At 65.3% G+C, this 109,284-nt stretch carries 122 protein-coding genes, 1 pseudogene and 1 riboswitch (2 of these 124 cut by a window edge); of the genes and pseudogenes, 41 read left to right on the top strand and 82 right to left on the bottom strand.

What is annotated here, in order from left to right; genetic code table 11:
- Together BLS50_RS16875 and BLS50_RS16870 are read left to right on the top strand one after the other, a co-directional pair.
- Nucleotides 1-40, top strand: the 3' end of a protein-coding gene (locus BLS50_RS16875; RefSeq protein ID WP_074802727.1) for a DUF1993 domain-containing protein. 593 nt of this gene lie to the left of the window's left edge; the window shows 40 of its 633 coding nt (coding positions 594-633); its start codon lies beyond the left edge, outside the window; its stop codon occupies nt 38-40.
- Nucleotides 41-68: 28 nt separating this feature from the next.
- Nucleotides 69-395, top strand: coding sequence for a low molecular weight protein tyrosine phosphatase family protein (locus BLS50_RS16870; RefSeq protein ID WP_074802726.1), 327 nt, complete (start codon nt 69-71; stop codon nt 393-395).
- Nucleotides 396-428: 33 nt separating this feature from the next.
- On the opposite strand, the gene BLS50_RS16865 is transcribed toward BLS50_RS16870, so the two are convergent.
- Both BLS50_RS16865 and BLS50_RS16860 read right to left on the bottom strand, forming a co-directional pair.
- Nucleotides 429-851, bottom strand: a complete 423-nt coding sequence (locus BLS50_RS16865) for an NUDIX hydrolase (RefSeq protein ID WP_074802725.1) — start codon at nt 849-851, stop codon at nt 429-431.
- Nucleotides 852-1,003: 152 nt separating this feature from the next.
- Nucleotides 1,004-1,264, bottom strand: coding sequence for a hypothetical protein (locus BLS50_RS16860; protein WP_011545400.1), 261 nt, complete (start codon nt 1,262-1,264; stop codon nt 1,004-1,006).
- Nucleotides 1,265-1,541: 277 nt separating this feature from the next.
- Between BLS50_RS16860 and BLS50_RS16855 the strand changes: the two genes are divergently transcribed.
- The 4 genes from BLS50_RS16855 (at nt 1,542) to BLS50_RS16840 (ending at nt 6,140) form a co-directional block, all read left to right on the top strand.
- A complete protein-coding gene (locus BLS50_RS16855; protein ID WP_074802724.1) occupies nt 1,542-2,696 on the top strand; it encodes a CaiB/BaiF CoA transferase family protein in 1,155 nt (384 codons plus the stop codon).
- A 133-nt stretch (nt 2,697-2,829) separates the two neighbouring features.
- Complete coding sequence (locus tag BLS50_RS16850) at nt 2,830-4,131, top strand: CitMHS family transporter (protein ID WP_006476023.1); 1,302 nt, start codon at nt 2,830-2,832, stop codon at nt 4,129-4,131.
- 38 nt (nt 4,132-4,169) lie between these two features.
- Nucleotides 4,170-5,336, top strand: coding sequence for an acyl-CoA dehydrogenase family protein (locus tag BLS50_RS16845; protein ID WP_027811168.1), 1,167 nt, complete (start codon nt 4,170-4,172; stop codon nt 5,334-5,336).
- Between the two features lie 60 nt (nt 5,337-5,396).
- Nucleotides 5,397-6,140, top strand: coding sequence for an IclR family transcriptional regulator (locus tag BLS50_RS16840; protein ID WP_074802723.1), 744 nt, complete (start codon nt 5,397-5,399; stop codon nt 6,138-6,140).
- Nucleotides 6,141-6,241: 101 nt separating this feature from the next.
- Here BLS50_RS16840 and BLS50_RS16835 read toward each other — a convergent pair whose 3' ends face one another.
- From BLS50_RS16835 to cobG, 5 genes are all read right to left on the bottom strand, one after another.
- A complete protein-coding gene (locus BLS50_RS16835; RefSeq protein ID WP_074802722.1) occupies nt 6,242-7,597 on the bottom strand; it encodes a chitinase in 1,356 nt (451 codons plus the stop codon).
- A gap of 339 nt (nt 7,598-7,936) precedes the next feature.
- Nucleotides 7,937-9,652, bottom strand: a complete 1,716-nt coding sequence (gene cobJ, locus BLS50_RS16830; RefSeq protein WP_074802721.1) for a precorrin-3B C(17)-methyltransferase — start codon at nt 9,650-9,652, stop codon at nt 7,937-7,939.
- The gene (locus BLS50_RS16825; RefSeq protein ID WP_074802720.1) at nt 9,649-10,383 is read right to left on the bottom strand and encodes a precorrin-2 C(20)-methyltransferase; all 735 of its coding nucleotides are present in this window, start codon (nt 10,381-10,383) and stop codon (nt 9,649-9,651) included. Before BLS50_RS16825 ends, cobJ begins: the two co-directional genes overlap by 4 nt.
- On the bottom strand, nt 10,380-11,006 hold the full coding sequence (locus BLS50_RS16820; protein ID WP_027808536.1) for a precorrin-8X methylmutase: 627 nt from the start codon (nt 11,004-11,006) through the stop codon (nt 10,380-10,382). Before BLS50_RS16820 ends, BLS50_RS16825 begins: the two co-directional genes overlap by 4 nt.
- Nucleotides 10,999-12,399, bottom strand: a complete 1,401-nt coding sequence (cobG, locus tag BLS50_RS16815) for a precorrin-3B synthase (protein ID WP_176934207.1) — start codon at nt 12,397-12,399, stop codon at nt 10,999-11,001. The genes BLS50_RS16820 and cobG overlap by 8 nt, the downstream gene beginning before the upstream one ends.
- A gap of 70 nt (nt 12,400-12,469) precedes the next feature.
- A riboswitch (cobalamin riboswitch) is annotated at nt 12,470-12,660 on the bottom strand.
- 202 nt (nt 12,661-12,862) lie between these two features.
- On the opposite strand from cobG, the gene BLS50_RS16810 reads away from it, so the two are divergent.
- Genes BLS50_RS16810 through cobM form a run of 4 tightly spaced genes read left to right on the top strand, consistent with a single transcriptional unit; the run spans nt 12,863 to nt 16,712 of the window.
- A complete protein-coding gene (locus BLS50_RS16810; RefSeq protein ID WP_074802719.1) occupies nt 12,863-14,125 on the top strand; it encodes a bifunctional cobalt-precorrin-7 (C(5))-methyltransferase/cobalt-precorrin-6B (C(15))-methyltransferase in 1,263 nt (420 codons plus the stop codon).
- Complete coding sequence (locus tag BLS50_RS16805; protein WP_074802718.1) at nt 14,125-15,213, top strand: cobalt-precorrin-5B (C(1))-methyltransferase; 1,089 nt, start codon at nt 14,125-14,127, stop codon at nt 15,211-15,213. Before BLS50_RS16810 ends, BLS50_RS16805 begins: the two co-directional genes overlap by 1 nt.
- Nucleotides 15,210-15,941 carry a cobalt-precorrin-6A reductase gene (locus BLS50_RS16800; protein WP_027808539.1) on the top strand — a complete coding sequence of 244 codons (732 nt, stop codon included), beginning with the start codon at nt 15,210-15,212 and terminating at the stop codon, nt 15,939-15,941. Before BLS50_RS16805 ends, BLS50_RS16800 begins: the two co-directional genes overlap by 4 nt.
- Nucleotides 15,942-15,983: 42 nt before the next feature.
- The gene (gene cobM / locus BLS50_RS16795) at nt 15,984-16,712 is read left to right on the top strand and encodes a precorrin-4 C(11)-methyltransferase (protein WP_074802717.1); all 729 of its coding nucleotides are present in this window, start codon (nt 15,984-15,986) and stop codon (nt 16,710-16,712) included.
- Between the two features lie 37 nt (nt 16,713-16,749).
- Here the strand turns inward: cobM and BLS50_RS16790 are convergent, their stop codons facing one another.
- Nucleotides 16,750-17,928 carry an MFS transporter gene (locus BLS50_RS16790; RefSeq protein ID WP_074802716.1) on the bottom strand — a complete coding sequence of 393 codons (1,179 nt, stop codon included), beginning with the start codon at nt 17,926-17,928 and terminating at the stop codon, nt 16,750-16,752.
- 130 nt (nt 17,929-18,058) lie between these two features.
- On the opposite strand from BLS50_RS16790, the gene BLS50_RS16785 reads away from it, so the two are divergent.
- The gene (locus tag BLS50_RS16785; RefSeq protein ID WP_074802715.1) at nt 18,059-18,580 is read left to right on the top strand and encodes a MarR family winged helix-turn-helix transcriptional regulator; all 522 of its coding nucleotides are present in this window, start codon (nt 18,059-18,061) and stop codon (nt 18,578-18,580) included.
- Between the two features lie 194 nt (nt 18,581-18,774).
- Here the strand turns inward: BLS50_RS16785 and BLS50_RS16780 are convergent, their stop codons facing one another.
- On the bottom strand, nt 18,775-19,707 hold the full coding sequence (locus tag BLS50_RS16780; protein WP_074802714.1) for an AraC family transcriptional regulator: 933 nt from the start codon (nt 19,705-19,707) through the stop codon (nt 18,775-18,777).
- 86 nt (nt 19,708-19,793) lie between these two features.
- Between BLS50_RS16780 and BLS50_RS16775 the strand changes: the two genes are divergently transcribed.
- Nucleotides 19,794-20,783 (top strand): SDR family NAD(P)-dependent oxidoreductase, encoded by a 990-nt coding sequence (locus tag BLS50_RS16775; RefSeq protein WP_027813095.1) that lies wholly within the window; start codon nt 19,794-19,796, stop codon nt 20,781-20,783.
- A 274-nt stretch (nt 20,784-21,057) separates the two neighbouring features.
- On the opposite strand, the gene BLS50_RS16770 is transcribed toward BLS50_RS16775, so the two are convergent.
- A complete protein-coding gene (locus tag BLS50_RS16770) occupies nt 21,058-21,762 on the bottom strand; it encodes a glutathione S-transferase N-terminal domain-containing protein (protein ID WP_074802829.1) in 705 nt (234 codons plus the stop codon).
- A gap of 470 nt (nt 21,763-22,232) precedes the next feature.
- Between BLS50_RS16770 and BLS50_RS16765 the strand changes: the two genes are divergently transcribed.
- The 6 genes from BLS50_RS16765 (at nt 22,233) to BLS50_RS16740 (ending at nt 27,377) form a co-directional block, all read left to right on the top strand.
- The gene (locus BLS50_RS16765; protein WP_074802713.1) at nt 22,233-23,399 is read left to right on the top strand and encodes an ABC transporter substrate-binding protein; all 1,167 of its coding nucleotides are present in this window, start codon (nt 22,233-22,235) and stop codon (nt 23,397-23,399) included.
- Nucleotides 23,400-23,448: 49 nt separating this feature from the next.
- A complete protein-coding gene (locus tag BLS50_RS16760; RefSeq protein ID WP_074802712.1) occupies nt 23,449-24,528 on the top strand; it encodes an ABC transporter ATP-binding protein in 1,080 nt (359 codons plus the stop codon).
- 49 nt (nt 24,529-24,577) lie between these two features.
- Entirely contained in the window at nt 24,578-25,459 is an 882-nt protein-coding gene (locus BLS50_RS16755; protein ID WP_006483578.1) for an ABC transporter permease, read from the top strand.
- Nucleotides 25,459-26,382 carry an ABC transporter permease gene (locus BLS50_RS16750; protein ID WP_074802711.1) on the top strand — a complete coding sequence of 308 codons (924 nt, stop codon included), beginning with the start codon at nt 25,459-25,461 and terminating at the stop codon, nt 26,380-26,382. Before BLS50_RS16755 ends, BLS50_RS16750 begins: the two co-directional genes overlap by 1 nt.
- Before the next feature lie 129 nt (nt 26,383-26,511).
- Complete coding sequence (locus tag BLS50_RS16745; protein WP_074802710.1) at nt 26,512-26,949, top strand: hypothetical protein; 438 nt, start codon at nt 26,512-26,514, stop codon at nt 26,947-26,949.
- Between the two features lie 215 nt (nt 26,950-27,164).
- The gene (locus tag BLS50_RS16740) at nt 27,165-27,377 is read left to right on the top strand and encodes a hypothetical protein (RefSeq protein ID WP_006497261.1); all 213 of its coding nucleotides are present in this window, start codon (nt 27,165-27,167) and stop codon (nt 27,375-27,377) included.
- A gap of 221 nt (nt 27,378-27,598) precedes the next feature.
- On the opposite strand, the gene BLS50_RS16735 is transcribed toward BLS50_RS16740, so the two are convergent.
- Entirely contained in the window at nt 27,599-28,564 is a 966-nt protein-coding gene (locus tag BLS50_RS16735; protein ID WP_074802709.1) for a D-2-hydroxyacid dehydrogenase, read from the bottom strand.
- Between the two features lie 259 nt (nt 28,565-28,823).
- Here BLS50_RS16735 and BLS50_RS16730 point away from each other — a divergent pair, with 259 nt between their 5' ends.
- The 5 genes from BLS50_RS16730 (at nt 28,824) to BLS50_RS16710 (ending at nt 33,459) form a co-directional block, all read left to right on the top strand.
- Nucleotides 28,824-30,014, top strand: a complete 1,191-nt coding sequence (locus BLS50_RS16730; protein WP_074802828.1) for a CaiB/BaiF CoA transferase family protein — start codon at nt 28,824-28,826, stop codon at nt 30,012-30,014.
- A 21-nt stretch (nt 30,015-30,035) separates the two neighbouring features.
- A complete protein-coding gene (locus BLS50_RS16725) occupies nt 30,036-30,998 on the top strand; it encodes a hydroxymethylglutaryl-CoA lyase (RefSeq protein WP_074802708.1) in 963 nt (320 codons plus the stop codon).
- 34 nt (nt 30,999-31,032) lie between these two features.
- Complete coding sequence (locus BLS50_RS16720; RefSeq protein WP_011545425.1) at nt 31,033-31,416, top strand: VOC family protein; 384 nt, start codon at nt 31,033-31,035, stop codon at nt 31,414-31,416.
- Between the two features lie 226 nt (nt 31,417-31,642).
- Nucleotides 31,643-32,470: an alpha/beta hydrolase gene (locus BLS50_RS16715; protein ID WP_074802707.1), complete on the top strand. Its 828-nt coding sequence runs from the start codon at nt 31,643-31,645 to the stop codon at nt 32,468-32,470.
- Between the two features lie 95 nt (nt 32,471-32,565).
- On the top strand, nt 32,566-33,459 hold the full coding sequence (locus BLS50_RS16710; protein ID WP_074802706.1) for a LysR family transcriptional regulator: 894 nt from the start codon (nt 32,566-32,568) through the stop codon (nt 33,457-33,459).
- Between the two features lie 58 nt (nt 33,460-33,517).
- Here the strand turns inward: BLS50_RS16710 and BLS50_RS16705 are convergent, their stop codons facing one another.
- Nucleotides 33,518-34,981 (bottom strand): MFS transporter, encoded by a 1,464-nt coding sequence (locus BLS50_RS16705; RefSeq protein ID WP_074802705.1) that lies wholly within the window; start codon nt 34,979-34,981, stop codon nt 33,518-33,520.
- A gap of 483 nt (nt 34,982-35,464) precedes the next feature.
- Here BLS50_RS16705 and BLS50_RS16700 point away from each other — a divergent pair, with 483 nt between their 5' ends.
- The 3 genes from BLS50_RS16700 (at nt 35,465) to BLS50_RS16695 (ending at nt 36,528) form a co-directional block, all read left to right on the top strand.
- Nucleotides 35,465-35,836 (top strand): GFA family protein, encoded by a 372-nt coding sequence (locus BLS50_RS16700; RefSeq protein WP_027807081.1) that lies wholly within the window; start codon nt 35,465-35,467, stop codon nt 35,834-35,836.
- Entirely contained in the window at nt 35,833-35,961 is a 129-nt protein-coding gene (locus tag BLS50_RS36360) for a hypothetical protein (RefSeq protein WP_256334039.1), read from the top strand. Before BLS50_RS16700 ends, BLS50_RS36360 begins: the two co-directional genes overlap by 4 nt.
- 111 nt (nt 35,962-36,072) lie before the next feature.
- On the top strand, nt 36,073-36,528 hold the full coding sequence (locus tag BLS50_RS16695; protein ID WP_074802704.1) for a MarR family winged helix-turn-helix transcriptional regulator: 456 nt from the start codon (nt 36,073-36,075) through the stop codon (nt 36,526-36,528).
- Nucleotides 36,529-36,580: 52 nt separating this feature from the next.
- Here the strand turns inward: BLS50_RS16695 and BLS50_RS16690 are convergent, their stop codons facing one another.
- The 4 genes from BLS50_RS16690 to BLS50_RS16675 form a co-directional block, all read right to left on the bottom strand.
- Nucleotides 36,581-37,297, bottom strand: coding sequence for a GNAT family N-acetyltransferase (locus tag BLS50_RS16690; protein WP_074802703.1), 717 nt, complete (start codon nt 37,295-37,297; stop codon nt 36,581-36,583).
- Nucleotides 37,298-37,465: 168 nt separating this feature from the next.
- On the bottom strand, nt 37,466-37,804 hold the full coding sequence (locus BLS50_RS16685) for a DUF4148 domain-containing protein (RefSeq protein ID WP_074802702.1): 339 nt from the start codon (nt 37,802-37,804) through the stop codon (nt 37,466-37,468).
- 63 nt (nt 37,805-37,867) lie between these two features.
- Nucleotides 37,868-38,194 carry a DUF4148 domain-containing protein gene (locus BLS50_RS16680; protein WP_074802701.1) on the bottom strand — a complete coding sequence of 109 codons (327 nt, stop codon included), beginning with the start codon at nt 38,192-38,194 and terminating at the stop codon, nt 37,868-37,870.
- Nucleotides 38,195-38,259: 65 nt separating this feature from the next.
- The gene (locus tag BLS50_RS16675; RefSeq protein WP_074802827.1) at nt 38,260-38,679 is read right to left on the bottom strand and encodes an organic hydroperoxide resistance protein; all 420 of its coding nucleotides are present in this window, start codon (nt 38,677-38,679) and stop codon (nt 38,260-38,262) included.
- A 666-nt stretch (nt 38,680-39,345) separates the two neighbouring features.
- Here BLS50_RS16675 and BLS50_RS16665 point away from each other — a divergent pair.
- The 7 genes from BLS50_RS16665 to BLS50_RS16635 all read left to right on the top strand — a co-directional run bounded on the left by BLS50_RS16665 (nt 39,346) and on the right by BLS50_RS16635 (nt 43,714).
- Nucleotides 39,346-40,362 (top strand): hypothetical protein, encoded by a 1,017-nt coding sequence (locus BLS50_RS16665; RefSeq protein ID WP_074802700.1) that lies wholly within the window; start codon nt 39,346-39,348, stop codon nt 40,360-40,362.
- A gap of 340 nt (nt 40,363-40,702) precedes the next feature.
- Nucleotides 40,703-41,230 (top strand): IS21 family transposase, encoded by a 528-nt coding sequence (locus tag BLS50_RS16660; RefSeq protein ID WP_074802699.1) that lies wholly within the window; start codon nt 40,703-40,705, stop codon nt 41,228-41,230.
- A 57-nt stretch (nt 41,231-41,287) separates the two neighbouring features.
- Nucleotides 41,288-41,569 (top strand): hypothetical protein, encoded by a 282-nt coding sequence (locus BLS50_RS16655; protein ID WP_256334035.1) that lies wholly within the window; start codon nt 41,288-41,290, stop codon nt 41,567-41,569.
- Nucleotides 41,570-41,686: 117 nt separating this feature from the next.
- Complete coding sequence (locus BLS50_RS35395; protein WP_143028345.1) at nt 41,687-42,157, top strand: hypothetical protein; 471 nt, start codon at nt 41,687-41,689, stop codon at nt 42,155-42,157.
- A 40-nt stretch (nt 42,158-42,197) separates the two neighbouring features.
- Nucleotides 42,198-42,752 (top strand): PAAR domain-containing protein, encoded by a 555-nt coding sequence (locus BLS50_RS16645; protein ID WP_074802697.1) that lies wholly within the window; start codon nt 42,198-42,200, stop codon nt 42,750-42,752.
- A 3-nt stretch (nt 42,753-42,755) separates the two neighbouring features.
- Nucleotides 42,756-43,376: a type VI secretion system amidase effector protein Tae4 gene (locus BLS50_RS16640; protein WP_074802696.1), complete on the top strand. Its 621-nt coding sequence runs from the start codon at nt 42,756-42,758 to the stop codon at nt 43,374-43,376.
- 44 nt (nt 43,377-43,420) lie between these two features.
- On the top strand, nt 43,421-43,714 hold the full coding sequence (locus tag BLS50_RS16635; RefSeq protein ID WP_256334034.1) for a hypothetical protein: 294 nt from the start codon (nt 43,421-43,423) through the stop codon (nt 43,712-43,714).
- A 70-nt stretch (nt 43,715-43,784) separates the two neighbouring features.
- Here the strand turns inward: BLS50_RS16635 and BLS50_RS16630 are convergent, their stop codons facing one another.
- The 28 genes and pseudogenes from BLS50_RS16630 to BLS50_RS16495 form a co-directional block, all read right to left on the bottom strand.
- Nucleotides 43,785-44,435 carry a hypothetical protein gene (locus BLS50_RS16630; protein WP_143028344.1) on the bottom strand — a complete coding sequence of 217 codons (651 nt, stop codon included), beginning with the start codon at nt 44,433-44,435 and terminating at the stop codon, nt 43,785-43,787.
- A 66-nt stretch (nt 44,436-44,501) separates the two neighbouring features.
- Nucleotides 44,502-45,569 (bottom strand): phage late control D family protein, encoded by a 1,068-nt coding sequence (locus tag BLS50_RS16625; RefSeq protein WP_074802693.1) that lies wholly within the window; start codon nt 45,567-45,569, stop codon nt 44,502-44,504.
- 320 nt (nt 45,570-45,889) lie between these two features.
- Nucleotides 45,890-46,276 (bottom strand): annotated as a pseudogene (locus BLS50_RS36545) (phage tail protein); the annotation flags it as partial.
- Nucleotides 46,277-46,292: 16 nt separating this feature from the next.
- The gene (locus tag BLS50_RS16615) at nt 46,293-49,271 is read right to left on the bottom strand and encodes a phage tail tape measure protein (RefSeq protein WP_074802691.1); all 2,979 of its coding nucleotides are present in this window, start codon (nt 49,269-49,271) and stop codon (nt 46,293-46,295) included.
- A gap of 2 nt (nt 49,272-49,273) precedes the next feature.
- Nucleotides 49,274-49,390, bottom strand: a complete 117-nt coding sequence (locus BLS50_RS16610; RefSeq protein WP_074802690.1) for a GpE family phage tail protein — start codon at nt 49,388-49,390, stop codon at nt 49,274-49,276.
- Between the two features lie 8 nt (nt 49,391-49,398).
- Entirely contained in the window at nt 49,399-49,752 is a 354-nt protein-coding gene (locus BLS50_RS16605) for a phage tail assembly protein (protein ID WP_074802689.1), read from the bottom strand.
- A gap of 63 nt (nt 49,753-49,815) precedes the next feature.
- Nucleotides 49,816-50,325 (bottom strand): phage major tail tube protein, encoded by a 510-nt coding sequence (locus BLS50_RS16600; protein ID WP_074802688.1) that lies wholly within the window; start codon nt 50,323-50,325, stop codon nt 49,816-49,818.
- Between the two features lie 37 nt (nt 50,326-50,362).
- Nucleotides 50,363-51,538: a phage tail sheath protein gene (locus tag BLS50_RS16595; RefSeq protein WP_074802687.1), complete on the bottom strand. Its 1,176-nt coding sequence runs from the start codon at nt 51,536-51,538 to the stop codon at nt 50,363-50,365.
- Between the two features lie 52 nt (nt 51,539-51,590).
- A complete protein-coding gene (locus BLS50_RS16590) occupies nt 51,591-52,301 on the bottom strand; it encodes a phage tail assembly chaperone (RefSeq protein ID WP_074802686.1) in 711 nt (236 codons plus the stop codon).
- Between the two features lie 15 nt (nt 52,302-52,316).
- The gene (locus tag BLS50_RS16585; RefSeq protein WP_074802685.1) at nt 52,317-54,284 is read right to left on the bottom strand and encodes a phage tail protein; all 1,968 of its coding nucleotides are present in this window, start codon (nt 54,282-54,284) and stop codon (nt 52,317-52,319) included.
- Nucleotides 54,284-54,847 carry a phage tail protein I gene (locus tag BLS50_RS16580; protein ID WP_074802684.1) on the bottom strand — a complete coding sequence of 188 codons (564 nt, stop codon included), beginning with the start codon at nt 54,845-54,847 and terminating at the stop codon, nt 54,284-54,286. Before BLS50_RS16580 ends, BLS50_RS16585 begins: the two co-directional genes overlap by 1 nt.
- Nucleotides 54,840-55,751, bottom strand: a complete 912-nt coding sequence (locus tag BLS50_RS16575; RefSeq protein WP_074802683.1) for a baseplate J/gp47 family protein — start codon at nt 55,749-55,751, stop codon at nt 54,840-54,842. Before BLS50_RS16575 ends, BLS50_RS16580 begins: the two co-directional genes overlap by 8 nt.
- Nucleotides 55,748-56,119, bottom strand: coding sequence for a GPW/gp25 family protein (locus BLS50_RS16570; RefSeq protein ID WP_074802682.1), 372 nt, complete (start codon nt 56,117-56,119; stop codon nt 55,748-55,750). The genes BLS50_RS16575 and BLS50_RS16570 overlap by 4 nt, the downstream gene beginning before the upstream one ends.
- On the bottom strand, nt 56,116-56,799 hold the full coding sequence (locus BLS50_RS16565) for a phage baseplate assembly protein V (protein ID WP_074802681.1): 684 nt from the start codon (nt 56,797-56,799) through the stop codon (nt 56,116-56,118). The genes BLS50_RS16570 and BLS50_RS16565 overlap by 4 nt, the downstream gene beginning before the upstream one ends.
- 87 nt (nt 56,800-56,886) lie before the next feature.
- Nucleotides 56,887-57,354: a phage virion morphogenesis protein gene (locus BLS50_RS16560; RefSeq protein WP_074802680.1), complete on the bottom strand. Its 468-nt coding sequence runs from the start codon at nt 57,352-57,354 to the stop codon at nt 56,887-56,889.
- Complete coding sequence (locus BLS50_RS16555) at nt 57,342-57,785, bottom strand: phage tail protein (protein ID WP_074802679.1); 444 nt, start codon at nt 57,783-57,785, stop codon at nt 57,342-57,344. The genes BLS50_RS16560 and BLS50_RS16555 overlap by 13 nt, the downstream gene beginning before the upstream one ends.
- Nucleotides 57,778-58,023 carry an Rz1-like lysis system protein LysC gene (gene lysC, locus BLS50_RS36185; protein WP_256334030.1) on the bottom strand — a complete coding sequence of 82 codons (246 nt, stop codon included), beginning with the start codon at nt 58,021-58,023 and terminating at the stop codon, nt 57,778-57,780. Before lysC ends, BLS50_RS16555 begins: the two co-directional genes overlap by 8 nt.
- Nucleotides 57,917-58,351: an Rz-like lysis system protein LysB gene (gene lysB, locus BLS50_RS36355; RefSeq protein ID WP_074802677.1), complete on the bottom strand. Its 435-nt coding sequence runs from the start codon at nt 58,349-58,351 to the stop codon at nt 57,917-57,919. Before lysB ends, lysC begins: the two co-directional genes overlap by 107 nt.
- Nucleotides 58,348-59,166 (bottom strand): N-acetylmuramidase domain-containing protein, encoded by an 819-nt coding sequence (locus BLS50_RS16540; protein ID WP_074802676.1) that lies wholly within the window; start codon nt 59,164-59,166, stop codon nt 58,348-58,350. The genes lysB and BLS50_RS16540 overlap by 4 nt, the downstream gene beginning before the upstream one ends.
- Nucleotides 59,163-59,435, bottom strand: a complete 273-nt coding sequence (locus tag BLS50_RS16535; RefSeq protein ID WP_074802675.1) for a phage holin family protein — start codon at nt 59,433-59,435, stop codon at nt 59,163-59,165. Before BLS50_RS16535 ends, BLS50_RS16540 begins: the two co-directional genes overlap by 4 nt.
- A 5-nt stretch (nt 59,436-59,440) precedes the next feature.
- A complete protein-coding gene (locus BLS50_RS16530; protein ID WP_074802674.1) occupies nt 59,441-59,785 on the bottom strand; it encodes a putative holin in 345 nt (114 codons plus the stop codon).
- Between the two features lie 19 nt (nt 59,786-59,804).
- On the bottom strand, nt 59,805-60,011 hold the full coding sequence (locus BLS50_RS16525) for a tail protein X (protein ID WP_074802673.1): 207 nt from the start codon (nt 60,009-60,011) through the stop codon (nt 59,805-59,807).
- The gene (locus BLS50_RS16520) at nt 60,008-60,331 is read right to left on the bottom strand and encodes a hypothetical protein (RefSeq protein WP_074802672.1); all 324 of its coding nucleotides are present in this window, start codon (nt 60,329-60,331) and stop codon (nt 60,008-60,010) included. The genes BLS50_RS16525 and BLS50_RS16520 overlap by 4 nt, the downstream gene beginning before the upstream one ends.
- Nucleotides 60,332-60,353: 22 nt before the next feature.
- Nucleotides 60,354-60,701 (bottom strand): hypothetical protein, encoded by a 348-nt coding sequence (locus BLS50_RS16515; RefSeq protein ID WP_143028343.1) that lies wholly within the window; start codon nt 60,699-60,701, stop codon nt 60,354-60,356.
- A gap of 11 nt (nt 60,702-60,712) precedes the next feature.
- Nucleotides 60,713-61,195, bottom strand: a complete 483-nt coding sequence (locus BLS50_RS16510; RefSeq protein WP_074802671.1) for a head completion/stabilization protein — start codon at nt 61,193-61,195, stop codon at nt 60,713-60,715.
- Nucleotides 61,196-61,298: 103 nt separating this feature from the next.
- Nucleotides 61,299-62,024, bottom strand: a complete 726-nt coding sequence (gpM, locus tag BLS50_RS16505; protein WP_074802825.1) for a phage terminase small subunit — start codon at nt 62,022-62,024, stop codon at nt 61,299-61,301.
- Entirely contained in the window at nt 62,021-63,040 is a 1,020-nt protein-coding gene (locus BLS50_RS16500) for a phage major capsid protein, P2 family (RefSeq protein ID WP_074802670.1), read from the bottom strand. The genes gpM and BLS50_RS16500 overlap by 4 nt, the downstream gene beginning before the upstream one ends.
- Nucleotides 63,041-63,096: 56 nt before the next feature.
- The gene (locus BLS50_RS16495; RefSeq protein WP_080486869.1) at nt 63,097-64,143 is read right to left on the bottom strand and encodes a GPO family capsid scaffolding protein; all 1,047 of its coding nucleotides are present in this window, start codon (nt 64,141-64,143) and stop codon (nt 63,097-63,099) included.
- 152 nt (nt 64,144-64,295) lie between these two features.
- Here BLS50_RS16495 and BLS50_RS16490 point away from each other — a divergent pair, with 152 nt between their 5' ends.
- Nucleotides 64,296-66,068 carry a terminase ATPase subunit family protein gene (locus tag BLS50_RS16490; protein ID WP_074802823.1) on the top strand — a complete coding sequence of 591 codons (1,773 nt, stop codon included), beginning with the start codon at nt 64,296-64,298 and terminating at the stop codon, nt 66,066-66,068.
- Nucleotides 66,065-67,102: a phage portal protein gene (locus BLS50_RS16485; RefSeq protein WP_074802669.1), complete on the top strand. Its 1,038-nt coding sequence runs from the start codon at nt 66,065-66,067 to the stop codon at nt 67,100-67,102. The genes BLS50_RS16490 and BLS50_RS16485 overlap by 4 nt, the downstream gene beginning before the upstream one ends.
- A gap of 96 nt (nt 67,103-67,198) precedes the next feature.
- Here the strand turns inward: BLS50_RS16485 and BLS50_RS35390 are convergent, their stop codons facing one another.
- The 14 genes from BLS50_RS35390 to BLS50_RS35935 all read right to left on the bottom strand — a co-directional run bounded on the left by BLS50_RS35390 (nt 67,199) and on the right by BLS50_RS35935 (nt 75,370).
- Nucleotides 67,199-68,458, bottom strand: a complete 1,260-nt coding sequence (locus tag BLS50_RS35390; RefSeq protein WP_143028342.1) for a PIN domain-containing protein — start codon at nt 68,456-68,458, stop codon at nt 67,199-67,201.
- A gap of 72 nt (nt 68,459-68,530) precedes the next feature.
- Nucleotides 68,531-68,890, bottom strand: a complete 360-nt coding sequence (locus BLS50_RS16475) for a type II toxin-antitoxin system HicB family antitoxin (RefSeq protein ID WP_074802667.1) — start codon at nt 68,888-68,890, stop codon at nt 68,531-68,533.
- Nucleotides 68,887-69,141, bottom strand: a complete 255-nt coding sequence (locus tag BLS50_RS16470; RefSeq protein ID WP_074802666.1) for a type II toxin-antitoxin system HicA family toxin — start codon at nt 69,139-69,141, stop codon at nt 68,887-68,889. The genes BLS50_RS16475 and BLS50_RS16470 overlap by 4 nt, the downstream gene beginning before the upstream one ends.
- Before the next feature lie 418 nt (nt 69,142-69,559).
- Complete coding sequence (locus BLS50_RS36350; protein WP_074802665.1) at nt 69,560-69,841, bottom strand: ribbon-helix-helix protein, CopG family; 282 nt, start codon at nt 69,839-69,841, stop codon at nt 69,560-69,562.
- Nucleotides 69,842-69,911: 70 nt separating this feature from the next.
- Nucleotides 69,912-70,565: an AAA family ATPase gene (locus BLS50_RS16460; protein ID WP_074802664.1), complete on the bottom strand. Its 654-nt coding sequence runs from the start codon at nt 70,563-70,565 to the stop codon at nt 69,912-69,914.
- Nucleotides 70,566-70,653: 88 nt separating this feature from the next.
- Entirely contained in the window at nt 70,654-70,860 is a 207-nt protein-coding gene (locus BLS50_RS16455; RefSeq protein ID WP_074802663.1) for an Ogr/Delta-like zinc finger protein, read from the bottom strand.
- Entirely contained in the window at nt 70,857-71,123 is a 267-nt protein-coding gene (locus tag BLS50_RS16450) for an ogr/Delta-like zinc finger family protein (RefSeq protein ID WP_074802662.1), read from the bottom strand. Before BLS50_RS16450 ends, BLS50_RS16455 begins: the two co-directional genes overlap by 4 nt.
- A gap of 13 nt (nt 71,124-71,136) precedes the next feature.
- Nucleotides 71,137-72,921 carry a replication endonuclease gene (locus tag BLS50_RS16445; protein WP_074802661.1) on the bottom strand — a complete coding sequence of 595 codons (1,785 nt, stop codon included), beginning with the start codon at nt 72,919-72,921 and terminating at the stop codon, nt 71,137-71,139.
- A complete protein-coding gene (locus tag BLS50_RS35385) occupies nt 72,921-73,313 on the bottom strand; it encodes a hypothetical protein (protein ID WP_143028341.1) in 393 nt (130 codons plus the stop codon). Before BLS50_RS35385 ends, BLS50_RS16445 begins: the two co-directional genes overlap by 1 nt.
- A 121-nt stretch (nt 73,314-73,434) precedes the next feature.
- Nucleotides 73,435-73,656: a hypothetical protein gene (locus tag BLS50_RS16435; protein WP_074802659.1), complete on the bottom strand. Its 222-nt coding sequence runs from the start codon at nt 73,654-73,656 to the stop codon at nt 73,435-73,437.
- The gene (locus BLS50_RS16430; protein WP_074802658.1) at nt 73,653-73,904 is read right to left on the bottom strand and encodes a hypothetical protein; all 252 of its coding nucleotides are present in this window, start codon (nt 73,902-73,904) and stop codon (nt 73,653-73,655) included. Before BLS50_RS16430 ends, BLS50_RS16435 begins: the two co-directional genes overlap by 4 nt.
- Nucleotides 73,901-74,080 carry a hypothetical protein gene (locus tag BLS50_RS16425; protein ID WP_074802657.1) on the bottom strand — a complete coding sequence of 60 codons (180 nt, stop codon included), beginning with the start codon at nt 74,078-74,080 and terminating at the stop codon, nt 73,901-73,903. Before BLS50_RS16425 ends, BLS50_RS16430 begins: the two co-directional genes overlap by 4 nt.
- A 34-nt stretch (nt 74,081-74,114) precedes the next feature.
- The gene (locus BLS50_RS36345; RefSeq protein WP_256334028.1) at nt 74,115-75,212 is read right to left on the bottom strand and encodes a hypothetical protein; all 1,098 of its coding nucleotides are present in this window, start codon (nt 75,210-75,212) and stop codon (nt 74,115-74,117) included.
- Entirely contained in the window at nt 75,209-75,370 is a 162-nt protein-coding gene (locus BLS50_RS35935; RefSeq protein ID WP_176934205.1) for a hypothetical protein, read from the bottom strand. The genes BLS50_RS36345 and BLS50_RS35935 overlap by 4 nt, the downstream gene beginning before the upstream one ends.
- A 237-nt stretch (nt 75,371-75,607) precedes the next feature.
- On the opposite strand from BLS50_RS35935, the gene BLS50_RS16415 reads away from it, so the two are divergent.
- The gene (locus tag BLS50_RS16415) at nt 75,608-75,937 is read left to right on the top strand and encodes a helix-turn-helix domain-containing protein (protein WP_074802656.1); all 330 of its coding nucleotides are present in this window, start codon (nt 75,608-75,610) and stop codon (nt 75,935-75,937) included.
- A 210-nt stretch (nt 75,938-76,147) separates the two neighbouring features.
- Here the strand turns inward: BLS50_RS16415 and BLS50_RS16410 are convergent, their stop codons facing one another.
- The 15 genes from BLS50_RS16410 to BLS50_RS16340 form a co-directional block, all read right to left on the bottom strand.
- Nucleotides 76,148-78,868, bottom strand: coding sequence for a TonB-dependent receptor plug domain-containing protein (locus BLS50_RS16410; protein WP_074802655.1), 2,721 nt, complete (start codon nt 78,866-78,868; stop codon nt 76,148-76,150).
- 635 nt (nt 78,869-79,503) lie between these two features.
- On the bottom strand, nt 79,504-79,650 hold the full coding sequence (locus BLS50_RS35380) for a Tn3 family transposase (protein ID WP_256334027.1): 147 nt from the start codon (nt 79,648-79,650) through the stop codon (nt 79,504-79,506).
- 42 nt (nt 79,651-79,692) lie between these two features.
- Complete coding sequence (locus BLS50_RS16400) at nt 79,693-82,866, bottom strand: multidrug efflux RND transporter permease subunit (protein WP_074802821.1); 3,174 nt, start codon at nt 82,864-82,866, stop codon at nt 79,693-79,695.
- Between the two features lie 109 nt (nt 82,867-82,975).
- Nucleotides 82,976-84,610 carry an ABC transporter ATP-binding protein gene (locus BLS50_RS16395; RefSeq protein WP_074802654.1) on the bottom strand — a complete coding sequence of 545 codons (1,635 nt, stop codon included), beginning with the start codon at nt 84,608-84,610 and terminating at the stop codon, nt 82,976-82,978.
- The gene (locus tag BLS50_RS16390; protein ID WP_011694290.1) at nt 84,610-85,713 is read right to left on the bottom strand and encodes an ABC transporter permease; all 1,104 of its coding nucleotides are present in this window, start codon (nt 85,711-85,713) and stop codon (nt 84,610-84,612) included. The genes BLS50_RS16395 and BLS50_RS16390 overlap by 1 nt, the downstream gene beginning before the upstream one ends.
- Nucleotides 85,667-86,719 (bottom strand): microcin C ABC transporter permease YejB, encoded by a 1,053-nt coding sequence (locus BLS50_RS16385; RefSeq protein WP_074802653.1) that lies wholly within the window; start codon nt 86,717-86,719, stop codon nt 85,667-85,669. Before BLS50_RS16385 ends, BLS50_RS16390 begins: the two co-directional genes overlap by 47 nt.
- A 12-nt stretch (nt 86,720-86,731) precedes the next feature.
- Complete coding sequence (locus BLS50_RS16380; protein WP_074802652.1) at nt 86,732-88,594, bottom strand: extracellular solute-binding protein; 1,863 nt, start codon at nt 88,592-88,594, stop codon at nt 86,732-86,734.
- Between the two features lie 188 nt (nt 88,595-88,782).
- Nucleotides 88,783-91,572, bottom strand: a complete 2,790-nt coding sequence (locus BLS50_RS16375; protein WP_074802651.1) for a TonB-dependent receptor — start codon at nt 91,570-91,572, stop codon at nt 88,783-88,785.
- A 249-nt stretch (nt 91,573-91,821) separates the two neighbouring features.
- Nucleotides 91,822-92,397 (bottom strand): helix-turn-helix domain-containing protein, encoded by a 576-nt coding sequence (locus tag BLS50_RS16370; protein ID WP_074802650.1) that lies wholly within the window; start codon nt 92,395-92,397, stop codon nt 91,822-91,824.
- Between the two features lie 307 nt (nt 92,398-92,704).
- Nucleotides 92,705-93,895 (bottom strand): tetratricopeptide repeat protein, encoded by a 1,191-nt coding sequence (locus BLS50_RS16365; RefSeq protein ID WP_074802649.1) that lies wholly within the window; start codon nt 93,893-93,895, stop codon nt 92,705-92,707.
- Between the two features lie 16 nt (nt 93,896-93,911).
- Nucleotides 93,912-94,343 (bottom strand): ExbD/TolR family protein, encoded by a 432-nt coding sequence (locus tag BLS50_RS16360; RefSeq protein WP_054927856.1) that lies wholly within the window; start codon nt 94,341-94,343, stop codon nt 93,912-93,914.
- 99 nt (nt 94,344-94,442) lie between these two features.
- Nucleotides 94,443-94,865, bottom strand: coding sequence for an ExbD/TolR family protein (locus BLS50_RS16355; protein WP_006475978.1), 423 nt, complete (start codon nt 94,863-94,865; stop codon nt 94,443-94,445).
- A 20-nt stretch (nt 94,866-94,885) separates the two neighbouring features.
- On the bottom strand, nt 94,886-95,788 hold the full coding sequence (locus BLS50_RS16350) for a MotA/TolQ/ExbB proton channel family protein (RefSeq protein ID WP_074802648.1): 903 nt from the start codon (nt 95,786-95,788) through the stop codon (nt 94,886-94,888).
- 86 nt (nt 95,789-95,874) lie between these two features.
- Complete coding sequence (locus BLS50_RS16345) at nt 95,875-96,576, bottom strand: energy transducer TonB (protein WP_006481523.1); 702 nt, start codon at nt 96,574-96,576, stop codon at nt 95,875-95,877.
- An 859-nt stretch (nt 96,577-97,435) separates the two neighbouring features.
- Nucleotides 97,436-97,924, bottom strand: coding sequence for an aminoacyl-tRNA deacylase (locus BLS50_RS16340; protein ID WP_006475975.1), 489 nt, complete (start codon nt 97,922-97,924; stop codon nt 97,436-97,438).
- 477 nt (nt 97,925-98,401) lie between these two features.
- Between BLS50_RS16340 and BLS50_RS16335 the strand changes: the two genes are divergently transcribed.
- Entirely contained in the window at nt 98,402-98,695 is a 294-nt protein-coding gene (locus tag BLS50_RS16335; RefSeq protein ID WP_006475974.1) for a YciI-like protein, read from the top strand.
- A gap of 7 nt (nt 98,696-98,702) precedes the next feature.
- Here the strand turns inward: BLS50_RS16335 and corA are convergent, their stop codons facing one another.
- The gene (gene corA / locus BLS50_RS16330; RefSeq protein WP_069232673.1) at nt 98,703-99,680 is read right to left on the bottom strand and encodes a magnesium/cobalt transporter CorA; all 978 of its coding nucleotides are present in this window, start codon (nt 99,678-99,680) and stop codon (nt 98,703-98,705) included.
- Nucleotides 99,681-99,880: 200 nt separating this feature from the next.
- On the opposite strand from corA, the gene cydX reads away from it, so the two are divergent.
- Nucleotides 99,881-100,027 carry a cytochrome bd-I oxidase subunit CydX gene (gene cydX / locus BLS50_RS16325; RefSeq protein ID WP_027807096.1) on the top strand — a complete coding sequence of 49 codons (147 nt, stop codon included), beginning with the start codon at nt 99,881-99,883 and terminating at the stop codon, nt 100,025-100,027.
- Complete coding sequence (locus BLS50_RS16320) at nt 100,024-100,638, top strand: AAA family ATPase (RefSeq protein WP_074802647.1); 615 nt, start codon at nt 100,024-100,026, stop codon at nt 100,636-100,638. Before cydX ends, BLS50_RS16320 begins: the two co-directional genes overlap by 4 nt.
- 117 nt (nt 100,639-100,755) lie before the next feature.
- Here the strand turns inward: BLS50_RS16320 and BLS50_RS16315 are convergent, their stop codons facing one another.
- Together BLS50_RS16315 and BLS50_RS16310 are read right to left on the bottom strand one after the other, a co-directional pair.
- Nucleotides 100,756-101,856, bottom strand: coding sequence for a saccharopine dehydrogenase family protein (locus BLS50_RS16315; protein ID WP_034181371.1), 1,101 nt, complete (start codon nt 101,854-101,856; stop codon nt 100,756-100,758).
- A gap of 498 nt (nt 101,857-102,354) precedes the next feature.
- On the bottom strand, nt 102,355-102,819 hold the full coding sequence (locus BLS50_RS16310) for an Lrp/AsnC family transcriptional regulator (protein ID WP_006481526.1): 465 nt from the start codon (nt 102,817-102,819) through the stop codon (nt 102,355-102,357).
- Nucleotides 102,820-103,067: 248 nt separating this feature from the next.
- On the opposite strand from BLS50_RS16310, the gene BLS50_RS16305 reads away from it, so the two are divergent.
- Both BLS50_RS16305 and BLS50_RS16300 read left to right on the top strand, forming a co-directional pair.
- Complete coding sequence (locus BLS50_RS16305; protein ID WP_074802646.1) at nt 103,068-103,619, top strand: Spy/CpxP family protein refolding chaperone; 552 nt, start codon at nt 103,068-103,070, stop codon at nt 103,617-103,619.
- A gap of 141 nt (nt 103,620-103,760) precedes the next feature.
- The gene (locus BLS50_RS16300; protein WP_074802645.1) at nt 103,761-104,192 is read left to right on the top strand and encodes a PGDYG domain-containing protein; all 432 of its coding nucleotides are present in this window, start codon (nt 103,761-103,763) and stop codon (nt 104,190-104,192) included.
- Between the two features lie 39 nt (nt 104,193-104,231).
- On the opposite strand, the gene BLS50_RS16295 is transcribed toward BLS50_RS16300, so the two are convergent.
- The 6 genes from BLS50_RS16295 to BLS50_RS16270 all read right to left on the bottom strand — a co-directional run.
- Nucleotides 104,232-104,594, bottom strand: coding sequence for a DUF3022 domain-containing protein (locus tag BLS50_RS16295; protein WP_027806439.1), 363 nt, complete (start codon nt 104,592-104,594; stop codon nt 104,232-104,234).
- Nucleotides 104,595-104,607: 13 nt separating this feature from the next.
- The gene (locus BLS50_RS16290) at nt 104,608-105,396 is read right to left on the bottom strand and encodes a YhfC family intramembrane metalloprotease (protein ID WP_011549758.1); all 789 of its coding nucleotides are present in this window, start codon (nt 105,394-105,396) and stop codon (nt 104,608-104,610) included.
- Nucleotides 105,397-105,451: 55 nt separating this feature from the next.
- Nucleotides 105,452-106,495, bottom strand: coding sequence for a LacI family DNA-binding transcriptional regulator (locus BLS50_RS16285; protein ID WP_053526504.1), 1,044 nt, complete (start codon nt 106,493-106,495; stop codon nt 105,452-105,454).
- A 332-nt stretch (nt 106,496-106,827) separates the two neighbouring features.
- The gene (locus BLS50_RS16280) at nt 106,828-107,793 is read right to left on the bottom strand and encodes an NAD(P)-dependent oxidoreductase (protein WP_074802820.1); all 966 of its coding nucleotides are present in this window, start codon (nt 107,791-107,793) and stop codon (nt 106,828-106,830) included.
- A gap of 4 nt (nt 107,794-107,797) precedes the next feature.
- On the bottom strand, nt 107,798-109,078 hold the full coding sequence (locus BLS50_RS16275; RefSeq protein WP_074802644.1) for an MFS transporter: 1,281 nt from the start codon (nt 109,076-109,078) through the stop codon (nt 107,798-107,800).
- Between the two features lie 115 nt (nt 109,079-109,193).
- Nucleotides 109,194-109,284, bottom strand: the 3' end of a protein-coding gene (locus BLS50_RS16270; RefSeq protein WP_074802643.1) for a sugar kinase. It continues 902 nt past the right edge of the window; only the last 91 of its 993 coding nucleotides appear in the window; its start codon lies beyond the right edge, outside the window; it ends in the stop codon at nt 109,194-109,196.

Genomic DNA, 109,284 nt, shown 5'->3' with positions numbered 1-109,284 from the left:
GCTCGCGTACGTGCGGCCGGGCACGATTCCGCAAGGGTGAGCCGCCCCCTCGGGCGCCGCGCAGCGACATGACACGGGCACTGTTCGTCTGCAGCCGCAACCGGCTGCGCAGCCCGACGGCCGAAGCTGTGTTCGCCGCGTGGCCCGGCATCGAAACCGACTCCGCGGGCCTCGCGCCCGACGCGGACGTGCGGCTCTCCGTCGAGCAACTCGACTGGGCGGACATCGTGTTCGTGATGGAGCGCGCGCACCAGGCGCGGCTGTCGGCGCAATTCGGCGCGCATCTGAAGCACCGGAAGATCGTCTGCCTCGACATTCCCGATCGCTATGCGTTCATGCAGCCCGAGTTGGTCGCGCTGCTCGAACGCAAGGCCGGCCCGTTCCTGCGCGCGTAATCGCCGCAATCGGTGCCCGAGCCGACATCGATCTCAGCGCAGCGGCCCGCTCGCGAACGCAGAAAAACAGTCGAGCCGCAGCAGCTCGATGATCTTGCGCGTCGGCACGCTGGCCTGCAGCGTGTCGAGCCGGTCGACGCTGAACCACTTGCAACGGGCGATCTCATTGCTGGCACGCGGCGTCAGGTGCGCCGGCACGTCGGCCACGAACACGTGATGCAGCTTCGTCAGCCCACCGAACTGCACCGCGTAGTCGAGCGCGAGCCCCTCCAGCCGCGTTTCCTCCGCGAGCTCCCGCTGCGCGGCCTGGAGCGGCGTCTCGCCGCGCCGGATCGTGCCGCCGGGCAGCGACCAGCGCGCCGCGGTGCGCGCGACCAGCAGCACGCTGCTGCGCTGGCGGCACACGATCGTGGCGCGTTCCTTGATGACGGCGAGGGTATCCGGCCCGGTGCTCATGTTCGGCAAAACAGGTGCTGAATCGTGGAGAAAAACCGGCGCCGGCCATGCGGGGGCCGGCAGCAGACGGCGACGGCATGCAGGCCGCCGCGCCGATGTTACCGGCCGTTCATGACAGTTCCGTGCACCGCGGTCGTGCCACGGACGACGGCTCACGCGTGCGTATAGATTCCGCTGCGCGCCGGCTTCGCGTGGCGCGAATGACGGCGCTTGTGAACGGCACGCCGGTGATGCGGCGACGGCGCGGTGACGTGCCGGCGTGCGGGCGCGGGCCGGGCGGTGGGCGCGGCAGCGTGCGGCGCCGCGCCCGATACCCCGGTTTGTCCCTCGCCGAAGTGGAAAGTCTGTTTTTGCGCGTGCGCGACGCCCAGCGTCGATGCGAGTACGAAGGCCGCCAGCCACAACCGTTTCATGAATATTTCGCCTTGTCATTGATGGGGATGAACATTGCCCGCCAGCTTAGCGAACGGCGGGGCGCGACCGCAACCGGCCCGTGTTCGGTGTCGTCCCCACTTGCACGCGGCGACGTTCTCCGCGCGGCAGCCGGGTCCGTCCGGGCTTGACAACACGATTCCCCAGTGTGAATATAAATTCATACACAAGAATTATTCGTCGAGTCCGGGAAGCCGCGTGCAAGCGCCGGGCCGCCGGAACCGGCAGTCCGATCAACCGGAACCAGGAGCGAGACGCATGGCGGAACACGAGCAGCAGGGCGCGCTGGCGGGATTGCGCATCATCGATCTGTCGCGGGTGCTGGGCGGCCCGTACGCGACCCAGATCCTCGCCGATCACGGCGCGGAGGTGATCAAGGTCGAACCGCCGTCCGGCGACGAGACGCGCACGTGGGGCCCGCCGTTCGACGGCGACACCGCGTCGTACTTCCTCGGCGTGAACCGCAACAAGCTCGGCATCGCGCTCGACCTGACGCAGCCGGCCGATCGCGAGCGGCTGCTCGGGCTGCTCGAACACGCGGACGCGCTCGTCGAGAACTTCAAGATCGGCACGATGGAGCGCTGGGGGCTCGGCTTCGACGCGCTGCATGCGCGGTTTCCGCGCCTCGTCTATTGCCGCGTGTCGGGTTTCGGCGCGGACGGCCCGCTCGGCGGGCTGCCGGGCTATGACGCGGCCGTGCAAGCGCTCGCCGGGCTGATGAGCGTCAACGGCGAAGCCGGTGGCGCGCCGCTGCGCGTCGGCGTGCCGATCGTCGATCTCGTCACGGGGCTGAACGCGGCGCTCGGCGTGCTGATGGCGCTGCGCGAACGCGACGCCAGCGGCCGCGGCCAGTTCGTCGAATCGACGCTGTTCGACTGCGCGCTGTCGATCCTGCATCCGCATACGCCGAACTTCTTCCATTCGGGCAACGCGCCCGTGCGCACCGGCAACGCGCATCCGAACATCACGCCGTACGACAGCTTTCCGACCGCGGGCGTCGACATCTTCCTGGCAGTCGGCAACAACGGGCAGTTCGCCGCGCTGTGCGACGTGCTCGGCACGCGCGACTGGCTCGACGATCCGCGTTTCGCGGACAACCGCGCGCGCAGCCAGCACCGCGCCGCGCTGCGCACGCTGCTCGAAACGGCGCTGGCCGCGCACGACGGCGCGACGCTCGCCGAACGACTGATGCGCCGCGGCGTGCCGTGCGCGCCCGTGCTCGGGCTCGATGCGGCGCTCGCCCACCCGCATGTCGCGCATCGGCGGATGAAGGTCGAGCTGGGCCGGCATCGCGGCATCGCGTCGCCGATCAAGCTCGGCCGCACGCCGGCTACGTACCGGCGCGCGCCGCCCGCGCTGAACGAACATGCGGCGCAGGTGTTCGCGGCCGACAACGACAACCGCCGGACCTGACCGGCATCGCGGCCGCCGGCCGTGCCGCATTGCGGCGCCCGGCCACGCGCCGCGCACACCATCATTCGGACATCACGCCGGCCCGCGCATCGACATGCCCGTCGATGCGCACCGGCTGAAGAGGAGACGCATCATGCTCGCATGGATCGGCGCGGTCGCCATCGTCGCGCTGTTCGGCCTGATCATCACGAAGCGGTTGTCGCCGCTCGTCGCGCTGATCGTCGTGCCGGTGGCCGCGTCGCTCGCGGCCGGTTTCGGGCTGCAGACCGGCAAGTTCGTCGTGCACGGCGTACAGAACATCGGCCCGATCGCCGGGATGTTCGTTTTTGCGATTCTATTTTTCGGAATCCTCACCGACGCGGGGATGCTCGACCCGATCATCGCCGGCGTGCTGCGCGTGATCGGCTGTCATCCGCCGCGCATCGTGATGGGCTCGGCGCTGCTCGCGCTGCTGATCCATCTCGACGGCTCGGGCGCCGTCACGTTTCTCGTCACGCTGCCCGCGATGATGCCGCTCTATACGCGGCTCGGGATGGATCGCCGCATTCTCGCGTGCGTCGCGTCGATGGCGGCCGGCGTCAACTTCCTGCCATGGGTCGGGCCGATGCTGCGCGCGTCGGCGGCGCTGCACATTCCCGGCTCGGCGATCTTCACGCCGATGATCCCGGTGCAGATCGTCGGGCTCGCGTTCGTGTTCGGCACCGCCTGGGTGCTTGGCGTACGCGAGGCGAAACGGCTCGGGCTCGACCGCGCCGGCGCGGCCGCGCTCGCGATCGCGCCGCGCGAGCTGACCGATGCCGAACGCGCGTTGCGCCGGCCGGGCCGCTTCGGGATCAACGTCGCGCTCACGCTCGTCGTGCTCGTCACGCTGGTGTCCGGCATCGTCGACCCGATGGTGATGTTCATGCTCGGCACGGTCGCCGCGCTCGTGATCAATTACCCGGACGTGCAGGCGCAGCGCGAACGGATCGACGCGCATGCGAAGGCCGCGCTGATGATGGCGAGCGTGCTGCTCGCGGCCGGCGCGTTCACCGGCATCATGTCCGGCACCGGGATGCTGAAGGCGATGGCCGAGGTCGTCGTCGCGCACGTGCCCGTCGAGCATGCGCGCCACATGCCGTTCGTGCTCGGGCTGCTGTCGATGCCGCTCAGCCTGCTGTTCGATCCCGATTCGTTCTACTTCGGCGTGCTGCCGGTGCTCGCGGAGAGCGGCAAGCTGCTCGGCGTGCCACCGATCCAGATGGCGCAGGCCGCGCTGCTCGGCCAGATGACGACCGGTTTTCCGGTCAGCCCGCTCACGCCCGCGACGTTCCTGATCGTCGGGCTGACCGGCGTCGAGCTCGCCGAGCACCAGAAATTCACGATTCCGTTCCTGTTCGCCGCCACCGTGCTGATGGTCTTCGCCGCGGTCGCGACGGGCGTGTTTCCATTGTGAGCGGCGCGGCCGTTCACGTTTTTTCGGGAGAGCAGTCCATGCAGTTCGACCTGACCGACGACCAGCGCGCGATCGAAAGCGCGATCGAGAAAATCTGCGAGCGCTTCGGCGACGACTACTGGCTCGAACGCGATCGCGCCGGCGGATTTCCGGCCGACTTCCACGCGGCGCTCGCCGAGGCCGGCTGGCTCGGCATCGCGATGGACCCGGCTTACGGCGGAGCCGGGCTCGGGATGACCGAGGCGGCGCTGATGATGCGCACGATCAGCGCGTCGGGCGCTGGCTTGTCCGGCGCATCGGCCGTCCACATGAACATCTTCGGGCTGAACCCGGTGCAGGTGTTCGGCAACGATGCGCAGAAGGCGCGCTTCCTGCCGCCGCTGATCGCCGGGCGCGACAAGGCGTGCTTCGCGGTGACGGAACCCGACGCCGGGCTCGACACCACGCACCTGACCACCCAGGCGCGCCGCGACGGCGATCACTACGTGCTGAGCGGGCGCAAGATCTGGATCTCGACCGCGCAGGTGGCGAACAAGATGCTGATCATCGCGCGCACGACGCCGCTCGACCAGGTCGCGAAGCCGACCGACGGGCTGAGCCTGTTCTATACCGATCTCGACCGTTCGCGCGTCGAGGTGCGCGAGATCGAGAAGATGGGCCGCAAGGCGGTCGATTCGAACATGCTGTTCATCGACAACCTGCGCGTGTCGCGCGACGACCTGATCGGCAACGAAGGCGACGGCTTCCGCTATCTGCTGCACGGCCTGAACCCCGAACGCATCCTGATCGCCGCGGAGGCGATCGGCCTCGGGCAGGCCGCGCTGCGCCGCGCGACGCAGTATGCGTGCGAGCGCGTGGTGTTCGGCCGGCCGATCGGGCAGAACCAGTCGATCCAGCATCCGCTCGCGCAGGCGTGGATGCAGCTCGAGGCCGCATGGCTGATGGTGATGAAGGCCGCGACGCGCTACGACGCGGGTCAATCGTGCGGCGCGGAGGCGAACGCGGCGAAATACCTCGGCGCGGAAGCCGCGTTCCAGGCCTGCCAGACGGCGATCGCGACGCACGGCGGGATGGGGTACGCGAAGGAATATCATGTCGAGCGCTATCTGCGCGAGTGTATGATTCCGAGGCTCGCGCCCGTGAGCCCGCAACTGATCCTGTGCTACATCGCGGAGAAGGTGCTCGGGCTGCCGAAGTCATACTGACCGTAGCGCCCCGGCGGCCCGCCCGGCGCGCGGTTTCCCGTTCCGAATCAAGCGCTCGTCATGGACGTCAAACTCGTTGCCCGCACGCTCGACCTGTTCGAGCTGTTCGCCGCCGAACGGCGGCCGCTGCCGCTCACCGAACTCGCGCGCCTGCTCAACGTGCCGGCGTCGAGCTGCCTCGCGATGGCGCGCACGCTCGTGAGCCGCGGCTACCTGTACGAAGTGCGCAAGCGCGGCGGCTACTACCCGACGCGGCGCCTGCAGACGGTCGCCGCCGCGATCGACGCGACCGATCCGGTCGTCGACATCGTGCATCCGCACCTCGTCGCGCTGCGCGACGCGAGCCGCGAAACCGCCGTGCTCGGCAAGATCCAGGGTGTGTCGGTCACGTACCTCGACGTCGTCGAATCGGAGCAGGCGATCCGCTATACGCGCCAGCCGGGCGAGCTGCGCCCGCTGCACGCGAACTCGATCGGCAAGGCGATCTTCGCGGAACTCGCGAGCGATACGCAGCAGGCGCTCGGCGCGCAACTGCCGTTCGAACGCTTCACCGATGCGACGGTGGCCGACCTGGCGGCGCTCGTCGCGCAGACCGCGCGGTTTCGCGAACTCGGCTGGGCCGAGAACTTCGGCGAGAGCGCGCCCGAGCTGTCGGCGCTCGCGGTGGCGCTGACGCTCGACGGCGACTGGTACGGGCTGTCGGTCGTCGGGCCGACCGAGCGGATTCGCCAGCATCGCGACAAGCATGCGGCGCTGCTCGTCGACGCGAAGGCACGGCTGCTGGCCGAGCACGCGCGCGGGTAGGGCAGCGGCGCGCGCCGGCATCGGCAGCGGGCCGTTCCGGCGTTCGGTCCTGCCACGCCGGAAACGGCCCGCCGTACGTCACGCGCGAGCGCGTCGCAACGTCACGACTTCACCCACACGCCGCCCGCGCTCGGGTTGTCGCCCTGCGTCCACCATTTCGCGCAATACTTCGCGCCCTGGTACGTCACGCACGTGCCGCCCTGGTAGGCGGTCGTCGCCGACCACGCGGGCGTGCCGCCGCCGATCGGCTTCCACACGGCCGCCTGGCCGGGCACGTCGCCCTGCGTCCACCACTGCGCCTGATACGTCGTGCCCTGGTAGGTGACCGTCGCGCCGGCCGTATAGACCTGGCCGGCCGCCCACGGTGCGCCCGGCTGCGGCGTACCGCCGTCCGAGCCGCCGCCGTAGTTCGGGTCCTGCGTGACGCCCGCGCCCCACTTGCCGTCGAGCTTCTTGAAGATCGCCGCGAACGCGTACGGCTGCTGCGCGACGCCCGAGCAGGTCGGCGATGCATACGTGCCGCCGGACGGGCACGCCTGATCGCGGCCGACCGACCAGTTGCCGAAGAAACCGTAGCCGTTCGCGATTGCCGCGTTCAGCACGGTCTGCGCATTCGCGAGCGTAAACGTTTCGCCTTGCACGTCGTTCACGCCGATCATCGGCGTGACGCCGACCATCTGCCACAGCTGCGCGTTGGTCTTCGGCTGGCCGGCCGACTTGAACGCCGTGTCGAGCTGCGAGTAGAGCGCCTGCGCGGCGCTGATCGCGGCGGCGCCCATGTCGATGTTCGCGGGGCCGTAATCCATCGCCATCACGTTGACCGCATCGAACGTGGTCTTGTTCGCGATGGCCGCGTTGACGACGTTCACGCCGTCCTGGGTGAGCCCGGTCGGCATCGTCGGCAGCGTCAGCGTCACGTGCAGCGGCTTGCCTTTCGCCGCGTAGTCGGCCTGCAGTTGCGCGACCGCCTGGAAGTTGCGCGCGACCGCAGCCGTGTCCTGCTGCGACGCGCCCTCGATGTCGAAATCGATATGCGTGAGGCCGTACGTGTCGATCACCGTCTGGTACGCGCTCTTCAGCGCGGGAACCGTCGAGCAGGCCTGCATCAGCGGCGTGCCGTTCGCGCCGCCGAACGACACGGCGACTTCGCCGCCTTTCGCGCGGTAGCTCGCGATCGACGTGGACAGCGCGGTCAGCAGCCCGCCGCTCGCGCCGTTGCCGATCGGCTGCACGCCGCCCCACGACGGCACGCAGCCGTTGCCCGCGACCACGAACGCGAGCGTGAACTGCTGGATGCCCTGGCGCACGCCGATCTGATCGACCAACGGTGTCGGATAGAGCGTCACGTCGACAAAGGGTGCATAGACGCCGGCACCGTGCGACACGCTCGCCATCGCGAGCAGACAACCCGCGGCAAACGCACGCGGAACGAAACGCGGCAACACATTGTTGTTCATTCTGTGTTCTCCAAGTGGAAGAGGGATACGCTGGCCTGCGTATCGCCGCCGATGGGCAGGCACCTGTCCCGTCGGCGGCGTGCCTATCTTGGAGTATTCGCGTCGAATAGGGAATTTAGGGATACTTCTTTTTGTTATTCGATTCCCGATACGTAACGATCTTGCCGATTCGGTCGCGTTGCGAAACGCGGGGCGGGCACTTTTTCCGGCTGCTCGCGCCATGGCGCGCGGATGGACCGGTTCCAGCGAACCGGTGATGCACCGGCATACCGCTCAGCGGCTCGTGTGCGTCGGCATTCACGCGAGCAGCGCCGGATTTCAATACGCGCGCCGCGGCGTTCAGCGATACCAGCGCGGCGTATAGACCCATTCGCGTGCGTTGCCGATCGCGAAGCGCCGCGTCGTCGACGAGCCGACGATCACCATCGTGCGCATGTCGACCTGGTCGCCGCGCAGCGCGCCGAGAGTCGTGGTCGAAAGCGTCGCGCCCGGCCGGCCGATGTCGCGGCCGAGCACGACCACCGTATCGGCCGCACGATGCGCGCGCACGATGTCGAGCGCACGGTCGAGCTGCCACGGCCGCGCGCGCGAAATCGGGTTGTAGAACGCCATCACGAGATCGGCTTGCGCCGCGTGTTGCAGGCGCGTCTCGATCACGCCCCACGGCTTCAGGTTGTCCGACAGCGAGATCGCGCAGAAATCGTGGCCGAGCGGTGCGCCGGCCTGCGCGGCGGTGGCGAGCGACGCCGAGATGCCGGGCTCCACGCGCAGGTCGACCGCGGCCCATTGCGGGTCGCGCGCTTCGTCGAGCGCTTCGAGCACGGCCGCGGCCATCGCGAAGACGCCGGGGTCGCCCGACGAGACGACCGCGACGCGCCGGCCCTCGGCCGCCAGTTCGAACGCATGGCGCGCGCGCTGCATTTCCTCGCGATTGTCGGTGCCGTGCACGCGCTGGTCTGCCCGAAACGGGCCGGCCATGTTCACGTAGGTCGTATAGCCGAGGATGTCGGTCGCGTCCGCGAGCGCCGCGCGCGCGGCCGGCGTGAGCCATGCGGCGCCGCCCGGGCCGAGACCGAGCACCGTCAGGCGGCCGCGCGCACGGCCGAGCGTGGCGGGGTCGACCGGCTGCGATGCGACCGCGCACGCGAGACCGTGCGATGCCGCACGCATCGTGTGGGTGACGCGCAGCGCGCGGCCGAGCAGCGTGCTGGCGTCGGCAGGCGCGTCGCGATCGCCATCGACGAAACGCAGCGGCACGTCGAGCGTGCTCGCCGCTTCTTCCAATGCGGGTTCGCCGATCGCCGACGACGGCGCGACGATGGCCGCGAGCGCCAGCCGTGCGAGGCCCTGTGCGTCGAGCATGGCTTCGATGCGTGCGGCAAGCGCTTCGCCTGCATGCACGGCATCCGCGGCAACACCAACCACCACGCTGCGCGGATGAATCACGAGCTCGTCGCGCGCGCCGCGCCACGCATCGGGCGTCACGCGAATCGCGTGCGCGGCCGCGGTATCACGGGGCAGCGCGACGTCGTCGAGCCACGGCGCCGCGCCGTCGACGCGCGTCGACGCGCCCGCGAGCAGGTCGGACACGAAGCGCTTGCCCTGCGCGAGATCGGCGAGCGCATAGCCTTCCGGCGGATTGAGCACGCACGCGCCGAAGCGCAGTTCGCCGCTCGTCGTGATCGCCGGCGCGACGCCAACGCATTCGGCGATTTCGCGCGCGATCACGTTGACGCCGGTCAGTCCGCCGAGCAGCGGCACGACGGCCGAGCCGTCCTCCGCGACCGCGAGCACCGGCGGCTCGACGCCCTTGTCGGCGAGCGCGGGCGCGAGGCAGCGGATCACGATGCCGGCCGCGCACAGCGCGACGATCGGCAGGCCGCGCGCATAGAGTTCACGCAGGTGCGCGCCGAGTTCGTCGAACGGCACGTCGGCGTCGGCGTCGACGCGCGACGCGAGACCGTGCACCCGGGCGCCCGGATAACGCGCCTGGATGCGTCGCGCGGTATCGAGCGCGCCCGCGCCGAGGATCACGATCGCGGGCGGGGTCATCATCCTTGCCATTTTTCCCCCGGCACGACGAGCAGCGAGAAATACGGCGACGCCATCGGATCGACCTCGTCGAGCGGCACGATGCGCTGGTTCGCCATCGTCGCGCGCTCGACGTACAGCGCGCGCTTCGCGAGCCCGAGTTCGTCGAGCACGCGCCGCACCTTGTCGAAATTGCGGCCGAGCTTCATCACGACGGCCGCGTCGGCCCGCGCGAGCCGCTCGCGCAGTTCATGCTCGGGCAGCACGCCCGACAGCACCGACAGGCTCTGGTTGCGATAGACGAGCGGCTGGCCGAGCACGGCCGTGCCGCCGAGCATCGCGCATACGCCCGGGATCACCTCGGTGTCGTAACGCGGTGCGAGGCGGTCGTGCAGGTACATGTACGAACCGTAGAAGAACGGATCGCCTTCGCAGATCACCGCGACGTCACGGCCCGCATCGAGGTGCGCCGCGACGATCTCGGCCGCGGTGTCGTAGAAATCGGCGATCACCGTCTCGTAGCAGAGCGGCGGCGGCAGTGCCTCGGTCGTCACCGGGTAGACCAGCGGCAGCTGCGTCTGCCCGTCGAGCAGGTGCGCTTCGACGATGCCGTACGCGTTGCCTTTCTTGCCCTTCGCGACGAAATACGCGACCACCGGCGCCGCCTGCAGCACGCGTAGCGCCTTGATCGTCATCAGCTCGGGATCGCCGGGGCCGACGCCGACCCCGAACAGCTGTCCACGCGTGGTCGTCATTCGACCTCCGTTGCAAGCGCATTGACCGCGGCGGCGGCCATCGCGCTGCCGCCGCGCCGGCCGAGCAGCGCGACGTACGGCACGCCGCGGCTGTCGGCGTCGAGCATCGCCTTCGATTCGGCCGCGCCGATGAAGCCGACCGGGAAACCGAGGATCAGCGCGGGCCGCGGCGCGCCGGCGTCGATCATGTCGAGCAGGTGGAACAGCGCCGTCGGCGCATTGCCGATCACGACGACGCTGCCCGCGAGATGCGGGCGCCACAGTTCGAGCGCGGCGGCCGAACGCGTGTTGCCGAGGTCGCGCGCGAGGTCGGGCACCTCCGGCTCGCCGAGCGTGCAGATCACGCGGTTGGCCGCCGGCAGCCGCGCACGCGTGATGCCCTCGGCGACCATCCTCGCATCGCACAGGATCGGCGCGCCGGCCGCGAGCGCCGTGCGGCCGGCCGTGCCGGCGCCGGCCGAGAAGCGCAGGTCGTACACGACGTCGACCATCCCGCACGCGTGGATCACGCGCACCGCGAGTTTCTCGAGATCGGGCGGAATCTGCGACAGGTCGGCCTCGGCGCGGATCGTCGCGAACGACTGGCGGTAGATTTCCTGCCCGTCGCGAATGTAGTCAAGCATCGGTGGTGTCCTGGCTGTGCCGCGCGTCCATGAGTCGGACCGCGGCCTGGTCGATCGTCAGATGGCGCGCGAGCGGGGCGCCGAGGCCCGCGGCCGCGTCGCGCCGGTAAAGGTCGTAGTGCGCGGGCGCCACCGCGACGAGCGTATGCGCGGCGGGATGCGGCAGCGCACAGTGGCGCTCGCAACCGGTCAGGTGCACGTCGAGCGGATGGCCGACGCGCGCGGCGAGCGCGAGCGCATCGTGTTTCGTATCGGCGCGCGCTTTCGCGCAGCCGGCGCTGCCGGTGCAGGCGACGAGTGTCGCGAGCGGGTCGGACGTTGCGCACACGAGGCCGAGCGACGCGAGTGCTGCGCGCATCGCCGCCGCGCGTTCGTTCGGCACGCCGTGCATGAACACGCCTTGCCACGGCGTCATCGACAGCGTGCCGTCGCCGTCGGCCTCGGCCAGTGCGGCGAGCCGATCCAGTTGCGCCGCGTCGAGCCGCCCGAGTACAAATTGCGCGCCCACGCTGCAGCGCGCCGCGTCGCGCGACGGAGCCGCGCCGAAACGCAAGGCGGGGTCGGCACGCGTGCGCCGCCAGTCGGCAAGCGCCGGATCGGCCGCGAGCGGGAAGGGCAGGTAGTGCGCGGCGCGCGCGAGCAGCGTGCGTTCGTCGCACGTCGCCAGCAACGCGCGCATCCGCGTGACGTCGGCCGGCGCGAGATCGAGGAACGCGAGCAGCAGCGCGCGCACCAATGCGGCGCCCTGTTCCGGCGACACGTCGACCGCAGCGGGCCGGTCGCCGTGCGCGACCGGCGGACAGCCGGCCAGCCCCGCCGCGAGACGTACCGCGCCGTCGGCGCGGCGCCATGCGGCCAGCCAGATGTCGTGCGGATGATCGAGCGCCGCGACCGCTTCGCCGCCATCGAGCTGGATCGAGAATTTCGGCGACAGTTCACCGCGGCGCGGCTCGCTCGCCAGCATGTCGAGCAGCGGCACGGCCAGCGCGTGGCTATCGACGAGCGCGGCCGGGTCGTGCCCGGCGAGCGGGCTCAGCAGCACGTTGCGAACATCGTCGCTCGCCGCGAGCGCGGCCGTATCGTCGGTGACGTTGCCGGCGCTTGCGCGCGGGCCGAGCCCTGCGTCGAGCAACGCGTGCGCGAGCGCATCGGCCGCGTCGTCGCGAATGCCGCGCAACTGGAGATTCGCGCGATTGGTCGCATCGATCGCGCCGGACCCGTACCGGCGCGCGGCGGCGGCGATCGCGCGTGCCTGATGTGCGTCGAGCCGGCCGCCCGGCAGCTTGATCCGGCACAGCCCGCCGTCGGCGGCCGCGACCACGCGCACGAGCCCCGGGCAGGCCGACGGGCGCACGACGGGCGACGCAAGAATCGAAGCGGGGGCGGAATTCAACGGGATACCGGGACAGTGTGTGGCGCCGCGGCCAACGCATCGGTACACCCCGCCCGACGCCGACTGGCACGCACGCACTTTCTGGCCGGCAGGTCTCCTGGCTGACAGGTCGGCGCCGGCTCCCGGCCTTCCCGGTGAAACCAGTGGCATGAGGGGGAGCTCGGCTCGCTGTCTACAGTTGCGGGGGCAGCCACAGCGGCGCGCGGGGCGCCCTGTGTTCCCTCTTCGGCCCCGAAGGGCACCGGCGAACGAACGGCCGTAGGATACCCGATTTCGGCCGCGATTCGCGACCGGTCGGCCGTTCGCGGCGGGTGAAGCGGGCAGCGGCCGGGCGCGGGTGGGCCGGCAGATGAAACGCGAGGTGGAACACGGTACCATGCCGTTTTTCGCAATGCGGACGGCTGCACCGGCGCTTTCACGGCCGCGCGGCGACACGATGGAATTGAACGATGGGGAAGGGTGCATGACGGCGTGGCTGACGGTAGTGGGCATCGGCGACGACGGTTACGCGGGGCTCGGACGCCACGCGCGGCGCGCGCTGCTCGATGCGACGCACGTGGTCGGCGCGACCCGGCATCTCGACATGCTGCCCGCGCGGCTGCGGGCGACGCGCGAAGCATGGCCGTCGCCGTTCGACCTGTCGGGGCTGCTCGCCCGCCGCGGCGCGCCCGTGTGCGTGCTCGCGAGCGGCGACCCGATGCTGTTCGGCGTCGGCGCGACGCTCGCCCGCCAGCTTTCTCCCGACGAATGGCGCGTGCTGCCCGCGCCGTCATCGCTATCGCTCGCCGCGGCGCGTCTCGGCTGGGCGCTGCAGGACGTCGGCGCGGTTTCGCTCGTCGGGCGTCCGCTCGCGACGCTGGCCCGCCATCTGCTGCCGGGCCGGCGCCTGTTCGTGCTGAGCGCCGACGGCCGCACGCCGGCCGCCGTCGCGGCCGAACTCGCCGCCCGCGGCTTCGGGCCGACGCGCGTCAGCGTGTTCGAACACCTCGGCGGCCCGCTCGAGCGACGGATCGATGGCCTCGCGCAAGACTGGCACGTCGACGAAACCGCCGCGCTCAACCTCGTCGCGCTCGATTGCCGGGCGGGCCCCGACGCGCCGCGCCGCGCGCTCACGCCCGGCCTGCCCGACGATGCGTACCGCCACGACGGCCAGCTCACCAAGCGCGACCTGCGTGCGATGACGCTCGGGCGTCTCGCGCCCGCGCCCGGTGAACTGCTGTGGGACGTCGGCGCCGGCAGCGGCTCGATCGGCATCGAATGGATGCGCGCGCATCCATCCTGCCAGGCGATCGCGATCGAAGCGCATGCGGAGCGGCAGCGCTTCATCGAACACAACCGCGATACGCTCGGTGTGCCGGGCCTGCAACTCGTCGCGGGCCGTGCGCCCGATGCGCTCGCGGGGCTCGCCGCGCCCAACGCGATCTTCATCGGCGGCGGCGCGACGGCGCCCGGCGTGCTCGACGCGTGCTGGACTTCGTTGAAACCCGGCGGCCGGCTGGTCGCCAACGCGGTCACGCTGCAGGGCGAGATGGCGCTCGCCGCGTGGCGCGACGCGCATGGCGGCACGCTCACGCGCGTGTCGTTCGCGCATGCCGAACCGCTCGGCCGCTTCGACACGTGGCGGCAGCCGTTGCCGGTCACGCTGTACGACGTGCGCAAGCCCGACACGGCAGACGCGACCGACACGGCCGGCTCGTCGAATCCGTCGAACGCAACGGACGCGTGATGCGCGACGAAACCCCCGAACAACCCGCGCCGCTGCGCTTCGGCTACACGACCGGCAGCTGCGCGACCGCGACGTCCCTCGCGGCAGCGCGGCTGCTGCTCGCGGGTCACGCGGACGACGCGGTCGAGATCGTGCTGCCGAAGGGGCAGCGCGTGATGATGCGGCTCGAGTTCTGCCGCACGACCGCCGACGGCGCCGAAGCCGGCACGATCAAGGATGCCGGCGACGATCCGGACGTCACGCATGGCGCGCTGATCTTCGCGCGCGTCGCGCTCGCGGCGGCGCCCGGCGTGCGCTTTCATGCCGGGCCGGGCGTCGGCACGGTCACGCGCGCGGGGCTGACGTTGCCGGTCGGCGAACCGGCGATCAATCCGGTGCCGCGCCAGATGATGACTACCCACCTCGAGGCGCTCGCCGCTGAACACGGCTACGCGGGCGGCTTCGACGTGACGATCGGCGTCGAAGGCGGCGAGATGCTCGCGCTGAAGACGATGAACCCACGCCTGGGCATCGTCGGCGGCCTGTCGATCCTCGGCACGACCGGCATCGTGCGGCCGTTCTCGTGTTCGGCCTATATCGCGTCGATTCATCAGGGCATCGAAGTCGCACGGGCGAACGGCATCGCGCATATCGCCGCCTGCACGGGCAACGCCAGCGAGGACGCGATGCGCGCGCACTACCAGTTGCCCGACATGGCGCTGATCGAGATGGGCGATTTCGCGGGCGCGGTGCTCAAGCACCTGCGGCGTGCGCCGGTCGCGCGCCTGTCGATGTGCGGCGGCTTCGGCAAGCTGAGCAAGCTCGCGGCCGGCCATCTCGACCTGCACAGCCGCCATTCGAGCATCGACCTGCCGCTGCTCGCGCAGTGGGCGGCCGAAGCCGGCGCGAACGAGGCGCTGCAGGCCGCGATGCGCGCGGCGAACACCAGCCAGGAAGCGTTGAAACTGGCGCAGGCAGACGGCGTGCCGCTTGGTGACCTCGTCTGCGCGCATGCGCTGCGGGTGGCACGCAACATCGTGCCGCCGTCGGTCACGGTCGAGATGTTCGCGATCGACCGGCAGGGCCGCTTCGTCGGGGTGGCGCGATGAGCCCGCGCATCCTGCTGCTCGGCGGCACCGGCGATGCGCTGAAGATCGCGCGCGCGCTCGGCCCGCATCATGTCTACAGTCTCGCCGGACTCGGCAAGACGCCCGACGATCTGCGCTGCGACGTGCGCGTCGGCGGTTTCGGCGGCGCAGCCGGGCTGACCGCGTATCTGCGCGACGCGGGTATCGGCCTCGTGATCGACGCAACCCATCCGTATGCCGCGCGAATCAGCGCGAACGCCGCGGCGGCGACGCGCGACACGGGCGTGCCTTTATGGGCGCTGCGCCGCGCGCCGTGGACGCCGCAACCGGGCGACGACTGGCGCATGGTCGACGATTGGGCCGGTATCGAGGCCGCGCTCGCGCCGTTCAGGCGCCCGCTGTTCACACTCGGCCGCGAACCGCTCGCGCATCTCGACGCGATTCCGCCACACCAGTTCTGGCTCGTGCGCTGCCTCGATGCGCATCCCGGCAACGCCCGTGCGCAGGTCGTCGCCGCGCGCGGGCCGTTCACGCTCGACGGCGAGCGCGCGTTGTTCGCGCTGGCGGGCATCGACGTCGTCGTCAGCAAGAACAGCGGCGGCGCGGCCACCGAGGCCAAGCTCGACGTCGCGCGCGAACGCAGGCTGCCGGTCGTGATGCTGCGCCGGCCGCCGCTGCCCGATGCCGACCGCGCGTTCGACTCGGTCACGGCACTCATCGACGCACTCGATCCGGCCGCGCGCGCCTGACGTGGCGCAGCGGTCACCCAACGCATTGACGGAGAAATTTCGATGACGGTGTATTTCATCGGCGCGGGCCCAGGCGACCCGGAGCTGATCACGGTGAAGGGCCAGCGCCTCGTGCGCACCTGCCCGGTGATCCTGTATGCGGGTTCGCTCGTGCCGGCCGCCGTGCTCGACGGTCATCGCGCGGAGCAGGTCGTCAACACGGCCGAACTCGACCTCGACGCGATCGTCGCGCTGCTCGCGGCCGCGCATGCGAAAGGGCAGGACGTCGCGCGCGTGCATTCGGGCGACCCGTCGCTGTATGGTGCGATCGGCGAGCAGATCCGCCGCCTGAAAGCACTCGGGATTCCGTACGAAATCGTGCCGGGTGTGACGGCCACGGCCGCGTGCGCGGCGACGCTCGGCGTCGAGCTGACGCTGCCGGGCGTCGCGCAAACGGTGATCCTCACGCGTTTCGCGGGCAAGACGACGATGCCGGAAGGCGAAGCGCTCGGCGCACTCGCCGCGCATCGTGCGACGCTCGCGATCCATCTCGGCGTGCGCCATCTCGCGCGTATCGTCGACGAAGTGCTGCCGCATTACGGCGCCGATTGCCCGGTGGCGGTGATCTATCGCGCAAGCTGGCCCGACGAGGAACGCGTGACGGGCACGCTGGCCGACATCGTCGGCAAGGTGCAGGGCACGCAGATCGCGCGCACCGCGCTGATCCTGATCGGGCGCGTGCTCGACGCCGAAGGGTTCGCGGATTCGACGCTGTACGCGAGCGCGGGCTGAACCCGCCTGCGCCCGCGCAGTTGGCCCGCGGCGCCGCTCAGGCCCGCGCGACGTGCCGCGCCAGCTTCGGTGCAAACCCGGCTGCGAGCACGAACAGCACGACACACAGGCATGCCATCGCGATCCACGCGGGCGTCAGGTCCGCGAGACGCTGGCGCACGATGCCGGCCGCGAACGGAAACACGCCGGCAATCAGGTAGCCGACACCCTGCACGAACCCCGTCAGCGACGCGGCATCGGCCGGCGTGGCCGCATGGTCGACCGTGACGATCAACGACAGCGGAAACAGCGCGCCGATCCCCGCACCGAGCAGCAGGGCAGCCGGCAACGCGAGCGCGTCGGGCGCGGCCAGCATCACCAGCAAGCCGACGAACAGCGACGCGATCGCCGCATGCAGCGCCGGCCGGCGATCGGGCACGCGGTCGATCGTCGCGGAAATAGTCATCCCCGCGACGACTTCCGCAAGCGTCACGCCGCCGAGCAGGCTGCCGGCCGCGGTCGGCGACCAGCCGAGCCGCATGTAGTACGGCGGCAGCCACGCGAGCACGAGCGTGTAAGCGCCGGTCGCGATGCCGAAGAACAGCGCGAGCCGCCATGCGCGCGGCGAACGCGACGGCCGCGCATTCGATACCGACGCGGGCCCGACGGCAAGCGTGTCGCCGCCCCGGCTGGCCAGTGGCCAGGCCAGTGCGGCGAGCGCCGCCGGCAACGCCCAGCCCGCGAGCGCGGCGAGCCAGCCCCAGCGCGCCGCGGCGAACGGCGCGACGACGCTCGCGAGCACCGCGCCGCCCATGATCGACGTCGAATAGACACCCATCGCGCCGCCGATGCGCGTCGCGAAATGCGCCTTCACGAAGCCGGGCAACAGCGCCTGCACCATCGCGATCCCGACACCCGCGCAGCACGCGCTCGCGAGCAGCAGCCATGCGTGCTGCGCCCCGACGCGCGATGCGCACGCCAGCCCGATCAATGCGACGCCGAGCCACACGCCGCCCGCGATCCCGATGATGCGCTGCAGGCGCCGCGCGCTCAGCGCGCCGAGGCCCATCAGCAGGATCGGGATCGTCGTCAGCAGGCTGGCCGCGCCGTCGCCGATCCCCGTCGCGCGCTGGATCATGTCGAGCAGCGGCCCGACCGCGGCGAGCGCCGGCCGCAGGTTCAACCCGACGAGCACGATCGCGGCGAGCCGCCATCCGGGGGAAGTGAAGCGATTCATCGCAAGGCCCTCGATATCGATGCGCGACTGCCGGTGAGGCGCCGCGCGTTTTTCAGGTAAAGTATCTCGACATCAAGATAAATGGTGATTTATCTCGACGTCAAGATAACTGGTAGGCCGAGGAGGGTTAATGGATCGAGCCGAGCATGCGCTCGCGCAATGGCGCGCCGAGCGCCCGGATCTCGACGCAACGTCGATGGTGGTGATGGGGAGGTTGCAGGAAGCCGCGCTCGTGATCGCGCGCGACCGTCTCAATCCGCTGTTCGCGCGCTACGGCATGCAGCCGGGCGAATTCGACGTGCTCGCGACGCTGCGGCGCAGCGGTGCGCCGTTCGCGCTGACGCCGACCGCGCTGTACGACGCGCTGATGATGTCGTCGGGCGGGATGACCGCGCGCATCGACCGGCTGCAGAAGGCGGGGTGGGTCGATCGCCGGCCGAACCCGGCCGACGGGCGCGGCACGCTCGTCGCGCTGACCGATGCCGGGCGGGCGTTGATCGACGAGGCCGTCGTCGCGCATATCGACAACCAGCGCGCATTGCTGGCCACGTTGTCGGCGGCGGAACAGGCGCAGTTGTCGGAACTGCTGGGGAAGTTGCTGGCGGGGTTGGGAGGTGCGACGCGGGAAGGGGAGGAAGAGAAGTCGCGTTGAAGAATGCGTGATGGAAACGTACGCGCCGGGAAAAAGGTCTTGGTGAATTTTTGTGGACGTCGCATGCCGACCCTTCTCTGTCGTTCGCCGCAGGACCTCGACAAAGGCGGCTTATGACGGTACAACGGTCATCGCACCTGTCCGGACGTTCGAAGACACGGCTGAGTTAGTCGGGGTCGGGACGACCCCTCGCTTCAACCCGACCACCCCGCCCGCCTGTAATCGCTTGGAGACACTCCGGACACCCGTTTGAACGCGCTGCTAAATGCGCTTTCGGATGCGTAACCTAACCTCGCCGCGAGAATGGCAATCGGCAGTTTCTCGTCGGTTAACGCCTGCTTTGCCATACGCATGCGCCACTGCGTGAGCCACGTGAGCGGAGCCATGCCCGCAACCGACCTGAAATGTACGCAAAACGCCGTGCGCGACATTGCTGATGCGGCCGCAAGCTCATCCAGTCGCCATGCCCGGCCGGGATCGCCATGCATCAACCGTAGCGCGGGCGCAAGCCGTCTGTCGCCGATGGCGCGCAGCCAGCCGTTGGGGATTGCCGTGCTGGTGTCGAGATGGACGCGCAGCATTTCGACGAACATCAACTGCGCAAGGTAGGTCGAAGCAAGGCCGCTGCCCGGCAAACCCGACGCGAATTCCTTGACGAGCTGGGCAAGCAGCCATCGAAGGACGGCCGCCTGCTCGCAGTCCGCGCGGATGTGTATCAGCGATGGCAGGACGTCGACCAGCAGCGCGTCGTTTGAGGGCGCGAGCCTGACGTGTCCGCCGATCTGCGTACAACCATTGCCGTCGCCGATCGTCGCAGTCCGAGTTCGCTCGCCGGAGAACACTGTTGCCGCGTCGACCGGATCCGCGTCCGGATCGCTTGCGAGGACAAACGCGTGTTCGCCCGTCAGCAGAAAGACGTCGCCTTCGCCGACCGCGACCGGCTCCGTCTGCGCATCAATGCAAAGCCAGCAGTTGCCCTTGACCAGTGCGAAGAACTTGAGCTTTTTCGGCTGCGGAAAGCGGATCGCCCACGTGCCCCCCGCAGAGAAACTACCGGCCACGACGGGCTGGGTACCGAGCAGCCGGAGGATAGCCGAGAGCGGGTCGTCCTCGATATTTGAACTCATGCGACAGTATTCCGAACGTTTGATGATTCATCGTACCGGGATTTGAGCCCACACTGCGTACATCATTGTTCGTCCAGGGAAATACCATGATGACGCCACAAAAGCCACTGGGTTCGGGTTTCGGAGCCGCCACCACCGCCGACGAGGTCATCGCCGGCATCGATCTTGCCGGTAAGACGGCGATCGTGACCGGGGGCTATTCCGGCCTCGGACGCGAAACCGCCCGGGTTTTGCGCGCGGCCGGCGCACGCGTAATTGTTCCCGCGCGCGATCTGCGCCGCGCCAGCGAGGCACTGGCCGGCATCGACGTGGAAATCGCGCCGATGGATTTGCTCGATCCGCCCTCAATCGATGCCTTTGCGGCGGCGTTCCTCGAATCGACTCCAGCGCTGCACATGCTGATCAACAGCGCCGCGATCATGGCCGTGCCGGAATTGACGCGCGACGCGCGCGGGTACGAGTCTCAGTTCGCGACCAACCATCTCGGCCACCTGCAACTCACGATGCGGCTCCTGCCGCTGCTGCGCAAGGCGGAAGGTGCTCGCGTGGTGTCGGTTTCGTCGATTGGGCACCGTTATTCGCCGGTGGTTTTCGACGACCCGCATTTCGAGCGTCGCGCGTACACGCCGTGGGCAGCGTATGGGCAAGCGAAGACCGCCAATATCCTCTTCGCCGTTGCGCTCGATCAGCGCGAAAAGGAACACGGAATCCGCGCGTTTTCGCTGCACCCGGGAGCTATTGTCGAGACCGGGCTGGGGAAATACATTACGCGCGAGCAGCTGATCGCCGCAGGTGTCCTTGATGAACAAGGCAAGCCCGTGCGCGATCCGGCGAGGCAACTCAAAACTGTCGGACAGGGAGCCGCCACCCAGGTCTGGTGTGCAACGAGTCCACAATTGAATGGCATGGGCGGCGTATATTGCGAAAACGTCGACATTGCTTCGGTGATGATGCAGGAACCGGAGAAGATGGATATGTCGGATGCAATGCGACTTACGGGCGTATTACCCTATGCCGTCGACTCTGGATTCGCCGATGACCTATGGGCACTCAGCGAGCGACTTCTCAGCGTCTAGTGGAAGCTGCTACTACTTGCCAGATTCGGCTCTTCGGTTTTTTATGGGGCTGTCTCATCATGACTGGCGACGAACCGTTACTTGTTACGAAGCAGCCATTCGAGCGTCGTCGTCAGCGTGCATGCCTATGGCAGCAGCTGGCCGAACACCGACAGTGTTCCCAGCGTTCCCCGAAAATTCGTGACGAGCAAAAAAATGCCCACCGCGCATTGCGGTGGGCCTGACTCGAGCGTGGCGCGGGCCGCGGACGGCATGCCCGCTGCCGCCCGGTCACTCAGCCCCGCGCCGGAATATTGAGCCCCCGCGCAACAGCCGGCCGCTCAACAAACGCGTCGAGCACCCGCTTGACGTGCCGGAATTCGCCGAAGCCGACCAGATCGCCCGCCTCATAGAAACCGACCAGGTTACGCACCCACGGGAAGATCGCGATGTCCGCGATCGTATAGGTATCGCCCATCACCCACTGGCGATTCGCGAGATGCGCGTCGAGCACGCCGAGCAGGCGCTTCGATTCGGCGACGTAACGGTCGCGCGGGCGCTTGTCCTCATAATCGCGCCCGGCGAACTTGTGGAAGAAGCCGAGCTGGCCGAACATCGGCCCGATGCCGCCCATCTGGAACATCACCCACTGGATCGTCTCGTAGCGGCCCGCGAGATCCTGCGGGATCAGCTGGCCCGTCTTGTCCGCGAGATAGATCAGGATCGCGCCCGATTCGAACAGCGGCAGCGGCTGGTCGTCGGGGCCGTTCGGATCGATGATCGCGGGGATCTTGTTGTTCGGGTTCAGCGACAGGAATTCGGGCGAGAACTGGTCGTTCGTGTCGAAACGCACGAGGTGCGGCTCGTACGGCAGGCCGGTTTCCTCGAGCATGATCGACACCTTGACGCCGTTCGGCGTCGGCAGCGAGTAGAGCTGGAGGCGGTCGGGATGCTGGGCCGGCCACTTTTGCGTGATCGGGAAGGCGGACAGGTCGGGCATGAAGGTTCGCTCGTCGAAGTGAATGATCCGCGCTCCGCCCGTGCCGCCGCGCTCGCGCACGGTTCGCGGCGCGGCGGCAGGGCGGAGCGCGCCGAAAGCGCCCACTGTAGCCGATCCGGGGAATCGATGCAGGGGTCGGCCAGCCGCCGGTGGTTCGGCACAATAGCCGTGTTTGGCGCCGCTCACGGTGCCGCAAGACACGGCGGGCAACGTATCTCCGGCGGCCGCCGGACCGCATACGGCCCGACGCGTTCCGCCTCCCACCGAGATACGACGTCCTAACACACCCGGCCAAAAGACTCCGCCACCGCCGACAAACTCCACCACCGCACATTTCCTCGACAAACGGAAGCTTTTTGTCAGGGAAAGTCCCGCCCCGAGTTCGGTGGTTTTTTGTTGACCGACATCGTATAACGCCGTCATGATTTCCTGACAAGAAAGGTCCCATCCACCGACCGAAGTGAGGAGACATGAACACCATCCCGATCGCTCGCCGTGTCCGCCGGATCGCACTCGCAATGGGCTTCACGCTGTCGGCCGCCTCAGCCGTTGCCGCCCCCGTATCGCTGAACATCGTCGACGTCGCCGGCAACCTGCAGCTCACGCAGAAGGCCATCGAGGCGTTCAAGGAGAAGAACCCGGGTCTCGTCGCGAACGTCACGTTCACGAACGCGCCCGCGCCGCAGTTGCCGGGCAAGATCAAGGCGATGCAGGCGGCGGGGCGCTCCGACATCGACCTCGTGCTGACCGGCACCGACGCGCTGGCCGCCGGCATCGAGCAAAACCTGTGGCAGAAGCTCCTGCCCGACAACGCGGGTGCGCTCCCCGGCGTGCTCGACAAGTACGCGCCCGGCCCGCGCAAGATGCAGGATCTCGCGCAGGGCTTCGGCCTCGAAGTCACCTACATGCCGGCCGGCCCGCTGCTCGAATACAACCCGGCGAAGGTCAGCGACCCGCCGAAGACGCCCGACCAGTTGCTCGCGTGGTGCAAGGCGCACCCGAACAAGCTGATCTATGCGCGCCCCGCGAACTCGGGCCCCGGCCGCACGTTCCTGATGGGGCTGCCGTACGTGCTCGGCGACAAGAATCCGCAGGACCCGATCAACGGCTGGGACAAGACCTGGGCATTCCTGAAACAGTTGAACGAATGCGTGCCGTACTACCCGGGCGGCACGTCGGCGGTGATGAAGGAACTCGGCGAAGGCACGCGCGACATGACCGTGACCGTCACCGGCTGGGACCTGAACCCGCGCGCGCTCGGCATCGTGCCGGCCGAGTTCAAGATCCAGGCGTTCGACAACATGACGTGGGTCAACGACGCGCACTACATGGTGATCCCGAAGGGCGTGCCGAAGGAAAAGCTCGACGTGCTGTTCAAGCTGATGAACTTCCTGCTCGAACCGGCGCAGCAGGCGATGACCTACGACGACGGCTACTTCTACCCGGGCCCGGCGGTGAAGGGCGTGACGCTCGAGATGGCGCCCGCGCACAGCCAGGAAGTGATCAGGAAATTCGGCCGGCCCGAATACGCGAAGCTGCTCGCCGATCGCCCGCACGTGCAGCCGCTCAACGCGCAGGCGATGGTCGCCGCATTCCAGAAATGGGATCGCGAGATCGGTTCGCAGAAATCGAAGTGACGCCTGAACCGGCGGGCGCCGCGGCGCCCGCGTCGATGGAGTTCGAGGAATGAAGCACAATTTCGAACGGTTGCGGCTCGACGGCGTGTGCCGCAGTTTTACCAATACGGAAGGCGCGCAGGTCGCCGCGCTGAACGGGCTCGACCTCGAGATCCGGCGCGGCGAATTCATCGCGCTGCTCGGCCCGTCGGGCTGCGGCAAATCGACCGCGCTGAACTGCATCGCGGGCCTGCAGCCGCTCACGCGCGGCGGCATCTGGCTCGACGACGTGCGCATCGACGTGCTGCCGCCTGAGCGTCGCGGCTTCGGGATGGTGTTCCAGAACTACGCGCTGTTTCCGCACATGTCGGTGCTCGAGAACGTCGGTTTCGGCCTCAAGATGCGCGGCGTGGCGAAGCAGGAAACGCGGCGGCGCGCGCAGCAGGCACTCGAACTCGTGCAGCTCGTCGGTCACGAAGGCAAGCTGCCCGGGCAACTGTCGGGCGGGCAGCAACAGCGCGTCGCGATCGCGCGCGCGATCGTGATCGAGCCGCCGCTCGTGCTGATGGACGAGCCGCTGTCGAACCTCGACACCAAACTGCGCATCGAGATGCGTGCGGAGATCCGCCGCATCCACACGCAGCTCGAACGCGCGACGATCTACGTGACGCACGACCAGGACGAGGCGCTGTCGATGGCCGACCGCATCGTCGTGATGAAGGAGGGCGTCGTGCAGCAGGTCGCGTCGCCGAAGGAGGTCTACACCCGCCCGCACAATCTGCATGTCGCGCGCTTCATGGGCTATCGCAACGTGCTGCCGTTTACGCTCGAAGGGATGGCCGGCGATTACGTGAACGTCACGTCGGGCGGCGTGCGCCTCACCGGCGTACCGATGGCCGGCTTCGACGCGAAGGACGTCGTGGTCGCGCTGCGTCCGGACGACATCGAGCGCGCGGAAGAAGGCGCCGACAATGCGTTCGACGCGACCGTCGAGACGGTCGAGTACGGCGGCCGCGACTCGCTGATTCGCGCGATCACGCCGTTCGGTTCGATCTGGGCCCGCGTGGCCGGCGAGTTCACGCAAGGCGAACCGCTGCGGCTACGCGTGGCGCCGGCGCGCACACTCGTCTGTGCGGGGGACACGCAATGAACGGCCCGCGCCACCCGGCGCGCGCGGCGGCATCCCGCCCGGAGGCCGCATGAGCACGCTCGCGACCGGCGGCGCGCCGCGCGACGCGAAAGCCTGGCTCGTCACGCCGGCGCTCGCGTTCATCGCCGCGCTGTTCATCTATCCGTTCGCGTACGGCCTCGTGCTGTCGTTCCAGCCGACGAACGCGACGAACGGCGGCGGCGCGCTCGCGAACTACGTGCAGTTCTTCACCGATACCGCGATGTGGCCGACCGTGCTCGTCACGCTGAAGCTCGCGGTGCCGGCGACGCTGCTCAACGTCGGCATCGCGGTGCCCGTCGCGTTCGCGCTGCGCCGCAATTCGCCGTACCAGAAGTTCGTCACGACGCTGCTCGTGATTCCGGTCACGCTCGGCACGGTGCTCGTCGCCGACGGGATGCTCACGTATTTCGGGCCGAACGGCTGGTTTCCGCAGGCGCTGCAGGGGCTGCACCTGTACACCGACGAAGTGCGCCTCACACACAACTACTGGGGCGTGCTGCTGTCGCTGATCGTGTCGGGTTTTCCGTTCGCGTTCCTGTTGATGCTGTCGTACATCAGCGGCATCGACCCGACCCTCGCGCGCGCGGCCGCCACCCTCGGCGCGAACCCGTGGCAGCAGTTCCGGCAGATCTATCTGCCGCTGCTCGTGCCGGGGCTCACGATGGCCGCGTGCCTGTCGTTCGTGCAGGCGTTCTCGGTGTTTCCGTCGGCCGTGCTGCTCGGCGCGCCGGCCGGCCCGACGCGCGTGATCTCGATCGCGGCGGCCGAAGCCGCGTTCGAAAGCTACGACTATTCGCTCGCGTCGGCGATCGCGATCGTGATGGGCTTCGTGCAGTTGCTGGTGGTCGCGTCGATGCTCGGCGCGCGCCGCTTCTTCTATACCGGCGCGGTGACGGGAGGCAAGGGCTGATGGCGACCGACGATCATGCCGCCCGCACGTGGCCGCCGAAGCACGACGCACCCGATACGCGGCCCGTCGATGCAAGGAAACCGCACCGGATGAAAAGCAATCTCGCCGGCCGCGCATGGAAGGCGCTCGTCTGGGGGCTGATGGCGTTCTTCCTGTTGAACGTGATGCTGCTGATCGCGACCGTCGCGGTGAACTCGGTCGCGACGCGCTGGTTCGGCACGCCGCTGCCGCAGGGCTTCACGTTGCACTGGTATGCGAAGGCGTGGGACGACTTCCAGCTCGCCAGCGTGCTGTGGGTGACCGTCGAAGTGGTCGGCGCGGTCGTGCTGCTGTCGATCGCGCTCGGCGTGCCGGCCGCGTATGCGCTCGCGCGCGTGCAGTTCCGCGGCAAGCGCTTCGCGCTGCTGGTGTTCCTGCTGCCGCTGATGGTGCCGCCCGTCACGTACGGGATTCCGATGGCGACGGTGATGTACAAGATCGGGCTCGCGGGCACGCTGCCGGGCGTGATCCTCGCGAACCTGGTGCCGGCGCTGCCGTTCGTGATCCTCGTGATGACGCCGTTCATCGAACAGATCGATCCGAACCTCGAAGCGGCCGCGCGCATCTTCGGCGCGAACACGTGGCGCTATTTCCGCTACGTGCTGCTGCCGCTGCTGGTGCCCGGCATGCTCGCGGCCGGGCTGCTCGTGCTGGTGCGCACGATCGGGATGTTCGAGCTGACGTTCTTCACCGCGGGCCCGAGCACGCAGACGCTCGTCGTCGCGCTGTATTACGCGGTGTTCTCGACCGGCGTGCGCGCGCCGCAGTCGATCGACGCGATGGCGATGATCTACATGGCCATCACGCTCGTATGGGTCGTGATCGCGCTGCAGTTCGTCAGTCCGACGCAGCTCGTGAGCCGCGTGAAGCAGGAGCGGCAGTAGGCGAGGGCATCGCACGATCGCACCGGGTCGCCAGGCTGTAGGTAGCCGTGCAATTGGTTACAAATGGATACCGCGCACGACACGCGGACGTTGCAGACTACGCGGCGTTCACCCGATCCACGGATATCCATGAAGTTTCACACGCTGCTGACACTCGCCGGGGCTTCGACGCTGCTGGCCGCCTGCAATCTGCTTCACGACGGTCCCGGATCGAGCGACGTCGACGCCGCCGTGCGCCGCGCGCTCGAAGCGGAAAACCACGGCGGGCTGAACGCGCTGTTCGGCCAGCCGTTGCCCGTGTCGGCCGACGTCGTGTCGGCGAAACCCGACGGCGACTGCAAGAAGCTCGGCGATCGCACGTATTCGTGCGACGTCGTGGTCACGTGGCGCAATGCCGATTACTCGCCGTCGCGCGCGAATCTGACCTTCGTGAAGGCGGCCGACGGCGCATGGCAGACGTCGGGCGTCGACGCGGCGCTCGTGACGGGCACCGCGAAGTCGCTGATCGACCATATCGGCAAGGCCTGGCCGGGCAATGCGGCGAGCGGCGCGTCGGCGCTGGAGTGACGCAGTGGGCCAGTGACGCGCCGGCCACCCGCAAGCCCGCTTTCCCCTCCTCGTGCAGGCGGCCCCGTTCGTACGGGCCGCGCCGCCCGCTTTTTCGATAAAAGGGCGCAAGCACTTGTCTTATCTCGTTTGACCCCATCCTCGGTATGCGGGCAGGGTTATAGGGAAAACCCTTATCTCAGGTATAATTACGGCGAGAGAGAAAGGTCCCAACCATGCCTGAACGTTTCCAAACCCTTGAAAAATTTGTGTTTTCCCTCGTCGTGATGTCCGCCGTCGTGTGCTCGGCCTTCCTCGCGTACGAGCGTCATCCCGAGATCAAGATCGCGCTGCACGAAGGCGAAGCGCTGATGCGCGAGAGCGCCAAGTACTCGGTCATCTGCTCGCCGTCCAAGGTCGATCCTTGCGTCGAGATGTCCGCATACTGAGCGGCCTGACTGAGCGGCTTTTCCGCCTTTCGGACTTGCCCTACATCACTGCCGGCCTGAATGCCTTAAAGTCGCGTCCACCAGGTATTCAGAAACCGGCCGCAAGATAGGGCGGATGCACGAACCCGTTACGTGCCGAGTCGCTGGCGTAAGCAGCCCCGCATTCAGCCGGCCCCGCTTCGAGCAATCGAGCGGGGCCGTTCTCGTTCTGCTGGTGCGTGTCACACAACGTGCCGCGGTTCACCACCGACGAACGCGGCGATGTTGTCCACGAGCTGGTCGGCCAGCGCCAGCATCGCCTCGTCGCTCGCCCACGCGACGTGCGGCGTCAGGATGAACGCCGGATGCGACAGGATCGCGTGAAACGGATGCGCGGCCGGCAACGGCTCCTGCGTGACCACGTCGAACCCGGCGCCCGCGATCTGCCCCGACTGCAACGCATCGACGAGCGCGCTTTCGTCCACGAGCCCGCCGCGCGCGGTATTGATCAGCAGCGGGCGGCGCGCCATCCGCGCAAACGCGTGTGCGTCGATCAGGTGCCGCGTGGCCGGCGTGAGCGGGCAGTGCAGCGTGATCACGTCGCTGTCGCGCAGCAGCGTGTCGAGCGGCGCATGACCGTCGCCCGATGTGTCGCCGTGCGCCGCGAACAGCACCCGCATGTCGAGCGCACGCGCGATGGCGGCCACCGCGCGCCCGAGCACGCCGTCGCCGACGATCCCGAGCGTCGAACCGGCCAGGTCGCGAATCGGGTGATCGAAGAAGCAGAACTGCCCGCTGTCGAGCCAGCGCCCCGCGCGCACCGCGTCGCGATAAGCGACGAGGCTGCGCCGCAGCGCGAAGATCAGCGCGAACGTATGCTCGGGCACCGTGCGCACCGCATAGCCGCGAATATTGCTCACGACGATCCCGCGTGCCGCACAGGTATCGAGATCGACGATGTCCGTGCCGGTCGCGGCGATCGCGATCAACCGCAACGGCCGCGCGGCGGCAAGGGCCGCCGCGTCGAGCCGCACCTTGTTGGTCACGACAATGTCCGCGTCGCGGATGCGCGCCGCGACCTCGTGCGCGGCCGTCCGGTCGAATGTCTGCACTACGTGCGGGAACGGAAACGGCTTCAGCCCGATCTGCGGCGACAGCGTCGCGCGGTCGAGGAACACGATCTTCGCGGGAGCGGAAACGGAAAACATGGCGGGTCTCGCTGGCAGGCGCCCGGTGGCGCGGAACGGACCAGATTCTGCCGGCCGCGCGCGCACCGTCGTTTGACCGTTGCGCGAGCGCGCTTTCCCGGATGGAAAGGCTGACGCGTCACACGTGGCCGACGACGCGCCCGCGCGGTCGCACGCCTTTCCGTTTCGGAAAGTGGGGTTGACCATCGATCGATTTTCGCCGGGCGCGAACGCCGTCATGATCGCCGTTATCGACAACACGCTTTCATCGGAGACAGTCATGACACGCCCCCTGGACGGCATCCGCGTGCTGGAGCTTGGCCAACTGATCGCCGGGCCGTTCGCGGGCCGGATGCTCGCCGAATTCGGCGCGGAGGTCATCAAGGTCGAGCCGCCCGGCGTCGGCGATCCGCTGCGCAAATGGCGACTGCTGCACGACGGCACGTCGGTCTGGTGGGCCGCGCAATCACGCAACAAGACCTCGCTCACGCTCGATCTGCGCACGCCCGAAGGGCAGGACGTCGTGCGCCGCCTCGTCGCCGACACCGACGTGCTGATCGAAAACTTCCGGCCCGGCACGCTCGAAGGCTGGGGGCTCGGCTGGGACGCACTGTCCGCGATCAATCCGGGGCTCGTGATGCTGCGCGTGTCGGGCTTCGGGCAAACGGGCCCGTATCGCGACCGGCCCGGCTTCGGCGTGATCGCCGAAGCGATGGGCGGCCTGCGCCACCTGACCGGCGAGCCGGGCCGCACGCCGGTGCGCGTCGGCATTTCGCTCGGCGATTCGCTGTCGGCGCTGCATGGCGTGATCGGCGTGTTGCTCGCGTTGCGGCATCGCGAACAGCAGGGCGGCAAGGGGCAGGTCGTCGACGTCGCGCTGTACGAATCGGTGTTCAACATGATGGAAAGCCTGCTGCCCGAATATGCGGCGTTCGGCGCGGTGCGCGAGCCGGCCGGCAGCAGCCTGCCGGGCATCGCGCCGACCAACGCGTACCGTTGCCGCGATGGCAAGTACGCGCTGATCGCCGGCAACGGCGACAGCATCTTCCGGCGCCTGATGGAACTGATCGGTCGGCCCGATCTCGGCAACGATCCGGCGCTCGCCCACAACGACGGGCGCGTCGCGCAGGTCGCGCGCATCGATGCGGCGATCGGCGAGTGGAGCGCCCGCCACGACCTCGACGACGTGCTCGCCGCGCTGAACGACGCGCGCATTCCGTCCGGACGCATCTACGACGTGGCCGACATCGCGGCCGATCCGCACTACCGTGCGCGCGACATGATCGTCGACGCCGCGCTGCCCGACGGCACGCCCGTGCTCGTGCCGGGCATCGTGCCGAAACTCGATGCGACGCCCGGGCGCATCGAGCGACCGGCGCCCGCGCTCGGCGCGGATACCGATGCGGTACTCGAATCGCTCGGCATCGACACGGCGACGCGCGACGACTGGCGCACGCGCGGCGTGATCTGACACAACCATCGGGACGAACCCATGAACCGGCATCCGCAACGACTCCATATCCACGAAGTCGCGACCCGCGACGGTTTCCAGAACGAGGCCGCGTTCGTCGACACCGACGACAAGATCGCCCTTGTCGACGCGCTGAGCGCCTGCGGCTACGCGAAGATCGAGGTCACGTCGTTCACGTCGCCGAAGGCGATTCCCGCGCTGCGCGACGCGGAAGCCGTGATGCACGGCATCGTGCGCGCGCCGGGCGTCGTCTATACGGTGCTCGTGCCGAACGTGCGCGGCGCCGAGCGCGCGCTGGCGTGCGGCGTCGACGAGGTGAACCTAGTGATGTCGATGAGTGAGAACCACAACCGCGCGAACCTGCGGATGACGCGCGAGCAGTCGTTCGCGCAGTTGCGCGACGTGATCGACACGGTGCGCGGCACGGGTGTCGCGATCAACGTGTCGCTGTCGACCGCGATGGGCTGCCCGATGGAAGGCGACGTGCCGGCAGAAACGGTGCTCGCGTGGATGCAGCGCTTCGCGGATCTCGGCGTGCACGGCTTCACGCTGTGCGACACGACCGGCATGGCGTTTCCGTCGCAGGTGCGCGATCTGTCGCGCCGCGCACGCGAGCGCTTCGGCGCGTTGCAACTCACGCTGCACTTCCACAACACGCGCGGGATGGCGCTCGCGAACACGCTCGCGGCGCTCGACGCCGGCATCGACCGCTTCGACGCGTCGCTCGGCGGGCTCGGCGGCTGCCCGTATGCGCCGGGCGCGACCGGCAACGCGTGCACCGAGGAACTGGTGCACATGCTCGAGCTCGACGGCTACGATACGGGCATCGATCTTGCGGCCGTGCTCGCCGCATCGGCGGGGCTGCCCGCGCTGATCGGGCACGACGTGCCGAGCCAGATCCTGAAGGCCGGCCGCCGCTCGGACCTTCATCCGCCGCCGCGCGCCAACGCCGGCGACATGCCCGCGCAACGCGCTTTCTCGTGAATCGTGAACCCCAACAGGAACAGGAGGGAATTCCATGGCGCTGATCGACCATCTCGATCATCTCGTGCTGACCTGCGTCGATCCGGAACGGACGAAGCATTTCTACACCGAGGTGCTGCAGATGCAGCTCGAAACCTTCGGCGCGGGCCGGCTCGCGTTCCGTTTCGGGAACCAGAAGATCAACCTCCACGTGCGCGGCGCGGAATTCGAGCCGAAAGCGCATGTGCCGGTGCCGGGCGCGCTCGACCTGTGCTTCATCGCGTCGGTTCCGCTCGACGACGTGATCGCGCACCTGCGGCGCGTCGACTGGCCGATCGTGGAAGGGCCCGTCGAACGCACGGGCGCGACGCAGAAAATCCGCTCGGTCTACGTGCGCGATCCCGACCTGAACCTGATCGAAATCTCCGAGTTGATCTGACGTGCCGGGTGCAGTCGCCCGCGCGGGCACCCGCACGCTGCGCGCCCGGCGCCACAGTCCTTCGCCGAAAGCGGACAGGCACGCGCCGCGCCCGCCGATTCCGGATAGCCGTGCGGGGCCGCACTGCGGATAATGGCGCAACGGCGTCGGCCCGGCCGCCGCCTTCGCCGCGCGCACGGCGCCAACCTGCCGCGCGCATCCGCAACCCGCTCCAGGCGCTTCCCGAATGACGATCCTCTATCGCGGCATGGACCGCGCGGCGCTCGACGCCGCGTACCTGAACACGAAGGCTGTTCCCGATTTCCCCGCGTTGCTCGCGTCATGCCAGGCGCGCAGTGCAGCGCTGTATGCCGCGACGCCCGGCCGCCGCGACCTGCGTTACGGCGCGCAACCCGCGCAGCGCTTCGACTGGCTGCCGTGCGGGCAGCCCGACGCGCCGCTGTTCGTGTTCATCCACGGCGGCTACTGGCAGCACTGCACGAAAGAGGATTTCGCGTATGCGGCGAGCGGGCCGCTCGCGCGCGGCTATGACGTCGTGCTCGCCGAATACACGCTCGCGCCGGTCGCGACGATGACCGATATCGTCGGCGAGATCGGCGCGCTGCTCGACCATCTCGCGGCCGACCGCGACGGCCTCGGGATCGCGGGGCGGCCGATTCACCTGAGCGGCCATTCGGCGGGTGGCCACCTGACGGCGCTGCATCGCGCACATCCGGCCGTCGCATCGGCACTTGCGATCAGCCCGCTCGTCGATCTCGAACCGATCGCGCTGTGCTGCCTGAACGACAAACTGCAGCTCACCGCGCGCGAGGTCGACGCATACAGTCCGCTGCATCACATCGAGCCCGGCGCCCCGACCGTCGTGGCGGTCGGCGATGCGGAACTGCCCGAACTCATCCGGCAGGCCGACGAATACGCGACCGCGTGCGAAGCCGCCGGCGAGCGAATCGCCCGCACGTGGCTGACCGGCATGCAGCACTTCGCGGTGCTCGACGATCTCGCGACGCCGGACGGCGCGATGCTCGCCGCATTGCACGCGATCGCGCCACGCTAGCCGTCCCATATCGCACACGCATGGCCGGGCGTATGATCGGCGTCAGGCCGGCGCGATGACGGCGTACCCCGCACGGCCTTCCAGGACCCCACGACATGGTGAACCCGCTTCATTTCGATCTGCAGTCGCTGCGCGTGTTCGCGCTCGTCGCCGAGCACGGCAGCCTGACGAAGGCGGCCGAACACGGCCAGCTCACGTTGTCCGCGGTCAGCAAGCGCATCGCCGAACTCGAAAGCGTGACCGGCAGCGCACTCTTCGTCCGGCATGCGCGCGGCGTCGAGCTGACGCCCGCGGGCCGCGCGCTGCTCGATCATGCGGCGAAGGTGATCGAGCAGGTTAACCGGATGGCGCACGAGATGAGCGACTACGTCGCCGGCGTGCGCGGCCATATCCACGTCTGGACCAACACGTCCGCGATCGTCCAGTTCCTGCCCGCCGATCTCGCCGCGTTCCTCACCGACAACCCCGGCATCAAGGTCAGCCTCGAGGAGCGGCTGAGTCACGAGATCGTCGACGCGCTCGCGTCGGGCAAGGCCGATCTCGGCGTATTCGCCGACAACGTGCCGGCGCCCGGCATCGAACGGCGGCTGTACCGGCGCGACGAGCTCGTGCTGCTCGTGCCGCGCACGCACCGGTTCGCCGCGCACGACAGCATCCGCTTCGCGGATACGCTCGACGAGGACTACGTGGGCTTGAGCGACGGCAGCTCGCTGCTCGCGCGGATGACCGACGCCGCGTTCGCGGCCGAGCGCTCGCTGAAGCTGCGAATCCAGGTATCGAATTTCGATGGCGTGAGCCGAATGATCGAAGCGGGGCTCGGCATCGGCGTGCTGCCGCGCGATGCGGTGACCGGCGAGCGCGCGGCGCGGCTCGGTGTCGTGACGCTCGACGACGCGTGGGCGACGCGCACGCTGTGGGTCGGCGTGAAGGCGGGTAGCGTGCTGACGACCGACGTCGCGAAGCTGTTCGATTTCATGTCGGCGCGGTGAATGCGAGGCAACGCGACGCACGGGGTGCGGTTCCGTGCGCCCCGTGCCGATCGCCGCGTCAAACCGGATTGATCTCGTCCTGACTGCGCCGCGTGGTCAGCGGTCCGAGCACGCGCAGCGTGACGGCGACGATGCCGAGTGCGACCGAGATCACGCCGAACATCGCGCCCGCGCCGTAGTTGCCGAGCACCGGCAGCAACACGAACGGCAGCGCGCCGCTCACGATCCGCGACAGCGCATAGGTACTGCCGATCGCCGTCGAGCGCACGCGCGCCGGGAAGATCTCGGCCTGGTACACGTGATACGCGTTGCTGAACACGTTCGACGCACAGGTCGTCAGGAACCCGAAGCCGACGATCAGCATCGTATTGCCCGAATACGCGAAGCACAGCCCGAACACCGCGATCGACAGGATCGACACGATCACGAGCGTGCGGCGCTCGATCCAGTTGAGCAGCGGAATCGACAGCAGCGAGCCGATCGGATAGCCGATGAACGACAGCGCGATGAACAGCGTGCTGTCCGTCACGTCGAAGCCGCGGCTTTTCACGACCGTGCCGGCCAGCGTGCCGAACCCGTAGTAGCCGAAGCCTTGCAACAGGTGAAAGATCGCCAGCATCACGTAGCGCGCACCGTACGGTTGGCGGCGCAGCAGCGCGATGCGCTCGCCGAGCCCGAGCGGCCGCTGCGGCTCGACCGGTTCCGCGAAGTGTTCGGGCACACGCACGCCGGCGCTTTCCGCGAATCGCCGCAGCGCCGCGTGCGCATCGGCCGTGCGGCCTTGCGCGAGCAGCCAGCGCGGGCTTTCCGGCAGCCGGTGCTGGACGAGCAGCACGTACACGGCGCCGAGACTGCCGATCGCGAGGATGATGCGCCAGCCGGCGACGCCTGCCACCTGCAACGGATTCAGCCACAGCGCGAGAAAGCCGACGAGCGGCACCGCGACATACGAAGTCGTGTAGGCCCACGCGGCGAGCCGCCCGCGCTTGTTCTTCGGCAGGATTTCGGACAGGAAGCTGTCGGCGACCGGATAGATCGCGCCGACGCCGATGCCCGTCAGGAACCGGCATGCCACGAGCATGTCGGCGTTCACGGAAAACGCACCGACCAGCGAGAACGCGCTGTACCACCCGAGCGTGAGCAGGAACGCCTTGCGCCGGCCGATGCGGTCGGCCAGGCTGCCGAGGCACATCGCGCCGACGAACATGCCGATGAACGCCGACGCCAGCAATAGCTTGAAATCGGCGCTTTGCCGGCTCAGCCCGTATTCGTGCTGCAACGCGGAGCCGATCGTACTGACGAGAAAAATCTCGTACATGTCGAAGAACAGCCCGACGCCGATTACCCAGACGACGAATCGATGCAATGCGCCGACCGGCAGATCGTCCATGAAATCGCCGAGCGTGACGCGGCGGCCGGGAACGGCTGCCGCATCGGCGCCGGTGCCTGCTGAAGCGGCCGGCGGCCGGGCGGACTCAGGGCCGCCGGCATGGCCGCCGAGGTCGAGGGATTGGCTGTTCATCGTGTCTCCTGATTATCGATATGCCGTGGCGCTGGGCCTGGCGTTCGCGACCGGTGTAACGCGCCGGCCACGCGACGCGACGGCAGGCATCGCCGGGCGCGTGCAAGCGCCGCCCGTGCGGGCTGCGCCGATCGTCCGATACATGGTGGGCAAATCGGCGGCACGTGATAATTGCGGATGTTTCAAGCGTCCTTTCCTGAGCAGAAAGGGTAGGGGCCGCGCGGCAGCGCGTAGTCGCCCGACAGGCCGGTGCAGCCTGCGGGGCGGAGGGGCGTATCGAAAACGATGCGCATCCGCACCATCCCGCGGGGCGGGAAAACCATGACCCCTGCTGTGCGGGCGCCGACGCAACCGTCGCCGGCCAGATCGCGCGCCCTGCGGATGTGCAATGTCCTGTATCTGCGCCGAGCGCGGATACAGTGCGATACAACGCCCGCGCGCGGGTTCGCTATAAAGCAGGCATGACCACTTTCGGAGCCCGTCATGTCTGCCACCTGGTTCAAAGGGTCCTGCCATTGCGGGGCCGTCAAATTCGAAGTCATCGCGGCCATTGCACCGGCCGTCCGCTGCAACTGCAGCCTGTGCCGCCGGCGCGGCGCGCTGATGAGCCCGATGTTCGCCGCCGCCAACCTGACGATCGTCGAAGGCGAGGACGCGCTGACGTGCTATCGCTTCAACACGCACACCGCACGCCACTATTTCTGCAGTCGATGCGGCGTCTATCCGTTCCACCAGACCCGCAAGGACCCGGCATGCTGGCGCGTCAATCTCGGCTGCCTCGACGGCGTCGATCCGACCGCGCTCGACGCGACGGTCCTCGATGGCGCGAGCCTTTCGGTCGTGGAGGACGCATGAAGCGCTGGCTGATGATCCTGCTGTTTGCCGCGGGCGGGCTCGCGACCGAAATCGCGCATCCGGTGCAGTGCTCGCTGCTGTCGATCAGCCGTCAGCCAACCGGCAAACGCCACAAGCCGGGCTGAACGAGCGCGGCGCGCGTCAGCCGATCGACACCGATTATCATGCTTCCGATAAGATCGCATGCGATATATAATGCGGTTGTCTGCGACCGTTCGCGTCGCTGGAGGAAGTCCATGAAACCGACTGAAACCCCGCCGTCCGCCGCGCCGAAGCTGTCCGAGTTCCTGTGCTTTGCGATCTACTCGGCGAACCTCGCGTTCGGCAAGGCATACAAGCCGATCCTCGACGAGCTCGGCCTCACGTATACGCAGTACATCACGATCATTGCGCTGTGGGAGCAGGACAACCAGACCGTTGGCCAGCTCGGAGAGAAGCTGTTTCTCGAATCCAATACGCTGACGCCGATCCTGAAGAAGCTCGAGGCAATGGGCTACCTGGAGCGGCACCGCGATCCGTCCGACGAACGCCAGGTGCTCGTCAGCCTGACGAAAAGCGGCCGACGCGTGCGCGAGAAGGGGCTCGACATGAACCTGGTCGAAGCCACCGGGCTGAAACCGGACGAGTTCGCCAAGGTACAGAAGGCGATCGTCACGCTGCGCGGCAACCTGATCCGGTCGACCGAAGCCTGAAAGCACTCAGGCACGACAAGCGGCCGACGCGGAAATCGCGCCGGCCGCGTTGTCATGCGTGCGCATCGCCCAGCACCAGCAGGTGCATCTCGCGACGGACCACGAAACCGAGTGCGAGATAACGTTCGATCGCCACCCGGTTCGTCGTGAGGACGTGCAGGAACGGCGTTTCCGCACGCGCGCCGATCGTCGCGATCAACGACCGGATCAGCCGCGCGGCAAGCCCTTGCCGGCGAAATGCGGCGTCCACGCAGACGGCGCTGATCTCGGTATAGCCGTCGACCTGCATCCGCTGGCCGGCCATCGCGGCCAGCCGGCCTTCACTGCGCACGCCGATGTAGTGGCCGAGCTCGAACGTGCGCGGGCCGAACGGGCCCGGCTGCGCGGCGGCGGTCAGCGCGAGCATGTCAGGCACGTCGGCTTCGCCGAGCGGAACAGGCTCCTCTTCTTGCGTCGTGCCCGAGGTTCCTTGCCAGGTCATTTGAAGCAACGTCGCTCGTCGAATCACCGACAAAGCTGCCGGCGGCTCGATCTCGTCCGGCGTGACGAGCGCCGCCGGGCCGTGTGCGGCGATCAGCCCGCACAGCGCGTCGAACGACGCCGGGCTCGTGTCGTCGATCGCGGCAAATGGCGCGATGGCCATCGGGAACCGCACCGCACGACCATCGCCGAGCGCAAAGCGGCGCTGCCTGCCCGTGAGCGCATTCCAGACGACCCGGTCGAGCACGTGCGCATCGGTTATCGCGTTTCCGGTCATGGCGTCCGGCATCTGCGGCTCCTTGGTGGAAGATGGATGCCGCACAGAATAATCCCGGATGGGGGCGGGCGGATAGCACCGCGAACGCAGACCCGAACAACACCAATAGAAAAGCGCACGCGATTACATCGCATGCGCTTTACATGACGGACTTCAGCGGCCGAATTCGCCGTGCCGCGCTCAATGCCCGAAATAAATCGAGCGCTCGGCGGTGCGCAGCGTGTTTCGGCTGCCGGACTGCGCGGCACCGCCGGCATCGCTGCCGTAACCGGCTGCCTGCGTATCGGCCGCGGCGGCCGCGACCGCGCCGTCGTCGCGAATCCGTTTCAGCGCCGCCTGGATATTGGTCGGGTAGTTCGGATCGTTGGGGCGGTTCGGCTGGTAGCCGGCTTGCTGCAACGCGGCCAGTTCCGCACGCACCTGCGCACGTGTGATGGTGCTTTCGCCGGCAAAAACCGGTGCGGCGACGGAGGCCGACACGGCAACGAGAAGGGCGGCAATCAGTTGGGTCTTCATCATTCACCTCGACAAAATCGAATCAGGAATAAACAGGGATCAGGGTTCACGTACCGGGCGTGGTGCTCAGTGACCGAAGTACACCGAGCGCTCGGCCACGCTTGCGACATACCGGCGGCCGGATTGCGTCGCGGTGTCGCCGTTGCCGCCGTAGCCGGAAGCCGGTGCGTTGGCCGCGGCGGCGTCGTCGGCGTGGATCTGCGTCAACGCGGCCTGCAGATCGTTGGGGTAGGTAGCGTCCGTCGCGCGATTCAGCGGATAGCCGACGTGTTGAAGCTGCGCGAGTTCGGCGCGCACCTGCACACGCGTCACGGTGGCTTCATTGGCAAACGCGGGAGCGGCAACGGCAGCCGAAACAGTGACGAACAGGGCAGCGATCAATTGGGTTTTCATGTTTCACCTCGATGGAAAAGGAATCGGGAATTCGGGAGGCGGCGCTCGGCCGCCCGGTGCAACGTTCAGGCGATCCGGATCTCGACGTCGATGTTGCCGCGCGTCGCCTTCGAATACGGGCAAGTCTGATGCGCGGCGTCGACGATGCGTTGCGCGACGTCGCGCTCGAGCCCCGGCACGCTCACGTTCAGCCGGGCTTGCAGGAAGTACGCGTTGCCCGCCGTGCCGAGGTCCACTTCGGCGTCGACCGAGAGATCGGCCGGCAGCGTCACCTTCGCGGCACGCGCCGCAAGCTGCATCGCGCCGATGAAGCAGGCCGACCAGCCGGCCGCGAACAGCTGTTCCGGGTTGGTGCCGGTGCCCGCGCTGCCCGGCGACGACAACTGGATGTCGAGGCGGCCATCGGAACTGCGCGCGGCGCCGTCGCGGCCGCCGGAAGTCGTATGCGTCTTGCCCGTGTACAGCACTTTGTCGATCTTGCTCATCATTTACTCCGTCGGTTGAGGTTTGTTTCAGATGCGATTCGATCGCATGCGACGCAGTTTCCGCCTGACGCCCACCTTAGTCAAGCGCATTCGATTAAATCGTATGCGATATTTTGTATTTCAATGTATCTGGATCGTGTCGCGCCTTGCAGGGCAGGGCTTTCAGACGATCCAGACCTGATTAATCCGTGGTCGCCGGCCCGACGGTGCCGTCTCGCCGATGGGGGTTCAGATGCTCGGCGCGGTGCTCGCCGCGCTGGAACCGGATACGCCGACGTTGCGTCCGCTGTTCGGCCAAGCGGAGCCCGACGTTGCGTCCAGGCACCTCGACGCGCCGCGCGAAGATCGAAGCATGGCGCGATCTCACCGAGGGAGCCGATTTTCTGGTGATTTGATGGCCTGAACCTGCTGCCTCGGAACATGCAGTTCGATCAAACGATACCCTTATTCGGATAACTTTTCTTATCACAATAGGTTCATTGAAAATCCAAACTGGCGTCCATTGAAACGCGCCCGACCCGACGCACTCTTATGCCCTGATACCGAACATGCTCGCCATCAGGGCAGGGGAATTGCCGTAAACGCGTGTTCGACGCCTGCTGTCCGCCGCCTATAATCGGTATCAACTTTTCCAGGAAAACGCGCTTACCAAGGTGAGGGGGCCAAATGGGAGAGTGCCGTTACATCTGTTCGCGCTTCGTCCTCACAAGCTCGATCGCCGGCCTGACAATGCTGACGTGCCCGGTACACGCGCACGCCGAGGATGGTCCTTCGAGTAGTTCGCCGAGCGGGCTCGAATCATCGGAGAGAACGCTCAACGCCTATGCGGTGTACGGCGACGGACGAGCGACCGAGGGTGGCGATATGCATTGGCGTGCGTACGAAGTCGGCTTCGGTGACGTCTTGAACGATTACCTGTCGGTCTACCTCGCGTACATGAACGAAGGGCATCCGTTGAATCACCATCGTGACGGTTTTGCCGCCCTGGGTTCGTTTCGCTGGCCGATCGGCAGTCGCCTGGCGCTCGAATTTTCGGCGGGCCCGTACTTCAGCATGGACACGACCCATGTCGACGGCCAGCCACGCAATGACAAGCGCTGGGGCGTGCGCGCGTCGGCAGCGGTGCGGTATTACGTCGTTCCCAAGCGCTTCTTTCTCAAGGTGCAGTACAACCACGTCCAGATGATCGGCGGATTCAATTCCGACGCGGTGCTCTTCGGCGTCGGCTCGGATTTCGGCGGCGACCCTGGCCCTGCGTTTTCGGACGGCAAGACGCAGATCGGCGTTTGGGCCGGGACGTCTCAGACGAACCGTCCTCAAGTGCCGATCGAAAGGGGGTACATGGTCGAAGTCAAGCGGCCGCTCGGCAATGCGTGGGCCTATTCGGCGAGCTTCGTCTACGAAGGCAACAACGGCGTTGCCGGCCGACGCGGCGTGGCCGCACAACTCTGGTACGTCGCGCCGATCAAGAGCAAATGGACGCTGTCGGCGGGCATCGGTCCGTATCTCTCGCGGGATCGGAACGACGGCTCGGGCAGGACGCGACTCAATGCGTTGCTCAGCGCGCAAGTGGCCTATCAGGTGACGAACGATTGGGCGGCGAGCCTGCGCTTCAATCGTGTCGCAACCGGCAACGACAAGGACCAGGACATGTTCATGGTTGGCGTGGCGCGAAACTTCTAGGCGCTCGATCTTCTACGTCCGCGCATTCTGTTGAACAAAACCGGCTGGACCGCGCATCGGTCCAGCTCGCGCATCGTCAGTGTCACCAATCCGGCTGGCTGCATGGTCGGCTCCCGCGCTTGCTCAACAAGCCGTCCAGCATGCCAGCAGTCAAAAACACGACATCTGTAAATAGCCAGAACACGACATTAGGATATGGCTGCCACAATCAAAAATGTCGATAATGTTGATTATGTCAAATGTGGTAGCTAGCTAAAAACCGGTACTTCTGTCAGGTTGAAAGAAACTGTTTGTAAACATACTTACAATCGCTTACACAGTTTCGCCTTCCGCAACGCCTATGAATGCCGCCGACCACCGTCACGGCGCGCTGACCGATTTCCTCGCGCTTACCGACGGCCTGTCCATCGCTCGAATCGCGCAAACGCTCCGCTGCTGCACCCGCACCGTTCGGAACTACGTCGCCGGTCGCTCGCCGATCCCATGGCATCGCATCGAGCTACTTCGATTGCTCGTACGTGAAGCCGAGGCGCCTACTGCCGGCGCCGGCGCCGCGTCGGCGGATGAACAACCGGCCGTTGTCGCGAACATCGAGCCCGATCCCGCGTCGCCGGACGTAACGCCCGACGAAATGCTCGCGTGGGTCGGCGTCCATGCGTCACATTACCTATCCAGCCAACGCAGCTTTGCCTACTACGTGCGCGGCTGGAGTGTCGCCGACAAGATTCGACGAGCCAAGCACGAAGGTACGTTCACGGCCGTTCTTGCGAAATGGCGTGCGCTTGCCGTCGAGCTTCCGCGCATGTGGCGCAGCGGCCCGCTATGGGCTGGCGTCGGTCCGCCGGCGTACCAGCTCCGAGAAAGCTAACTGTAACATTGTGTTACCCTGCCGGCTTTCGTTTCACCAACACAAAAAGGACAATCCATGACCTTTTCCGGGGTACGTCGCGCATGCGGCGTGTTTGCTGTCGCCTGCATTTCGGCTTTCGTGACTCAATCCGCGTCTGTGGCGGCGCCGACCGCTTACCACGTCAAGGACGGCACGTGGTTCGGGTGCGACACGAAAGACCGCCTCTACAAAATCATGTCTTTCGACAAAGTCGCGTTCAGGAAAGCCGCGATCAGCGCGATCGAGGCCGGCAATTGCACGTTGTTCCGTGCTGGCCAGACGGTCTACCTTGGCGACGTGCCGATCCTCGGGGGGTGATCCAGCTTCGCCGCGAAGGCGAGACAGAGGAATACTGGACGAACCGAGAAGCGATCAGCACCAAGTAAGCGCCGCAGCAAAAACGCACCACGAAGCCCGCACTAGCGGGCTTTTTTCATGTCCGCAGCACCTGCCGAGCGACGGGCATTGACACAACCTTGCGCCGATCCAATACTGTATATCCGTACAGTATCCGTTTCCCGCATCATGCTCCGCGACGACGATGCGAACGTGTTGGAATTCTTCGATGAGCGCGCCGCGATCATGACTTTCGACGGTGGTTTGCCACGCTATGACGCCGACTTTCGCGCGATGGTTCGGACTCGCATGTACTTCGAGCCGTGCGGCATCCCCATGCCGTCGGGCAGCTATTTTTCGTCGTTCTGGAATAGCGAATTCGGGTGGAACGACAGGACGGGAACGGTAGTAAGTTTTCCATGCGCCGTCGCCCTGCTTTCCATGTGGTGGGCAGCGCAAGAGGAAGCCGAGCGCGCCGGGCGCTTCTACACGTGGCTGCTGCAAGCCCCAGTCGACCCGGGTTGGGTAGAATCCTCGTCGCATCATTCAAACAAAGCTGAGAGAGGTTGAGGCGCTGCGCGCTGACGCCGCATATTTCGAGGGCACACGCATGTTGCGAAAAATCGCAGTCGTAGGGGATACGTTGTCGAGCGGCGGCAACGTTCTGCCGTACGGCGGGCCACCCATCACCATGAACGGGCATCAAGTCGCGTTGATCGGCGGCCCGGCTTTCTGCGCCGCTTGCAAGGCTACCGGCGTTATCGCGAAGTCCGGCGGGCCGTATCGCATGAGCATGGCGGGTGAATCAGCGCTCGATCAGGACATCGTGCTGTGCGGATGCCCGAAGCCGCCCAAGATCATTGCGGGTCTCGGCGGCGAATCATGGTGCGACGACATGATCGAGGGGCACGGCAAGGTGATATCGAGCCTGACCGCGACGGGCGGCGTTGCAGCAGTCAAGAAAGGCGCGTTCGATGAGCAGGTGAAGGCGACCGAGCATCAGGTCGAAGGCCTGCCGTACTACATCGAAACCGCCGACGGCCGCGTGCATTTCGGGCGCCTGGACGCGAGCGGGACATTGCCGCGCGTCTACACCGGGGACGATCCGGGTTCCTTCACCGTTCATTGGGGCGACGACGCGCTCGCCAAGCACCACGGGGAATGACCGATGCCGCACACGAAACCGACCAAGATCGACACGAACACCCAAGCGGGCTCGCAGCAAGAAATCCCCGTGAAGGCGATCACGTTCAAAGAGCTTTGGGACGCCTACCCTTCCGGCGACCCGTACGACAATCCGGACTACACGAACCAGTGCGCTATCCGCCTGAGCGTGACGTTGCATCGCGTCGGCGTCGGCATGAAGTCGTTTTCGCAGAAAACGGTTAAGCCCATGTCCGGCTCGCCGACCATCGGTCGAATCATCCTCGACGGAAAGCCCACGGCAACGCGCGCGGATGAACTCGGGGAATGGTTGCAACATCAGCCCTTCGCTGGGCTACCTAAGGCCGAAAACATCACCGGCTCCGATTGGGAATCGAAGGTGAAGGGGCGCACCGGCATAATCCAGTTCTCACGTTACTGGACGCGTGACGGCGAAGCCGCCGCGAATGCCAGCGGCGGCCACATCGACCTGTGGAACGGTTCCCGCCTGACAGTGAGTAGCGCGCCCGATGCGGTCGCGACATTCAGTCGGGTGCTCGGCTTTCAGTCGTTCGCGCCCGGAACATCGTTCGGTTGGTCCGATCTTCGGAATTCGAAGCAAATCCTTTTTTGGGAAATCAAATAATGCGGCGCCTATTGGGAACGATCGGATTTGCGATTGCGGGGCTCGTGAGCGTGATCGCGTGGTCTGCGGTCGATTCTCGCCTATGCACGGTCATCAAAAAATGGTGTACGCCACCGGCCGGGACGTGCGGCGGCGGCGTCGACGCATGCGCCGCAACGACACACGCCACGATCGATCTGTTCGTCTACTTGTTCGGCCCGCCGATCCTGTTCGCCGCGCTTGGATTTTTCGTGTTTGCCCGTCGGCGACCGGTGCATATCGTCGTCGCATACCTTGTCGGCGCGGCGATCGTGCAATGGATTCTTTGGTTCGTCGGGATTCGGCTCATCCATATCTAATGCGATTCAGCTCAACACAAGGCCCGCATGTTCGGGCTTCACCATAGCTTTAATAACTTCTACCAAGTCTTCACTGCTGGACGATGGCATTAGCTAGCTCGTCCGGTAGCGACTTATAGTACTGGTCAAGTTTGAAATTGAGAGCTGCGACCCTTTGATTAATTTGGACCACCGTCTGATCTTCAAGGGCGAGTGCTGGTCTTTGGGCCCAGCTATTTTCAGCAAACAAGGTTAGGAGTTCACTTAATAGGCTGCGGTACTCTTGTTTAAATTCGCTAGGCAAGTAAAGCTGGTGAGGTATCAAGGTTTTTTGGAAATCCTGAGCGCGCCCGAAAACGTTCTCTATCGGAAACCGAAATTCGATAGGCTGCATCGCTTGCGACAAAATATATGAGGGAATCTCCGAAATCGCCACATATAGATCGTGATATGCGTTCAGCCGCCTCTCGAAGAGCTTTTCGGCCACGACCTTCCGCATTTCGGCCCGAACCCGCTCAATGCTCTGCGAGCGAACAAGTTCATTTTTGTACGTCTCCATATCGCGGGACAGTTCATGTTTGTAACGATCTGCGTCGCGCTCGAGACCCTTGCCAACGCGCTTTGTAAGCCAAGTTGCTAGTCCTGATGCGATGAGCTTCCAACAAGCTGCCGCTATTAGAAGGATTACAGCAGTAGCGCCGCCCAAGGCGGCAAGAATATTCTGGCCAATCGTAAACATCATCACGCCCCCGTGCGAATGTGATTCCACGTGATATTACCCCGGCCTAACGGCTCACCTCGGCAGGAGCTACCCGCCCCCCTTGCGAAAATGCGACCGGTGCCGATCCGTCGTCGGATCGTCGCGCACTTCCAGCTCAAGTGCCGACGTAAACCCAACGTCGCCGGTAATCGTGTGTGTGACCTGCTTCACGAGCCACGGCGTCTCGTCGATATCCGGTTTGAAGCCGGTCACGGTCACGGGCATTTCCGGAAACAAGTCGGCACGGCCCAGCGCGAGCGTGTACGACATGGTCGCCTGACTGCGCTTCACGCGCGCCAACTCCGCTTGCGCAGCCGCGCGCGCATCCGCTTCGGTCGCGTAGTCTTCCGGCAATACCTTCACATTTTTGTTGTTCTCACCGCCCACGACGACCGATTTGCGCTTGCCCTTCGTGTTCGAGTGGTAGTGCGCGCGCACGGCCTGATAGCTTTCGCGCTCGGCGATGTGATACCGATGCTGGTCGCCTGACGCGCGAGTCAGGTTCAGGACGGCGAGCACCTTCCCGCTCACCGTCTTGCCCGACCCGATCGGCATGAACAGCAAATTCGAATCCTTGACGTTCATGACGGCGTCGTAACGCTTCGCCAACCGCGTGAGAAACGACATATCGCTTTCGTGTGTCTGGTCGATGTGCGCGATCCGAATACGTCCGATCTTCGCCTCTACCTTCGCCTTGAGCGCATGCCGGCCGGCGATCGTCCCGACGATATCGGCGATCGTTACGCCATGCCAACTTTTCTCGCGCCGCTCGTGCATCTTGTTCGTCATCGAAGCCGACTTCGCGCGGATCGTCAGAGTGTCCGGCGCCCCGCTGTGCTCGATCTCGTCGACCGTGAACGCCCCTTTGTCGGTCAGCGACTCGCCGACCCATCCGATCGACAGCTTAATATCGGCACCCCGTTTCGGAATGGCGAACGTGCCCTTCGTATCGTCGAGCACGAGGTCGAGCACGTCGGGTTCTTCCGCGCGGGATTCCGACAGCGTCAGGCTGATGAGGTTCGGCGCGAACATGCGCGAGATATCGCGACCGTCGAGCGTGATGCGATAGTCGGCCTGCGGTTGCTTGCGCGCGGGCTGCGTCGTTGCTTCCGTCATGCGTCCCCCGACACCTTGCCCAGCACGAATTGCACGACGCTGCCGATCGAATCGCCGTTCATCGTCGAAATCTGCCGTGCTGCTTTGATTGCCTCATCCAGCTCGAGCCCGGTCGCGGTCGACAAGCCCTTGACGGCAGCGGCCGCCGCCTGCGGCGCCATGTTGCCGATGACGCCGATCGCCGCTGACTTGATCGAATTGATCGACAGGTTCTTGACGTTGTCGACGACAGTCGTCGCGACCTTCACGACCTGACGCACGTCGTTCAACAGCTCCTTCGCTGCGTTCCCCGACTCGCTGCCGTCGCCTTGCGTGGCCGCGAGCGTTTCGTCGGTTACACGCTTCAACGTGAGGTTGAATTCGATTTTCTTGGCGATGCCGGCCGGCGTGTGATACGTCGCCGTCTCGTTCAGGCTTTCGATGACGTATGCGCCGTAGATCGTCCCCGATCCGTCGACGAGCGCGTACGCGTCACCGGCGTCGCCCATGGCCGCCAACTCGTCGAGCGACGCAATCGCGCCGACGCCGTTATCGGCCGCAACCATTCCGTTGAGCGTGATCGTGTCGTCGCCGGCGCCAGTGTACTGACTGGCGTCGCGCGTGCCGACGCGCGAGCTTGTGCGATGTTTCCAGTTTCGTTGTCGTTGCAACTCCCGATACGGTGCGGTTTGCAAGCTGAAAACAAACTGATCGAGTGACAGCATCATGGCGTTCGTTCCCCTCTCAATCGGACAGTCGCGCACCGATGCGCGACTGTTTCGCCCGTTCGTGTCGCTCCAGCTCCGCGCGCACCATACGGCCGATTTCCGCTGCGTCCATGCCGGGTTGCGGATAAATGTTGATGGTGATCGGCCCCGACGCAGCCACATTAGCCGCGGTCGACGGCGACATGGCCAACGGCGGCCGACGATCGATCGGCACGGCCGGACGCACGAGCGACGTGTCGGCCGCGAGTGCCGGCATGCCGAACGACGTTGTCGCGACGGTCGCGAGCGCGACAGCCGCGCGTGCTACACGCCCCTGCCCGTCTTCCATGCCGATCGCCGCGCCTTCGCTGACGAACCCGCCCAGCTCGCCGAAAACACGGCTCGGGCTATGAATGCCGAGCTTTTCTTTGAACCACGAAACGGTCGAATCGGCGACGCCCGTGATGGCGTCTTTGACCGACCCGAGCCCGTTTTTGATGCCGTTTACGAGGCCCGACATGATGTTTGCGCCGAACTCAACGAACCGCCCGGCCGCCTCTGCCGCGACGACGACGATGATCGCGAGCCAAGCGCCGAATCCCTTGCCGGCGTTGGTAGCCGCGTCTAGGCTTGCTTTACTCGCATCGACCGGCCCCAACAGACGCGTGATCCAGTTCCACACGTTCCCGATCGCGTCGACGAGCCAATTGAACACTGGTTTCAGCGGCTCGAACATCGCACCGAGCACGCCGAACACATGACCGAAAAGCGGCGCCAATGGCCTTAGCCCTTCCGTCAGACCTTGCCAGAAGCCGGAAAAAAACGCCTTGATAGGCTCCCAATATCGGATGATCAGCAGCGCGGCGACTGTGATAGCGGTAATGACGAGCCCGATCGGATTCGTCAGTGCGAGCCGACCGACAAGCATCAGCGTTCGCCCGAGCCCGCCAAACGCGGCCGCGACACCGTTGATCGCGCTCGCGGCGCCGCCCTTGATGAGATTGACACCGCCCTTTGCTGCGTCGACGGCAACGCCTGATGCACCACGCCGGGCGACATACTGACGAGCCGTTGACCACTGCGACACGGCGCCCACACGCTTTGCGGCCATCTGCGCGGCAACCGCACGCCAGAGTTGCGCGGTGTACCGACCAAACGCCCCGGCGCTTCTGTCGAGCACGCGCGACAGGATGCCGCCGCGCATACCAAGCGTCGTCATGCTGAAACGCAGCACGGCCAGCGGCCCCAACACACCGGCGAGCACGATCACGAGCGAACCGGCTACGACGAGCAGCGCGCCGAATGCGGCCGCAACCGACGAAATGATCTTCGCGGCGGTCTGGTGCCGCTTGATCGAGCCGAGCAGCCGATCGAGGATTGCGCGAGTCTTGTCCAACGCCGCGTTATACATCGGCGCGATGCTCTCACCGATTTCGGTTCGCACGTTTCTCAACTTCGACAGAACGTCGATTTCCTTGCCGTCAATTTGCTCCCTTGCAAGTTTGTGCGCATCGTCGATGCCGTATGCGCCCTTGTTCAATCGCTCATTTTTGTGAATCTGGTCTCGCTGCATGTACATGGTCGAGAACAGATTCGCGGCGGTCCGATTGGTGAAGATCGTCGAAATCGTGTCTTTCACCTTGTCCGGGTCCGTGATGCCCTTTTTCGCCATCTGCGGCAGCAACACCTTTTCCAGCCATTCAAGCGGCGACGCCTTGAACAGATCGCCGCCGAGCAGCGCGCCGGGCTTGATCCGTTTGATCATCCCGATCTTGTTGTACTCGACGTTCTTTTTATCGAGCAGGCCGAGCTTCATCATTTCCTGCGATGCTCGAACGGTCGTCTTGCCCTGATAGACGTTACTGTAGGCCGACATGAGCCCCGTACCGACGCCATGCCCGCCCATTTCCTGAATAAGCGGTTCCATCTGGTAATAGAACGCGTCCTGCCGCATCTGCTTCGCTGCAACGCCGCCGGTCTGGATGAAGTTGCGCCACTCGTCGCCGCCAACGCGGCCGCCCGTCGCCGTCAGCACCTTTTGCACCATGTTCGCTTCGTTCTTGAACGTCGCTTCGTCCTTCGTGCCGCCGCGCAGCTCGATCACCTTGAGCATGTTCATGAACTTTTCTTCGTTCGCGTGCGCGTCCTCCGCGCCGAACAGCGTGTCGTTAGCGAACTTCATTTTCGACAGCGTCGGCATGACCATTTGCGCGTGATGCTCGTCGGCAAAAATCGACAGCGCGTCGCGCATCAACGTCATGTTGTCGGACGTGCTGACGCCCATCGTGTTCATTGCGCGAACGTACTTTTCGGCGTCTTTCGTCGCGTGATCGCCCAGCCCGAACGCCGTGATGCGCGCGCGCTCGTTCTGCATCTTCTTCGCTTCGTCGAGGGTGCCGGCTAGATCGCCGAGGATATGCCCGCCGGCCGATTTCGCCGCGTAGCCGCCGACGGCCATCCCGGCCGCGACGCCCTGCATCGCCTGCATCTTCGACCGTGCTGCACCAACGCGTCTTTCACGGTCGGCCAGTTCGCCGAGCCGGCGCATCTGATCGCTGATCGTCGCATTGGTCGACGCCATGCTCGCGCGCAAATCGCGCTCGTGCTGCGACAGGTTCCGCGTGTTGATCCCGGCGCCCGAAAGTTGCTCGCGCAGCGTCTTCACGCGCGCGGATTGCTTCTCATGCTCGGCAGACAGTCGCGCGGCGGACTGCTTCGCCTTGTCGAAATCCGCGATCATCTGGCGGGACGGCGGGCCAAATGCGCGGAGCGATCCTGCCAGCTCGGTCACACGGCCGCGCGCAGCATTCAACTGCGAAGCGGTCGCGGCGAGCCCGGTGCGCATCTGCCGAAACTCGCCGACGGTCTTTTGCGTTTTCCCCATTTCGGCCAGCTCGCGGCGCGTCTCTTTCAGCGAACTGGCAAGCCCCTTGTTTCCGGCCAGCATATTTTTCAGGGGCTTCGTCATGTTGTCGATCATGTCGAACACGACGCGAAGTTTCAGGGCGTTGTCCATCGTTATTCACTTCCTTGGCGAACACGTGCGCGCTCGCGCCAGTCCATCAGTTCGGTCAGCGTGAAGGTGTCCATCATCGGCGGCGTCCAACCGCCGAACACGGTCGCGATATCCGCCATCGCGTCTTCTACTCGGTCTGGTAGCCCAGTTTCGATTTCACGGCCTTCGGCATCAAAAAACCGGCGAAGATACCCCCCAATTGAACGAGGTCGGCCGGATCGATGTTGGCGACGTCGGGCTCCGTCAACGTCGGCGTGCTGATGCGCGGCAGCACCTTCGAAAGCGCGACAACGTCGAGGTTCACGAGGTCCGACAGAGACACGCCGCGCAGCTCGCCCGATTTCGGTTTGCGCAGCGTGACGCGCTCGATTGTCTGGTTTCCACGCACGAGCGGCGTGTCGAGCGTGAGCGTGTTCGGGTCGTCCTGATCCGGCGTTTCCAGGTGTGCTGCATCCGCGATCGCGGCGTGGGTCGTTTTCATGGTGTTCCTCTCGAATGATGGATAGATGACTGCCCCGCCGGCGTTACCGGCCGAGGCGAAGAATTACAGCCCGATCGCCGTGCGCAGCGTCGCGAGCAGGTCGCTACCGTTGATTCGCTCGATCATGTTGACGAAGTCGATCTCGATGATGTCCTCGCCGTTGATCGAAAGCTTGTAGTAGCTCGCGACGGTCGTCACCTTGAACGCGGTGTCTTCCTTCGATTTCGCCGTGCCCGGATCGATTTCGCTATGCCGGCCCTTGATGACGATCTCGATCGCATCGACGCTCGTCGAGTCTTCGGCCTGATAGCCGCCGGCGAAGCGCAACAGCACGCCGTCGTGCTGCGTGATGCCGTACTGCTGCAACACGCTTTTCATGAAGCCGCCGGCAGTCCATTCCATCTGAATGGCTTCATTGCCGAAATCGACCTTGATCGGGCCGCCCATGCCGCCGCCCTGCCAGTCCTCCATCTTTCGCGTCAGCTTCGGCAGCGTGACTTCTGCAACCTGCCCGACGAAGTTTTCGCCGTTCTGGAACAGGTTGAACCCCTTGAGTTTGCGCGGCAATGCCATGTTCGATTACTCCTGTATGTGCGGTTTCACGCGCCGGTTAGGCGTTGACCTTCGACGCGAAGTCGGCGAGATAGCGGTCAGTGATGCGCTGACGCAGCGTGAGGTTTTCCAGCGGCGGAACCGGCGTGTAGTCGTAATCGATGTACGCCTGCCCTGCCTTGAGCACGTCGGTCGTGTTCGGCTCCGGGTCGAACCACGAGGAGCCGCCGATCAGATAGCCGAGCGAAACCCACTGCCGAAACTTCCCGTTGATGCTCTCGATAATGTCGCGCGGCAGCGACGGATTCAGCGGCCCGTCGACGTTCACCATCTGCGCGAGCGCGATCGAATCGCCGACGACCTGCGCGGTGCGCGTGTAGTTCTCGAACGCGAACAGCGGATCGTCCGAGCACGTGCGCGAGCCCCAGAATCGATAGCCGTTCTGATTGATCAGCGTCGTCACGTCCTGTTCGTTCAGGTAGCCGGCATCGGTCGACGGGTCTTGCAAATCCCACGACACATCCGCGCTGATACCAGTCACGCCGTTGACGGCAACGTTGGACAGGGTCTTGTGCCAGCCGATATCGTTGTCGATCTTCGCGCGCAGACCCATTGCGACCGCGACGGACGACAGTTCGGCGGTCGCGTTGGCAGTGTCGTCCCACGCAAGGAAATTCGGCCACACAACCATCAGCTCGCGCGCGGCGAACTGCTTGCGGTACGCGGTCGCCTCTTCCTTCGTTTTCGCGCCGGCGGCGTACGCGTACGCAAAGCCCTTCAACGCTTTGGCCGTGGTCACGAGCGCATTCGCGACAGGCAGCGTGTCGAGGAACGGCGCACCGAGAATCCGCGGCTTCACGCCGAGCTTTGCCTGTGCCGTCAGCAGCGCTTTCATGCCGGTGTATTTGCCTTCGGCCGTGACCGTGCCGACGACGTTCGACGTGGTCGCGGCATCGTCGGCGCCTTCGGCGACACGCACGATGACGGTCATCGGTTTGGTTTGCGCGCCGATCGCCGTCAGTGCCTTTCGAAGCGTCCCCTGCTTGCCGGCCTTGCCGAGCGCCGCGATAACGTTCGTAATGAGCACCGGCGTATCGAGCGGAAAGGTTTCCGGGTCGGCGTCCTTTGCCGTGCATACGAGCCCGAGGATTGCCGTCGAAATCGAGCGGATCGGGCGTGAACCCTGATTGATTTCGACGAGGGTAACGCCGTGGTGATAGCCGTCCAGTGCCATAGTGGGAACTCCCGAGTAGATGAACTAGAAAAACGCGTTGCGTCGATGACGATCACGAACTGCTGTCGGTATTTGGCGTGGCAGTAGCATCGCGATCCGCTTCCGCTTGCTTGGCGGCTGCTTCACGTTGTGCGGCCTCTTCGGCTTCACGCTGCGCCTTAGCAGCCCGTGCCGCTTCGACCTTCGCGCGGATCGCATCCGGATCGGGTTCCGCCGGCCATGCGATCTCGGCCGGAAAATTCGGCGACTCGACGACATTCACGAGCGCGACCTGATAGTCAGCCCATGCATCGAACGTCGCTTCTGCGATATCGGACAGTCGGCCCGTCACACGCGCATCTGCCTTGCCGAGGTTCTGCTGACGCGCTTTTTCCAGCCGTGCGAAGAAATCGTTCATCGCGGCTTCGCGCGTCTTGTTCGCTACGATTTCTTCATCGAGCGTCCATGCACCATCACGCCACACATGCTCGTCGGATGGGCGCGGGACTTCGGTCAATCCCGTCTCCTGCGGCGTCACACCGGCGACGGTGATCTCGGCCGCCGCGCCGGAATCTGTACGGTAGAGGCGAACACCGCGATAGTCCGGGAGCATTTCCCATTTGTCGCCACGCCAGAACGGCCACGTCCGCGCCGGTCGCTCCGGCAGCGGTGCGAGCGTGCAGAACGCCGGGACCAAAACGCGATTCGGGTTCATGGGGTCCGTATCGGCGAGAAAACTCACGATGTACTGGCCCGTCAGGTTGTCGTATTGGTTGCAAAGCATGCTTTACCTCATCTGTTAGAAAGCGCGGATCATCGCGAGCACCGCAACGTTGCGCATGCGTGCTTCTGCGCCACCATCGGCCGCCACCGTAATGGTGTGACTGTGTGCCCCGGCTCCGTTCATACCGATGTTGTGTCCATGCGCTCCAGCGCCATCCGTGTCGAACGCGTGTGCGTGGTCACCGACCGCAGACGTACGCGCATTGCGGATTTCGTTATCAATCGAGAAGTTGCTATTTAAGTTGCCTCGATCAGTGTCGCCGCCGTATTGAAGAAGCGGGTAATTAATCTGGTGATCGTGTCCCCCAGCACCAGCCGTATTTCCGTGGTGGGCGTGGAAGCCCTGCGAGTCAGTCCAGGCGCCGTGTACGTGGTCGCCTACAGCGGCAGCAGAAGCACCGTGCGCGTGCGACCTGTTCTGGCTGTCCTGCCACGTCCCGACTCGCCGGCCGCCGTCGACGCCGCGTCCCGCATCGGCGCACCGAATGCCCTCGCCTCGAAACTCCGGAATTCGGAACGTCGTCCCTCCGTCACCGTTCGAAAACGAACCCCAGTTGTTGCTCGCCCAATCCTTTTCCTCGACCAGCGCCCCGCTGCCCTGCGCATATGTCCACAACGCTGGATAGTCCGCGCGGTTCAGAACCGCGCCGTTAAGCGCAAGGCATCCTGCGCGCGGCGCGGTACGTGCTTCGAAAATGATTTGCCCGATCGACGCCGATGCGATCGCGTCGACGACGAACGCGGTCGACGCGGCATTGTTCGACCGATCACCAGCAGCCGGCGTCGGAACCTGAACTGAGCGATCGAAGATCGTGCCCTTGTTGGCCGTGAATCTGACGTTGACCAGACCGTTACATGTGATGCCGAAGTCGCCGTCACCGATGTGATAGAAACCGGTATCCGGCGCGCCGTCTTTGTCGAACGTTAGCGACGGATTCTGCGGCGTACCCTCCGACAGGTATATCCGGGCGCCGGGCGCCAGCCACATCGCGCCCTTGAGCGTCCCGCCGGTGTTCAGATCGAGCGGTGTCAAATTTCCGGAATGCCATACCGTCTGCCCATCGACACGAAGAGTTCGATTTGCAAAGAAGTACTGGAAAGCTCCCTGAGTCCCCGAATACCAGCCGACGCTATCTGCGTTGCCGTAGAAGTACCCGCTGTTCTGACCCAACAGAACCCGACCTTCGCCCGCTGCCCGTTTGAGGGTGAGATCGCCAGCCATATCGACCGGGCCGCCGAATTTCGTACCAAGCCCGGTTCCATCGATCGTCACGACACCGGTATCCAGCGACCACGCGAACGGCCGGTACGTGTTCCACGTGCCGAGCGGATCACCCTTCTTTGTCTGAAGCCAGTACGCGGACGAGCCGTCATGGCGCAGCAGCACCCCGTAGTTGGGATCGGTCGCGCGAAGATGGCCACCGTCCTGCCCTTCCATACCAGTGATTTGAACACCGCTTGCAAATGACGCTCGATACGCCACCTGAAGCCCGTCCCGCCCGTTGTCCGCCATCGTTCCGAGCAACAGTCGCCCCTCGGGCGTGAATCGACCACGTTCGACACCGTTGGTCAAAAACGCGATCAGGCCCGGCGAGCCAAGCGTCAAATTGTTGCCAAGCATGACGACGTACGGCACACCGTTCGCACCGAGTTGCAGGTGACCATCTGCCGGCGAGAACATGCCCGTATCAGGATCGCCATCGAACGCATACCCGACGTTTTTCGGGTTGTTGCCAGCAATCGCGCCGGGCTTACCGAGCAGTGCCCCCGACAGGGCCCCGCCCGTCTTGTCCAACTTCCCACTGCCGAGGCCAGCGACGACCTTGTCTGCGGCGTCCGCACGGTCCTTGAGGTAGCGCGTGCGGTTCGCGAGCTGGCGCCCTTGCACGTTGTCGATGCCGTCGGGACCGCCCACGACCGGGTCGGACGTTTCGAGCTGATAAACCCCCTCTTCCCATTTCGAGCTTTCCGGCAGATTCGCCATTACGTCGCACTCCCTCTGTTGTACTGGCCGTTGCGCTTCGCAATGCCGTTGTGTCGAATAGGCGCCGCGCTGTAGTCGAGCGCGGCCAGCATCGAGCGTTGCGGCGCATAGCGCTCGAGAACGGCTTTCAGGTTTTCCGCTTGATCGCGGGTGATCGGCTGCGTCAACTTGACGATGTATTGCGCCCATGCCGTCGGGTCGCCGTGCACGTAATCGCCGTTGCGCCTGACCGATCCGTCGCGCCGGCGAATGCCGCGCCCCTCGATCAGCGTTACTTCGCCGAACCCGAGCCGGCGAATCACCTCGCGAATCGCCCACGGCGTGCCGCGCTTCTGGTGCAACTGGATCGCGGATTTGATGAGCGCGCGCCGGGCGTCGTCCGATTCGGCCAGCTCCCAACCGTCGACCGACACTTCCGCCGCCAGATACGGCAGGAACGATGCCGGGCATTTGTCCGGGTTCCAGTAATCGCGAATGGGTATAGGCAATGCGTCGACGGCCGCGAGCGCGGTCGCGGCGCACACTTCGAGCGTCGTCGCATTCGGGGGCAGCAGCTTAGCCATACAGTCCCCCGTACTCGACGACCACCTCGACGCAATACGATGCTTGCGTCCGATCGATCGCGATATCGCCGACGGGCTCGATCAGTTCGGTACGCGACAATCCGGCCGCCTGACAGACGCCCTTGATCGCCGATTCGGCGACGCCGATCCCGATTCGATGCACCTTGTCCGCGTATGCCCGTGCATTTTTCTTCGCCTGCGCAATCAGCACATCGGCGCCGACGGCCGTGCGCGTGTAGCACTTCGCATGAATGCGATAGCGAACAATCTCGGCCGATTTCACGAATACGGTGTCGTTCAACGGCCGTTGATCTTCCGCACTAAGCGCGGCCTCAACCGCTCGGCACAGCTCGTCGGATGCCGTCCCGTCACCCTCGCTCGACAGTAGCGACACGAGCACGTCGCCCGGTCGCGGCCGCGAAGTCTGCGCGTCGATGATCCGGCCGTCGACGGCGCGCGCCTTCGTGACATACGCGGCCGACGGGCCGGCGACGCTGAATCCCTGTGGGGCGAGCTGGATGCGCTCGCGCAAGCTGTCATCGCTTTCCATGACCGCGTCGACGTTGTTCGCCGGATCAGCCGGCGTGACGATCAGACGCATCAGACCGAACAGTGCCGCGCGCTGTTCCAGATCGTTCCCCATCGCGAACGCCAGCATCACGGCGCGCACGGCGTCGTTGACTCGCTGACGCCAAACCAACTCGCGATAGCTGTTTTCCTGCAGGAGCCGCGCGAGAGGCTCCGATTCGAGTTCGAGCGTCGCGGCGATCTCGGCCCGTTCATCGGCCGGCCAAAGTGAAACCATCGCCGCCTTGCGTGTCGCGTAGATGGTTTCGAAGTCGAGCACTTCGAGCGCGTCCGGTAACGGCAGGCTCGACAGGTCGATCAATGCTGACGTGGTCATGCGACATTCCCCCGGTCAAGTGGAATACGCGCGCGCACGGCGTCGCCCGATACGGTCGTGTACCCCTCGATATCGACGTACTGCTTTCCGGCGAATTCTTCGCCTTCCGTGCCCTCATCGCTCGTGAGCTGCACACGGGTCAGCACTAGCCGCGGCTCCCAGCGCATCAGCGCGGTTGCGATCGCCGCATAGAGGCGCGTGCGCTCCGCGCCGTTGTTCGGCGCGTCGACCTGCTCGAACGTTTCGGAACCGAACGTTCGACGCTTCACGCACGAGGCGAGCGGCGTCGAAATGATCTTTCCGACCGATTGGTAGAGGTGACCGAGGTCGGCGATCTCGCGGCCGGTTGTCGCGTTCATCCCTTTCATTTCGGTTCGCTCACGTCGTTGCCGTCGCCTTGTGCGCGGTGCGTGTGATGCGGCAGGCTGATCCCCTGCGACTTCACTTCGCCCGTGAAATCCGCCGCGCCATCAATTCGCATCGTCGAGCCGCCGTCGGCGCCGCCCCGCCCCGTCATGCCGGCTTCGAACGTGAACGGGCCTTCGACGGTCATCGATCGCGTCACGGTCACGTCCGCATCGAGCGTGACGCGGTCGGCCTTGACGGTAGCGGTTTGCGTGTTGACGTTGACCGCGCCCGGCGCCGTCACGTTGATTGTTGCGCCGGCCGGCAGGTCGACGCCGAGCACGTGCGCGGCATCGTCGTACACGACGACAGCGCCATCGCGGTACGTGCGCACGTCGGTATTCGGGCTATGGTCGGGCGCGGGGAATGCGTCGGAATAGATTCCGCAGAGCGCGACGCCCTGCGCGGGGTCGCCCATCGGGCAAAGGAGCATGACCTGTTCGCCCTTGGTCGGCGCGCGCCAATCGCGCGTGTTGCCGGCCGCGAGCGCAAACCAAGGAATCCAGTTCGTTTGAAGCGAGCCGCTTTCGTCGTCCGGGTCGCCGACCGACACACGGCAAAGCGCCGCGCCGTGGTCTACGTCGAGGATTGAGCCCTTGCGAACGGCGTTGCGCGCCTGTCGCTGAATTTCGTTAGCGTCCATGCCGGCCATGTTGCCGGCCGCACGCGCGCGAGGCGAGCACCGCCCCGTGTGAGCGTCGCGGGTACAAAAAAGCCCCGGCGGCCGGGGCTATTTCGTGATGTGCTTGAGCAACAGGTCGCGTATCAGCTCGCGCTCGGCGTCCGTCAGACCGAGCAGCACGCGCGCCGGGTATTTGTATTCCGGGCCCCCGGGCGCGACGCGACTGCGCTCGCCGTACTGGTGGATGCGTGCCAGCCGCGCCACGCGACCATCGAAACCGATCGCGAGGCCAGTCGCGTCCGTCTCGATTTTCAGGAAACGTCCCGTGCGCATCTTGACGAACATTGCCGCCCGCTTGACGCGGCCGCGCTTGTCGCGTTGCCAGCCGCCGGGCTTCGCGCGCGCCTTACGGGCGTCGTATGCGGTCCCGTCGGGATTCTTCTGGCCGGCAATGCGTTGCTGCTGGCTGCGACGCAGTGTCCGAGCAACGTCGCGCATGGCTGCGACGCGGCCGGCGGGTTCGAGCCGCGTGAGCAGGCCGGACAGCAACGACTCGACGGCGGTCAGTTCGTCCACGGCTGGCCCGTCCACGTGATCGCGTCCGGATGCTTCGAATCGTCGACATGCTCGATCGTGCGCGATCCGTCGTCGCTTACCTTCACGACGACGCTTTCGGTCAATTGGAGTTTGATCGACACGTCGGACGTTTCATTGTCGAGAATATCGATTTCGTACGTGATGCCGTGCGCGCGCTCGTCCGGATTAAGCAGCAAGTCGGGCTGATTCGCCCGCACCCATTCGACGATCGCCAGAAACAGCGCGTCGGCATCACCCGTGAATTCAAGCAGCAGCACATGACACACGTAGCGGTATTCGAACGACAAGCCCTTCGCGCCGGTCGCCACGATCGAACCGCGATCGATGAACACCGTCAACCGCTCCGGATTTTCCGCGAGCACTGGAATCGCCGCCTCGATTGCGGCGCGCAGACTCGCCGGCTTATTCATGCGTCGCCTGCCCCATTTCGGCGTCGATTTTCGCCTGCGCTTTGGCCTGGCAGTCGACGACCATGTCGACCTTGGCCGCACACGTGCCCCATGCGCCCTTCGCCGCTTCGAAAGCGTCGTGCAGCTCGCCGTTAGTGCGCGGCGCCATCGCCGGCAGCGTGCACCGGCTGATCGGCTGGCATTGCAGTACTGAAAGCGTCGGCGCCGGTGTAAGCGGGGCTTGCTGACAAGCGGACAACGTCAGCAGGCAAAGGGGTATCAGCCCACGAGCGGACAGTCGGGTTTTCATGGATCACCTTGCGGATTTCTTCGCGTGCGGCCGCGAGCTTCGTCGCGACCTTGTCGGTCGACACGTCGAGTTGCTGCTGTTGGTGTGCCTTGTCACCGGCATCCTGCCGCAGCGCGCCAATGACGCTGTCGCGCCCTGCGACCGCCTGCCCGGCACATGCGACCTGACCACGCGCGGCCGCCAGCTCGGCGCGCAGCGCCCGAACGTAGAGCGCACCGCCGGCGAGCAGCGCGAGCGCGGCCGCGCCGGCGACGAGCTTCACGGCGAGCGGGTTCATGCGACCGCCTTCGCCGCGTCGGCGTACTTGTCATACGCCCGCGCGAGCTTCACGTCGTACAGGTTCCGCGCGTAGGCCGGGCCGTTGTAGCCGCGCGCGAATACCGCCCACTTGCGCCCCTTGAGCGCTGCGACGAGCGCCGGATCGGCTGCGACATAGCGCACGAACGCGTCGAGTTGATCGCCTTCGCCGTTCTCCATCCGTGCGACGAAGTCGTCGACGCCGGAATAGCCGAGCCGTTCCCAGTGGTAGCCCATCACCTGAAAGGCGCCCCAGCTTGCCGATTCGTACGCGGCGACGGTGGCGCCGGCGTCGCCGATCAGCTCGGCGACCCCGAGTCGCGTGTATTCGGCTGCGCCGCCCTGATAGCCGCCGGTCGCCTGCGAGCAGATATTCGGGTACTTCGCCGCGACGGGCGCCGGATCGATGCCGCGCGCTTCGAGGCGCTTCCAGAAAATGTGGCGCTCGAACAGGATTTTCGGCCGGCCGTCGGCCAAGAAACCCGACCCGGTCGATTCCACTTCGTTGACCGCCCGCACGCATGCGATCGGCACGCCGAGCCGGTCGGCCGCGCTCACGATATCGGCGTCGGCGAGGTGTTTCGGGTCGCGCCGGCCGGTCGCGATCGCCGCGAGCGTCTTCGGCCCGGCGATGCCGTCATCGACGAGGCCGGTTTTTTTCTGAATAGCCCTGACCGCCGCTTCGGTCGCGTCATCGTAGACGTGCGTCACGTCGACCGGGAAGCCGGCGCGGGTAAGACGCCTTTGCAGCAGCCCCACATCGTCGCCGTAGTCGCCGAGGCGATGCGTTTTCATGATTGTTCACTCCGCAAAAGCCGCGCGACATTGCCACGCGACGCAAACACAAACAGCGCGATAAGCGCGGCGGTCGCCGCATCGAAGAAATCGACTTGCTCGACATGCAACGCCAAATCGATCGACGCCCCGCCAGATACGACCACGATCGCCCATGCGACCCAAGACACGTGATAGCGATGGCGCGCGCCATTGCGTCGGTAGGTCAGCACACGCACGAGCGCGGCGAAGTGCGCAGCGAGCGCAACAACGGCAAACGAGATGTGCATGGCTGTCACTCCCCTTTTTTCAGGAACGCGAGCAGGTCGACTGATTTGAGCCGGTCAATAAGCTGCAACGTGACCGTGATGACGAGTGCGGCGGCGAAGAACCCCGCGACGCCCGTCGAGTGAATCGGCGTCACGTTGACGATTTCCGGCGCCGCGATGTAGCCCATCACGAGCGAAATCAGCATGTACGCGATGCGCGTGAACACGCCGATTTCCTTCGACGTGACAACGACAAGCGCCGCGCCGGTAAAAGCGCCGATCAGGGCGTTACCGTCGATGCCCGGCGCAAGGCCGGCGACCCCGATGGCGGCCGACAACGCTGCGGCGGTAGTGGTGTTCGGTTCGGCCATTTCGCCAGCTCTCCCAAGGTCAATCAAACAATTGCACGAGCGGGGCCGTGCTCGCGACGGTTTCGATATCGGGCAGGTAGACAATCGTCCCCATCGGGATGACGACGCCGAAATCGGCAAGGCCCGCATTCGCTTCGAGCACCGCTTCGACGGTCCCATCCGTTCGGCCGTAGTACCGCCAGCAGATCAGGTCGACCGTGTCGCCCTGTTGCGCGGCGACGTTCATCGCTGAAGCGCCGCAACACACGCGGCCAGCAGGTACGACGAAGCGGCCGGCATCAGCACATCGACCACCTTCCATCGGTCCCACTGCCACGGGAACAGACCGACGTTCCAGACCGTAACCGTCGACGCTGCGCCCTTCGCGGCAAACTGCATTTCCGCTGTCTTGCGCGACCAGTACCAGACGACCACCGACGCGGCGCCGAACCATGCGTTGCCGGTCGCGAGCGTCATCGGAACCTGAATCGCGAGCCCTTCGAGGCAATGCGACAGCGAGCGGCGCCAGCGCGCGCCCTGAATCCATGCGAGAAGTTTCGACAGCATCGTGAATCCTCCGTTAGTCGACTCAGTCCGACAGCCTTCCGTCGGCGTCCGCCTGTGCAACGACCGTCGGCCTTAGTCGCTTGATGCGACGCCGCATCACATCTTCAGAAATCGCCGCTTGCACGCCGGTCATGTCGCCAAAGCTACAGGCCCCGATCTCGCGCCAAAAAATGAGAGCGACTCGCCGCTCGACACGGAACCAAGCGCGCCCGAGCAGCGGGCGGTCGATCTCACGCGGCGCGGGCATGAGCCGGATTCGATACGGCACGCGCAGCACTGCGGGCAAGCACCGCATGACGATCGGCCGCATAGCTTCGCCCACACTCGCGCGAAACGTCAGCTCGGCACGGTAGGAATAGAGTTTCTTCATCGGATCATTCATCAGATCAGATCGATCGTGCTGCGGCGAATGCCGCGAATGTCGTTCATCGCCCATCGCGCATTGCGTCGCGACGTGCATACCGTGTCTTCGAGGTTTTCAGCCTTCTGGCCGCCCGACTTCGTCGAGTCGTATCCGGCGTATTTCTCCGTGATATCCGCATGCGTCAGGCTATAGACGGCTCGCACGTAGCGGGAAACTTGAACGCTGACACCGTCGACCTTCTTCGCGGGGACAGACGCGAGATCGGTGTGGCCGGCCGCGGACTGCGTCGCCTGCCACTCCGCAAGGTCGTTGTTCACGGTCGATATCGCCTCGATTACGGCGCGCCGAAGGCGCTCGGCCGTCACGGTTCCGTCGAGCTTCGTCGACTCGCGCAGATCGTTGATGTCGATGTCAGGAAACCATCCATCGTTGAGGATCGTCGCGCCGGCGCCCGGTGCACCTGCCGAGGTCGTTCGTGCGGGGGCGATAAAGCTACTCATGACCGTCACTCAAATATAGGAGGCGGTGGGCCGGCGTTCGTGTCCCGTTGCCGTCAGGTGTAGGGATCAGGAACGCCGGCGCCGCCTTGCCGGGGTGGGCTCTTTACGTGCGGGCGGCCTTACGGCGGCCGTCCGCATCGCTCAACAGGGCTTCCAGTCGAGCAATGTTCTGTTTCACGCCGGCGCGGTCGTCGAGCGACAGTGCGGCTTTGAAGTTCTGCACGGCCTGCGCCGCGCGTCCCCAATCGTCGGGGTCGTCGAGCTTGTCGTCGCCGATCAGGTTCATCGCCGTCATGCCGATCGCCTTGAGCAGCTTCGCGCGAATCTGGTCGTGCATGTCGAGGTCGGCCGTCAGGTCGAGGATTTCGACGAGGTGTTCGATGACGAACGGCTCGTCATTCTTCGCGGCGACCAATGCCGCCGTCGCAAATTCCTCCGCGACGGCCGCGCCGACCGAGCGCTCGTATTGATCCGGCAGCGTCAGGCCGTAGCGCAGCGCGTATCGAGCGATTTCCAGCGCGCCGACGTAGTCGCCCGCGTCGATGCGCCAGATCATGACCGTCATCAGCACGTCGTCTTGACCGCCCCGCCCGCCGGCGAGCGCGCCCGATACGTATGCGTCGTACTCGGGCAGCACTTCGCGCTTCACTTCGATCTTTCGCGCGACGGATTGAATCGACTTCAACCGCCGCTTGTCGGTCACGAGCTTGACGAGCATCAGCTCGTATTGGCTCGCGCCCGCCAACGACTGGCCGGGCTCGGCCGAGGCGGCCGCCTGCGCAGCGCGGATGCGCTGTTGGTGTCGACGTGCGGGGCTCGTCATGGTCAGGCTACCGGCTCGATTTCGATGTTTTCCACGATCGCGCCGCAACCGTAGTCCTCGACCACATACGCTTCGTTGCTCGACTCGTAGTTTTCGATTTGATCGCGCTTCGGGTTGTCGATCAGCGAGCGGCGGCGGCCGCCGTTCTGGAAATAAATCGACAGGTTGTCCAGGCGCGTCACCATCAGCGTGTTTTGCGGCACGAACGGCGCCGTAACCGCCTGCTTGCCGCCGACGCGCTTGCCGCTGATGACGAGATCGAGCGCCGCCTGTTCGGTCGCGACATTCGCACCGTTCACGAGCGGGAAATACTTGTCATGCAGCAGGCCGCTACCCATCACGACGACCACCGACGGATCGTCGCGATACCACTCGTCGAGCAGTTGCAAAGCGTCGATCACGAGCGCGTCGAGGTTCTTGTAATCGGCGCCGACGACGTTCCCAACCTTGACCTTGTTCGAATCCTTGACCGCTTCGTGCATCACGCGATCGGGTGCGTTCAGCCGGTATTTCTGCAACCAGCCCACGTTGACGTCTTGCAACAGCGGGTTCGCCGCGCGGTCGGACGTGGCCGCCCGCGATGTGCCATTGAAGCCGACGCAGATACGATCGAGCGCGGTGCGCTGCACGATGGCATCGCGGATGCGCGTCTGGAAATCGCGCAGGTGCGCCCACGCGTCGAGGCGCGAATAGCGAATAGCCGTATCGAAATTGGTTTGCGTGCAGACGTAGCCGTTGCTGTCGAGACTCGTCGGATCGATCGGCGCGCGATCCTGCTTGCTCGTGTCGGTCGTGCTCGCGATCGGCTGGCCGATGCCGAGCCCGACCTTTTCACCGCTTTGCGGGTCGACGCCGATCATGTTGATCCGTTGCAGGAACGCGCTCGATTGCTGAATGCGACTCTCGAGCTTTTGCTGTACGGACGGGCTGACCGTGAATTTGGTGTTCGCGTCGGGAACGCCGTTCAGGTCGGCGATCGCTTTCACGTACGCGTTGAATGCGAGCCGGGTTTCGTTGCGCATGGGGTGAGTCTCCGAATCGATGGGGGATGAAGCCGTTCAGGTGTCGACGCGACCGATTAGCAGTCGGTCTGGTGCTCGGCGCTCGTGCCGGTTGCCGGGGGTCGTTGGTTTCCGCCCGGCTGCTTCGACAGATTGGCGTTCAGCTCGGTCAGCGCGCGTGCCGTTTCGGCGTGCGCCGCTTTCTCGGCCATCAGCGCTGCATCGAGCGCCGAAACCCGCGATGCGAGCGATTCGACACGCGTCGACTGATCTTTCGAGAACGTCGCGAGCGCTTCGACCGCCTGCGTCATGTCGGCGAAGCGCTTGTCGTCGTTCGCGCCCCGCTCTTTCACGAGGCCGAGGATTTCGCCGACGCGCTTGAACACGGCAAGACCGACGCCGGGAGTTTGCGCAGCTTCGAATTCGATCACCGTTTCCTCGGCTGCCGAAAACAGGTTTTCGGGACGTTGCTTGCGGCTGTTGAACGGGTTTTCCACACCCCGGCCAGCCGCGAACGTCAGAATTTCGGTGCCGAGGCTCGCGGGGCTGTCGGTCACGGCGAGGCCGACGAGATACGCCTGTTTTGTGTCGGCGAACGAGAAATCGATTTCGACCGACGTATAGACCTTCTGTTTCGCGTTCACCATGTCGATGAGCGCCTGCGTCGGCGTCAGTTGCGCGTACAACGCGAGCTTGCCTTTCAGCGGGCCATCGGCGATTTCTTCCGACTTGAGCGCGATCACATCGCCATACGCGCCGAACGGCTGGTTCGCCGACATGGGCGCGTAACCGCGAATGTGCTCGCAGTTCATGCGAGCGCCGTACAGTGCCGGGTCGTATTGCGCCGCCATCTGCTGAATCCATTCGCGCTCGATGGTGCGACCGTCGGTCGTCGCGCCTTCGACGGCGACGCGAAACCATTTCGTCGTCGCATGCGTACCGCCCGTACCTGCCACCGATCCGATGCCGAACGCTGCGGCGCCGGCTGCACCGATGCCGCCGAGCACGTCGGCATGTTGGATGCCTGCGCCGACCGTCGTCGCTGCTGCATGCGCGTCGATCGCGAAAAGCGAGGCCATCGAGCCGACGGCGATCGCGAGAAGCGACAACTTACGTTTGAACATCGTGTGTACTCCGGCAGGTGTTTGGTTGATCGATTTGCTTGATGCCAATGTTCGCGGTTTGCCTGCCATCGCTCAACAATTCGCCCTTGTCGTGTTCCTGTATACAAACGCTGGCCATGCGCGCGCGCGCGAACGACAGTTACGCTTTCGGCATGCTCAATACCGCCGACAATCCGATCATCGAAATCGACCCGCGCAAGTCAGCGCGTGCCCTGTTTTTTCAGGGTTGGCGCGTGTCGTCCATCGCGCGTCACATGGGTATCAAGCGCGCCACGGTGGAAGCGTGGAAACAGCGCGACGGGTGGGCCAAGGCCAACCCGATCGATACCGTCGAGTCCACGATCGAAATGCGCATGAACGCGCTGATCGCGAAGGACCAGAAGGACGGCGGCGACTACAAAGAGATTGACCTGTTAGGGCGCCAGCTCGAACGTGTCGCGCGCATCCGGCGATATGGCGAAACGGGCAAGGAAGGCGACTTGAATCCGAACATCGCCGCGCGCAACGAAGCCCCAAAACGCAAGCCGGCGAAAAACGAATTCAGCGACGAGCAGCGCGACCGGTTGCTCGAAGCGTTCCGCGACTCGCTTTTCGACTACCAGAAAGTCTGGTTCCGGAACGGGCATCAGCGCACGCGGAACATTCTCAAATCGCGGCAGATCGGCGCTACGTGGTACTTCGCGCGCGAAGCACTGGCCGATGCGATCGACACCGGCCGCAACCAGATTTTTCTATCGGCCAGTCGCGCACAGGCGCACGTGTTTCGCCAGTACATCACGCAGTTCGCACGCGAGGCGGCCGACGTTGAATTGACCGGCGACCCGATCGTGTTGCCGAACGAGGCGATTCTGTACTTTCTCGGCACGAACGCACGCACCGCGCAGAGCTACCACGGCAACTTCTATTTCGATGAGTATTTCTGGGTTCCGCGATTCAAGGAACTGAACAAGGTCGCGTCCGGCATGGCCATGCACAAGCAATGGCGCAAGACGTACTTCTCGACCCCGTCGAGCATCGGACACGAGGCGTTTCCGTTCTGGAACGGCGCGCACATCAATCGCGGCCGCGCCAAGGCTGACCACATTCACTTCGAAGTCACCCACAAGTCCCTGTCGCGCGGCCGGCTTTGCGAGGATAGGCAGTGGCGACAGATCGTCACCGTCGAGGATGCCGCGCGCGCCGGCTGCACGCTGTTCGACCTCGACGAACTACGGCACGAGTACAGCGCCGAGGAATACGCGAACCTGTTGATGTGTCAGTTCATCGACGACACGGCGTCAATCTTCACGCTCGCGAACCTACAGCGCTGCATGGTCGATTCATGGGAGCTATGGGAAGACTTCAAACCGCTGACGGCCCCCTCTCGTCCGTTCGGATACCAACCCGTTTGGGTGGGCTATGACCCGGCACTGTCGGGCGATAGCGCGGGCTGCGTCGTCGTTGCGCCGCCGCTCGTCGGCGGCGGCCCGTTCCGGGTACTCGAAAAACACCAATGGCGCGGCATGGATTTCGAGGCGCAGGCGGCCAGTATCAAGAAAATCACGGATCGATACCGCGTCGACTATATGGCAATCGATACGACGGGCATCGGTCAGGGTGTGTATCAGCTCGTGAAGCAGTTCTATCCGAGAGTCATGGCGTTCAACTATTCGCCCGAGGTAAAGGGCCGGCTTGTGCTCAAGGGGCTGTCTGTCGTCGGCAATGCGCGACTGCAATTCGATGCGGGATGGACGGACATGGCCGCCGCATTTATGGCGATCAAAAAGACCGTTACGCCAAGCGGGCGAAACGTCACATACGAGGCATCACGCAGCGAGGAAACGGGCCATGCTGACCTTGCTTGGGCTGTCCTGCACGCGATTTCGAACGAGCCGTTAGAAGGCACTGCGGCACGCAAAAAAGGAAAGGTGGAGATTTACTCATGAAGAAACGTACGACGCGCGCGCAGCACGCGAACACCATCCCCAGCGCGGCCGACGCGTCGCAGCCGGCGCAGTCGACCGCATTCACGTTCGGCGACCCTATGCCGATCATGAGCCGGGCCGAATTGCTCGACTATGCCGAGCTTGTGACGATCAACGGATGGTACGAGCCGCCCGTCAGCTTCGCGGGCCTGTCGAAAATTTTCCGATCCGGCACGCACCACGCATCGGCGATCTACTTCAAACGGAACGTGCTCGCGTCGACGTTCATCCCGCATCCGCTGATGAGCCGCGAATCTTTCCGACGATGGGCGCTCGACTGGCTGATTTTCGGCAACGGGTATCAGACGCCCGTGCGGAATCGCATGGGCGGCGTCATGCGCTACGAGCCGCCGCCGGCGAAGTACATGCGACGCCGTACCGACCTGCAAACCTACGTGCAAACGAACGGCTGGCAGGCCGTGCACGAATTCGACCCGGGCTCAGTGCATCATCTGATCGAAGCCGACGTGAATCAGGAGATTTACGGCGTGCCGGAATATCTTGGGTCACTGCACGCAGCGATGTTGAACGAGTCGTCGACGCTGTTTCGTCGACGCTACTACGAGAACGGCAGTCACGCCGGCTTCATCCTATACCTGACTGATGACAAGGCCGAACAGGACGATATCGACGCGCTGCGCGATGCGTTGAAGAGCGCGAAGGGACCGGGCAATTTCCGGAACCTGTTCTACTACGCGCCGGGCGGGAACAAAGACGGGATGCAATTGATTCCCGTATCTGAGGTAGCGGCGAAAGATGAGTTCTTCAATATCAAGAACATCACGCGAGACGACTTGCTCGCCGCGCATCGTGTGCCGCCGCAATTGCTCGGCATCGTGCCGAGCAACACGGGCGGATTCGGCGCCGCCGATACGGCGGCCCGTGTGTTCGGTCGTAATGAAATCACGCCGCTACAGGCGCAGTTCACTGCGTTCAACGAGTGGGCGCGCGATGAGATTGTTCGCTTCACTCCGTATAGCATCGATGCAGCGTGAGTAGCCATGTCGCCCAACATGGCACCCAAAGGAACGCACGCGGTCGTCGGTGTTTCTGCATGCGATGAGGCGTGCTCTGTGGAAGCAAGTCGGTCGTTAGTGCTGGTCGGACCTTTTGCTATCCCGGACGTGCGAGTACCAATTTCGCAAGGTGACCGGTTCCATCCACGCTTGCATTCTGCCGATTTCTCGCTCGACAAAATCAAGTGCGCGCTGAATCTCGACAATTTCCTCGACACGATGAGGGTCGACTGATGCGTCCAACATCATTATCCTGAGCTTCTGCCGTTGCTCCGCAAGATTGCTCAACTGCTGTTCCAACGTTGACCCTCGATAGTCGTCAACGAGAATCGGCCGTCCCTCGTGTGAATCAATTAGGGCGTGCAAGCGCGACCATGCAGTTGGTACGACGTCGTTGTCCGGACGCGCATGGCTAGAAGCGGACTCGTCAAACAGCCATTGTTGCTCGAAATTGGATTCGCGCTGCAATTCGTCTCGAATCTCCTTGGCCTCTTCGATTGAGGATTCCGGTAATTGTTGATCCAGAAACGCAGACGCATACCTCATAAATTGATCGCATTGATACATGTGCAAGGGCACGTTCGCAACGTCATGTAACTCTTGCCGCAGCGCTGGTAACGGACCTATTGTCTTACCGCCGACCCTTTGCCACCAGTCGTCTTTGACATCGTCGGTGACAAAAATAATGGCGGTTTTTGTTGTTGCGGCCTTTTCCAAAACTTCCAGCCACAAAATTGCATCGCCATATTGCTGGATGCCGCCCTTCTCCTTATCACGCAAGCCCGGTGGAGTCGAGCTCTCAAATCGTGCCTTCGCCTTCGCAATAAGGCTGTCGTATTTTGCAGCTTCCGGTTTTTCGCCGATCCTACCCTCGAATACGCCAGTTAATCGCTCTAGGACGGGATCTAGTCCCGTTATCCAATCTGGGTGTTCGTTTTCCTGATTCTGTAGATCGTCATTCAATTTCCAGAACGTTTCATCTAACGCGCTGGAGATTTCCTCTACGTTAATGCCAGGGTGGCGACGAAATCCGTTTAAGATAGAACCCAATTCGGCCCGAGCCTTTTCAAGTTCATTTCGAAGCTTGGAATATCCAGAAATTGCCGTGCTCATCACTTGAATTCTATTTTGAAAGAATTCAAGCCCAACTTGATATGGAATCCAGACTCTGCCGGCCAATGCCTCCAGCGTCTGAATAAAAGTCTCGCGCGTGCCGTCGGTATATCTATAGAGATTCAGTAGCGCATTGGCATCGAAAACGAACGTTCCCTCCGACCACATCCTGTCGATTTCTTGATGCGTTGGTCGATAGTGCCCCGGAAATACTTGCTTCATTTTATTCCCCTTACTCCCTATATGCTGACGTTCATGGGAATCGTTGCGTCCCAACGCCTCCGAGACATGTCGTCAGGCGTGTGCGGCTCGTTCCAACACTTCCCGAGCCGCCCGCCCTAGTACCTCTTCTGACCATTGATTTACGCTCTCGCCTGCAACGGCCGCAGCGACGCCGACGGCCGCATGCGTCTCCGGATTGAGACGAAGCATCAGTTTTCCAGACGCCGGTTTTTGCGGCGACCGCCCGAAGCGTTCGCACTCTGCGAGATAGTGGTCGACAGCCGAATGAAAATCCTCCGTCAGCTCGGCAACCGTCTCACCGTGAAAGCTGATCTTGTCGTCGACGCCGAGCACGTGCCCGACAAAAATATTGTCGCGGCCGTCGAAATCGACGCGAGCGTAATAGCCCTTGTACGTCATTGCGTTGGTCATGGCTTTATCCCCAATTCGTTGAACCAGTCGCGCACATCCTCAACCTGATAGCGCTTTGCCTCTTTGCCCGGATGCGGGCGATGCAGGTATCGGCGCGTCCCGTTCAGCTCGAAGGCGATGCGCGACCCGGCGCCTTCGTGAATGCTGCCGCCCAACGCGACAACCAAAGCTTCGATATCCGCGAACAAGATGCCGCCCAAGGTCGGCTTCGTATAGATCGCGCTCCGCGTGCGGGCGTGTTTGGTTTTCATGGGTGCATGATAGCACAAATTGATATCACTAGGTAGGAGGATGATAGCAGAAACTGCTATCGCCCCTGCTCGCCGGCGACGCGATAGCAGGGCGCTGGCGCCGCCCGCAGCTATGGAGTCGCGCAGGCATCGCCGCGTGGCCGCGAGGCCGGCAGAGGGGCGGAAATCGCGCGGCCGGGCCGGGTTTGCCACCGGGGCTAGCGTGCGATCATCCGACCCCGCGCCGGAAAATCGCAGTCCCCTCCCCGCCTGCCCGCCTCTCTAAATGGGTCGTTTTTGATGCACCGGCCGGGACCCACGTAAACGCCCGCCGGCGCGGGGTTTCGGGAATTTCATATGGTGGAAAATTGATGCGGTTTGGCGCGTAAACATGACGAAATAACGCGCCGGCCTGTGATCCCGGCCGGCGCGGCCGGTTTTATGCGCCCCGGCGGCTCGATCGGGCCTCGAAATCGTCGATCAGCCATGACGCGCCGAGCGCGAGCGCGGCATTCCGCGACACGCCGGACGCCTTCGCGACCTGATCGACGCGGGCGAGCAAGTCAGGATCGATATCGATACTGATTTTGACCTTGGGCCGACGTGCGGCCGGCTTGTCGCTCGGCGTTGCCGGCGTCTCGACGCGCGCGTCGGGCGCACCAGCGATGAATGCGCCGATCGCCGCATCGTCGCGGGCGGCCGGCTTTCTCGAAATCGTCATTTGAACCCCTATCTAATTGATATGGCGTCGATACCATGTCGATATCTGTTCGATATCGACATGAACCCGTTTAGCTGGCATCGGCCGTCAGCACGCCGAACACCGCGTCTTGCAGGCGCTCGATTTCCGCGCATGCGACAGGATCACGGCGCGGCATTTCCTCGACGTGAAGGCCGGCCGCGCTCGCGTTCGCGAACGCCTTGCGGCGGTGGATACGGTACGGCAGCAGTTCCAGGCTCTCATAGCTGGCGATCACCGACTCGGCGTCGCGGTTGTCCGCGCCCTGCACGTCGGCGCAGTTCAGGAACGCGCACGCGCGCAGCTCGCGCACCTTACGCGCTTCGTCGAGCAGCTTCGCCATGTCGTCGAGCGCCCACACATCGAACGAGCGCGGCATGACCGGCACGAGCACGACGTCGGCGGCCATCATGGCCGCTCGAAACGCGCTCGAATCCCGGCCGCCAGCGTCGACGACGACATGGTCGTACTGCCCGGCGTGCATCGTAAGCTCCGCATGCAGTTTTGCGCCGTCATCGTAGGCTGCGGCGGCGATCGCGGCCCGTTGACCGTATGCACGAGCAGCCATCGCCGAAGCGCTCGACTGCTGGCGATCGCCGTCGACGAGCCACACGCGCGCGCCGGCGGCCGAAATGCCGGTCGCAAGCTGTACAGCGATCGTCGATTTGCCGACGCCGCCTTTCGGATTTCCCACGACAACAATCATTGCTCACCCCTATATAGAAACGATATCTACTCGATATCGACGCGATATCACCCCGGTATCGCGTCGATACCGCCTCATTGCGCGGCCGCTATACGTCGAGCCGCATCTGTCCAACCGCCCGTGTCCGCGGTTGCGGTGGTTCGGCGGGCGTCATTTCCAGCCGTGCGCGGTACGTATGCCCGCACACGACGTTGTCGCACTGGTAGTCGATTTCCCACGAGAGCGGGTCTTTCTGTTCCAGCGCTCGCGCGATGCCGCGTGCTCCGCAGTGCGGACAGGCGATCGTGAACCTCATCGCGCACCGTCCTGCAGGCCGATCGACGTACGCGAATCGACGTAGCCGAGCAGGCGCGTCGATGGCCGCACGTCGAGCGTCACGTCGGCGCGCGGGCACGACGACGGCGACAACGAATAGAGAATTTCCAGCCCGGCCGGCGTCCTGTACTCGCATGCGTCGCACACGAAATAGAGGCGCCGCATGGTCGCGGACATACCTTCCGTATGGCGTGCTTCGATCTCGTCGCCACAGCACGGGCAATCGATGGTCATTCGTGACATGGTTTTCCTCGCTCTACAGGTTCCGTTGACCCCGTTTCGCGTCGCTCACGTCCCCGCTGACGCTGTTTCCACTGCCGCGCGCTGCGCGGGCGCCCGTATCGGCCACCCCTGACCGATCCGACCGCGTACAGTTATTGACACCAGTCCAAGGGCGGGCGGCTTCGCCGCCGCGCCGAACCACTCGCCATTCGTACCGCGTCGACGGTACGAAAATTTTCGTCTCGCGCGTGTACGCGCAGAGTCCGTCGACGATGCGTGCGACGCCGATCGCCTCGACGCCGTGCGGCACGCGCACCGGCGCGATGCCGTAGCGGCCTTCGCGATGCTCGACGGTATGCCGCACGTAGACCATGCGCGCCTCGCCGGCTACGCCGCCCATCGCGCGCGAGTATTCCGCCCAATCGGCCGCATGGTCGTCGGTCTTTTGTGCTGCGACCCATGCCGCGCGAATGCACGGTGATTCGTCTTCGCTCGGCAAGTCTTCCTCTTTCACGCGGCGCAGCTCGCGCCACACGCCGACCGGCGCCCCGCCGAACTGTTGGAACTGGCGAATGCCCCATAAGGCCGCCCACGCCTCGACGCGCTGCGACGGCGTGATTTCGTCGTCTTCCCAGAAATCCGACTGGATCACGTAGCCGTCTTTCGTCTTGTGTTCGCCGACGGCATGCCCGTCGATGTTCTTGCTGATGTATTTCGCGACGTAACCGACGGCCGAGCCCTTCGCGCGGTCTATCATTTCGAAGCGCACGCGGTGTTTCTGCGCGCCGGGCTCGTTCCCGGAATCGCGCAAGCCGTGCTTGCGCATCACGGCGCAAAACCGTTCGATCTTTTCGGAGAACACGAGCCCGTGCCAGTGCGGCGTACCGTCGTGATTCGGCTCGGCGACGCGCATCCCAAAGAAGACGATGCCCTCTCGTTTCAGCTCGGCGCGGATGCGTTGCCATACCTTGCGCAGATACGCTTGCGCGGCGCGCGGATCGGAGTCGACATAGCGCGGGTTCGGGCGAACCCATGCGCCCGTCGTCGTTACAGCGTGAAAGCGGCTCGGGCATGTCAGCGTGAACATGACACCGCGAAACTTCACGTCGTCGGCCAGTTCTTCGAGCCCGCGCAGCCGCGTGAATAGCTCGCCGCGCTTCATCGCCTTGTTCGAGATACCTTTCGCGGCCAGCTCGGCCAACGTGAATTGCTGGCCGTTCTCGTTTTCCATCGTCACGGATTCGAGCGTGCGCGCGTTGCGCCGGTTCTGCGCGACGCGGCGCCGCACGGCGTCGTCGCTCGCATACGGCTCGGCCCGGCGATGGACGTAATGCAGACGGATGTTGCTGAATTCGAGCGCGCGGATATGCATCTTGCGCAGTTGGCGGCGCCACCAAAGCTCGCACCGGACGCGCACAATCTGTTCGACGGGATGCTCGAAATCGGGCATGCCGACGCCATATAGACCGCACGCATTGCGCACAACGACGAGTGCATCCGCGATGCTGAGTCCATGCGTGCGCAGTGCGACATCGTTCGCGATGCGGCGTGCTTTCATGCAGATTTCATGGTCGGTAGCGTCTGGGCGCACCGGCATCCTTTCCGGCGCATGCTCGATGAGAAATGCGTCGATTGCCGCCGCTGCTGCGCCGGCGTCGAACAGGTGCGGCGTGCCGGCAACGCGAGCGCTCTCGCGGCCTGCCTCGCGCGCTTGCCGCATGGCTCGATTGAACCACTTCAACGGAACACGCTTACGGGCGCTTTCTACGGCCGGAAGTGCCGAAACAACGTCACCGGCGTCTCGTTCATAGACCCACATCAGGCATTGCCCCCGGCTATCATGCGGGCTTTACCGACGAGGCAGGCTCCGATATGAGAAGCGAACTGATTCCAGGCGAGACGGTCGCCGCGATTGACCAAAGCATCGTCGATTACGTCGACAGCGTTGGCGATGAAAATCCCTTTCCGTTCGTCGAAAAGACGATAGCCGTCGCAAACGAGGCGGGCCGCGTCTACCGGATACTGACGGCGGACGGAGCCCGCGAAGCGATCGCGGCCGACAAATTTCTCACGGAGATTGGATGCGTCGAGCGGCCGACTAAGCGATACAACAGCCTGTTTCATGTGCCGATCAAGGGATAGAAGCATCATGCGCAGAACGGGGCGGATCAGCTCGATTGCTGGCGGCTTGCACCTGCCTTCACGGGCCATGCGGGCTCCGTCCCGTCAGCCGGATGGACGCCACACCATGCGATGACGGCGACGATGGTAATCAGCCAGATCGCCCACAGCGGCAGCGGCTTTTCGTTTCTCGGTTGCTTCATCATTCCCCCTATCTGATCACCCGGCGACGCCGCGCCATCTGCGACAGCAGCGGCCGCAGCTCGCGCATCGCGGCGGCGGCGGCCTGATCGGTGCGCGCCGTGCGCGGCGGGTTGTAAACGACGAACGGGGGCACCAATACCCCCGCTCCGATGCCAAACTCGGCAAGGTCGGCGGCCAGAAAGTCGCGCGAGCCTTCGCCTGCACGTTCCTCGCTCGCCGCGTATGTCATGCGGCGAGCCGTTCGTCGACAGCGTGCGGCGTGTCGACCACATCAAGCGCCTTGTCGAATGCCTCGTCGCGCGTCATCGGATACGACACGCCCGAGCCTTCCGTGTACCAGTGGATTTCACGACGCCCTTCGATGCCCTTGGCGACGAAGTAGCCGCCGTTCCCGAGCCGATCGAAGAATGGGCCGACCTCTATCACGCCGGCCGCCACGAAGCGCGGCGATGCCAATTCGATATCTGCGTCGGTCATGCGGCCCTCGCGATAGACAGGTGCGGACGACCTTGCTCGCGAGCGCGTCGCGCGCTTTCCGCGATGACGCGGCGGCGATACTGCACGCGCTGGATTTCGTTGTGGGCGTGCAATTCGCGGCGAATCGCTTCGGATTCGTCACGCACTACGTTAGTAGTCCGATTGATCGTCACCATAAAAACTCCGCTCAGAACGTCATTGATTGATTTATCAGCGCGCCATCGGCTGCGGTTGTGGGATATGCGGAACGGCTTCCGCATTTGCGGGCGCGCTCGCCTTCGCGTTGAGTGCGTCAGCGATTTCCGCCGCGATCGCGTTGGTGGTAGCACTAGCGAGTTTCACCCCACCCTGCCAAACCTCGTTAGCGTGCGTGATGGTCCGGATGACGCGACGCGTCGTCTGAATCGATGCCGGCCCGCGCGGCGGTTTCCACAGCTCGGCGCCATCGGTGTACGTGTATGCCTTCGCTTCGAGCGTGCGCACGGCGGCAGCGGCCCGGCCATCTGCCGGCGCGGTATCTGCTCCGTAAGGTCGGCGCACGCAGAGCTTGAACGTCTCGGCACAGAGTTCCGCAAATCGCTTCGGCACAACGCGTGCTTGCGACCAGTCCGGGCAGCACGCCTCGTAGCCGGCGGCAATGTCGCCGAGGTGACCGCACTCGGGGCAGAACCGAATCATTTCCTCGGTCTGTCGGGGGGCGGGCTGCTCGACATGCAACGTTCCACCGTGATTTCGCTTCGCGAACGCCCAGCGCAAGCGCGCAACGTCTGCGTTCGACCAGTCCCGAGGCGGCTTGAGCACGACGCTTTGATCGCCGCCGGGTGCGGCGACGTCGACGCCGCACCATACGTTTGACTCGACCGACGCCGTACCGGCGAAACTCTGCACGTAACCGATGATTCCATCGGCGATAGCCCCACGCGCATCGCCGACCAGTTCGTGCGCGGCCGCGATTGCAGCGGCCAACACTTTCGAGCGTGAATCAGCGCGCGTCGGATGCGTCACAGCGACGCCGTCCTGTTGATTAGCTGTTGACCAAAGTGCGTGTTGGTGAAACGACTGGATTTCCCATGCGTTTCCGATGATCCGATCAGCGCGGCGCAGTTCGAGGAACACGGCGAGCGGCGAACCGCTCGCAATCACGACCTGACGCTCGTGATACCGCGTGACGCCCTCGCCTGCCACGTCGTCGCGCTCGTTCGCGCAGCCCCATTCGCTTTTCTGGTCCATCGTCATGACCGCAAGCGCGTTGCGGATTACCGTGTCGGCTGCACGCAGCTCGTCGCGAAGTTGCTGAACGATCGTCATGCCATCACCCCGTCAGCGAGCGACGGGCGGTTCGTCCAGATCCGGACGATGCACTGCATCGAGTCCATCAGCGCACGCCATGCGGCATCGGCGGTTTGGCGGGCCAGCGCGAGCGCGCTGTAACGTGAGTGTGAAAATTGCAACGAAATGTGCTGCATTTGACTTCCCCTTGTTCAACCCCTGAACGGTGTACTGCGAGAAACATCGCCCCGGCGGCTGGGTAGCTATTCCAGCACCGGCGGGGTTGTGAACCGGTGCCGGGGCGACAGCCGGAGAATAGTTCGACCCGTCCGAACATGTCAACCCCGTCCGAACGTTTGCTTACGTCGAACGTTGTCATGGGTCGAGCGTTCGGATAGGCTTGACGCCGGGTTGAATCAAAAAGGGGTTTGTCAATGAAAACCACGATCGAATGGCTCGACGCCGTCAAAGCGGCTCTTGACCTTCCGTCCGACTACGCCGCCGCAAAGGTGCTCGGCGTGACGCGCTCGACCGTTAGCGCCTACCGCAACGGGAAATCGACGTTCGACGAAGACACCTGCTTCCGGGTCGCGGAAATTTTGGGAGTACGGGCGTTTGAAGTGGTGGCAGCGACGCACGCGGAACGTGCGCGCGATGATCGTCACCGCGATTTTTGGATGGACGCTCTGGAAAAATTTTCCAAGGGTTTTCGGTGGCTGGCGCTACCCGCTAACGCTTGTGGGGCTTTGGTCCCGCAGGTGTAACGCCAGCTTTAGTTAGCTACCACTCTGTTGATTATGTCAAATACGAAAAATCGACTGCACGAAGTGCTGCTGGCCAAGCGTCCTCGCGTTCAAACCCTGCACCTCTGCACTTGACCTTGATTGAGGCCGGCTGCCGGTCCAGCTCATTCTTCGTCGTCCCGGCGCGGGCCGCGCGCCGGGACCGGTTGCCGCCTGGCGGCTTCCTCCCTGTCAGAACCGGTACGTCGCCCCGACCTGGAAGAAACGACCAAGGTTCGTGTAGAGCGACTGGTCATAGCCAGTGATGTCGGGCACGGCTTGCCACTCGACGTCGAACGGCGGCTTCTTGTCGAAGAGGTTCGTGATGCCGCCGTAAATGGTCCAATGCTTGAAGCCGCGATAGTTGAACATGAGGTTGAACTGGCTGTACGACGCCACCGATCCCGTACCGCCGTCGCCGAATTCCGCGGCCACGGCGTTCGTATACGGCCCCGTGTATTGCCAGGTCAGCGTGGTGGTCAGTTGCCGGTAGTCCCAGCTCACGCTCGTATTGCCCTTCCAGCGCGGGTTGCTCGCGCCGAACGGCTGCAGCAGCGCAAGGTTGTTGCCGGCGAAGTCCTGCGGTGCGGTTCCGGGGCTGTGCAGCTTGAAGTGCCACACATAAGTCCAGTCGCCTGCGAGCGTGAACGTGCCGTACTTGGTGCGCAGCGCTTTGCGGAAATTGAGATCGAAGCCATCGGTATCGAGCGCACCGAGGTTCACGAAATGCTGAACGAGGTAACGCACCGACCCGTCAGCGTTGCGCACGACGCGGGAGGGATCGTTGGCGACGAGCACCGCATTCGGATCATCGGTACCGATGACGCCGTCGATGCGGACCTTGTAGAACGCCGCACCGATATCGGTCATCGCATCGGGTGAAAGCTGGAAGCCGATGTTGTAGTTCTTCGTGTGCTCGGGCTGAAGATTCGGATTGCCCGCGACTTGCTCCGTCGTGAAGTGCTTGGTCGGCACACCGCTCGGATCGTTCGGATCGACGAGGTTCTGGTGAGAGAGATAGACGGCCTGCGAGTTTTCGACGAGGGTCGGCGCGCGGAAGCCGCGACTGTACGATGCATACGTCGTCAGCATTTGCACCGGCTGGAAACGCAGCGCAAAGCTCGGCGAAAACGCCCCGCCGAAGTCGCTGTAGTGATCGTAGCGGCCCGCCTGCGTGAACGTCAGGTTGCGCAGGATCGGAATGTCGACCTGGTAGAACGCGGCGGCGACGTTGCGCGAACCCTCCACCGTCTGCACGTTCGCGGGTGCGGATACGCCCTGCGACGCGAGCGTCTGCGGGTTGATCGTCGACGATTCGTGGCGGAACTCGGTGCCCAGGCCCAGGCCGACCGGGCCCCCGGGCAGCGTGAAGAGATTCGACGTCGAGGCCTTGGCTGTCACGCTGTCGACCTTCGAGATGGCCTGCTGATCGTCATCCGTGAAAACGCCGTTCAGGCCGTTTGGCGTGGCGGCCGGGTTCGAGAAGTTGTAGGTGCCGTTCGCGAGCATGTTCTCGAGGCCCGCGACGTTGATCCGGTTGCGATACGTCGTATCGACGGTGCTCTGCGAGTGGCCGTAATCGGCCGACCAGTCCCACGCGCCGAATCTGCCCGTGTCGAACGAACCTTTGACGCCCGTGTTCGCCATCCAGAACGTCGATACCGTGTCCGCCCCTACGACGTTGCCCGGGAAGGTCAGGTTGATCGCCGTCGGCACGCCGAACGGGTTATAGGGGTTGCTCACCGGTACGGTGCGCGGCAGCGGCGAAACGGACCCGGTCGACGGGTTGTAGACGTTCGTCGTGCTCGAGATCGAGGCCGGTCCCTGCAACTGGACGGTTTCATCGCGGCTCACCCAGAAGCCCGCATAGGCCTGCGTGTTGTCGTCGATCTTGAAGGTGGCGCGCACCTTCGCGTTCAGGCGCGTCGTGGACGGAACGAGCGATGTCGACGCGGCCGGGTTGTACGTGCAATTGGTCGCGCTCGTCTTGCTGCCCGGCGGGCACGGCGAAAGCGGCACCCTGGAGCCGTCCGCCAGCGACCAGTACGATTGCTGGTTCGGCCCGAGCGGCGCTGCCAGCCCGCCGGGATATTGCGTGAAGTCTTGCGCCGACGTCATGTCGCGATCGCCGAGCGTCGAGCCCGAATCGCGGTAATAGCTGGCGGCCGCGGTGACGTTGAAGCGATCCGAATTCAGGTCGCCGAAGCCGGCCAGTACACTGAAGTTGCCCTGCCCGTCGCCCGGATGCTGCGCCTTGCCGAGTTGGCCGTCGATCTGCAGGCCCTGAAAGTTCTTCTTCGTAATGATGTTGACGACGCCCGCGATCGCGTCCGAGCCGTAGACGGATACCGCGCCGGTCTTGACGATCTCGACGCGCTCCACCATGTTCAACGGGATCGCGTTGACATCGAAGAACGTGTCGGTGAAGTTCACCGACTGCGCATAGTTCGCGACGCGCTGGCCATCGACGAGCACGAGCGTGTATTTCTCGCTGAGCCCGCGCAACGCCATGCCGGCGCCGCCGGGGGCCGAGCTGTTCATCGTCGTCTGGCCCCAGCTGCTTGCGGAATTGGCCGAGGTCGAACGCAGGAAATCGGCAACCGTCGTGTATCCGCTTTGCTGGATTTCCTTCGCGGTGATGACCTGCACCTCGGTGTGACCGACCTTGTCGGATGTACGGATCAGCGAGCCCGTCACTTCGAACTTGTCGAGCTTTTTCACGGTCTGCCCGCCCGCGGCGGCGCCCGATGCCGGCGCGGGCGCGGCGGCAGCCGTGCTGCCGGTTTGCTCGGCGGCGACGCTCCCGTCGACAGGCGTTGTCTGCGCGTAAGCGGAGGTACCCAAAGCCGCCGTCAACGCGACTTCAGCCCATACGATGCTGCGTATTGCCGATCCCAAAGCCGTTGGTTTCATAACACCCCTCTGTCGTCGCAAGGCCTCACCTTTTTGTATGCACGGAGATTCGCCGGCCTTTAAATAGCGTCGCCCCGCGTTCCTGATTCGTCGTCTGGCGATCAAAACCATTCCGTCCGTTTATTTCTTTCAAATTTATTTCTTCCACTGCGGAGTGGAATGAATTTGAAATAAAAGAAGCGGCATTCCTATAGAATTAGGAAACCTAATTACATGGATCGATCTTTTCGTGCATCGAACGGCCGCATACAACATGCCCCTGGAACATTCGCACCATGGCGCTTCGTCAATGAGCGCGTACACGTTGCCAGGAAAGGCAGTCGCTCGTTGAAGGGCTGCTTTACGTCTTCACTTTGAAGGTCTTAATGCACGGAATCTTCATTACCGTTCACTACCAAGGTTTTACGTTGGACGCGAACATAGCAGGACAGAATCGATGCGTCAAAAAATATTTGATGCCACATAACTTTGTTTAGGTGCAATAGATGCACTCTGTTGGTGCCGAATAAAAATCGATATGGTTCATCTTCCGCTACCGTTGTTCTATCTTCCTTGTGCGGCTGCCTTTTTCATCCGCTCGCGCATGCGCCGCAATGGAGCACGCGGCCGGTACTCGTCAGCCTGAATTTTTTTGTTTACCAGAGAGGAGGCACGAATCCTTGGCATGGAAACAGTCCGAACACGTGATCTATGAATCCCGTCGTGTCGGCATAGTGTTCCGCGATCAACAGATCGGACTCCTGATAGTGCAGCCGTTCGAGCACATGCTTGGCGTCGCGCACCCGTCATCCCGTGATCGCACCGCCGACACCCCGTCGCGACCATCAATCGATCTCCATATTTTCAGCCGTTTCCACGCGCTGCGCGTCGCGCTTCGTCACCGCCGCATGCCGCCCGCGCCGGCCTATGGATACCACCACCCGAAACGCCACTGGCGCGAACACGAGCCCGAACATCGTCGCGGCGAGCACGCCCCCGAACGCACCCGTGCCGATCGACCGCCGGCTTTCCGCACCCGCGCCCGTCGCCAGCACGAGCGGCACGACGCCCAGCAGGAACGCCATCGACGTCATCATGATCGGCCGGAATCGCGCGGCGGCCGCGTCGATCACCGCCTGCCGCAGCGGCACGCCGCTCCCGGCCAGATCGCGCGCGTACTGCACGATCAGGATCGCATTCTTCGCCGCCAGCCCGACCACCGTGATCATCCCGACCTTGAAATACACGTCGTTCGGCATCCCGCGCGCGAGCGCCGCCGCGATCGCGCCGATCATGCCGAGCGGCACGATCGTCAGCACGGACAGCGGGACCGTCCAGCTTTCGTACAGCGCGGCAAGCGCCATGAAAACCGCGAGCACGGACAGCCCGACGAGCAGCGGCGTTTGCCGCGCGGCAACCTGCTCCTCGCGCGCCGCATCGACCCAGTCGAAGCCGACCCCGACCGGCAGTGCGCCGGCGAGCCGCTCCATCTCCGCCATCGCCGCGCCCGAACTCGTGCCGGTCGCCGCGCGGCCGCTGATGTCGAGCGACGGATAGCCGTTGTAGCGATTCAGCATCACCGGGCCGACCGTCCAGTGCGGCGCTGCGATGGCCGACAACGGAACCATGTCGCCGGTGCGGTTCGGCACCGTCAGCGCCATCAGTTGCGCATCGGTCGCGCGCGCGGCCGGGTCGGCCTCGATGATCACCCGCCGCATCCGGCCCGATGCCGGAAAATCGTTGATGTAGTTCGAGCCGAACGTGCCGCCCAGAAAGCCCGCGATTCGCTCGAACGGCACGCCGAGCGCATACGCCTTCGCACGATCGACATCGAGTTCGATGCGCGGCGCGTCCGGCAGGTCTTCGAAATGCACGGCGGCGAGCAACGGATCCGTTTTCGCTCGTCCGGACAACTGCTCGCGAGCCGCCTTCAACGCGTCGAGCCCGACGCCGCCCCGATCCTCGAGCCGGAACGTGAATCCGTCGGAATGCCCGATGCCGCGCACCGACGGCGGCAGCGACGCCTCGACGTCGCCGTCGAGGATCGTGCCGAAACGCCCGTTGAGCCGGTCGCGCAACGCCATCGCGTCGACGTCGCGCCGCGACCAGTCCTTCAGCTCCACGAACGCCATCCCGACGTTCTGCCCGCTGCCCGCGAAACTCCAGCCAATCACGCTCGTCACGTTCGCGATCGCCGGCTCCGCGCGCAGGATCGCCTCGACACGCTCGACGACCGCGAGCGTGCGCGCCTGCGTGGCGCCCGCCGGCAACTGGATCATCACCTGCAGTTGCCCCTGGTCCTCGGTCGGCAGGAAGCCGCCCGGCATCATCCAGTACAGCAGCCCGCATGCGATCACGAGCGCCGCGTAGACCGCCACGACCATGCCGGTGCGGCCGACGGCGAACACGGCGAGACGGCGATAACCGGATTCGACGCGCGCGAAGGACGCACCGAAGCAGTCGGCCAGACGCGTGCCGATGCCACGTCGCCGCGCGTGGCCGATTCCGCCGTCGTGTCGCGCGACCGGCTTCAGCAGGTTCGCGCACAGCGCGGGCGTGAGCGACAGCGCCATGAACGACGACACCAGCATCGATGCGATCATCGCCACCGCGAACTGCCGGTAGATGCCGCCGACGGCGCCCGGAAAGAACGCCATCGGCACGAATACGGCGGTCAGCACCGCGGTCACCCCGACGATCGCACCGCCGATCCGCTTCATTGCGCGGCGCGTGGCGTCGCGCGGCGACACGCCCTCCTCCATCACCCGGTGCACGCTCTCGACGACGACGATCGCATCGTCGACAAGGATGCCGATCGCCAGCACGAGACCGAACATCGTGAACACGTTGATCGACAGTCCGAACGCCCACATCGCGACGAACGCACCCATCAGCGTGACGGGAATCACGACGGTCGGCACCAGCGTGTAACGCAGATCGCGCAGGAACAGCCACATCACGCAAAACACCAGCACGACCGCCTCGACGAGCGTCAGCACGACCTCCCGGATCGCGATCGTCACGAAATGGGCGCCATCGAACGGAATCTCCATCGCCACGCCCGGCGGCAATACCCTCGACAGTTCGGCAAGCCGCGCACGGATCGCGTTCGACGTTTCGAGCGCGTTGCCGCGCGGGCCGAGCTGAATGCCGACGGTGGCCGCCGGGCGGCCGTTCAGCCGCGAATAGAACGAGTAGTCGTCGCGGCCGATTTCGACACGCGCGACGTCGGCGACGCGCACCACCGAACCGTCCTGCTTCGACTTCAGCACGATCCGGCCGAACTCCTCCGGCGACGTCAGCTGTCCCTTGACGACGATCGTCGCGGTGAGCTGCTGGCCGCGCTCGAACGGCGCATCGCCGATCGCACCGGCCGTCACCGTCGCGTTCTGCACGCCGATCGCCGCGATCACGTCGTCGGCGCCGAGGTCGTATTCACGCAATTTGTTCGGATCGAGCCAGACCCGCAGCGCCTCGCCGGCGTCCCACAGCTCGGCCGCGCCGACGCCCGGCGCACGCTTCAGTTCGCGCAGCACGTAGCGGTTCAGGTAATCGCCGAGTTGCGCGGAATCGCGCGTGCCGTCGGTCGACGTCAGCGTGACGAGCATCAGGAACGTGTTCGCTGCCTTGAATACGCTGATCCCCTGCTGGACGACCTGCTGCGGCAACCGCGGCTCGACCTGCTTCAGCCGGTTGTTCACGTCGACGAGCGCGATGTCCGGATCGGTGCCGGGCGAAAACGTGACGTCGATCTCGAGATTGCCGTGACCGTCGCTGCTCGTCGCGTAATACAGAAGCCCGTCGGCGCCGTCGAGGCTTTCCTCGATGATGCTGCCGACGTCACCGTCGACCGTCTCGGTCGACGCGCCCGGATACGCGGCCGTGATCACGACCCGCGGCGGCGCAAGCCGCGGATACTGCGCGATCGGAAGCTGCGGAATGGCGAGCACGCCCGCGACGACGATTGCGAGCGCAACGATCCACGCAAAGACGGGACGATCGATGAAGAACGATGGCATCGGCATGCGTCAGCGAACCGCCGGCGTTTCGGCGCGGGACCGCGGAACGGCATCACCGTCGGCGCCGCACGGCGTGTGGGCGGCCTGGGCGTACTTCGCCCGGTTCACGTCAATCATCGGTGCTCTCTTGTGTGCCGCGCACCGGAGCCAGCATCGACGACGCGAGCAGCGCGCGTGTATACGGATGGGACGGCGCATGCAGCACGTCGAGCGTATCGCCCTCCTCGACCACCCGCCCCGCCTTCATCACCACGACCCGGTGGGCCATTGCACGCATCACCGCGAGATCGTGCGTGATGAACAGGTAGCTCAGCTCGTACTTCTTTTGCAGATTCGTCAGCAGATTCAGCACCTGCTTCTGGATCGACACGTCGAGCGCGCTCGTCGGCTCGTCCAGCACCAGCAGCTCCGGCTCCACCGCCAGCGCGCGCGCGATCGCGATGCGCTGGCGCTGGCCGCCGGAAAATTCGTGCGGATAGCGAAGCATCGCCTCGGCCGGCAGGCCGACCTCCTGCAGCAGCGCGGCGACCCGCGCGCGCCGCGCGGCGCCGGCTACCTGCGGCCGGTGCACGGCGAGCCCCTCGCCGACGATCTGCTCGACCGTCATACGCGGCGACAGCGAGCCGAACGGATCCTGGAACACGACCTGCATGCGGCCGTACAGCGCGCGCCTGCCGCCCGTCGTCCGCAGCGCGTCCAGCGGCATGCCGTCGATTTCGATCGAACCCGCGGCCGGCCGCTGCAGACCGAGCACCGTCGCCGCCAGCGTCGATTTCCCCGAGCCCGATTCGCCGACGATTCCCAGCGTTTCGCCGCGCCTCAGGTTCAACTTCACATCGTGCACGGCGCGGAACGTCGTCTTGCCGAGCACCGCGCGCCAGCCCTTCGCCGCGATGCGGTAATCGACGGCGAGGTCCTGCACGTCGAGAATCGTCTGCGCGCCGGCCGCGACCGGCTCGACGTCCCGCTGCGGGGCGCTGTCGAGCAGCCGGCGCGTATAGGCGTGCTGCGGCGCGGCGAACAGCGCGTCGGTCGTGTTCGTCTCCACGAGCACGCCCTGCTCCATCACGGCCACGCGCTGCGCGAAGCGCCGCACGAGATTCAGGTCGTGCGTGATCAGCAGCACGGCCATCCCGCGCGCGGCCGCCTCCTGCTCCTGCAGTTCGATCAGCAGATCGACGATCTGCTGGCGCACCGTCACGTCGAGCGCCGTCGTCGGCTCGTCCGCGAGCAACAGCCGCGGCCGGCACGCGAGCGCCATCGCGATCATCGCGCGTTGCCGCTGGCCGCCCGACAACTGGTGCGGAAAGCTGTCGATGCGCCGTTCCGGCTCCGGAATCCCGGTGCGCCGCAGCAGCGCGATCCCCCGCTCGCGCGCATCGCCCGGCCGCAGCCCCTCGTGCAGCCGCAGGCTCTCGGCGATCTGCTTGCCGATCGTATACAGCGGATTCAGCGCCGTCATCGGTTCCTGGAACACCATCGCGATGTCGGCGCCGCGAATCCCGCGCATCTGCCGTTCGGTCTTCGCGAGCAGGTCCTCGCCGTCGAACAGCATCCGTCCCGACAGCGTCGCCTGCTGCGCGAGACGCAGGATCGACAGCGCGGTCACGCTCTTGCCCGACCCCGATTCGCCGACGAGCGCCACGCGCTCGCCGCGGCCGACCGACAGGCTCAGGTCCTGCACGGCCGCCTTCGCGCCGAAGCGCGCCGAAAACCCGTCGATCTGAAGCAACGCGTTCGCCATCATCGCTCCCCGCCGAATGCCGAACCGCGCGAGCGTGTGTCGAGCGCGTTGCGCAGCGCGTCGCCCATGAAGGTCAGCAGCAATAGCGTAATGACGAGCGCCGCGAACGCGGAGATCGAGATCCACCACGCGTCGAGGTAGTTCTTGCCTTCCTGCAGCAGTTCGCCGAGGCTCGGCGTCGGCGGCTGCACGCCGAGGCCGAGGAAGTCGAGGCTCGTCAGCGACAGGATCGCCGCGCTCATCCGGAACGGCAGGAACGTGATCACCGGCGTCAGGCTGTTCGGCAGCACGTGCCGCCACATGATCTGCCAGTTCGACAGCCCCATCGTGCGTGCGGCCTTCACGTAGTCGAGCGCGCGGTTGCGCAGGAACTCCGCGCGCACGTAGTCGGACAGCACGAGCCAGCCGAACATCGACAGCAGGATGAACAGTAACCACAGCGACGGCGTGAAGATCGATGCGAAGATGATCAGCAGGTACAGGTCCGGCAACGCACTCCAGATCTCGATCAGGCGCTGCCCGATCAGGTCGGTGCGGCCGCCGTAGAAGCCCTGCAGCGCGCCGGTCAGCACGCCGACCAGCACCCCCGACACGGTCAGCGCGAACGCCATCAGCACCGACAGCCGGAACCCGTACAGCAGTCGCGCGAGCACGTCCCGCCCGAACTGGTCGGTGCCGAGCCAGTTGCTCGCCGACGGCGGCGCCGGATACGGCCGCGATGCGAAATAGTCGATCGTGTCGTAGCGGTAACGATTCGGCGGATAGATCGCGAAATTGCCGCCTGTTTCGAGCTTCGCGCGAATGTACGGGTCGAGATAGTTGGTCTTCGCCGGAAAGTCGCCGCCGAACTCGGTCTCCGGATAGTCCTTCACGATCGGAAAGTAATAGTGCCCGTCGTAGCGCACGAGCAGCGGCCGATCGTTCGACAGGCCGTCGGCACACAGGCTGAGCACGAACAGCGTCGCGAAGATCGCGAGGCTTGCATAGCCGAGCGGCTGCGCACGAAAGCGCTGCCACGTGCGCCGCCACGGCGACGGCGACGGCGCGCACGCCGGATCAGTGGTCCAGGCGGCTGAACTGGATACGGGGGTCGACGAGGACATAGCAGATATCCGCGATAAGCTTGGTCAGCAGACCGATCAGGGTGAACAGGAACAGCGAGCCGAGCACGACCGGATAGTCGCGGCGGATCACCGAGTCGTACGACAGTTGCCCCATCCCGTCGAGCGAGAACAGCGTCTCGATCAACAGGTTGCCGTTCAGGAATGCACCGACGAACGCGGCCGGCAACCCGGTGAGCAGCGGGATCGCCGCATTGCGCAGCACGTGCTTCCACAGCACGTCGCGCTCCGGCGCCCCTTTCGCGCGCGCGGTCAGCACGTATTGCCGGCCGATTTCGTCGAGGAACGTGTTCTTCGTCAGGATCGTGACGATCGCGAAATTGCCGATCACCGACGCGGTGACCGGCATCACCATGTGCCACAGATAGTCGAGCGTCTTGCCGATCAGCGTCAGGTCGTCGAAATTGTCCGACGTGAGCCCGCGCATCGGAAACACCTGCCAGAACGTGCCGCCGCCGAACAGCATCAGCAGCAGCACGCCGAGCACGAAGCCCGGCACCGCGTAGCCGGTCAGCACCAGCACGCTCGTCACGGTGTCGAACCGCGAACCGTTGCGCACCGCCTTCGCGATGCCGAGCGGCACCGACACGAGATACGTGAGGATCACCGTCCAAAGCCCGAGCGTGATCGACACCGGCAGCTTCGAGCGGATTACCGCCCACACGCTGCGGTGCGCGAAGTAGGACTGGCCGAGGTCGAACGTCGCATAGCTTTTCAGCATCAGCACGTAGCGTTCGAGCGGCGGCTTGTCGAAGCCGAACTGCTTGCGGATCTGCTCGATCTGCTGCGGGTCGACACCCTGGCTGCCGTGGTAGCCGCCCGCGCCTCCGCCCGCCTCCCCGCCGCGCGCGCTGCCGTGGCGCAACTGCGTGAGCACCTGTTCGACCGGGCCGCCCGGCACGAACTGCGTGACCGCGAACGTGATCGTCACGACGCCGATCAGCGTCGGGATCATCAACAGCAGGCGCCTGAGTATGTATGCCAGCATGGTTGTTCTCCGTCAGGCCGCCGGAGCGGGTTGGACCGCCGGCCGCTTCCCGTACCAGTAGTCGACGATCCAGTCCTCGTACTGATAGGAAGCCGGCACGACCGCCGGATGGCCGAGCGTCGTCTTGTACGCGATCCGCGCATTCGGCATGTAGTACTGCGGGACCAGTACGTACAGGTTGATCAGCACGCGATCAAGGGCGTGCGTGGCCGTCTCGAGATCGTCGAGCGTATTGGCCGCGAGCGCCGCGCGGATCAGCGCATCGACGGCCTTCGACTTCACGCCCGGATAGTTCTCCGAGCCAGGCTGCGAGGCAGCCGCGCTGCCGAAACGGCGCGTCAGCTCCGCGCCGGGGATCGTCACGGGCGAGTAGATATACGTCGTCATGTCGTACTCGAAATTGTCGAGCCGCTTCTGGTAGAGCGCGCTGTCGATCTCGTGCAGGTACGCATGGATGCCGAGCGTCGCGAGCGCTTGCGTGTACGGCAGGATCAGGCGATCCATGCCGGGCTGGTCGTCGATGATCTCGATCGTCATCGGCGTGCCGTTCGCGTCGCGCAGCGCGCCGTCGCGATAGTGCCAGCCGGCCTGCGCGAGCAAGTCGCGCGCTTGCCTGAGATTCGCGCGCAGCGAGCCCGGCGGCAGCGTCGACGGCTGCTTGACCATCGGCCCGAACACCTCCGGCGGCAGCGTCGAGCGGTACGGTTCGAGCAGCGCGAGCTCCTTCGCGCTCGGCATGCCGGACGCGGCGAACGGGCTCGCGTCCCAGAAGCTGTTGGTGCGCCGGTACTGTCCGTAGAACATCATCCGGCTCATCCAGTCGAAGTCGAACGCCAGCGCGAGCGCATGCCGCACGCGCACGTCCTGGAACATCGGTTTGCGCAGGTTCATCAGGAAGCCCTGCATCTGCGCGGGGCCGTCCGGGAATTCCCCCTTCTTCAGCATGCCGTTGCTGAAATTCTTGCCGACGTACTTGCGCGCCCACTGCGTCGAGCTGTACTCCATCCGCGCGTCGACATCGCCGGCCTTGAACGCCTCGAGCGCCGTGTACTGGTCGAGGTACAGCTTGAACGACACGCGCGCGAAACGGAACATCCCGCGCCGCGACGGCAGATTCGCGGCCCAGTAGTGCGGGTTGCGCACGTACGCGATCTGCTTGTCGTTCCTGCGCTGCTCGATCAGGTAGGCGCCGCTCGCGATCGGCGGCTCGTTCGCGATCTGGTCGAACGCCGGCCGCGTACCGTCCGCGCGCTGCCCCCACTTCGGCGAGAACACCGGCAGGTCGCCTGCGATCAGCGCGGCGTCGCGCTCCGCGTGCTTGAATTCGAAGCGGATCGTGTGGCTGTCGATCACCACTGCGCGCTTGATGATCGAGAATTGCGCGTTGTACAGCGGCGACGCCTGCGGGCTCGTCAGCGTATCGAACGAATACTTGACGTCAGCCGCGGTGATTGCGTCGCCGTTCGAAAAGCGCGCGGCCGGATTGATGTGGAACGTGGCCGACAAACCATCGGGCGCCACCTCGACGTCGTCGGCGATCAGCGCGTATTCGGACGCGAGTTCATCCCAGCTGCGCTGCATCAGCGTGTCGAACATCAGGTTCTTGATGTCCGGCGCGGGCGAGCCGCGGGTCAGAAACGGGTTCAGCGAGTCGTAGCTCTGTGCTTCGTCGTAGTTTTCGAAGTTGAGCGTGCCGGTGTCCGGCGCCTGCGGATCCGCATAATCGAAATGCGTGAAGCCCGGCGGGTATTTCGGCTGGTCGTATTGCGCGATGGCCGGCACCGCGTGCGCGGCTTGCGGCATGACCGCGGCGCATGCGATCAGCACCACGCACACGAACAGCGCGTGCATCCGCCGCCATTTCAACAGTCTCATGTTCAGTCAACCCGGTAGCGTGCCGGCCCGATGCCCGCGCGCGATCAATGCCTGTCGATTCACGCGTCGTCGATACCGGTCGAACCGGCCGTACCGTCATCGCGCCTGATTAAAAAAGGCCGCTCCGAATTAGGGGTAGTGGACGTGGAGCGGCCTGTCCAAGCAGTTCGGTCTTGCGCGTGTCGGCGTCAGAACTTGTACGTCGCGCCAACCTGCGCGAAGCGGCCGATATACGAATACACCGACGTGTCGTACCCGCTCTGGCTCAGCGTGCCGTTCGCGAAGATCGGATCGTACGGCGGCGTGCGGTTGAAGATGTTGTCGATGCCGCCGTAGATGGTCCAGTTCTTGAAGCCCGTGTACGTCAACATCAGGTTGAACTGGCTGTACGAACCGACTTTCGGCGGCTCCGCCAGCAGGTTCTGCGCGTACGGGCCCGTGAACTGCCACGTCAGCGCCGCATCGAACTTGCGATAGTTCCAGTCCAGCGTCGTGTTGCCGCGCCAGCGCGGGAAGCTGCCGCCGAACGGCTGCGTGATCGTGAAGTTGTTGCCCGCGCCGTTGATCGGTGCGCTGCCCGGGAAGCCGATCTTGTAGCTGTTGACGTACGCCCAGTCGCCCGACAGCGTGAGCATGCCCCAGCCCTTGAGCGGCAGACCCTGGCGGAACGTGCCTTCGAAGCCGTTCGTGTCGAGGTAGCCGAGGTTCTGATACGGAATCACCTTGTACAGCAACTGGCCGGTCGTCGGGTCGGTCACGACCTGCGACGGCTTGCCCTGGCCGATCACGTTGTCGATGCGGATCTTGTACCAGTCGAAGCCGATATCCGTGTAGCGGGCCGGCGAAACCTGGAAGCCGATGTTGAAGTTGCGCGTGCGTTCCGGCGCGAGGTTCGGGTTGCCGACCGTGATCGACGTGTAGTTCTGGCCGGTTGCCGGGTCGACCTGAATGCCGAGGGTCTGCGACTTGCTGTCCTCGACGAAGGTCGGCGCGCGGAAGCCGCGGTTGTACGACGTATACAGCGTGAGCGCCTTGATCGGCTGGTAGCGCAGCGCGAAGCGCGGCGAGAACGCCCCGCCCACGTCCGTGTAGTGGTCGTAGCGACCTGCCTGGCTGAACGTCAGGTTCTCCAGGATCGGCACGTTGACCTGGTAATAGACGGCCGCAACATTGCGCGCGCCGTTCACGGTCTGCAGATCGGGCGAGATCACCGCGCCGCTCAGGTACTCGGAGCCGGGCGTCAGCGTTTCGCTCTGGTGCGTGAACTGCGCGCCGAAGCCGATGCCGACGTCGCCGGTCGGCAGGTGGAACAGGTTCGGCGTCGACAGCGTCGCGTCGATCGTGTCGAGCTTCGAGATACCGAGGTTGTTCGCTTCCTGGTACAGGCCGTTGAACGCGTTCGGCGTCGCGGCCGGGTTCGCGAAATTCAGCGTGCCGTTCTGGTAGATGTTGTTCAGCGCATTCACGTTCAGCTGGTTCGTGAACACGTTCGACACCGTGCTCTGCGAATGGCTGACCGACGTCGCCCAGTCCCAGTCGCCGTACGGCAGCGTGAACGAGCCCTTGATGCCGGCCGCCGCGCGCCAGTAGTTCGCCCAGGTCTTCTGCGCGACCGTGTTCGGGAACGCGTAGGTCAACGGCGTCGCCGCGCCCGTCGTGTTGTACGGGTTGGTCACCGGCACGACCGTGTTGAACGGCGACAGCAACTGCGTCTGCGGATTCCACACCAGCGCCGGGTTCTGCGGGTTGCCGATCACGTTGTTCCACAGGCCATCGTTGGTCGTGGTCGTGTTGTAGCTTTCCAGGAAGTCCGCGAACGCCGTCGTCGTGTCGTTGATCTTGAAGTCGCCATGCAGCTTCGCGTTCAGGCGTTCGGTCATCGGCAGGATCGACGTGCTTTCCGCCGTGTTGAACGCGCAGATCGTGCCCGGCAGGCCGGCCGACAGCGAGTTCGTCGCGGCCTGGTGCACCGCCCCGCCGAACGGGCAGCCGTTCAGCGCCTGCGCACTGCCGTCGGGCATGTTCCAGTAGGACGGCCCGAGCAACGAAAAGCCGCCCGGCTTGCCCGTGAAGTCCTGGTTGCGGGTCGAATCGCGATCGGCAAGCGTGAAACCGTTCGACTTGTAGTAGCTGAGCGCCGCCGTCACGTTGAAGCGGTCGGCGTTCAGGTCGCCGAAGCCGCCGAGCACGCCGAACTTCGTCGTGCCGTCGCCGTTGCCGGCGTTGATCGCGCTGCCGATGCTGCCGTCGAGCTGCAGCCCGCGGAAATTGTGTTTCGTGATGATGTTGACGACGCCGCCGATCGCGTCCGATCCGTATTGCGACACCGCGCCCGTCTTCACGATTTCGATGCGCTCGATGTCGTTGAGCGGCAGCGTGTTGAGGTCGAAGAACGAATCGACGCTGTTCGAGAAGAACGCATACGGCGCCACGCGCTGGCCGTCGACCAGCACGAGCGTGTATTTCTCGGACAGGCCGCGTAGCGCGATGCCGGCCGCGCCGGCCGCGAAGTTGCCCGACTGCCCTTCGCCCCAGCTATTCGCCGAGTTGGCCGTCGCATTGCGCAGGAAGTCGGTCACCGTCACCGCGCCGCTGGCCTGGATCTCCTTCGGCGTGATGGTCTGTACCTGCTGAAAGCCGGTCTTGTCGGATTGCCGGATCAGCGAGCCGGTCACCTCGAAACGCTTGATCTGTGCGACCTTGCCCTGCCCGTTCGCGGCCGGGGCGGCGGGCGCGGTGTCGCCCGTCACGGCCGCGCCGGGTGCTGCCGCGCCCGTTTCAGCAGGCGTGCTTGTGGTACCGCCCGCCTGCGCGACGATCGCGGCCGGAGGCGCGCCGGTCGCGACTGCATCCGCCACGGCGACGGCGCCAGACGCCGGCTGGCTCTGTGCGAAAGCCGGCACCGCCAGCGTCGCGGTGAGTGCCAGTTCTGCCCAGACTATTCTTTTGATGGCCAACGCTAGCGCTCTCTGCTTCATCTTGTTTCCTCTCGCTCGTCAGTAAGACCCCACCCGCTGCACGTCCAATCTTGTGAATTCCGCCGCGCTTGCGGAGCACCCGTGTGCCGGAGCCCGCCATTTCCGACCTGCCAACTACCGCGATCCGAACGGATCGACCGCGCAACGCGAACGCTGCATGGTCCTTTCGTATTTTTTAATTTGCAATACTGATTACTTACATTGAGTTCACAGCTTGCTTACCGCTTCCAATAATTCCGGTCCGACGGGCTAGAACAGCCGTGGCGTACCGACCCAGACGATCACCGCCTCTTCGTCGGCCGTGTTCTGCCACGCATGCGGCGTCGTCGACTCGTAGTGCGCGGTGTCGCCCGCGCCCAGCATGAACGTGCAATCCTCCAGCGTGAGCACGACCCTGCCGCGCATCACGTAGAGAAACTCCTCCCCGGCATGCGTCGTCACTTCCGACGGCGACTGCCCCGCCGGTATCCTGACGAGAATCGCATCGAGCTTGCGTCCGTCCACGAGATTCGTCAGCCGGGCAAAAGAGCTCGCCGAGTTGGCGAACTGGAAATACTGCAATGCGTCGCCGCGGCACACCGAGCGCGCCTCGGTTGGCGTGTCGATGAAGTACTGCATCGTCACGCCGAGCGCCTTCGCGATTCGGACCAATGACGTGATCGACGGCGTCGCGCGCCCACGCTCGACCTGCGACAGGAACGGCTTCGAGATCCCTGCCGTCGTGGCCGCTTCGTCGAGCGTGAGTTTCAGCCGCTGCCGAAGCGCGCGGATCTTGTTGCCAAGCGAAACCGCGACGAGCACCGATTCATCGGGAGGCAAGACCATGGAAGAACGGAACCTCTCAATCGAAATCGGTTTGATGTCGGCAGGCCTTCCCCGATGCCATGAGGCTGCCGCCACGGCGCGACACTCTGCTCCCCTTCGCCGCCGGGCGCACGTCGCACGTGCCGCGAAGCGGGATTCCGGCTTCGTGGTCGCGCGATTCACGCTCACTTCATTCGGTTTACTAATTAACAAGACTGCCCCTTTTCTTCGCCCAGACAGACTTCCCCGCCTTCAAGTCGCGCCGCAATACCACGTGTATGCGGCACGGCGCCCATCCCGCATCGCGTGCCTGCTTCCCCCTCCGTCGTTACCGCGACGCGACGGCCGTCCAGAGCTTCGCCAGATCCCCCGATCCGTCGGTACCCTTCACCGTGCGCAGCACCTGGACCGCGTGCGCCTTCTGGCCGGCCACGTAATACGCCTCGCCGAGCCGCAGCCGCGCCGCATCGGGATGATCGAGCCCACCCTTCGCGATCGCCTGCTCCATCATCGACAGCCCCTGCGCCGCGTGGCCCGCGAACACCAGATTCATGCCGACGTCGATCGGCGCTACCGGATCGGCAGCGTCCGCGCCCGACTGCGCGCGCTTGTCGGCCAGCGCCCGCAGCCGTTTCTCTCGGTCCGCCTGCGCATCCTTGCCCAGCACGCCGGACGCGAACCCCTGGTCGATCACCTGCCGGCCTTCGGCCGGCGTGCCCGCCACCAGCGCGAGCTGCGTCATCTCCATATAGGCGTCGGCCGTCGTCAGCGAGCCCGTCGCCCGGCGCAACCGGTAGATGTCGAGGTCGAGCGACGACAGGTAACCGGGGCTGCCGCGAATCGCCGAGACCATTTCCTCCCAGTACGCGGGGCTCGGGTGATAAGCCACCAGCATGGCGAGCGCGCTGCGATAGGCGCCGGCATCCTTGCTCTTTTGCGCACAGGTCGCCAGCATCTGCAACTGCCCTTCGTCCGGCGCGTGGCCGGCCTTCACCTGTGCGTCCGCGCTTGCCTTCAACTGGCTCACGACCTGGCCGCAATCGTTCGACAGGTAATACGACTGCGTAAGCAGCGTGCGCATTTCCGGGTCCGTGCCGCCCGCCTTCAGGTAGCGCTGCGCGACGCGGATCGCCTGCGGATAGTTCTTCTGCTGGAAGTAGATTCCCGCGAGCGCCGCCGTCGTCCGCTGCTCGTCCTCGCCCGACAGGCGCCCCGAGTTCAGGACGGTTTCGTAGGCCTGCGCGGCCACGCCGGTATCGCCGGCCGCCATCGCCGCCGCGCCGCGCGTCGCCTCCACCATGTAGGTTTCATACGGCGTGCGATTGGGCACGGCGGCCGCCTGCGCGATCTTGCCGAGCGCGTCGCGATACTTGTGCGCGCGATACAGCTCCTGCGCCGCCGCCAGCGGCTTCGCCACATCGGGCCGCAACGCGTCGGCTGCCCACGCCGGCCGGCCGAGCGCGCAGGCCGCACCGAGCGCCGTCAGCGCCACCATCCGTTTCCATCGTTGCTGGTTCATCGGTTGGCCTGTCCCGTCATTGCATGAACTGCTCGTTGCCGATCAGGCCGATCTTCGTCGCGCCCACGCGCTGCGCGGACGCCAGGACGGCCGCCACGTCCTTGTATGGCGCCAGCTTGTTCGGCCGCAGATGAATCTCCGCCTGCACGGGCTCGTGCGCGACCTGTGTCAGCTTCGCCTCGAGCGCCGCGCGATTCGGCACCGCCGTGCCGTTCCACGTCGTCGTGCCGTCGAAGTCGATGTCGATCTGCACGACTTCCGGCGGTGCGGCGGGCGGCGGTGGGTTGCCCACCGGCAAGTCCATCTTCACCGAATGCATCTGGATCGGGATCGTGATGATCAGCATGATCAGCAGCACCAGCATCACGTCGATCAGCGGCGTGGTGTTGATGTCGACCATCACGTCCGGCTCGCTGCTGCTCCCGCCCGAAGGCACGTTCATTCCCATCGTTTGCTCCTGTCGATCTGAGTTAGCGCTTTAGCGCTTGCTCAGATCCCATGCTCCACCATCAATCAGAACCGGCGCGTGTGCCGCTCCCATGCAACGCTAACCACCCCGCGCCGGCGGTTCCGTGATGAACGACACCTTCGCGATACCCGCCCGCTCGCACATCGTGATGACCCGGCCGATGAACTCGTAGCGCGTGTTCTGGTCGCCCCGCACGTGCACGCTCGGTTGCGGCTGCTGTTGCGACACGCCCTTCAGCTTCGCGAGCAACGTCGCTGCGTCCACCAATTGCTCACCCCAGAAGAAATCGCCGTCGCGGTTCACCGCGATCTCGACGCTCTTCGGCGTGGTCTGCAGCGGCTGCACGACCTCCTTCGGCAACTGCAGCTGGATCGTGTGCGTGACGACCGGGATCGTGATCAGGAAGATGATCAGCAACACCAGCATCACGTCGACGAGCGGCGTCGTGTTGATGTTCGCGATCACCTCGTCGCTTTCGTCCTGCCCGACGTTCATGCCCATCGCGCGCCTCCGTCAGCCGGTCAGTTCACGAGCGACGCGGCGGGCGACGGCACGCGAGCGGGACGCTTGCTGCCGGCCAGCAGCACGGTATGCAGCTGGGCGCCGAAGTTGCGGACCCGCTCCATCACCGACTTGTTGCGCCGGACCAGGAAGTTGTAGCCGAGCACGGCCGGCACCGCGACCGCCAGGCCGATCGCCGTCATGATGAGCGCCTCGCCCACCGGGCCCGCGACCTTGTCGATCGACGCCTGGCCCGCGATCCCGATCGCCGTCAGCGCGTGATAGATCCCCCAGACCGTGCCGAACAGCCCGACGAACGGCGCGGTCGAGCCGACCGTCGCGAGGAACGCGAGCCCGTCCTGCATGCGGTTCGACACGTTCGTGATCGAGCGCTCGACGGACACGTCGATCCACGTGTTGCGGTCCACGGCTTCGAGCAGCGCCTCGTCGTGATGCTCGCCCGCCTCGATCGCCGTTTCGGCGATGAAGCGGAACGGCGACGCCTCGTCGAGCAGCTTCGCGCCCTCGGCCAGCGACGGCGCGCTCCAGAGCTGCGCGTCGGCGAGTTTCGCGCGGCGGTTCGCCCGCAACTGTTCGACGAACTTCGTGATCATGATGTACCAGCTGCCCATCGACATGATCACGAGCAGGATCAGCACGAAGCGCGCGACGAAGTCGCCGTTCTTCCAGAGCGCGCCGAGCCCGTACGGATTCTCGACCGCTTCGGTCGTGGCCGGCGCCGGCGGCGGGGCCGGCTCGGCGGCGGGCGCCTGCGCGGGCGCCGCGGCCTGCGTCGACGCGTCGGAGGTCGCCGCGGATCCGCTCGCTTGCGCGTAAGCGAGTTGCGGTGCAACGAGCCCGTCGATTCCGGCGACGGACATCAACAGGCTTGCCGCCAGCGCGGCCAGAGAACGCTTCGTCATACCCCACTCCAATTCTTTCGTTAAACTTACGATTTAGGTTCAAGCCGGTTTTCACCGGTCCGGCTCCCGCCGGACCGCCCACTGCATCAATTCAGGTTGAACGAGAACGGCACCTGCACCCGTACCGCCTGGCCTTGCGCCACGCATTTGAACCGCTTCACGGTGTTGTAGGCCGCACGATCGAGCACGGGGTCGGCCGACTGGGCCACGCGTTCGTTCGTGATGTTCCCTTCCGCATCCACGACGAACTCGATCGTCACGTCACCCGTGATGTTGTTTTCCTGCGCTTCCTTCGGGTACTGCATCGACGCGCGCATCGAGTCCGAATTCGGGCAGACGACACCCACTTCGTGACTGACCGGCTTGGCCGGCGCGGGCGGTGCGACGACCGGCGCCTGCACGGCCGGCGCGGACGGCACCGGTGCCGACTGGTGCGTGATGGTCGCCTGCTGCGGGGGTGCCTGCACCGGCACTTCAGGCGGCGGCACGAACGGCGGCGGCGGCGGCGCGAACTTCGGCGGCGGAAGCTTGACGACCGGCATCGGCGGGGGCGGCGGCGGCTTCACCGGCTCGATGATGCGGGTTTCGATCGGATGCTGGATCACCTGCACGACTTTGGTCGCGAGGCCATTGAGCAATGCGTAGATCAGCACTGCATGCAACAGGAGGACGACTGCGATGCCGCCGAAACGGCGCACCGGATTCTGCTGCTTCTTGCCGAATTCCCGCGGACGCCCCAGCGTGGCCAGTCCGCTGTTCGAAGCAACCAGATGCTCTTCGACTTTCATGCCCACTATCCTTCCCCCAAGCGAATCGCCCAGTTTCGCGATGATGGCCGGCGCCGGAACCGGGTCGGTTCCGTCTCCGCCTCAACTCGAAATTTCATTTTTAATTCAATTTGCAATCCGAATTGAAAGCATCGATTTCGGATCGCGTTTATTCAATTTCAAGGAATCGTTTCAACCGCAACGGGATAGCCGCCCTATCCGGCGTCTATCCCGCACCAGCGTGGTCAGGCAATTGTCAGCTGCGTCGACACAGGCACATTTCTCGTATGACGATTGGATCTTCGTTACACGCTGATGTCAGCCAGGCCGTTCGTCTTGGGTGCAGAAGATAGCAAGGAAAAAATCCGGGCGTCAAACTTTATTTGATAATTGAATACAAAGTTTGGAGGCCTTACTCGAATAACGAGTTAGTAAACTTCGCCAACCATTTCCCATTAATTTCGTAATTGGTTTGTATGGTTATCGCACTAATTCAGTGCTTATCCAAAATAATCACCAATTTAGTGCTATCACACCGAATCGGTGCACTCCGGAATGAGCAATGCCGGATGCGCTTCATTGTCCGATGCATGGATGGAAGCCGATTGACCGCTTTCATGCAGGCGGGGTCCTGTTCAGGCGATATCCGTACGGTCGATCTTCGTTACTTTTAATAGGATTGCAAATCAAAATATTGAAACCTTCTCCAACGATCCAATTCTCACAATGATCTGCACAACGAACGTATCTTCCGACGACGGATAAAGCTGAGGCCACGGGAATTCGTTGCCTGCCCTTCTGCACGCACGGGCATCCCCACCTCACCGAGCCCGGTGGGAAAATGCCCGCGCATGCTTCATCGACACACGACCCGCATCGCTCAGGACAGCATCATCCCCTGCATCCGGTGCGAGAAATGCGCGCGCTCGGCCGTCTCCATCAGCATCAGGAATTCGTCCTGCATCATGTGAATCAGCGCTTGATGATCGCCGGCCTCGAAATAGACTTCCGGCTGCTGCGCGAGGTGTTCCTCGAGAAACGTCTTCATCCCGTACGCCATGCAGACCGGCGGCAGCGCGCCCATGTCGCAATCCTTGAACAGCTCGCGCAACTCGACCTCCCGGGCGAGCACGAGATGGCGCCCCGTCTTCACCCAGAGATCCGACAGGCGCACGGCGTGCGTCGTCGGCAATACGGCGGCGACGTAGCCTTCGGCGTCCTCGAGAAGCACGGTTTTCGCGAGACGATCGCCGGGAATATGCGCGGCGGCGGCCGTCTCCATGCTCGTATGACTATAGGGGTGGTACACGACTTCGTACCGCGATGACTTCTGGCGCAGGCAATCCTGCAGGGTGGCTGAGACCGGCATGGCGCACCTCGTCTGGGCGGAATCGGGCGAATCGGGTGAAAAAGGCGAACAGCGTTCGCTCCGGATTCGTTCAGCATAGGTCGCATTCCGGGCCAATGGAAATGCCCTCGTGCTGCGCCCGCCCACATGGCCCGGCAGCCGGCCCAACTCGCTTTCAAGGCCTTCGTCTGCCCTTGCCGGCATGCGGAATCCGTCCCCGGAATACGCTTGGCGGACCCTCATTTCTGCAGGCAGATTTCAGGCAGTGCGAACGAAAATGCGGCCGCACCCGCTAATTTGCCGACGTCGAGAAACTCGACCGTTAGTTGCATTTTAAGAAGAACATCGGGACACCGCCCGGGATGCGTCGTTCAAAAAGCGAACCCGCGAACGCTCGCCATCACGCCGACAAACCCGCGCCGCCAACGGCTTTCCCGGTGTCCTATACTGAGCCGGCCGCCCACCCTTCCGCGGCGGAAACCGACTCCTGGAGCGATCATGCATTACCAGTTGATCTACGAACTCGTCGACGATTACCTGTCGCGGCGCGAACCGTTCCGCGCCGAGCATCTCGCGCTCGCGCAGGCCGCGACCGAGCGCGGCGAACTGGTGCTCGCCGGCGCGCTGGCGGACCCGGCCGACCAGGCGGTGCTCGTGTTCGAAGGCGATTCGCCGGAAGCGGCCGAATCGTTCGCGCGCGCCGATCCGTACGTGCAGAACGGCCTCGTGAAATCGTGGCGCGTGCGGCCATGGCGCGTCGTGGTCGGCAAGCACGCGCCGCGTCCGGCGTGAGGCCTGGCTACAGCCACCCCGCCCGCTTGAAACGCCACCACAGCGCGAGGTCGGCGATGGCCATCGCCGCGATGCAGCCGTAGAACCCGTATTTCAGGTGCAGCTCGGGCATGTTCGCGAAGTTCATCCCGTAGATGCCGGCGATCATCGTCGGTATCGCGAACAGCGCGGCGAACGAGCCGAGCCGCTTGGTCACCTCGTTCTCCGCGAGCGAAATCATCCCGAGGTTCACCTGGATCGCGGTGACGACCATCTCGCGACGCCCTTCGATCGTCTTCACGATCCGCTGCAGATGGTCGTACACGTCGCGGAAGTAAGCCGCCATCCCGCTGCAGACCTGCGGCACGCGCCCGCCGGTGAGCTTCGCGAGCGGCTCCATCAGCGGCGCCGTGTGCTGGTACAGCAGCACGAGCCGGCGCTTCAGCGAATAGAGATCCTCGATGATCGCGCGCGACGACGCCGGCGTCGCCTTCGCGAAGATGCGGTCCTCGAGTTCCTCGAGTTCGGCCCCGAGCGTTTCGAGGATCGGGAAATACCGGTCGACGACCTGATCCATCAACGCGTAGAACACGAACGCCGAACCCTCCCGCAACAAGTGCGGCTCGCGCTCGCAACGCTTGCGCACGTCGCGGAAATCGTGCTCGGTATGGTTGCGGATCGACAGCACGTAATTCGGACCGACGAATACGTTCAATTCGCCGACCTTGAATTCGTCGTCCTCGTCGAGTTCGACCGTGTGCAGCACCGCGAACAGCGAATCGCCGTATTCCTCGATCTTCGGCCGCTGATGGCCTTTGCGGGCATCCTCGAGCGCCAGCTCGTGCAAGCCGAACTCCTCGCCCATCAGGTCGATTTCCTCGGGCGTCGGGTCCTTCAGCGCGACCCACACGAAGCATTCGGGCTTCGACACGTAATCGCTGATGGCGTCGATGTCGATATCGGCCAGCTTGCGGCCGTCCTGGTAAGCAGCACAGTTGATCAGCATGGTATTCGTGACGTTGCGGTTTGCGCATCAGTTTACCGGTTTGCTGCACGGACGGCCCGGCTTGCGCGGCACGCCGATATTGGTCATGATCGGGCTGCGTGCGCCGCAGCATGCGCGTCGACGCACTTCTACAGGCCCGCCGGGCCTGCGTTGCGCGATGCACAACGGCCGTGCGGCCCAACCGTCAAGGAGACAGACCTATGTGGTATTTCTCGTGGATACTCGGCATCGGCGTGGCGCTCGGCTTCGGCATCATCAACGCGATGTGGCTGGAAGCGGAAGTATTCTCGCGTGGCGACCAGCGCGGCGATACGTCGGGCCAGCGGTCGGGGAGCCGGCATTCGTGACGCACCTGGTGTTCTTCTGCGGTCACGCCGGCACCGGCAAGACCACGCTCGCGAAGCGGCTCATCAGGCCGCTGATGCGCGCGACCGGCGAAGCGTTCTGCCTGCTCGACAAGGACACGCTGTACGGCCGCTACAGCGCGGCCGCGATGGGCGCGCTCACGGACGATCCGAACGACCGTGACAGCCCGCTCTACCTGAAACATCTTCGCGATCCCGAATACCAGGGCCTGCTCGACACGGCCCGCGACAATCTCTCGCTCGGCATCGGTGCGCTCGTGGTCGGCCCGCTGTCGCGTGAAGTGCGCGACCGGCGCATCCTCGATCGCGCGTGGCTCGGCATCGCGCCGGACGTCACGCTGACGGTCGTCTGGGTCCACACATCGGAAGACGTCGCGCACCAGCGGATCGTCGCGCGCGCCAACCCGAACGACGCGTACAAGCTCGCGCACTGGGACGAATACCGGCAGCGCCGCTTCGTGCCGACCGGCCACGAATGCGACGGCATCGTGATGTTCGACAACACCGCGCCGTCCGACGCGGACCTCGACGCGCTGCTGTCCCGCATCGTGCCGCCGCAACCGGCAACGATCGTCCCGCCGCTGCCGGCCTGATCGCGCCGCCCGGCGCCCTTTCCCTTCCCGCAAAAAAACGACGCCGGAAGCGCTGCTGCGCTCCCGGCGTCGTACGGCCCTCGTGCCAGTGACTGGCGAATGGTCTTGGAATGACGGTCAGGCGACCGCGTGCACGCGCTCCATCGTGCCGCCTTCGTACAGCTTGCCGAAGCGGTTCGACAGGAACGCCTTCAGCGACACCTTCTCTTGCGGGATGAAACCGCTCTGCGGCAGCTTCTTTTCGCGGAACAGATCCAGCACCGCGCACATCGCGCCGGCCGTCGTGATCTGGATCGCGCTCATGTGCATCCCGCACACGTCCTTTGCGAAGATCTTGCGGGTGAACACGTCCTGCACCAGCTGGCCGTCCTTCACGCCCGTCACCGTGACGAACACGAGCACGACGTCCTGCTTCGTCGACGGCACCGCGCGGCGCATGATCGACTTCAGCGTGTCGCGATCGGTCGACAGGCGCAGGTCTTCCAGCAGGAACTGGACGAGCTCGCGGTGGCCCGGATAGCGCACCGACTTGTAGTCGAGCGTCTCGACCTTGCCCGACAGCGTCTCGCACAGCGTGCCCAGGCCGCCCGACGTGTTGAACGCTTCGTATTCGGTACCGTCGAGCGAGAAGTGTTCGAGGCCTTCGAGCGGCTGCACCCACTGCTTGCGGCCGTCGCGGATCGCTTCGCACGGCTGGCAGTATTCGTTGATCAACCCGTCGACGCTCCACGTCAGGTTGTACTTCAGCGCGTTGGTCGGATATTCGGGCAGCGCGCCGACGCGCATCTTAACGTCGCGCACTTCGCTGAAGCCGTTCACGAGCTCGTGCGCGGCGATGCCGATGAAGCCCGGTGCGAGGCCGCACTGCGGCATGAACGCGCGGTCGGAGCCGTCGGCCAGTTCGCGGATCGCGTGGGTCGCGCGCACGTCTTCGGTCAGGTCGAAGTAGTGAACGCCGGCCGCCTTCGCGGCGGCGGCCACGTTGACCGCGAGGTAGTAAGGCAGCGCATTGACGAGCGCATCGAAGCCCTTCACTGCTTCGCGGATCGCATTCGCGTCGGCCGAATCGACCCGTTGCGTCGCGATGCCTTCGCGCGACAGCTTCGCGAGCGCATCCGCATCGCGGTCGAACGCGACGACTTCGTAGTCGCCCGTTTCGCGCAGCATGTGAGCAATGGTGTGGCCGATCAGACCTGCGCCGACGATGGCGATTTTCATGCGCTTATCTCCTGATGATGGGTTTGCTGTTGGTGTACGGCGTCGAGCCATGAACACAGTTTAGGGACGCTCAAAATCAGTTCCAAGACGAAGAATGATGCGAAACGACCGATAAATTCGACGTTATGACGATACGTTTGGTCGAAACGACCATTTCATCTAAAAATCGCGTAAAGGCGCTGTCGCAAACCGGCCGTTGGCGGTGGCCCGTTGCAACGACGAAGACGAGGACGCACGGCATGGCTCCCGACACACGAACTGCACATGCGTCACGGGCTACACGCCGGTCGAAGCCGAATACGGAAAGGAGAGTCGGGAGAGAGACGCGCAAAGTGCGCGGAAGGATGGCGATCGGCACTCGTGCCGATCATGAGGAACAGCGAATGCCGATACGAAGGCGGCCGGGCATCTACCCGCCGTTAATCCAGACACCCGTGACGTAACGAAACCGGCGCCGCGCATGCGCCGTCCGTCATGTGCGGTGCCGCATGCAACGGCTCAGCCGCCGATCGTCCCGCGGTCGATCTTGCGCGACAGGATGATCGACGTCGTCGTGCGCTCGACGCCTTCGAGCGTGCCGATCTGGTCGAGCAGGTCGTTGAGCCGTTCCGGCGAATCGGCGCGCAGCCACGCGACGTAGTCGTACTCGCCGCTCACCGCGCACAGCAGCTGGACTTCCGGCATCCGGTCGAGCTTGCGCAAGACGTCCTTGCCGAATTTCGGCGTGAGGATGATGCCGACGTACGCGTAGATGCTGGCGTCCAGCACGTCCTGCCCGAGCCGCACGCTGTACCCGGCGATCACGTTGGTGCGTTCGAGCCGCGCGATGCGCGCGACGACCGTCGTGCGCGCCACGTCGAGCTGGCGCGCGAGATCCGCGACGCTGGCACGCGCATCGGCTTGCAGCAGCGCGACGAGTTGCCGGTCGAGATCGTCGAGTTGGTCGAGGCGGGGTGGGCGCATGACGCTGGGCCGGTACGCATGTGCCGGCGGAGTGGAAAGTGACGCGATGATAGCGCCGATCGCCGGCGCGCCCAACCGGCACGGCCCGGATTCGCAGCTTCGATTTCGATTCGTATCGGATGTAAGCAAGTGTCGCATTCACTACCGCGCTGCATGCAACGTGCTACTAATAGCGGGCGACGCGAGAGGCGCGCTGGCGGCAATGGCCGCCGCGTCCGCTCGCCAGACACCACCCCGGAGAGCCAACCATGAAGAAAATCTCGCTCACCCTCGCTACGCTCGTCGTTGCAGCCAGCGCATTCGCGCAGACCCCGGCGCAGCCGCAAGCGCCCGCCCAGGCACCGGCCACGACGGCCGCGGCATCGGCCCCGAGCGCCGAGCAGCGCGCGGCCCGCCACGAGGCGCGCATCGAGCAGCGCATCAAGTACCTGCACGACCAGTTGAAGATCACGTCGGCGCAGGAACCGCAATGGAAGACGTTCGCCGACACGATGCGCGACAACGGCGCAACGATGGGCCGTCTCTACGGCGAACGGATGGCCAAGCACGACGTGTCCGCGCTCGACGACATGAAGCAGTACGCGGAACTGTCGCAGGCGAACGCCGACGGCGCGAAGAAGCTCGCCGACGCGTTCGCGCCGCTCTACGAGAGCTTCCCGGCCGAGCAGAAGGCGCTGGCCGACACGACGTTCCGCAGCTGGCTGCACCACGGCGGCGAGCACCGCGGCAAGGGCAAGACGAAGGGCAAGGAAGGCAAGGCAGCCGCCGCGCCGGCCGCAAGCGCACCCGCGCAGCCCTGACCCTTCCCGCCGGCGCCGTGCCGGCCCGCCCGGGCCGAACGGCGCCGCGCCGCGATCGGCGACCGGCGACCGGCGCGTCACACGGCGCGCCGAATTCGGGATAAGCTCCCGGCTTTTCCCGCTTTCCCGCCCCTCCCCGCCATGCTCGAACTCAAGCAACTCGATCTGCGTACCGATCCGCAGGCCCGTCGCGTCGTCAAGGACGAAACCGTCGCCGTATCCTTCGCGGACGCCGACGGCGAACTGATGAGCCTCGAAGGCCCGAACCGTTATGTCGTGGGCGACGCGCTGATCACCGGCTCGACCGGCGACCGCTGGGTCGTGTCGCGCGCGCGCTTCGACGCCAAATACCTGCCCGCCGATCCGGCACTCGCGCACGGCACGCCGGGCGCCTACCGCAACCGGCCGGCCGTCGTGCTCGCGCGCCGGATGGACGAGGCGTTTACGATCGCCCGCTCGGAAAACGGCGACACGCTGCGCGGCGTCGCCGGCGACTGGGTGATGCAATACGCACCCGGCGACTACGGCGTCGTGCAGGCGCAGCGCTTCGCGCAGGTCTACCGCGACGCGTAACGCGTAACGCACCCCGCCGGCCGAGGCCGGCGCCACGGCTCACGCAAAGTCTTCGTCGAGTTCGAGTTCCGCGTCGCGCTCGACGGCCTCGCCGGCCGCGTGCCGCTCTTCGAGCGAGCCGAGCATCGCTTCCGTATACGCATGCAGCACCGCATGGCTGCGCGCGCGCTGCATCGGCTTGAGCGCCAGGTAGCGCGCGAGCGCGGCCGGCACGATCCGGATGTCGAGCGTCATCCGCTTCGGCGTCGCGCCGAACCGCATCGCCAGCCAGTGCACGGCCAGAAAGCGCCCGCGTTCGTCGCTGCTTTCGGCGAAGCGCGTCTGCTCCGGAAAGAGATCGCAGATCACGCGCGCGAGCGCGTCGAATTCCGCGCTCTGGCATTCGATCAGATAGTCGTCCATTGCGTGTCTCCCGTCAGGCCGCCGCACGCGACGGCCGGCACGCCTTCACCAGCGCGATCACCAGGATCGCGACCAGCACGACATACGCGGCCTCGACCCACGCGGCCGGCAGCACGCGCACCTGGTACAGCAGCGTCGGCGTCGCCGCGAGCGCATGCAGCACGATCGCGAGCGGCAACACGGCCATCCGGCCGGCCCGCACGCCGCGCCACACCAGCACCGACAGCGCCAGTTGCACCGCGAACGCCGCGCAGCGCTCCAGCAGCAACAGCAGGATCGACTGGGCCGACAGCGTCGCGAGCATCATGTGCAGCCGCACCACGGTGTCGACCGGCAGGTCGGACAACTGCGTCTCGAGCTGGCCGCGGCTCGCGAGCCACGCGAGATACGACCACTGGCCCCAGACGAGCACGCCGACGAACCACGCTTCGGCGCCGCCGTGGCCGATGCCGTAGCCGATCCCGCGACCGTCGCCGGCCGATGCGCCATAGCGGCGGTCCAGAAAGCGCATCCCGACATAGCGGCCGACTTCCTCGAACACGGCGGTCGCGAGCGCGCTGTACGCGACGAACGCGAGCGGCTGCGTCAGCCAGCCGTCCTCGGGCGTGTGGCTCAGCACGAGCCCGTGGAACGCGCGCTCGAGGATCATCGCGAACAGCGTGAAGACGGTGACGCCGACGATCGTGTCGCGGCGGTTGAGCGCAAGCGGCTTGCGCAGGATGCGGTAGAGGACGAGCGGCAGCAGCGCGATGATCAGCGTGGCGGCGATCAGCGCGGCCAGCGTGACGGGAGCGACAGTCATGTATTTCCTTGGTTCGAAGCAGCGCACCTGACACGCCGCGTGCCCCGAATGATACTCAGCTTGCGGTCGACGCGCGCGCAATCAACTCGCCGGGCAGCATCGCGACGCGCACGTCGCCCGCCGCGCCGTCGATCCGCTCGTGCACGAATTCGACGGCCTTGTAGCCGATTTCGTAGGTCGGCTGACGGATCGTCGTGATGCCGATCAGCTCGGCCCATTCCGGATCGTCGATCGACAGCAGCGCCGCCTTTTGCTGCCATGCGGCGCCGAAGCGCGCGCGCAGGTGGCGCGCGATCGCCAGCGCGACCGGCGCGTTCGCGGCGAACAGCGCCGCGCGCACGCCGCGCCGGGCCGCGTCGTCGATGCGGGCATCGACGTCGGCGAGCGCCGCCGCGGCCGCGTCGGGTTCGTTCAGGTCGAGCACGACCGTCGGCGGCACCGGCAGCCCGCGTGCGGCCAGCGCCGCGCGGAACGCGGCCTCGCGCACGCGCCGCGAGCTGACCTGCTCGAACGGCTGCACGACGAAGTGGATCGCGTCGAAACCGTGCTCGATCAGATGCGCGAGCGCCGTCTCGATCGCGTCGGTGTTGTCGAGGCCGATCAGGTCGGCCTCGAAGCCCTCGACCGTGCGGTCGACGAGCACCGCCGGAATGCCGGCACCGCGCAGCGGGCGCAGCACGTCTTCCTCGGCGCCGAGCGCGTTGACGATCAGCCCTTCGACGCGGTAGGTCGTGAGCAGCTGCAGGAAGCGGCGTTCCATCTCGACTTCGTTCGCCGCGTGACAGATGAGCGGCATGTAGCCGAGCGCATGGCACGCGGCCTCGACGCCCTGCAGCACTTCGACGGTGTAAGGATTGGTCAGGTCGGCCGCGAGCATGCCGAGCAGCCGGTTGCGGCCGCGCTTGAGCCCGCGCGCCATCTGGTTCGGCCGATAGTTGAGCCGCGCGATGGCCGCCTCGATCCGCTGGCGCAGATCGACGGACAGCACGTGCGTCTCGCCGTTCAGGTAGCGCGAAACGCTGGTCTTGCCCGTGCCGGCCTCGCGCGCGACGTCGCTGATCGTCGCCGGACGCGTCGTGGAAGGTTGCGTATCGGTCACTGTCGTGCCTCGCGACGTACGATCCGCGCCGCTTCGTGAGCAGACGGACCTTTGTTGTTGGAAACGTAAGCCAACCGGCGGCCTCCCCTGTCCTGGCGCGTCGGCGCCTGCGCTGGCCCGGTGCTGCGCGGTCGAGCCGCGCCCGCCAGCAGCGTGCTACGGCAGTCGGCCGCACCGGAGCTGGCGCGGATGCCCGTCGCGCGACGCCGCCGGCCGCGTGGCCGGCCGTCGATACGACGAGCGCGGGCGATCATAACGCAGCCAGCCCTCCGGCACCAAGATCATCGACTCTAACGGCGCCGGCACCGTGCCGGCCGGTTGCCTCGGGCGGCTCAGGCGTGCGCCAGCGCATCCGGATTGACGAGATTCGTGCGCAGCGTGCCGGCCAGCGCGCCGACGAGGTTTTCCGCGGCGCAGCGCGCCATCGCATGGCGCGTCTCGTGCGTCGCCGAGCCGATATGCGGCAGCGCGACGACGTTCTTCATCAGCAGCAGCGGCGAATCCGCCGGCAGCGGCTCCTTCTCGAACACGTCGAGCCCCGCGCCGCGGATCGTCCCCGCGCGCAGCGCGTCGACCAGCGCGGCTTCGTCGACGACGGGCCCGCGCGACGCGTTGATCAGGATCGCGCTGCGTTTCATCTTCGCGAATTCGGGCGCGCCGATCAGGTGGCGCGTGTCGGGCGACAGCGGCACCTGCAGGCACACGAAATCGGACTGCGCGAGCAGCGCGTCGAGTGTCACGCGCCGCGCGCCGTACTGCGTCTCGGCCTCGGCATGCGCGGACCGGTTCGCGTACAGCACCTGCATCCGGAAGCCGAGCGCCGCGCGGCGCGCGACCGCGCCGCCGATCCGCCCGAGCCCGACGATGCCGAGCGTCTTGCCCTGCACGTCGGTGCCGTACAGGTCCGGGCCGATGCTGCGATGCCAGTTGCCGGCCTTCACCCATTCGGCCAGTTCGACCACGCGCCGCGCGGAGGCCAGGATCAGCGAAAACACCGTATCGGCCGTCGACTCGGTCAGCACGTCCGGCGTATGCGCGAGCACGATGCCGCGCCGCGTGAAATCGGCGACGTCGAAATTGTCGTAGCCGACCGAGATCGTCGACCACGCCTTCAGCCGCGGCGCGCGATCGAGCATCTGCGGCGTGACCTTCAGGCTCGCGCCGATCGCGCCGTCCGCGTCGCCGAGCGCGGCGGCGAGCGCGTCGGCGCCGTCGGCCTGCACGACGTCCGCATGCTCGCGCAGGTACGCGAGAACGTCATCGGGCAGCGGCTTGTACGCGACGATACGGGGCTTCATCGTTTCATTTTCCTTGCAGCGGCGCGGCGAGCGGATGCGCATCGTGCGCCTGGGGTTTGACGGACAGCGTGAGGATCACCGCGGCGACGAGCGCGGCGCTCATGAATGCGTACGACGCGACGGGCGACCCGGTCGCACCGTTCAGGTAGCCGACGAAGTACGAACCGACGAACGAGCCGAGCGCGCCCATGCTGTTGATCAGCGCCATCGCGCCGCCGGCGACGTTCTTCGGCAGCAGTTCCGGCACGATCGCGAAGAATGGCCCGTACGGCGCATACATCGCGGCGCCCGCGACGACCAGCAGCGCGTACGAAATCCAGAAATGCGACGAACCGAGCGCATACGACGCGGCGAACGCGGCCGCGCCGACCAGCAGGAACGGCCACACGAAGCCGCGGCGCGAGCCGACCTTGTCGGATGCCCACGATGCGGCGAGCATCGCGATCGTCGCCGCGAGGTACGGCAGCGCGGACAGCCAGCCGGTCGCGACCATCCCGAGGTCGGAACCGTTCTTCACGATCGACGGCAGCCACAGCACGAAGCCGTACACGCCGATGCTCCAGCAGAAATACTGCGCGCACAGCTTGATCACTGCCGGCGAACGGAACGCCTCGCCATAGTTGCGCACGGGCTTGATCGCCGCCTGCTCGGCCGCGAGCGCGGCGTCGAGGTCGCGCTTTTCCTGCGCGCTCAACCACGGCGAATCGGCCGGCTTGTCCTGCACGAGGAACCACCAGCACACGGCCCAGATGACGGCCGGCACGCCTTCGGCGATGAACATGTGGCGCCAGCCGAATTCATGCACGAGATAGCCCGACACGATCGACATCCACAGCACGGTGACCGGGTTGCCGAGGATCAGGAACGTGTTCGCGCGCGAGCGCTCGTTCTTCGTGAACCAGTTGCTGATGTAGATCAGCATCGCCGGCATCACGGCCGCCTCGACGACGCCCAGCACGAAGCGGATCGCCATCAGCGACGGGATGTTGCTGACCACGCCGGTCAGCGCCGCGCAGCCGCCCCACAGCACGAGGCTGACGAACACGAGCTTCTTCACGCTGCGGCGTTCCGCGTAGATCGCGCCGGGAATCTGGAAGAAGAAGTAACCGAGGAAGAACAGCGCGCCGATCAGCGACGACAGGCCCTTGCTGATCCCGAGATCCTGGTTGATGCCGGCCGCCGCCGCGAACCCGTAGTTCGCGCGATCGAGGTAAGCGAGGCTGTAGGTGATGAAGACGATCGGCATGATCGTCCACCACCGACGGGCTGCGAGATTGGCTGCCATGAGAGTGTCTCCGTATATGGACCGGAGTGGGCGCACTGGCGCCTGCCCGGCCTCGAACAAAACTACTGTGCGTCGCGCACGAAATGGATCCGCGGATTGTGCCGTGTCCGGCCTCTCATTGCGCGGTGACGGTTTCCTCTAAGCGATCGGCGTGATTGCTGATCTTTTCGAGCCGGTCGAGCGCGTCGCGCGTCGGCAATCCTTCC

Source organism: Burkholderia orbicola, assembly GCF_900100915.1.
Classification (GTDB): Bacteria; Pseudomonadota; Gammaproteobacteria; order Burkholderiales; family Burkholderiaceae; genus Burkholderia; species Burkholderia orbicola.
This window is presented reverse-complemented; position numbering and strand designations above follow the sequence as displayed.

Excerpts from the sequence above, each read along its gene's own strand:
- BLS50_RS16870 (WP_074802726.1), top strand. The coding sequence starts at position 69 with ATGACACGGGCACTGTTCGTCTGCAGCCGCAACCGGCTGCGCAGCCCG.
- BLS50_RS16865 (WP_074802725.1), bottom strand. The coding sequence starts at position 851 with ATGAGCACCGGGCCGGATACCCTCGCCGTCATCAAGGAACGCGCCACG.
- BLS50_RS16860 (WP_011545400.1), bottom strand. The coding sequence starts at position 1,264 with ATGAAACGGTTGTGGCTGGCGGCCTTCGTACTCGCATCGACGCTGGGC.
- BLS50_RS16855 (WP_074802724.1), top strand. The coding sequence starts at position 1,542 with ATGGCGGAACACGAGCAGCAGGGCGCGCTGGCGGGATTGCGCATCATC.
- BLS50_RS16850 (WP_006476023.1), top strand. The coding sequence starts at position 2,830 with ATGCTCGCATGGATCGGCGCGGTCGCCATCGTCGCGCTGTTCGGCCTG.
- BLS50_RS16845 (WP_027811168.1), top strand. The coding sequence starts at position 4,170 with ATGCAGTTCGACCTGACCGACGACCAGCGCGCGATCGAAAGCGCGATC.
- BLS50_RS16840 (WP_074802723.1), top strand. The coding sequence starts at position 5,397 with ATGGACGTCAAACTCGTTGCCCGCACGCTCGACCTGTTCGAGCTGTTC.
- BLS50_RS16835 (WP_074802722.1), bottom strand. The coding sequence starts at position 7,597 with ATGAACAACAATGTGTTGCCGCGTTTCGTTCCGCGTGCGTTTGCCGCG.
- cobJ (WP_074802721.1), bottom strand. The coding sequence starts at position 9,652 with ATGATGACCCCGCCCGCGATCGTGATCCTCGGCGCGGGCGCGCTCGAT.
- BLS50_RS16825 (WP_074802720.1), bottom strand. The coding sequence starts at position 10,383 with ATGACGACCACGCGTGGACAGCTGTTCGGGGTCGGCGTCGGCCCCGGC.
- BLS50_RS16820 (WP_027808536.1), bottom strand. The coding sequence starts at position 11,006 with ATGCTTGACTACATTCGCGACGGGCAGGAAATCTACCGCCAGTCGTTC.
- BLS50_RS16810 (WP_074802719.1), top strand. The coding sequence starts at position 12,863 with ATGACGGCGTGGCTGACGGTAGTGGGCATCGGCGACGACGGTTACGCG.
- BLS50_RS16805 (WP_074802718.1), top strand. The coding sequence starts at position 14,125 with ATGCGCGACGAAACCCCCGAACAACCCGCGCCGCTGCGCTTCGGCTAC.
- BLS50_RS16800 (WP_027808539.1), top strand. The coding sequence starts at position 15,210 with ATGAGCCCGCGCATCCTGCTGCTCGGCGGCACCGGCGATGCGCTGAAG.
- cobM (WP_074802717.1), top strand. The coding sequence starts at position 15,984 with ATGACGGTGTATTTCATCGGCGCGGGCCCAGGCGACCCGGAGCTGATC.
- BLS50_RS16790 (WP_074802716.1), bottom strand. The coding sequence starts at position 17,928 with ATGAATCGCTTCACTTCCCCCGGATGGCGGCTCGCCGCGATCGTGCTC.
- BLS50_RS16785 (WP_074802715.1), top strand. The coding sequence starts at position 18,059 with ATGGATCGAGCCGAGCATGCGCTCGCGCAATGGCGCGCCGAGCGCCCG.
- BLS50_RS16780 (WP_074802714.1), bottom strand. The coding sequence starts at position 19,707 with ATGAGTTCAAATATCGAGGACGACCCGCTCTCGGCTATCCTCCGGCTG.
- BLS50_RS16775 (WP_027813095.1), top strand. The coding sequence starts at position 19,794 with ATGATGACGCCACAAAAGCCACTGGGTTCGGGTTTCGGAGCCGCCACC.
- BLS50_RS16770 (WP_074802829.1), bottom strand. The coding sequence starts at position 21,762 with ATGCCCGACCTGTCCGCCTTCCCGATCACGCAAAAGTGGCCGGCCCAG.
- BLS50_RS16765 (WP_074802713.1), top strand. The coding sequence starts at position 22,233 with ATGAACACCATCCCGATCGCTCGCCGTGTCCGCCGGATCGCACTCGCA.
- BLS50_RS16760 (WP_074802712.1), top strand. The coding sequence starts at position 23,449 with ATGAAGCACAATTTCGAACGGTTGCGGCTCGACGGCGTGTGCCGCAGT.
- BLS50_RS16755 (WP_006483578.1), top strand. The coding sequence starts at position 24,578 with ATGAGCACGCTCGCGACCGGCGGCGCGCCGCGCGACGCGAAAGCCTGG.
- BLS50_RS16750 (WP_074802711.1), top strand. The coding sequence starts at position 25,459 with ATGGCGACCGACGATCATGCCGCCCGCACGTGGCCGCCGAAGCACGAC.
- BLS50_RS16745 (WP_074802710.1), top strand. The coding sequence starts at position 26,512 with ATGAAGTTTCACACGCTGCTGACACTCGCCGGGGCTTCGACGCTGCTG.
- BLS50_RS16740 (WP_006497261.1), top strand. The coding sequence starts at position 27,165 with ATGCCTGAACGTTTCCAAACCCTTGAAAAATTTGTGTTTTCCCTCGTC.
- BLS50_RS16735 (WP_074802709.1), bottom strand. The coding sequence starts at position 28,564 with ATGTTTTCCGTTTCCGCTCCCGCGAAGATCGTGTTCCTCGACCGCGCG.
- BLS50_RS16730 (WP_074802828.1), top strand. The coding sequence starts at position 28,824 with ATGACACGCCCCCTGGACGGCATCCGCGTGCTGGAGCTTGGCCAACTG.
- BLS50_RS16725 (WP_074802708.1), top strand. The coding sequence starts at position 30,036 with ATGAACCGGCATCCGCAACGACTCCATATCCACGAAGTCGCGACCCGC.
- BLS50_RS16720 (WP_011545425.1), top strand. The coding sequence starts at position 31,033 with ATGGCGCTGATCGACCATCTCGATCATCTCGTGCTGACCTGCGTCGAT.
- BLS50_RS16715 (WP_074802707.1), top strand. The coding sequence starts at position 31,643 with ATGACGATCCTCTATCGCGGCATGGACCGCGCGGCGCTCGACGCCGCG.
- BLS50_RS16710 (WP_074802706.1), top strand. The coding sequence starts at position 32,566 with ATGGTGAACCCGCTTCATTTCGATCTGCAGTCGCTGCGCGTGTTCGCG.
- BLS50_RS16705 (WP_074802705.1), bottom strand. The coding sequence starts at position 34,981 with ATGAACAGCCAATCCCTCGACCTCGGCGGCCATGCCGGCGGCCCTGAG.
- BLS50_RS16700 (WP_027807081.1), top strand. The coding sequence starts at position 35,465 with ATGTCTGCCACCTGGTTCAAAGGGTCCTGCCATTGCGGGGCCGTCAAA.
- BLS50_RS36360 (WP_256334039.1), top strand. The coding sequence starts at position 35,833 with ATGAAGCGCTGGCTGATGATCCTGCTGTTTGCCGCGGGCGGGCTCGCG.
- BLS50_RS16695 (WP_074802704.1), top strand. The coding sequence starts at position 36,073 with ATGAAACCGACTGAAACCCCGCCGTCCGCCGCGCCGAAGCTGTCCGAG.
- BLS50_RS16690 (WP_074802703.1), bottom strand. The coding sequence starts at position 37,297 with ATGCCGGACGCCATGACCGGAAACGCGATAACCGATGCGCACGTGCTC.
- BLS50_RS16685 (WP_074802702.1), bottom strand. The coding sequence starts at position 37,804 with ATGATGAAGACCCAACTGATTGCCGCCCTTCTCGTTGCCGTGTCGGCC.
- BLS50_RS16680 (WP_074802701.1), bottom strand. The coding sequence starts at position 38,194 with ATGAAAACCCAATTGATCGCTGCCCTGTTCGTCACTGTTTCGGCTGCC.
- BLS50_RS16675 (WP_074802827.1), bottom strand. The coding sequence starts at position 38,679 with ATGAGCAAGATCGACAAAGTGCTGTACACGGGCAAGACGCATACGACT.
- BLS50_RS16665 (WP_074802700.1), top strand. The coding sequence starts at position 39,346 with ATGGGAGAGTGCCGTTACATCTGTTCGCGCTTCGTCCTCACAAGCTCG.
- BLS50_RS16660 (WP_074802699.1), top strand. The coding sequence starts at position 40,703 with ATGAATGCCGCCGACCACCGTCACGGCGCGCTGACCGATTTCCTCGCG.
- BLS50_RS16655 (WP_256334035.1), top strand. The coding sequence starts at position 41,288 with ATGACCTTTTCCGGGGTACGTCGCGCATGCGGCGTGTTTGCTGTCGCC.
- BLS50_RS35395 (WP_143028345.1), top strand. The coding sequence starts at position 41,687 with ATGTCCGCAGCACCTGCCGAGCGACGGGCATTGACACAACCTTGCGCC.
- BLS50_RS16645 (WP_074802697.1), top strand. The coding sequence starts at position 42,198 with ATGTTGCGAAAAATCGCAGTCGTAGGGGATACGTTGTCGAGCGGCGGC.
- BLS50_RS16640 (WP_074802696.1), top strand. The coding sequence starts at position 42,756 with ATGCCGCACACGAAACCGACCAAGATCGACACGAACACCCAAGCGGGC.
- BLS50_RS16630 (WP_143028344.1), bottom strand. The coding sequence starts at position 44,435 with ATGATGTTTACGATTGGCCAGAATATTCTTGCCGCCTTGGGCGGCGCT.
- BLS50_RS16625 (WP_074802693.1), bottom strand. The coding sequence starts at position 45,569 with ATGACGGAAGCAACGACGCAGCCCGCGCGCAAGCAACCGCAGGCCGAC.
- BLS50_RS16615 (WP_074802691.1), bottom strand. The coding sequence starts at position 49,271 with ATGGACAACGCCCTGAAACTTCGCGTCGTGTTCGACATGATCGACAAC.
- BLS50_RS16610 (WP_074802690.1), bottom strand. The coding sequence starts at position 49,390 with ATGGCGGATATCGCGACCGTGTTCGGCGGTTGGACGCCGCCGATGATG.
- BLS50_RS16605 (WP_074802689.1), bottom strand. The coding sequence starts at position 49,752 with ATGAAAACGACCCACGCCGCGATCGCGGATGCAGCACACCTGGAAACG.
- BLS50_RS16600 (WP_074802688.1), bottom strand. The coding sequence starts at position 50,325 with ATGGCATTGCCGCGCAAACTCAAGGGGTTCAACCTGTTCCAGAACGGC.
- BLS50_RS16595 (WP_074802687.1), bottom strand. The coding sequence starts at position 51,538 with ATGGCACTGGACGGCTATCACCACGGCGTTACCCTCGTCGAAATCAAT.
- BLS50_RS16590 (WP_074802686.1), bottom strand. The coding sequence starts at position 52,301 with ATGCTTTGCAACCAATACGACAACCTGACGGGCCAGTACATCGTGAGT.
- BLS50_RS16585 (WP_074802685.1), bottom strand. The coding sequence starts at position 54,284 with ATGGCGAATCTGCCGGAAAGCTCGAAATGGGAAGAGGGGGTTTATCAG.
- BLS50_RS16580 (WP_074802684.1), bottom strand. The coding sequence starts at position 54,847 with ATGGCTAAGCTGCTGCCCCCGAATGCGACGACGCTCGAAGTGTGCGCC.
- BLS50_RS16575 (WP_074802683.1), bottom strand. The coding sequence starts at position 55,751 with ATGACCACGTCAGCATTGATCGACCTGTCGAGCCTGCCGTTACCGGAC.
- BLS50_RS16570 (WP_074802682.1), bottom strand. The coding sequence starts at position 56,119 with ATGAAAGGGATGAACGCGACAACCGGCCGCGAGATCGCCGACCTCGGT.
- BLS50_RS16565 (WP_074802681.1), bottom strand. The coding sequence starts at position 56,799 with ATGGACGCTAACGAAATTCAGCGACAGGCGCGCAACGCCGTTCGCAAG.
- BLS50_RS16555 (WP_074802679.1), bottom strand. The coding sequence starts at position 57,785 with ATGAATAAGCCGGCGAGTCTGCGCGCCGCAATCGAGGCGGCGATTCCA.
- lysB (WP_074802677.1), bottom strand. The coding sequence starts at position 58,351 with ATGAACCCGCTCGCCGTGAAGCTCGTCGCCGGCGCGGCCGCGCTCGCG.
- BLS50_RS16540 (WP_074802676.1), bottom strand. The coding sequence starts at position 59,166 with ATGAAAACGCATCGCCTCGGCGACTACGGCGACGATGTGGGGCTGCTG.
- BLS50_RS16535 (WP_074802675.1), bottom strand. The coding sequence starts at position 59,435 with ATGCACATCTCGTTTGCCGTTGTTGCGCTCGCTGCGCACTTCGCCGCG.
- BLS50_RS16530 (WP_074802674.1), bottom strand. The coding sequence starts at position 59,785 with ATGGCCGAACCGAACACCACTACCGCCGCAGCGTTGTCGGCCGCCATC.
- BLS50_RS16525 (WP_074802673.1), bottom strand. The coding sequence starts at position 60,011 with ATGAACGTCGCCGCGCAACAGGGCGACACGGTCGACCTGATCTGCTGG.
- BLS50_RS16520 (WP_074802672.1), bottom strand. The coding sequence starts at position 60,331 with ATGCTGTCGAAACTTCTCGCATGGATTCAGGGCGCGCGCTGGCGCCGC.
- BLS50_RS16515 (WP_143028343.1), bottom strand. The coding sequence starts at position 60,701 with ATGAAGAAACTCTATTCCTACCGTGCCGAGCTGACGTTTCGCGCGAGT.
- BLS50_RS16510 (WP_074802671.1), bottom strand. The coding sequence starts at position 61,195 with ATGAGTAGCTTTATCGCCCCCGCACGAACGACCTCGGCAGGTGCACCG.
- BLS50_RS16500 (WP_074802670.1), bottom strand. The coding sequence starts at position 63,040 with ATGCGCAACGAAACCCGGCTCGCATTCAACGCGTACGTGAAAGCGATC.
- BLS50_RS16495 (WP_080486869.1), bottom strand. The coding sequence starts at position 64,143 with ATGTTCAAACGTAAGTTGTCGCTTCTCGCGATCGCCGTCGGCTCGATG.
- BLS50_RS16490 (WP_074802823.1), top strand. The coding sequence starts at position 64,296 with ATGCTCAATACCGCCGACAATCCGATCATCGAAATCGACCCGCGCAAG.
- BLS50_RS16485 (WP_074802669.1), top strand. The coding sequence starts at position 66,065 with ATGAAGAAACGTACGACGCGCGCGCAGCACGCGAACACCATCCCCAGC.
- BLS50_RS35390 (WP_143028342.1), bottom strand. The coding sequence starts at position 68,458 with ATGAAGCAAGTATTTCCGGGGCACTATCGACCAACGCATCAAGAAATC.
- BLS50_RS16475 (WP_074802667.1), bottom strand. The coding sequence starts at position 68,890 with ATGACCAACGCAATGACGTACAAGGGCTATTACGCTCGCGTCGATTTC.
- BLS50_RS16470 (WP_074802666.1), bottom strand. The coding sequence starts at position 69,141 with ATGAAAACCAAACACGCCCGCACGCGGAGCGCGATCTATACGAAGCCG.
- BLS50_RS36350 (WP_074802665.1), bottom strand. The coding sequence starts at position 69,841 with ATGACGATTTCGAGAAAGCCGGCCGCCCGCGACGATGCGGCGATCGGC.
- BLS50_RS16460 (WP_074802664.1), bottom strand. The coding sequence starts at position 70,565 with ATGATTGTTGTCGTGGGAAATCCGAAAGGCGGCGTCGGCAAATCGACG.
- BLS50_RS16455 (WP_074802663.1), bottom strand. The coding sequence starts at position 70,860 with ATGAGGTTCACGATCGCCTGTCCGCACTGCGGAGCACGCGGCATCGCG.
- BLS50_RS16450 (WP_074802662.1), bottom strand. The coding sequence starts at position 71,123 with ATGTCACGAATGACCATCGATTGCCCGTGCTGTGGCGACGAGATCGAA.
- BLS50_RS16445 (WP_074802661.1), bottom strand. The coding sequence starts at position 72,921 with ATGTGGGTCTATGAACGAGACGCCGGTGACGTTGTTTCGGCACTTCCG.
- BLS50_RS35385 (WP_143028341.1), bottom strand. The coding sequence starts at position 73,313 with ATGGCCCGTGAAGGCAGGTGCAAGCCGCCAGCAATCGAGCTGATCCGC.
- BLS50_RS16435 (WP_074802659.1), bottom strand. The coding sequence starts at position 73,656 with ATGACATACGCGGCGAGCGAGGAACGTGCAGGCGAAGGCTCGCGCGAC.
- BLS50_RS16430 (WP_074802658.1), bottom strand. The coding sequence starts at position 73,904 with ATGACCGACGCAGATATCGAATTGGCATCGCCGCGCTTCGTGGCGGCC.
- BLS50_RS16425 (WP_074802657.1), bottom strand. The coding sequence starts at position 74,080 with ATGGTGACGATCAATCGGACTACTAACGTAGTGCGTGACGAATCCGAA.
- BLS50_RS36345 (WP_256334028.1), bottom strand. The coding sequence starts at position 75,212 with ATGACGATCGTTCAGCAACTTCGCGACGAGCTGCGTGCAGCCGACACG.
- BLS50_RS35935 (WP_176934205.1), bottom strand. The coding sequence starts at position 75,370 with ATGCAGCACATTTCGTTGCAATTTTCACACTCACGTTACAGCGCGCTC.
- BLS50_RS16415 (WP_074802656.1), top strand. The coding sequence starts at position 75,608 with ATGAAAACCACGATCGAATGGCTCGACGCCGTCAAAGCGGCTCTTGAC.
- BLS50_RS16410 (WP_074802655.1), bottom strand. The coding sequence starts at position 78,868 with ATGAAACCAACGGCTTTGGGATCGGCAATACGCAGCATCGTATGGGCT.
- BLS50_RS16400 (WP_074802821.1), bottom strand. The coding sequence starts at position 82,866 with ATGCCATCGTTCTTCATCGATCGTCCCGTCTTTGCGTGGATCGTTGCG.
- BLS50_RS16395 (WP_074802654.1), bottom strand. The coding sequence starts at position 84,610 with ATGGCGAACGCGTTGCTTCAGATCGACGGGTTTTCGGCGCGCTTCGGC.
- BLS50_RS16390 (WP_011694290.1), bottom strand. The coding sequence starts at position 85,713 with ATGTCCTCGTCGACCCCCGTATCCAGTTCAGCCGCCTGGACCACTGAT.
- BLS50_RS16385 (WP_074802653.1), bottom strand. The coding sequence starts at position 86,719 with ATGCTGGCATACATACTCAGGCGCCTGCTGTTGATGATCCCGACGCTG.
- BLS50_RS16380 (WP_074802652.1), bottom strand. The coding sequence starts at position 88,594 with ATGAGACTGTTGAAATGGCGGCGGATGCACGCGCTGTTCGTGTGCGTG.
- BLS50_RS16375 (WP_074802651.1), bottom strand. The coding sequence starts at position 91,572 with ATGAAGCAGAGAGCGCTAGCGTTGGCCATCAAAAGAATAGTCTGGGCA.
- BLS50_RS16370 (WP_074802650.1), bottom strand. The coding sequence starts at position 92,397 with ATGGTCTTGCCTCCCGATGAATCGGTGCTCGTCGCGGTTTCGCTTGGC.
- BLS50_RS16365 (WP_074802649.1), bottom strand. The coding sequence starts at position 93,895 with ATGAACCAGCAACGATGGAAACGGATGGTGGCGCTGACGGCGCTCGGT.
- BLS50_RS16360 (WP_054927856.1), bottom strand. The coding sequence starts at position 94,343 with ATGGGAATGAACGTGCCTTCGGGCGGGAGCAGCAGCGAGCCGGACGTG.
- BLS50_RS16355 (WP_006475978.1), bottom strand. The coding sequence starts at position 94,865 with ATGGGCATGAACGTCGGGCAGGACGAAAGCGACGAGGTGATCGCGAAC.
- BLS50_RS16350 (WP_074802648.1), bottom strand. The coding sequence starts at position 95,788 with ATGACGAAGCGTTCTCTGGCCGCGCTGGCGGCAAGCCTGTTGATGTCC.
- BLS50_RS16345 (WP_006481523.1), bottom strand. The coding sequence starts at position 96,576 with ATGAAAGTCGAAGAGCATCTGGTTGCTTCGAACAGCGGACTGGCCACG.
- BLS50_RS16340 (WP_006475975.1), bottom strand. The coding sequence starts at position 97,924 with ATGCCGGTCTCAGCCACCCTGCAGGATTGCCTGCGCCAGAAGTCATCG.
- BLS50_RS16335 (WP_006475974.1), top strand. The coding sequence starts at position 98,402 with ATGCATTACCAGTTGATCTACGAACTCGTCGACGATTACCTGTCGCGG.
- corA (WP_069232673.1), bottom strand. The coding sequence starts at position 99,680 with ATGCTGATCAACTGTGCTGCTTACCAGGACGGCCGCAAGCTGGCCGAT.
- cydX (WP_027807096.1), top strand. The coding sequence starts at position 99,881 with ATGTGGTATTTCTCGTGGATACTCGGCATCGGCGTGGCGCTCGGCTTC.
- BLS50_RS16315 (WP_034181371.1), bottom strand. The coding sequence starts at position 101,856 with ATGAAAATCGCCATCGTCGGCGCAGGTCTGATCGGCCACACCATTGCT.
- BLS50_RS16310 (WP_006481526.1), bottom strand. The coding sequence starts at position 102,819 with ATGCGCCCACCCCGCCTCGACCAACTCGACGATCTCGACCGGCAACTC.
- BLS50_RS16305 (WP_074802646.1), top strand. The coding sequence starts at position 103,068 with ATGAAGAAAATCTCGCTCACCCTCGCTACGCTCGTCGTTGCAGCCAGC.
- BLS50_RS16300 (WP_074802645.1), top strand. The coding sequence starts at position 103,761 with ATGCTCGAACTCAAGCAACTCGATCTGCGTACCGATCCGCAGGCCCGT.
- BLS50_RS16295 (WP_027806439.1), bottom strand. The coding sequence starts at position 104,594 with ATGGACGACTATCTGATCGAATGCCAGAGCGCGGAATTCGACGCGCTC.
- BLS50_RS16290 (WP_011549758.1), bottom strand. The coding sequence starts at position 105,396 with ATGACTGTCGCTCCCGTCACGCTGGCCGCGCTGATCGCCGCCACGCTG.
- BLS50_RS16280 (WP_074802820.1), bottom strand. The coding sequence starts at position 107,793 with ATGAAGCCCCGTATCGTCGCGTACAAGCCGCTGCCCGATGACGTTCTC.
- BLS50_RS16275 (WP_074802644.1), bottom strand. The coding sequence starts at position 109,078 with ATGGCAGCCAATCTCGCAGCCCGTCGGTGGTGGACGATCATGCCGATC.